This is a genomic window from Agrobacterium sp. O3.4, from assembly GCF_041414895.1.
Taxonomy (GTDB): Bacteria; Pseudomonadota; Alphaproteobacteria; order Rhizobiales; family Rhizobiaceae; genus Agrobacterium; species Agrobacterium cucumeris.
The window spans coordinates 340090-455036 of the sequence record NZ_JALPZP010000001.1; the positions used below are offsets into that span (position 1 = coordinate 340090).

The following is a 114947-nucleotide window of genomic DNA, read 5'->3' on the forward strand; positions in this document are numbered from 1 at the left end:
AGCCAGCCGCGGCCGGTATATCCCACCAGACCGCCGGTCACTGCATTTTCGTCATCGCGGATGGTGATATTGAGCTCGCGTTTGTCGCTTTCACCGAAACGGGCGACATTATAGGCCACCAGCGGATCGCGGATGGCCTTTTCAGCTTCTGCATCCGCGACATCGCTCAAAACGAAATTCATGATTTTCTTTCCTGGACGCCGGGCGGCGGCCGTTTGTCGTTTTCCAGTTCAAGACGCGGAAAGTCTTGCACTACTTCTAAGGCTTTACCGCCCTTCACGCCACCAGAGCGCGGAGAAGGCAAGCAGCAGGGCGCCAAGCCCGGCAAAACCGGCAAAGAGCGGCAGGGTGTTGACGCCTTTCAGCACCGTCTCGTCGGTCAGACGTATCAGCATGCGATCCTCGTCGGCAACCCTGATGTCACCCCGCACCGGCAATATATCCGGCAGCGCGATGCGGCCGGAATTATCGGCGACACGGTGCACGCTGCCCCTGGTGGCGTCGGCCAGCGGTTTCAGCGTCTCAGTCGTCGAAATCATCGCCTTGAACTCCGGCGCATCTACCGCGCCGACATGGACGAGGGTGGTGAAATCGCCGTTCTTGATTTCGAACAGGCCGGTTTCGTCCATGCGGCGCTCGATCTTGTAAAGACCGGGCTCGGTGGTGGTGAAGGCCATGTTTTCGGTCTTGCCGGAAGGGAAACGCACGCTTGCCTGACCGGGATCGTCGCCGATGGTCTGGCGGGTGATTTCCAATGTGCGGCCATTGGCCCGCGCCGTCAGCGCCTCTTCTTCAAGCTCGGGTTCCTTCATCAGCCAGTGGGCGATGCGGCGATAAAGCGCCACATGCGGGCCACCGCCTTCGAAACCACGCGCCCACAGCCAGCCCTGATCGGACAGAAGCATGGCGACACGGCCTTCGCCCTGACGGTTCAGCACCAGCAGCGGGTCCTGTCCGTCGCCCAGCATCACGGTCTGGCCCTGCGGCGGGTCGACGCTGATGGTGCGGAACCAGCGGCCCCATTGCGGCGGATCGTTGGCCGATCCATCCAGCCCGCGGGTGACAGGGTGCTTCTTGCCCGCTTCCGAAAGGCGGGGATAGAATGCCGCCTGATGCACCTGACCGGTCGGTTGAGCCGGCAACACGGAGGCGAGCGGCGTCATGGCGATCGAATCCTGACCGGCATGTTCCGGGCCTGCGGCAATCAAGAGCGCGCCACCCTTTTCGACATATTGGGCGATGTAATCGTAATAGAGGATCGGCAGCACGCCGCGATGCTGGTAGCGGTCGAAGATGATGAGGTCGAAATCCTCGATCTTTTCGACAAACAATTCGCGGGTCGGGAAGGCGATCAGCGAGAGTTCGTTGATCGGCGTGCCATCCTGTTTTTCCGGCGGGCGCAGAATGGTGAAATGCACCAGATCGACCGAGGCGTCGGATTTCAAGAGGTTTCGCCAGGCCCGTTCACCGGCATGCGGCTCGCCGGAGACGAGCAGCACGCGCAGGTTCTGGCGGATGCCTTCGATCAGGTGAACGGCGCGGTTGTTCGCAGCAGTCACTTCGCCGGGAAGCTCGGCGACGGAAAATTCCATGACGTTGTTGCCGCCACGCGGAACCTTGAAACTGAACGGCGTCGGCTGGCCGGGTGTGGCCTGAAGCGTGGCGATTTCTTCGCCATTCATCTTCACCGTCACTTCCGCCGAGCCGCCGCCGGCGGGGCGGCCGTCATCGAAGACACGCAGCGTCAGCTGCTGTTCCTCATTGACGATGCCGAAGCGGGGGGCACGGACGATCTCGATGCGGCGGTCGAATTCATCGGCCTTGCCGGTGATCAGCCCATGCACGGGGGCGCGGAAGCCGAGCGCCTGTTCGGCATTGGGCAGGGCATTCGGGATATCGTGGATCTGTCCGTCGCTGAGGAAGATCGCGCCGCCGACGCGGGACGGCGAGACATCGGAAACGGCCGAGGAGAGCGCCGAGAAAAGCTGGGTCGAGGGCGAATCACTCTCACCATCATCGCGCACTTCGACGATGCGCGGTTCGATACGCGGGAAGCGCGACAGCCGGTCTTTCAGCGTCTCCAGCGCCGTATCGGTCATTTGCGGCCGGTCCTGCACGTCCTGGCTCTGCGAGCGGTCAACGATGACGGGCACGATGGTGGAAAGCGGCTCGCGTTCCTCCTGCGTCAGAAGTGGATTGGCTATCGCCGCAAGCAAAGCGGCAAGCGCCAGCCCGCGCAGCCATGCGCCGCGCACGCCACGCCACAGGCCGATGAAGGAGAGCGCAAGAGCGGCGACGGCCAGAACGGCAATCACGATCCACGGCAGGAATGGGGAGAAGGTCAATGTCATGTCACTGCCCCAACCGTTCGAGAAGTGCGGGAACGTGAACCTGATCGGCCTTGTAGTTGCCAGTCAGCATATACATCATGATGTTGACGCCGGAGCGGAAGGCGTGTTCGCGCTGCATCTCGTCCGGCGGCACGGTGGGCAGAACCGGCGCGCCCTGCGGATCGACGGCCCAGGCGCCGGCGAAATCATTGCCCGTTATCATGATCGGCGTCACGCCATCGCCGGAAGAAGAGAGGCCCGAGGTGGTCTTGGCGGCTCCCTGTCGCGATTCCACCCAGAGTGGCGAACCATTGTAACGGCCGGGGAAATTGGTGAGCAGGTAGAAGGACCGCGTCAGAACGTGGTCTTCCGGCACAGGCTCCAGCGGCGGAATATCGATATTGGCGAGGATCGCCTGCAGGCGTTCGCCATTGGGGCTGGTCGCGCCGGTATCGAGCGAAGAGAACTGGTCGCGTGTATCGAACAGCACGGTGCCGCCGGCGCGCATATAGGCGTCGATGCGCGAAATCGCGGCGCTCGACGGCATGGGGGCCGTCGCCGATACTGGCCAGTAGATGATCGGATAGAAGGACAATTCATCCTTGGAGATATCGAGTCCAACCGGCTGACCGGGTTCCAGTGTCGTGCGCCAGGTCAGGAATTCGCTGAGACCCTGGAGACCCTGCTCGGAGGTGCGGTCGACATCATCCTCTCCGGTGCGGACATAGGCGAGATGGGTGGTGTCCAGCCGCTCGAAAATCTGCTCGTCGCCGGGTTTTGGATCGTCGGCGCGGGCATCGGTTGGCGACATGGCGGCAAAGGCGCCAAGCGCCAGCAGCAGGGTGGCAACTGTCGCGCTGCGGGCTTTCGGCAGGCGTGCGAAGGCACCGTTCATGAAGAGCACGATCAGGCTGTCGGCAATCAGCATCAGGAAGGCGGCGATGAACAAAGCAGGGCGCAGCGATTTCGCGGTTTCGCCGATCAGCGCTTCACTGGTGGTGCTGACACCGGCGACGGATGCGTCAAGCGGGCGCAGCGTCGCACCTGCGGGCAGGAGATTGAGAGCCACGAAACCATCCTCTGTGCCGTAAAGGCCGGGGGGATTGTCGAAACCGGTGCGCGGTGGCTGGCCGGCGCGCATTTCCAGCGGCCGGGCAGTGCCGATTTCGGCGGATAGCGCGCCTTCGGCTGTCAGGAGGCGGAACGGGGGCAGGGCTGCGGCCGGGGCATTGGCGGAAGCCGAAGCGCCGCCCGCTTTCGACAATTGCACGATACGGCGCAGCATATCGACGAAATGGCCTGAGATCGGCAGGTCGGACCAGCTTGCCTCGGCGCTGACATGGAAGAGCACGATGCGGCCTGCCTCGACAGTGCGGGTGGTGACGAGCGGCGTGCCGTCGGCAAGGCTTGCCCAGGTGCGTTCAGCCAGATCGGGTGTCGGTTCGGCCAGAACCTGGCGTTTGACGAGAATGCCATCGGCCTTCGGCATGCCGGCAAAGGCGCCGAAAGCAGGGAAATCGGCAAGCGGCTGTGGCTCCGCCCAGGAGAGCGCGCCGCCAAGCGCGCGTTCACCCTGCCTGAGCGTCACCGGCACCAGCGGATCGTCGGCCGGGGCTGCGGCAAGGCGCGGCCCGGCAAAGCGGATCAGCGTACCACCGGCTGCAAGCCAGCGCTGCATTGGCTCATAGGTTTCCTGTGGCAGTCGGCCAATATCGGCCATGACGATGACCGACGGATTGGATTGCAGGATCTCCGGGATTGCCTGCGCCAGATCGGCCTGCCGCTGCGGAATGAGATCGACAAAAGGTTGAAGCGCGCGGCTGATATAATAAAGCGGCTGCAGCAGCGGCTGGAAATCATTGCCGGTTTCGCCGGCGAGCAGCGCCACGCGGCGGCGGCGGAAACCGTCATCCAGAAGATGCACGGCGCCCGCCGTCGAAACGCCTTCGAGGGAGAGGCGGGCGAAATCGTTGCGCAGTTCGAAGGGGGCTTCCACCGTTGCGGTTGTTTCGGCCTCGCCGGGGGCGAAGCTGGCCGTGCCATTGGCGAGAATGCGGCCCTGGCTGTCCTGGGCATTGACGGTCAGCCGGGCGGCTTCGGCCGTGTCGAGCCGCGAAAGGGTGACGCTCATGGCATCGGCATTGTTGGTAGCGCCGGTAATGGCGGCGATGGCCTTGCCGTCGCCCTTCACGATGCGGAATTCGGCGGGCGAGAGGCTGGCAAGCGTTCTCATCGCGTTTTCATCCTGCGCGATCTGAACACCGTCGGTAATATAAGCGAGCGTGCCGGGGGTCGTGCCGTTCAGCGCCTCGGTGATGGCTTCGGCCGTGTGCACGCGGTCCGGCATCAGCGGTTTCGGCTTGGCGGCGGCGAGCTTTTCCAGCGCCACGGCTGTGGTTCCCGATACGGCATCATGTTCGGCATCGGCGGTGAAGCTGATGGAGACGGGGCGGTCGGCCCGCTCCGCATCGCCGATCAGGGCCTGAGCGGTGGCCACGCGTCTTTCCCAGTCGGGCGCGGCGGCCCAGCTGTTGTCGACCACCAGCACCAGCGGGCCGCTGCCGGCGATGCTGTTGTTGCGCGGGTTCACCACCGGATCGGCCAGCGCAAAAATTACGGCGGCGGCAAGCGCCATGCGCAAAAGGGTCAGCCACCACGGGCTTTTCGAGGGCGTTTCCTCGCGTTTCAGCACCGTCGCCAATATCTTCAGTGGCGGAAACACTTCCGCCTTGGGGCGCGGCGGGGTGAGCCGCAGCAGCCACCAGATGGCGGGCAGCGCCAGCAGGCCGAAGAGGATGTAGGGGCTGGTGAAGACGAAAGGCAATGCGCTCATCGGTGCCCACCGCCCTGTGCCGGCGCGCCGGAAAGATACATGTGAACGGCCACAAGCGCCTCGGAAGCGAGATGATCGGTGCGGTGGAAGACGAAGTTCCAGCCGAGACGGCGCAGCGACGAGGACAGCGCCTCGCGTCTTGCGAGATAGGCGCGGGTGTAATCCTCGCGAATGGTCTCGGCGCGGCCGGATACCAGTTTTTCGCCGGTTTCCGGATCGGTAAATTCGGTGCGGCCGGAATAGGGGAAGGTTTCTTCGGCCGGATCGGCGATTTCCACCACATGGCCGCGCAGGCCACGTCGCGCCAGAGGCGAAATCCGCTCCATCACGTTTTTCGCATCATCGAGAAAATCGCCAATCAGAACGATGTCGCTCGCGCCACGGATCATGCCCGTTTCCGGCATGCCCGTGGTCAGCGGCGCGTGCATGATGGCGGCGGCCAGCCGTTCGGCGGCGTTTCTGGCCGAGACCGGCTCCATGATGCCGGGGCAACCGATGCGTTCGCCAGAGCGCGCCAGGATTTCCGCCAGCGCCAGCATCAGCACCAGCGCCCGGCTTTCCTTGGAGACGGAGCCGAGGGTGGACTTGAACATCATCGACGGCGACATGTCCGCCCAGAGCCAGATGGTGTGAGCTGCCTCCCATTCGCGGTCGCGCACATAGGTATGGTCGTCGCGGGCCGAGCGCCGCCAGTCGATGCGCGACAGGCTTTCGCCTTCGGCATAGGGGCGAAATTGCCAGAAATTTTCGCCGATGCCGCGTTTGCGGCGGCCGTGCCAGCCGGCGGTGACGGTGTTGGCGATGCGCTTTGCCTCGACCATGCAGTCCGGCACCAGGGCTGCGCGCTGGCGCGCGCGCGCCAGAACTTCGCTACCCGGCGTCTTGTCTACGATCTGGCCGATGGATGCCACAGGCACTCCTTTCGCGAAAGGTTAGGCACGCGTCTTTTAATTCTTGGCCTGCTCCACGAGGGCCGCAATCACATCGCGCACCGACATGCCTTCGGCGCGGGCCGCAAAGGTCAGCGCCATGCGGTGTTCCAGCACCGGCTCGGCCAGCGCATGGACATCGTCCAGCGATGGCGCAAGCCGGCCTTCGTAAAGCGCACGGGCACGGGCCGTCAGCATCAGCGACTGACCGGCACGCGGGCCCGGACCCCAGACAACGTGTTTGTCGGTCAATTTGTTGCCATGGCCGGGGCGGGCGGAACGGACGAGCGAAAGGATCGCGTCCACGACCTTGTCGCTGACCGGCATCTGGCGGATGAGGGCCTGGATTTCCATCAGGCGCTCGGCACCGATCACGCCGCGTGCTTCGCCGGAGGCGGTGCCCGTCGTGTCGAGCAGGATCTGGCGTTCGGCGGCAAGCTCGGGATAACCGACATCGACCTGCAGCAGGAAACGGTCGAGCTGGGCTTCCGGCAGCGGATAGGTGCCTTCCTGTTCCAGCGGGTTCTGGGTTGCGAGAACGTGGAACGGCTTTGGCAGCTCATAGGTCTGGCCGGCCATGGTGATGTGATATTCCTGCATGGCCTGCAAAAGTGCGGACTGCGTGCGCGGGCTGGCGCGGTTGATTTCATCGGCCATCAGCAGCTGGCCGAAAATCGGACCCTTGATGAAACGGAAGGACCGGCGGCCGTTCTCGTCCTGATCCATGACTTCGGAACCCAGGATGTCCGAAGGCATCAGGTCCGGCGTGAACTGGATGCGGTTGGCATCCAGACCAAGGACGGTGCCGAGCGTGGTGACGAGCTTTGTCTTGGCAAGGCCGGGAACGCCGACCAGCAGCGCATGGCCGCCGGAGAGGATGGCGAGAAGCGTGTTCTGCACCACTTTTTCCTGGCCGAAAATGACCTTGGAGACCTCCGTGCGGATGGCCGCTATGTCTGAAAGCGCCTTTTCGGCCGAGGCGACGATGGCCTTTTCATCGAGGGTTTCGCCGGTATTCATCACGCCCATGTCGCTCTCCTCATACCTTCGCCGCTGTCGCATTCGCATCCCGGTTTTGCTGGTTGCCAACCGGGGCGGATTTTGCGCTGCATCTAGCTTATTGCTCTCTTGGCCGCTGACAAGCGCCATTCGAATGACTATGTCGTGACTTAGTATTTCCTTATCGGCAAAGCGAGACTCGAATATGGCAGCGGAGACGATAAATTCGGCTGATGATGCGGCGGGGCTTGCGGCGATGATTTCCCGTGCCGCCGAACAGAGCGGTGATGGCAAGCGCGGGCCGGCCCCGGTGGAGCGCTGGAATCCGCCTTTTTGCGGCGATCTCGACATGGAAATCCGTGCTGACGGCACATGGTTCTACCTCGGGACACCCATCGGAAGGGCACCTCTGGTTCGGCTGTTTTCCACGGTTTTGCGCAAGGATGAGGACGGCAGGACCTACCTTGTAACTCCTGTGGAAAAAGTCCGCATCCGGGTGGTGGATGCACCCTTCGTCGCCGTGGAAATGACGGTGACTGCGGCTGGTGCGGATGGCGAATCCCTGCTGACCTTTCGCACCAATGTCGGCGACGTGGTGGAGGCGGGGCCGGAGCATCCGCTGCGCTTTGAAATTTTCGGTGAAAACCGCGAATTGAAACCCTATCTTCTGGTGCGCGGCCGGCTGGAGGCGCTCGTCTCACGGGCCGTGATGTATGATCTCGCGGCACTCGGCGAGGTGATCGACGTGGATGGCGTCGACATGTTTGCGGTGCGCTCGGGCGGGGTGATCTTTCCGGTGATGCCCGCCAAGGAACTGGAACGGCTTTCAGAATGACGATGATGACGACGGGCCTCAAGGCTTTTACCGCCACCGATTTCCGCCGCCGGGTGCTGCAGGAAGGCGAGGGCGTGGCCGAGCGGGAAAATGGCGACCACGTGCTCAATCCGGGCGTGGTGCTGTCTGGCAATGGCATCCGGCTGAAGGATGCCGCAGTGCTGATACCGGTTATCGACGATGGCAACGAGGCGCGGGTGATCTTCACCCAGCGCACCGCAACGCTGCGCCAGCATTCAGGCCAGATTTCCTTTCCGGGCGGCGGCATCGATGCCGAGGACCGCACGCCGGAAGAAGCGGCGCTGCGCGAGACGGAAGAAGAGATCGGTCTTTCGCGTTCTTTCGTGGAGACGGTTGGACGGCTGCCAGATTATATTTCCGGGACGGGTTTTCGCATCAAGCCGGTGCTGTCAGTCGTCCGCCCGGGCTTTGATTTAACGCTTAATCCCACTGAGGTGGATGAGGTTTTCGAGGTGCCGTTGTCCTTCCTGATGGACCCGGCCAATCACGGTCGCGGCAGCCGCATCTTTCAGGGGAAGGAGCGGTTTTTCTACGAAATGCCCTATGGCGAACGCTATATTTGGGGCATTACGGCGGGCATCGTGCGAACGATTTACGAGAGGTTTTATACATGAATAGCCTTGCCGGGCGGGACTGGTTTGAAAAACCGGCGCTGAGGCGCATCTTTACGCTTCTGAATGCCGATGGCGGCGAGGTGCGGATCGTCGGCGGCGCGGTGCGCAATGCGCTGATGGATCTGCCGGTCGTCGATGTCGACATGGCAACGACGCTTACCCCCGATGTGGTTGTTCAGCGAGCGAAAGCGGCCGGTATCAAGGCGGTGCCAACCGGCATCGAGCACGGCACGGTGACGCTGGTGATCGATGGCGAAGGCTTTGAAGTCACGACGTTGCGCCGCGATGTCGAGACCAACGGCCGCCACGCGCAGGTTGCCTTCGGCACTGACTGGCAGACCGATGCCGAGCGGCGGGACCTCACCATCAATGCCCTTTACGCCAACGAAAAGGGCGAGATCATCGATCTCATCGATGGACTGCCCGATGTGGAAACCCGCACGGTGCGCTTCATCGGCGATGCGGCGATGCGGATTGCGGAAGATTACCTTCGTATCCTGCGGTTTTTCCGGTTTTTCGCCCATTATGGCTCAGGTCGGCCCGATGCCGACGGTTTGCGTGCCAGCGCCCGGGCCAAGGACAAGCTTGGGACGCTTTCGGCCGAACGCGTCTGGAGCGAGACGAAAAAACTGCTTTCCGCCCGCGACCCATCCCGCGCCCTTTTGTGGATGCGGCAATCGGGCGTGCTGGCGGAAATTCTGCCCGAAACGGAAAAATGGGGCATCGACGCCATTCACGGCCTGGTGGCGACGGAGCAATCCCTTGGCTGGGCGGTTGACCCGATGCTGCGGCTTGCCGCCATCGTGCCGCCCGACAAGGACAGGTTGGCGGCCCTTGCTGCGCGGCTGAGGCTGTCCAAGGCTGAGGCGGGATATCTCGCCAATTGGGCTTCCGCCCCGGCGATCGACCCGGAAATGAAGGAGACGGCGCTTGACCGGCTGCTTTATCGCCAGGGTGTCGAAGGTGTGAGGACGCGGCTGAAGCTCGCGCTTGCCTCGGCCCGCGCCGACCTTTCGGCGGGAGATGCGGCGATGCAGAAAGTGGCGCGTCTTTCGACGTTGCTGACGAGAGCGGAAAAATTCAAAAAACCGGGATTTCCGTTGAGCGGTGCTGATGTGATGGCCGCCGGCGTCGAGGCTGGCCCGAAGGTTGGCGAGGTGCTGAAAAACCTCGAGGAAAAGTGGATCGACGTCAATTTTTCGCTCGACCGGGCAGCGCTGACCGCCCGGCTTAAAACCATGCTGGAGAATTGAGATCGCAGCGATGACGGCGGTTCGGCTTAAGCCGCATTTGCCTCGTCGCGGATGCGGGCCTTGATATTGTCGATCATGTTTTCGCGGATCGTGGTTTCGCCATGGGCCGAGCGCATATGTTCCACCGTGCGGCGGACAACTTCGGCGTCGTCATCGGCGCGTGTATGCCAGGCACAGCCGGGCACGAGCGTTCCACATTCAAACAGTCTCATTAGTTTTACCTCCCTGTTTCGAGTGAGGGACAGCATTGAAAGGACATGCTGTCCCTCTGCCAAGAAACGAACGGTTGCCGCTTATGTTCCAGAGCGACACCCTTCGACCCTGTTCGGGTCTCTATTCTGGCCCCTATTCCGGCATTGCCCAGCACTGGAAAACAGAGGATGTGCCGGCTGCCGGAATTTTTGTACGAGGCATTTCGTCATTGGCCGCCCGCCGTGCCGTCGTTTGTCCGGCAAGGGTGCGCTTTACCTGTTCGACATAAAAGGAATGCGGCAGTTCACGATCGCCCGTGGCACGCATTTCCGCTGCCAGGCGGTCGATCAGTTCGGGGGTATCGATGGATTGCGGTGCTGCCTCGGGGGCAGCAGAAATAGGCATGCTGTTCGAAGTAATCATGACGATAGCTCCTCCAGTACGTCTGCGGGAGGAGACTATCACTGCCTTGATTTTTCCATAAGTCCTAATTTGCGCTATTTGCGACAAATTGGCTGATGAGCGTCAAATTTGCGTGAGGTTTTTTAAGGCCAGCGCACTACCGGCGGCAGAGACGAGAGGATCGATTCGACATTGCCGCCGGTCTTCAGGCCGAAGATGGTGCCGCGGTCGTAAAGCAGGTTGAATTCCACGTAACGGCCGCGGCGGATAAGCTGCTCGTCGCGATCCTCTTCCGTCCAGTTCTGGTTGAAATTGGCGCGAACGATCTTCGGATAGACCAGATTGAAGGCGCGGCCGACATCCTGCACGAAGGCGAAATTGGCGTCCCAGCCGCCCTTTTCTTCTTCCGGGTGCAGCCAGTCGAAAAATATGCCGCCGATGCCTCGGGCTTCGTTGCGGTGCTTCAGGAAGAAGTAGTCATCGCACCAGCTTTTGTAGCGCGGATAATCGGCGACCGGGTGGCGTTTGCAAGTGATCTCGAAGGCGCGGTGGAACAGCTGGCTGTCCGCGTCCTCCTGCGTCCGTCTGCGGCCCAGCACGGGTGTCAGATCCGCACCGCCGCCGAACCAGTGGCTGGTGGTGACGACCATGCGGGTGTTCATGTGCACGGCCGGGACATTGGGGTTGACCGGATGGGCGATCAGCGAAATGCCCGAGGCCCAGAAGCGAGGGTCTTCTTCCGCACCCGGTATCTGCTGGCGGAATTCCGGCGAGAACTCGCCATAGACGGTGGAGGTGTGCACGCCGACCTTTTCGAAGACGCGGCCTTCCATCATCGACATCTTGCCGCCGCCGCCTTCGCCATTGTCGCGCAGCCAGTCCTTCTGCACGAAGCGGCCGGGCTCCTGATCCGCCAAGGGGCCGGTCAGGTCGTTTTCGAGCGTTTCGAAGGAGGTGACGATGGTGTCGCGCAGATGCTGGAACCACGCCTGGGCAACGGCCTTCTTGTCTTCGATGTCCTCGGGCAAGCCCTTCGGCAAGATTGGCCGTTCCATATCTCTTCTCTCCTGCGGTGAAGTCCGTTCCCTGCCGCGTCTAGCAGGTGTTTGCGCCGCGCACAAATTCGACTCGCCAAGGCGGCGTGCCGACACTATCTTTATCGATGTAGGTGCCAGAGGTGAATATCATGACGAAATTTGCCGGACCGCCCCTCGACGGGCTGAAGCGCAGGATTGCCAATCACCGCAGGGAACGCGAAAGCGCCGGCGGTGAACAGAAACGTGACGGCATGTTCGTGCGCCAGACCTTCTGTCTTGGGCGTGAGGAGGCCCGCGCCAAGGCGCGCGAATGGTTCGACAGCTTTCCCAAGGCCGCCTATTGGACGGAAGTGGAAAGCTGGCGGCAGCTGGAAGGCGATCGCATCGAATTCACCATGCGCAGGCTTCCCTCTGCCGATTGAGTTTCAGAGCGGTTTTGCGTTTCCGGGCGGAAAGCCGGGGACCACTTTTCCTCGCTCAGGCGCGCGGTTCGGCATAACGCAGGCGGCTTTCGATCAGCACGCCGCTTTCATCCAGAATGGGGTGGGCCACCGTTACGATATGAGCGTTGATGCGCTTCAGATCCCGCAGCATGTCGAGATGCAGCGAGCTGGTTTGCATGCTTTCCGCCAAGCCGTCCCGCAGCCGCTCCAGATGGCGGTTTGAAGATTGTTTTTCGAGGCGGCGTATATCCACCTTGCTCTCCATCAGCCGCCGGGCGAGATCGAAATCGCCGGTGACCAGAATGCTTTGAGCGGCCCGCAGGTTCTCGATGGTCATGTCGAACAGGGTCTTCAGCTCCTCATACCCGTCGTCGGAAAATTTGAAGCTGTTCAGCACCTTCTTGCGGATCTGCTCGCAGATGCCTTTTTCGATGATATCGCCGATATGTTCGAGATTGATCGCATAGTCGATGATGGCGATCGAACGGCGCGCTTCTTCGTCGGCAAGCCCCTTGCGCCCCAATTGCGAAAGATAGACCTTCACCTCCTGCTGACGGCGGTCGACCTTCTTTTCGAGCAGGGAAACTTCCTGAAGCGGTGCCAGATCATTGTGCTTGAAGGCGTTTTCGGCGCGGATCAGCATCCGTTCTATGCTGTCGCCGACGCTCAAAACCTCGCGGGTGGCGTTGGCAAGCGCGACGACCGGCATATCAAGCGCCTGCTGGTCGAGGAAATTCGGGCCGTCTTCAGCCTTCGGATCGCCCGGCACGAGTTTCGCCATCAGATCGGATATCAGGCCGGAGAAGGGCCAGGCCACCGCCGCCAGAATGACGTTGAAGATGAGATGCGCATCAACAGGCAATTTGGCCGGCGAAAGCGGCAGTTGCTGCAGATACGTCGCACCGTAAGAGGCGAGCGGCATGGCGATGAGGCAGCCGATCGTGCGCACCATGAGGTTGCCGATGGTGATGCGCCGCGCGGAGGCCGGGCCGGAAAGTGTGGCGATGACCGGCGGAATGGCGCCACCGAGATTGGCGCCGAGAATGAGAACTATGATGAGCCCGGTGGACAGGGTACCGGTGGCGGCCAGCGACAGGATCAGCACCACGACGGCAAGGCTGGAGGAGGAGACGAAGGCCAGCACCGCGGAAAAGATCAGCGCGACGGGCCATGCACCATCCAGCAGGCCGATGAAGACGCCAAGCGCGGGGGAGGCGCGCATCGGTTCGGTGGCCCCGCTCAAAAGATGTAGCGACAGGAGCATGAGGCCGATGCCGATCACTGCCGTTCCGCCGCCCTGTCTGGCATTGGAACTGCCCTTCTTGAGAATGATGCCTGAAAGGATCAAAAGTGGTGACAGCCATTCCACGCCGGCCGCCACAATCCAGGCGGTGACGGCGGTGCCGACATTGGCGCCAAGCAGCACCACCTGCGCCATGCGCGGTTTGATGAGGTCACGTTCGGCGAAGGAGGCGACTGTGAGTGCCGTTGCCGTCGAGCTTTGCAAAGCCACGGTGGCGAAGAAGCCGGAAAAGAAGGAACGCGGGCCGTTCTGGGTGCCTGTGGCCAGCACACTTCTGAGTTTCATGCCGAAGGCGCGAGTGACGCCGTCCTTGACCTGCGCCAAGCCGAAAAGCAGCAGCGCGACCGCGCCGAGAAGGTTGACGATGACAATGGTGGATTGCATTCTACGTCTCCTCACACCCGCCGGCGGATTGTTCCGGCGAGGGTGGTTTTTAATTGCCCGGCTAATCAGTATAGGAGCGTGAACGCGTCCGGTACAGGCCATGTTGCGACAGTTTCGCGATGAAACCGGTCAATTTTCATATTTGCCTGAAAAAATGGCTGCAAAGATGGCAGGTCAGGCCCATTCCGTCTGACGCAGGACCTCGCCGGTGATCATCGCCGCCGACATGGCGACGTTGATGGAGCGTTGTCCGGGCACCATGGGGATGATGATTCGCTCGTCCGCCTTTTCATGCACATGGTCAGGCACGCCGGCACTTTCCCGACCGAAGAGCAGGATATCATCGGTGCGGTAGCTGATATCAGTATAGGGCAGGGCGGCCTTGGTGGAGGCGAGAACAAGGCGGCGGCCGGTGGTTGCACGCCATTCCTCGAAGCGATCCCAGCTGACATGGCGCGTCAGCGCCGCCGCGGCAATATAATCCATGCCCGCCCGTTTCAGATTGCGGTCGGAAATATCGAAGCCGGCCGGCTCGATGATATCGACGCCGAGGCCAAGGCAGGCGGCCAATCGCAGTATGGTGCCGGTATTGCCGGGAATATCGGGCTGATAAAGGGCTATTCTGATTTCAGGCATGGTTTTCTCATGGCGATTGAAGTGCCTGCCCGATTATCACGAGCGGCGGGCGGGCAACAGATGCGGCACAAAAAGTCCCTTTCCGGTGCCGTTGCCGGCCGGATATTCATTCGCGTGACACACAGGGCGGCTACCCATTCACCAGCACATCGTCAGGCCTGCCCGCAATATCGGACATGGCCGTTACGATATCTTTTCGAGCCGGATTTTCTGCACGCAACAACAGGAGGACGCCATGTCCGAACGGGTGAATTTTGTCCATCTGACTGATCTGCATATCGGCAATCCGCAGGTGCAGGATGATGATCTTTATTCCGAGACGTCGGCCACGCTGTCCGCCACGCTTACGCAGATCAAGGCGCTGGTGCCGCCGCCGGAATTCATCGTTGTCAGCGGCGATCTGACCAACCGGGGCGATGCGGGCAGCTATGAAGAACTCAAGCGCCTGATGGCTGAGGCGGAACTGGATGTGCCGGTGCTTTTCGCGCTCGGCAATCATGATCGTCGCGACGGTTTTTATCCCGTGATGCTTGGCCGCCACGAAGATCTGGACGCACCCTACGACCATTCGCAGGTGATTTCGGATATCCATGTCATCGTCATGGATACCAGCGTTCCCGGCAAGGTCGGTGGCGCTTTCGAGCCCGGCCAGATCGAATGGCTCGAGGAAGAACTCGAAAACCATCCCGATCTGCCGAAGCTTCTGGTGATGCACCATGCGCCGGCGCTTGATTTCGACCGTCCCGACGCCGAGTGGGAATCCCTGTCCTTCGACGATACCGAGGCGCTGGACGAAGTGTTGTTTGAACACGACGTCATGGGCATTCTGGCGGGCCATATCCATTATGATCGCATGTCGCACTGGCAGGGTATTCCCGTTGTCGTCGGCATCGGCCAGCATTTCGCGACCGACCCGTTGTGGCTGCATGAGGGTGTGCGCATGCTGTCAGGTGCATCTTTCGCCATCGGCACGGTGCGGGATACCGGTCTGACCGTTATCTTCGCACCGCAGCCCAGCGACCGCCGGGAACTCAAGCGTCATACGCAGGCCGGCATGGTCGAGCTCATTACGGAATATGAGAGCGGGCAGGCGCAGGACGCAGCTGAATAAGACGACACAATCAGGTTAAGTGATGGGCGGAAACCTTTGCGGGTAAATCCGCCCATTTTGCTCGGTTCGACACAATCGGGAGTTTTCTGGCGCATCCAGTATCTTTCCGACTGGTCATTGATTAATTTTTGCGCTACAAGGCCACATCTTCAACACCAGCTAGGGAGGTTCTCATGGATATTTACGTTCGCTTTCGCCTCCCGGCCCCAGTAGTGCCGCTGCTGGCTTAGGTGTTACTCCGCGGTTTGACCGCGTTTCCCATTTCTCGATTCGTCATGTGGCTGTTACGGCCATATCCAAAGACTTTTCCGTTCCGTCGTGAGCCATATTTGCGTTTGCTCACCTTTCGATGGGGCGATTGATTGCCGGAGCTTGGCCTATGTTTGGCTGGTTTGAAAAACGCCTCGATCCTTTTCCCTCTTCGACGCCGGATGTGCCGCCGAAGAAGCTGTTGCCGTTCCTGTGGCATTATGTGAAACCGGCCTGGCCGTGGCTGCTGCTGCTTGGCCTGATGTCCATGGGTATCGCCATTGCCGAAGCCATGCTCTACAAATTCCTCGGCAACATCGTCGACTGGCTTTCCACGGCCGATCGCGCGACGTTTTTCGCCGATGAGGGCTGGCATCTGATCGTCATGGCCGGACTGGTGCTCGTGGTGCTGCCGCTGATGGGCGCTGTCCACACCATGACGATGCATCAGACGCTTGCCGGCAATTTCGGCATGATTGCGCGCTGGAAGATGCACCGTTTCCTGCTGCGCCATTCCATGAACTTTTTCGCCAACGAGTTTGCGGGCCGGGTTTCGACCAAGGTGATGCAGACGGCGCTGGCGATCCGCGAAGTGGCGCTGAAGGTGATCGACGTCTTCGTTTACGCCATCAGCTTCGTCGTCTCGATGCTGTTCATGGTGGCCGCGGCCGACTGGCGGCTGGTCATTCCGCTTCTGGCATGGCTCGGCATCTATATGTGCATTCTTGCCTATTTCGTGCCGAAACTCGGCCGGCTGGCGCAGGAGCAGGCGGATGCGCGCTCGATGATGACGGGGCGGATCGTCGACAGCTACACCAATATCTCGACGATCAAGCTGTTTTCCCATGCGGGCCGCGAGGAGAGATATGCGCGTGAGGGTATGAATGTGTTCCTTGGAACCGTTCACCGCCAGATGCGCAAGATTTCCGGCTTCAACATCCTGATCGACCTCAACAATGCCGTGGTGCTGTTTTCCACGGCGGCGCTTGGTCTTTATTTCTGGATGCAGGGTTCGGTGACGGCCGGTTCGGTCGCCATCGCCATCAGCCTTGCCATGCGCGTTAACGGTATGTCGCAGTGGATCATGTGGGAAGTCACGTCGCTGTTCGAAAATATCGGCACGGTCTATGACGGCATGTCGATGATGACGAAACCGCACGATATCGTCGATGTCGCCAAGGCACCGCAGCTTGCGGCACCACAGGGCGCCATCCGTTATGACAATGTCCGCTTCCACTACGGCAAGAACAAGGGCGTGATCGACGGGCTGACGCTCGACATCAAGCCGGGCGAGAAGGTCGGTCTCGTCGGCCGCTCGGGCGCCGGCAAGACGACGCTGATGAACCTGCTGCTGCGCTTCTATGATCTGGAAGCCGGCAGGATCACCATCGACGGACAGGACATTTCCAAGGTGTCTCAGGACAGCCTGCGCGAGCTGATCGGCGTGGTGACGCAGGATACTTCGCTGCTGCACCGGTCGATCCGTGACAACATCGCCTATGGCCATCCCGAGGCCACCGACGAGCAGGTGATCGCGGCGGCAAAGCGGGCAAACGCCTGGGATTTCATCGAAACGCTGGTGGACATGCATGGTCGCCAGGGTCTCGATGCCCAGGTGGGCGAACGCGGCGTGAAACTGTCAGGCGGCCAGCGCCAGCGTATCGCGATCGCCCGCGTCTTCCTCAAGAATGCACCGATCCTGGTGCTGGATGAGGCGACCTCGGCGCTCGATAGTGAAGTTGAGGCAGCTATCCAGGAGAACCTGTTCTCGCTGATGGAAGGCAAGACGGTGATTGCGATCGCCCACCGCCTTTCGACGCTGACGGAAATGGACCGGCTTATCATCCTCGACAAGGGCCAGATCGTCGAGGCGGGCAGCCATGCGGAGCTGGTGGCGATGGGCGGCATCTATGCCGATCTGTGGCGGCGCCAGTCCGGCGGTTTCATTGCCGACCACGAGGCGGAAGTGGCCGCGGAGTAAGGAAAGAGAAAGGGCGGGAGCGATCCCGCCTTTTTTCAAAGGCCTAGCCTCTCTGTCGTCATTCCGGCCTCGAGCCGGGATCCATCCGGCGCGCGTCTGCGTCGTGAAAGAGTCTCCCGCGATCAAGGACTTGATCCCGCTGGACCCCGAATCTAGTCCGGGGTGACGGCGTGCGGGAGCTGTGGATGTGCGAAATTTCTTCGGCTGCATTTAAGAGCGGGCGGAACATTCCCCGCCCTTTTTCATTGTCAAAATGTTACCGAAATATAATCTCTTCCCAAAGGGTCTGCGGCTGTTCCGGCGACGGGAATCCGCCTATATCCGGATGATGGTCATTACGCGCATCTTCGAGTTCTTCGAGAACTGGATTAGGCCCTTCGCCCGCAAGGACGACCTGCGGCCGCCTGAAAACACATTCGCTTTCATCTGGTTTTACATTTCGCAGGCCAAGGCGCCGTTTTTTGCGATGCTGGTGCTGGGCGGGCTGACGGCGGCCATCGAGGCGGCGCTGTTCTGGTTCGTCGGGCGGCTGGTGGATATTCTCTCGACCGTGAAGCCGGAAGAGGGTTGGGCTGGGTTGCTTTCCGCCCATGGCGGCGAGCTGGTGGGCATGCTGGTGTTGATCGGCGTCGTGCGTTTCATCGTCACGATGATCACGGCACTGGTGGACCAGCAGATCATCACGCCCGGCTTTTACAATCTGGTGCGCTGGCAGTCCTACATGCATGTCGCGCGGCAATCGCTTTCCTTTTTCCAGAATGATTTTTCCGGCCGCATCGTCACCAAGGTCTGGTCGGGCGGTCAGGCGGCGGGCGATCTCGTCACCTCGCTGATGGAAAGCGTCTGGTTCGTCGGTATTTATTCCGTCTCGATGCTGTTTCTGATCGGTGGGCTGGACTGGCGGCTGGCGGTCGTCGTGCTTGTCTGGGTGCTGATCTTTTCGGCGCTGGCGCGTTATTTCGTGCCGCGCATCCGCTATCATTCCAAAGAGACGGCGGAAGCTGCTTCCATGCTTTCCGGCCGCATGGTGGATGCCTATAGCAATATCCAGACGCTGCGGCTGTTCGGGCGCGACGATGCGAATGACCGCTACATGCGGCAGGGTTTCGACATCTTCCAGAATGCCACCATGACCTTCACCCGGTTCATCACCGGCGTGCGTGCGTCCATGGCACTGCTGTCTGGCGTGATGATCACCTCCATGGCAGCGCTGTGCATTGATCTTTGGCTGTCCGGCAGGATCAGTTCCGGCGCGGTGGCCTTCACGCTGGCGCTGGTGCTGCGCCTCAACTTCCTGCTCGGCCGCTTGATGACGCAGTTTAACGGCATCATGCGCAATTTCGGCACGGTGCAGAATGCCGCCGAGTTGATCTCGCAGCCGATCGGCCTCGTTGACGCGCCGGATGCGGCGGTGCTGGAGGTCAAGAAACCGAGCGTTCGCTTCGACAATGTCAGTTTCCATTACGGGCGGGCGAATGGCGTCATCGACAATCTCAATCTGGAGATCCAGGCGGGCGAGAAAGTCGGCATCGTCGGACGCTCCGGCGCGGGCAAGTCCACGCTCGTCAACCTGCTCCTGCGGTTTTATGACGTTGAGAAAGGCCGTATCCTCATCGACGGGCAGGATATTGCCAAAGTGACCCAGGAATCGCTGCGCGCCCATATCGGCATGGTCACGCAGGATACCTCGCTGTTGCACCGCTCCATCCGCGACAACATCATGTTCGGTCGCATGGATGCCACCGAAGCGCAGTTGCGGGAAGCGACGCGCCGGGCCAAGGCGGATGATTTTATCGAGAGGCTGGAAGACCAGCGCGGCCGGACCGGTTTCGACGCCCATGTTGGCGAACGGGGCGTAAAACTCTCCGGCGGCCAGCGGCAGCGCATCGCCATCGCCCGTGTGATGCTGAAGGATGCGCCGATCCTCGTGCTCGACGAGGCGACCTCGGCCCTTGATTCGGAGGTGGAGGCTGCGATCCAGAGCAATCTGGATGAGTTGATGCAGGGCAAAACGGTGCTCGCCATCGCTCACCGGCTATCGACGATCGCGGCGCTGGACCGGCTGATCGTAATGGATCAGGGTCGTATCGTCGAACAGGGCAGCCATTCCGACCTGGTCTCGCAGGGCGGACTTTATTCGGAGCTTTGGGCACGGCAATCGGGTGGTTTTCTCGCTGCTGAGGAAGCGGCCCAATAAAGACGCGCGCTATTTTCCGATCATGAAATCCGCCATCAGTCCGTAATGATTGGAACCCAGACTGTCGGGCAGGCGGGTCGTCTTCATCAGTGTTGCCGGCGCGCGGGCGAAGATGTGGTCTATGGCGATGCCGAAGCGGCCGGCTTCCGTCGGCCAGGTGGCGGGTTCCCAGGTCGCTTTCTTCAGCTCGTTGGCGGAAAGGAAAGCGCGCATGTCGGGGGCGATGCTCGCCGAATTGAAGTCTCCCGCCAGAATGAGCGGCCCGGTGACGCGAAATAGAATTTCGCTGACCTCATCCAGCTCATCGCGGTGATAATCGTCGAAATAGGGTTTGGTGATGTGCCCGGCGGCAAGCGTCAGTTCCGTGCCGTCGACATCGACGCTGGTGATTGCGAAACGGTCGCGGCGCAGATCGCTAAGGCTGTGGAAACGGCCTTCCAGCAACGGTCGCTTCGACAGGATCAAAAGGTCGCAGGTCGGTGTTCCCGAATAACAGCCAAGCCTGTGGGGATAGGTTTGCTGAAGCCGTGGCAGAGCCGATTGCAGCGCCGCCGCTTCGAACAGATAGACCGCATCCGCGCCTGATTCGAGAATGGTGTCGGCAATCGCATCCGCGTTGGCGGCATTGTCCATCAGCACGTTGAAGGACAAAAGCCGGAAGGGCCTCGCATCCGATGGCGGATTGGCGGATGTGGAGAATTCCATCAGCATGGCGATGGCGTGGATGGCAAGCGCCAGCGACCAGACCACGAGCAGGGCGGAAACCGCATCGCGCGTCACCCAAAAGATGAGGCACGACAACAGGATACAGACAATGGCGATGTGAAGCTGGAAACTTGTGACGAAGGCGAGAAGCCAGAAATCCGTCACATAGCGCAGGCTGGCGATGAAAAGAACGGCAGCCACCACGGTGGAGACCATGCAAGCGAGCTTCGCCGTCATCCGAATCCCTGCTTTCCAAGCTCTCCCTGTGCGTCTCGTACCATGGGGCACAGGCGGGCACAATGTTGCCCGCCTGCCAAGGCTCGGGAAAAATGCGAAACAAATCGGCCCCCTCAGGCAGAATTACGGCAGCTTTGTGTGCTTTGCTCTTGCCAAGTCAGTCAATATTTTGCGATCAAACACAATGACGCGGTTTCTTTATGCCGCAGTTGTGTCCAGGACGATGGGACGGAGTTTGTCCTGGATCAAATCATAGCGGGAGGACTCATGCGATTTACGGCAAAAACAGCGCAGAGGATGGTGTAGCGGTGAGCGAGCACGTAACCAATCACGACGCCTCGGGTGAACCGACCCGTCGCGATTTTCTTTATCTAGTAACCGGAATGACGGGCGCCGTTGGCGCTGCTGCAGTCGCATGGCCTTTCATCGACCAGATGCGTCCCGATGCATCGACGCTGGCGCTCGCTTCCATCGAAGTGAATGTCGCGGCGGTCGAGCCGGGCATGTCGCTTACCGTGAAGTGGCGCGGCAAGCCGATTTTCATCCGCAACCGCACGGAAAAGGAAATCGATGAAGCCAAGGCGGTCGCTCTCGGCGATCTCAAGGATCCGGTGGCACGCAATGCCAATATCGCCGTCGACGCCCAGGCGACGGATATTGACCGTTCGGCCGGTGAGGGCAAGGAGAACTGGATCGTCATGATCGGTTCCTGCACCCATCTCGGTTGCGTTCCGCTCGGCCAGGCCGGCGATTTCGGCGGGTGGTTCTGTCCCTGCCATGGCTCGCACTACGATACGGCGGGCCGCATTCGTAAGGGTCCGGCGCCGCAGAACCTCGCCATCCCGACATTTGCATTCACATCCGATACCGTGATCAAGATCGGATAAGGGGACAGATATTCATGAGTGGCCATTCCAGTTATCAGCCGTCCACCGGCATCGAAAGGTGGATCGATTCGCGGCTTCCCTTGCCGCGCTTGATCTATGACAGCTTCGTTGCCTATCCTGTCCCGCGTAACCTGAACTACGCCTACACCTTCGGTGCGATGCTTTCCGTCATGCTGATCGTGCAGATCCTCACCGGCGTCGTGCTTGCCATGCATTATGCCGCTGAAACGACGGTTGCCTTCAATTCCGTCGAAAAGATCATGCGTGACGTCAACCACGGCTGGCTGCTGCGTTATATGCACGCCAACGGCGCGTCGTTCTTCTTCATCGCGGTCTATCTGCACATTGCCCGTGGTCTTTATTACGGGTCCTACAAGGCGCCGCGCGAAATCCTCTGGATCCTCGGCTGCGTGATCTATCTGCTGATGATGGCGACGGGCTTCATGGGCTACGTCCTTCCCTGGGGTCAGATGTCCTTCTGGGGTGCGACCGTCATCACCGGCTTCTTCACGGCTTTCCCGCTGATTGGTGAATGGATCCAGCAGTTCCTGCTCGGCGGCTTTGCGGTCGACAATCCGACACTCAACCGCTTCTTTGCGCTGCATTACCTGCTGCCCTTCATGATCGCGGGTGTCGTCATCCTGCATATCTGGGCGCTGCATGTGACCGGCCAGACCAACCCGACCGGCGTGGAAGTGAAGAGCAAGACCGATACGGTCCCCTTCACGCCCTATGCGACGTTGAAGGATGCGCTCGGCGTTTCGGTGTTCCTCATCGCCTATGCCTGGTTCATCTTCTACATGCCGAACTTCCTCGGCCACCCTGATAACTACATCATGGCGGATCCGCTGAAGACGCCGGCGCATATCGTGCCGGAATGGTATTACCTGCCGTTCTACGCGATGCTGCGCGCCATCACCTTCAATATCGGGCCGATCGATTCCAAGCTCGGTGGCGTTCTCGTGATGTTCGGCGCGATCATCGTGCTGTTCTTCCTGCCCTGGCTCGATACGTCGAAGGTTCGCTCCGCAGTCTATCGTCCGTGGTACAAATTGTTCTTCTGGATTTTCGTGGTCAACGCCATCCTGCTCGGCTGGCTGGGTTCACGTCCTGCGGAAGGCCTCTATGTCGTCATGTCGCAGATCGGCACGCTGTACTATTTCGGGTTCTTCCTCGTCATCATGCCGATCCTCGGTCTGGTCGAAACGCCGCGGCGTATTCCGAATTCCATTACCGAGGCCGTTCTTGAAAAGAACGCCGCCAAGAAGGGTGCCGCGCCAGCGGCCGCCCAGATCTGAGCGCGAAGGAAGGATGACGACAATGAAGACGCTTCTCACGAGCATCGCGCTCATCGCCGCCATTGGCTGTTCCTCCGCCGCATTCGCGGCCGAGGAGAGCCATGACCTTGCCACCAAGACCGAACATGCGGTTGCCGGCGGTCACTTCCCGGTCATCAAGCCCGAGGAGCAGAGCTGGTCCTTTGCCGGACCTTTCGGCAAATACGACAAAGGCCAGCTGCAGCGTGGTCTCAAGGTCTATAAGGAAGTCTGCTCCGCCTGCCATTCGATGAGCCTTGTTTCCTTCCGCACGCTGGGAGATCTCGGTTATTCGGAAGATCAGGTGAAGGCTTTCGCTGCCGAATATGAAGTGCAGGACGGCCCGAACGCCGATGGCGAAATGTATAGCCGCAAGGCCGTACCTTCCGATCACTTCCCTTCGCCGTTCCCGAACCACGAGGCGGCAGCCGCCGCCAATGGCGGGGCCGCACCGCCTGATATGTCGCTGCTTGCCAAGGCGCGTGGTGTTGAACGCGGGTTCCCGCAATTCATCATCGACATGATCCCGATCATCGGCGGTTACCAGGAAGGCGGCCCGGATTATATCCATGCGCTGCTGACCGGATATCAGGATGCGCCGGCCGGTGTTGAAGTGTCGGAAGGCACGCATTTCAACCCGTATTTCGTCAGCGCCGTGGCGCTGAAGATGGCGCCGCCGATCAGCGCCGATCAGGTGACCTATGATGACGGTGCACCGCAGACGGTGGATCAATATTCCAAGGACGTCTCTGCCTTCCTGATGTGGGCTGCGGAGCCGCATCTGGAACAGCGCAAGCGCACTGGTTTCATGGTCATGGTGTTCCTGTTCATCTTCACGGCACTGATCTATCTGACCAAGAAATCGATCTACGCCAACAAGGAACATTGAGCCGGTTTCAAGCGGCTGCAATCAACGGCCCCCACGGTTTCCGTGGGGGCTTTTTTGCTGCCTGTCGGACAAGGGCGTTGTCCGATCGCAGTTCACGCGACCCAGACTGTTGAGGTTCAATACCAACAGATGAGGGCCGACGGTCGCGGTCCTTTTTTGTTGGTCCACAGCCGGCAAGTTGATAGGGTGGCCCGAACCTTCTGATCCATTCCCATATAAATGGAAATCCCATGACCCTTATCGCTTCGGAGCTTTCCGCTGCCATCCGTTCCATTCCCGACTATCCGAAGCCGGGCATCATCTTCCGGGACATCACCACTTTGCTTGGCAATCCGCGGGCTTTCCGCCGGGCGGTGGACGAGCTTGTGCAGCCCTATGCGGGAACGAAGATCGACAAGATCGCCGGCATGGAAGCACGCGGCTTCATTCTGGGCGGGGCGGTGGCGCATCAGCTCTCGGCCGGTTTCGTGCCCATCCGCAAGAAGGGCAAGCTGCCACACACCACGGTGCGGGTCGCCTACAGCCTGGAATATGGCGTGGACGAAATGGAAATGCATGTGGACGCCGTGCAGCCCGGCGAGAAGGTCATTCTGGTCGACGATCTGATCGCGACCGGCGGCACTGCCGAAGGCGCGGTCAAGCTTTTGCGGCAGATGGGCGCGGATATCGTCTCCGCCTGCTTTGTTATCGATCTGCCCGATCTCGGTGGTCGCAAGAAGCTTGAGGACCTTGGCGTCGAGGTACGGACGCTGGTGGAGTTTTCCGGCCATTAAGTCAGAAATAACGGTCAGGGCTGCTGCAGCAGCCCGCTCGTTCTGCCGGTTTTTCGCAAGGCAATCCATGTCCAGTGAACGCCCAGAGCGCGGTTCCCGGCCTGAATGGAACCCACCTCCGCTTCCCGGATTAACGTGAAGCCAAGACGGGCGGCCTCGTTTATGGTTTCCGCCGGGGAAATGGCAAAGGCGCGGCGGCCCTCGGGCGCCGGGCCATGACGCAGCGACATGATCAGCAATCCACCTGTCGCCGTCATCGCCGAGAGGCTTTCCATCGCAGCGCGCCTTGCATCGTGATGGATGTGGTGCCAGACGCCGCACAGGGCAACCAGATCAAAGGCGCCATAGCAGCGAGCCCTTGTCAGCGCGGGCAAGGTGTCATCCAGCCAGATTATTTTCTCCGATGAATGTAACTGCATGCCGGGTTCACGAAGCTCTCCGACCGGCTCGACGGCGAGAACGTCGTGGCCCTGCGCGGCAAACCATGCGGCGTCGCGGCCGGTGCCGCTGCCAATATCTGCGATCCGGGAGGGTGTCGTCGGCAGCAGGTCGATGACGGGTGCGTAAACTGCCCCGCAGTCGAGATTTTCGAACCTGGAAATCAGCTCGGGCGTTGCTGCCTCGGCATAACCCTTGAGAATATCATCCATATTTACCGGCCCGCCGCGATTCCTGCTGAAGGGTATCGCGGCGGCGTGATAGGGGCCAGTGCCTATTCGAACTCCAGAACCCCGCTGCGGAAGGTCAGCACCGTTTCTCCCGACTGGTTTACGCCTTCGTTGAAGGTGGTGTTGAGCCAGACGCCGGCGCGGGATTCCAGCGGACGGGTATCGAGCAGCGTGACGAAATAGGTCACATCATCACCGGCAAACACCGGCTTCTTCCATTTGAGCTCTCGAAACCCCGGGGAGGGGCCGAGCCGCGGTGGCTCAATGCCCTGCTGTTTCAGCCTTTTGACCTCTTTTGCCCAATGGGACAGGAAACACTTCATCCAGCCCGCGCCCGTGTGCCAGCCGGAAGCGCAGAGGCCGCCGAAAACGCTGTTTCTGGCGGCATCGGCATCGAGGTGGAACGGCTGCGGATCAAAATCGCGGGCGAAGCGAATGATGTCTTCGGCGGAAAAATGCAGCGTGTCGAGGGTGACGCGCTCGCCGATCGGGGATAATTCTGCCAGTCTCATGCTGCAAGGCCTCCGTCTGCCCGCATCAGGAACATTACGGTGTTTTCGCCCTGCGCGACCAGAATACCGCGCTGATTGTAAAGCTCATGGCGGAATTTCACGAGGCCGATGCCAGCGCGCGACGCGGAAGGGCGCTGTTCCAGAACGATGGATTTTCCCGAAAGCGTATCTCCGGCCAGAACCGGCTTTTTCCAGTCGACGTAATCGATGCCGGGGCTGCCCTGCGAGGTTGAACTGGCAATATAGCTGTCTGCCATCATCCGCATCAGCAGGCTGCAGGTGTGCCAGCCTGATGCCGCCAGCCCGCCGAGAATGCTCTGGCGGCCGGCTTCTTCGGAAAGATGCATGGGTTGCGGGTCGAATTCGCTGGCGAAAGCAATGATCTGCTCTGCGGAAATCGATTGCGGTCCGAGGGGAAATTCCCGTCCAACGGAAAAATCCTCATAGGTGTAAATCGCGACCGGCGTCATGGCGTCCTCCCTTCGCACAGTCAAGGTCGGCGCATCTAAGATGATTTTTCCCTTTACGTAAAGGTCAAATCGAAGGTGTGATGCGAGGGAGGGATGGCGAGCGGGTGAGGCCCGTTTCTTCTCCCCGCCGGGGAGAAGGTCGCGGCAGCGGGATGAGGGGGCGAGGGTAGAGATATGCGGAGAGGTTATCCCGCATCCGACTCTTCGAGCCACCTTCTCCCCGGACGGGGAGAAGAAATAAGCGGATCCGTGGCACCTAGCGCTTCAGAAGAAGCAAGCCCCGTCCAAACCTGATCAGGTGTTGAAGCGGAAGTGGATGACGTCGCCATCCTGAACGACATATTCCTTGCCTTCGTCGCGTCCCTTGCCGGCTTCCTTGGCGCCCACTTCGCCCTTATAGGCGATGTAGTCGTCAAAGCCGATGGTGAAGGCGCGAATGAAGCCGCGTTCGAAATCGGTGTGGATGACGCCGGCGGCGGCGGGGGCTTTGGTGCCGCGCACGATCGTCCAGGCGCGTGTTTCCTTCGGGCCAACGGTGAAATAGGTGATGAGGTCGAGCAGGTGATAGCCGGCGCGGATTAGGCGGTCGAGGCCGGCCTCGTTAAGACCGAGCGCCGAGAGGAATTCCTCGGCTTCATCAGCTGGAAGCTGTGCAACTTCGGCTTCGATCGCCGCCGAGATGATCACGCATTCGGCGCCCTGCTGCTTTGCCATCACTGCGACGGCCTCGGTATGCTCGTTGCCGGAGGATGCATCGGCTTCCGAGACGTTGCAGACATAAAGCACCGGGTGCGACGTCAGAAGGTTGAGGCCCTTGAGGATTTCGATCTCCTCGGCTGCCAGCGTCTTCAACAGCAGGCGTGCCGGCTTTCCGCCGTTAAGCAGCGTGATGACGGCTTCCATGACGGGCAGTTGGGCGAGGGATTCCTTGTCCTTGCTGCTGGCGCGCTTGCGGGTCTGCTCGACGCGGCGTTCCAGGCTTTCGAGGTCGGCGAGCATCAGCTCGGTCTCGATTGTTTCGGCATCGCCGACCGGGTTGATGCGGCCTTCCACATGGGTGATATCGTCGTCTTCAAAGCAACGCAGCACGTGCACGACGGCATCGACTTCGCGGATATTGGCGAGGAACTTGTTGCCGAGGCCTTCACCCTTCGATGCGCCACGCACCAGACCGGCAATGTCCACGAAGGAGATGCGGGTCGGAATGATTTCCTTCGAACCGGCGATGGCGGCAAGCTGCTGCATGCGTGGATCGGGCACGGCAACCTCGCCGGTGTTCGGCTCAATGGTGCAGAAGGGATAGTTGGCGGCCTGTGCGGCGGCCGTTTTCGTCAGCGCGTTGAAGAGGGTGGACTTGCCGACATTCGGCAGCCCGACGATACCGCATTTGAAGCCCATGGCTTGAAACCTGTCCGTTTGAAAGAATTCGTTGAGGAGCCTTTTGCGGAAAGGGCAGGGCAAGGTCAAGCCCGCGGGCCGATTTGGGCTGGCAAAGCCCTGCGAAAGGTGCCGATTTCCGGGCAGGCTTGCCGATAGCGCGGTTGCGGCGCAATATAAGCGGGTCCAAAGCGCGATCTTTCGCCATCCAGCGGGATTTTCCCCCTGAACCACGATGATGAACCACCATGACGAGCGACAATCATGAGTGACAGTCCTGTCGACCTCAAACCGAAACCGAAAGTCAAACCGAAGCTGGAGCGGCCGAAGCTCTACAAGGTCATGCTGCTGAATGACGACTATACGCCGCGCGAATTTGTCACCGTGGTGCTGAAGGCCGTCTTTCGCATGAGCGAGGAGACTGGCCACCGGGTGATGATGACGGCGCATCGCTTCGGCAGCGCGGTGGTTGTTGTCTGTGAGCGCGACATCGCCGAGACCAAGGCCAAGGAGGCGACCGATCTCGGCAAGGAAGCCGGTTTTCCCTTGATGTTCACCACCGAGCCGGAAGAGTGAGCGTATTTTGTTTTACGCATTTTCCGGACGTAAAACCGCTATGCACCTTTACTGGAAATTCTCGCTCCGGATCTGAAAGCCGGTCTTGTTCTGCACAAAACCGCAGCATTCGTAAAAGGCATGAACTGCGGGGTCGTCACGGCCCGTCAGCAGCATGACCTTGTAACAGTTTGCGGCAAAAGCGGCCTCGATGGCATGGCGCACGACCATGCGGCCATATCCCCGGCCGCGCAGGGCTTCCAGCGTCACGACATTCTCGATGAGCGCATAGGGGCGGGCGGCGCGCGTCAGGTTTGGAACAACCAGAAGCGTGGCGGTCGCAACCGGCTTTCCGTCATGCATTGCCAAAAACACGGTCAGGCCCGGTTGCTCAAGCATGGCGGCGAAGGGCGCGCCAGCCTCCTGCACCGTCAACGCGGGGTCCGATGGATTGAGCGCCTGGTAAAGTTCAAGCAGGCCAGGCAGATCGCCGGGACCGGCTTTGCGCAGGGCAAGGGTCTCTGAAGGCATTCGAGTTAGTCTTTCTTGCCGAACATGCGCTTCAGCATTTCTGCCATCGGCCCGGTTTCCGGCAGTTTTTTCGGCTGGGCGCTGTTGCGGGCCTGATGGATGTGGGACTGCCCGGCGGGTTTGGCCGCCTTCACCGGTTTTTCGGCCTCCGGCTTGCTGCCTGTGGCCAGCGCCAGCTTGTTCATCAGCTGCGAATCCTCACCCTTCACCAGCATGGCGGCGTTGTCGGCGATGGCGTCCAAAAGCGGATCGAGCCAGACCCGGTCGGCCTTGGCGAAATCGCCGAGTACGTGGCCGTGCACCCGCTCCTTGTCGCCGGGGTGGCCAATGCCGAGGCGCAGGCGGCGGTATTCCTTGCCACAATGGGCATCGAGCGATTTCAGGCCATTATGGCCGCCATGACCGCCGCCCGTCTTGATGCGGGTGCGGCCGGCGAGAAGATCGAGTTCGTCATGGATGGCGATGATGTCGCCGGGCGAGAGCTTGAAGAAGCGCATGGCCTCGCCGACGGATTCGCCGGAAAGGTTCATATAGGTCAGCGGTTTCATCAGCAGAACCTTCTCGCCGGCGATTTCACCTTCGGAAATCTCCGCCTTGAACTTTCGCGCCCAGGGCGAAAAGGAGGGCAGGCGCTGCAGCGCGTCGACGGCCATGAAACCGATATTGTGGCGGTTTCCCGCATATTGGGCGCCGGGATTACCAAGTCCTGCGATGATCTTCATGGGGGCATGTCCGCGTTTTACCTGATGATGCTGTTGTCACCACCCCGAAATGCGCCGACTGTCAATCTTTTTATGGATGTGCGGGATGCCGCTCAGGGGCTGACGAGGTTGTAGCGGTCGAATATGCGCTGTTGGGTTCCGTCAGCGATCAGCCCGTCCAGCCGAGCCTGCAATTTTGCGATGAGCGCGTCGGGAACGCTCTTGTTGCAGGCAAGGCCCAGTTGTTGTCGCGTCAGGGTAATCACTTCCCTGAAGGTGTCGGCCGGCAGAGTTTTGAAGGTGCTTTCCGACATGGGCATCAGGTCGATGCGCCCTGCTTTCAGCTTGTGAAGGGTGATCTGGAAATCTGCGCCGACATCCACCAGCGGGAAGCCGAGCGTTTCCAGAAGCGCTTCGGTATAGTCGCCGCGCTGGGTGCCGACGCGGTATTTCTTTGCGTCCTGAAGGCTGGAGACATTGATATCCGCCTTGCGGCGCGCCACGAGAATGTTGCGATCGGTGTGGATCGGTGAGACCCATTTGAAGAGTTTTTCCCGCTCCGGCGTTCGCGCCGTGGCGAAGACGCAATGCATTGTCTGTGTCGCGGCGAGCGCAATTGCCCGCGCCCAGGGCATGACAGCGACTTCGTAGCTGGTGCCGGTTTCCTCCAGCATGATTTTCAGCTGGTCGAAATAGACGCCCTGCACGCTGCCATCGGCGGCCTGCAGATTATACGGAGGATAGACTTCGGTCGTCAGGAAAAGCTTGGCCGCGCTGGCCGGCCATGGGGCAAACAGGAGTGCGAAAGCAAGAAAGATCAGACAAATGCGGATCAATCCCATGGCTCTTTCCACCGCTTCACGCTTGCCGTGCCGCAATGCGGCCAATATCGGACATTGCGTCCAGTGTGGTGATCAGTCTTTCGACGGGCTGCGGCCTTGCGAAGAAATAGCCCTGTCCGTAATCGGCGCCTATTTCCGTCAGAAGTTCCTTCTGCTCTTCCGTCTCGACGCCTTCAGCGATGACGGTGCAGTTCATCTTGTGCGAGATGGCGGCTATGCCTTCGACCAGCATGCGGTTGCGCTGCCTGATTTCCACCGCATCGTCGCAGATGGAGCGGGTGAAGGACTGGTCGATCTTGACGATATCGACCGGAAAACGGCTGAGATAGCTGAGCGAGGAATAACCCGTGCCGAAATCATCCAGAGCGATGCGGCAGCCGAGCTGGTGAATGGCGTTGAGGATTGCCCGGATTTGCGGGTCGTCCTTCATGATGACGGCCTCGGTTATCTCGATGACCAGTCGCTTGGGAACAATGCCGTGCCGGTGCAGAACGCCGGCGATCCGCGTCGGCAAGCCCGGTTCGAATTGCAGCGGTGAAAAATTCACGGCTACATAGGTCTGTTCCATGCCCGGCAGGCGCGACAGCCTGGCAAGGTTGGCGATCGACTGATCGAGAATGACATTGCCGATACGATTGATGGTGCCGTTTTCTTCCGCAAGGCTGATGATGGCGGCGGGGGAGAGCAGACCCTTTTCCGGGTGGTTGAGACGCAGCAAGGCCTCGAAGCCCGCTATTCCGCCCTTTGCGAGGTCTTGAATCGGCTGGAAATGCGCCTCGAACCAGCCTTCGGAAAGCGCCTGTGCGATATCCCGCTCCAGTTCGGCATGTTCGCGTGCCCGGTCCATGATCGACGGATCGAAGATCTGCGAGCCGTTCTTGCCCGTTCTTTTGCGGCTATACATGGCCATGTCGGCATTCTGCAGAAGCTCGGAGGCGCTGGTGGCGTGCAGCGGATAGACTGCCATGCCGATGCTGGCGCTGAGGCGGATGCTGTTGCTGCCGATCTCAAAAGGCGTATCCAGTATGGCGCAAATCCGCTCGCAGAACTGCAGGGCGCGTTCTTCCACCGTGTCGCCGGCAAGCAGGATCGCGAATTCATCGCCGCCGAGACGCGAGGCGCTGTCGAGAGGCGTCAGCAGCGGTTCGAGTTTCAGCGTGAATTCACGCAGAACCGCGTCGCCCACCGCATGGCCGAGATTGTCGTTAATGGATTTGAACCGGTCCAGATCGATGAACAGGCAGGCCAGTTCGCTGTCGTTCGTGTCCGCTTCACGGATCTGCAGGTCTAGGATCGCCTCGAAACCCTGACGGTTGAAGAGGCCGGTCAGATGGTCGGAAATGGCCTGCTGGCGGTTGCGTTTTTCCGACTGGCGCAATTCGGTCACGTCAGTCATGACGCACAGGCATGTGCTCTGCTGTGCCGCATCGCCGGAATCGAGGGCTTTTTCAAGGATGAGCGCATCCATGACGCTGCCACCCATGCAATGAAAGCGGATGGTGATGCCGACCTGCGAAGCCTCGGGCGACTGTTGCGCCGCCTTGCGTTCCCGGAACAGGGAACGGTCATCCGGGTGGATAAGATCGGCGAAGTTGAGGCCCAGTATCCGGGCGCGGCCATAACCCGTCGCCTGCACCCAATAATCGCTGACGGCGGCAATCCGGTCGTACCTGTCGAGCGAGAACAGCATGGCGGGTGTGCGGTTGTAGATTTCCGTCTTGCGCTCATGGGCGTTCTTGATTTCCAGCTCTTCCTTTTCAAGCTGGGTCTGCATTTCGTTGAAGCTTTTCGCCAGCCGGCCGATCTCATCCTTCGAGCGCCAGTCGACATGATGGCGGGAGCCGAGGCGCCGTGTCGCCTCTATCGCTGCCGCAAGCCGCATCAGCGGGCGGATGACCATGAAGCGGTTGCCGGCAATCGCCGCCAGAACGATGGTGAGGATGGCGAGAACGAAAATGGTGATGAAAGCCATTTCGGTGCGGCTGAGAGAGGTGAGAAGGCTGACATTGTCGTAATAGACCGTCAGTTCGCCAACGGTGACAGTGCCCTTCGTCGTCTTGTAGGTTACCTCGCGCGTGGTTGAGGCAGCATCCTGAATGAAATCGCTACCGGCCGTCTGCACGATATCGAGCTGTCCGGACGTGTCCTTGACCTCGACCATCTTGATCATCGGGTCGGAAACAAGGGTTCCGGTAATCTGATTTATGGTGTCGTCATCCATATCCCATAGGGGACGGGCGAGCGCCTGCGAATTTGTCGACAGCAGAATCTCAAGGTGATTGCGCTGGCTACGGATGGCCTCGTTGTAGGAGAGCGTCAGCAAAAGGGTAAAGAGCGGAGCGACCACTGTAAGAAGTGCGCCGGAAACAATCGCGATAAAGCGGCTTTCGACGGAATGAGCCATGTTTGATTGCAGCTACCCTTTGCCCCTGAATTTTTGCGCGCCGTTTTCATCCGTCCGGAGTTTCCACGACAGCGCGAGGGTATCGTTTCATGGAAGTGTTAATCGACGCTAAAACAGGGTGGGCGTCCTGCACGGTCCGCGGGCTTTCTGTTTTTAAAGTTCATAAAAACTAAAAGGCCCGTTCCGAAAACGGAACGGGCCTCAATGCGCAAAGCTATCCGGCCTTGCGGCCGCCGATTATTCTTCGGAAGCTTCTTCGGTCGTTTCGTCTGCAACGCCTGCAGCCGGAGCGACGATCGTTGCGATCGTGAAGTCACGGTCGGCGATAACAGGCGAGATGTTCTTCGGCAGCTTCACATTCGAGATGTGGACGCTGTCGCCGATCTTCAGGCCGGACAGATCAACCGTGATGAATTCCGGAATGTCGTTGGCCGGGCAGTGGAATTCCACCGTGTGGCGAACGATGTTCAGAACGCCGCCGATCTTGATGTCCGACTTTTCTTCGTTTTCGAAGTGAACCGGAACTTCAACGTTGACGAGCGTGTTGCCCGAAACGCGCAGGAAGTCGACATGCATGGTGAAGTCGCGGACCGGATCAAGCTGGTAATCCTTCGGGAGAACCTTGATCTTCTTGCCGTCGACGTCGATGGTCGCAACCGTCGTCATGAAACCGCCAGCGTGGATACGCTTGGTGACTTCGTTGGTCGAGAGTGCGATAGAAACGGGGGCCTGCTTGTCACCGTAGATGACAGCGGGAATCAAACCGTTGCGGCGAAGTTCACGAGAGGACCCCTTACCAACTCGTTCGCGCGCCTCGGCCTTGAGCTCATACGATTCTTTGCTCATGGCAATTCCTTTCGAGGTTATATGGAGAGTTCACGCCGACGATGCGGCCTGAACTGGAGAGGCCCATGGAGCCATCCCGCCCGCGTTGCCTCCAAGGGTGTCTACACGGGTGCGGGCGCTATAATACAAAAGACCCATAAAGACAAGAGCGGCCAGTTTTCACGATCGTCTAGCCAGGATTTTATTAGTTGCAACTAATTCACTCGTTTGTTGCAACTTTTAATATGTGCTTATCCATGCATATAAACTAGCTGAAAACCTGGCAAATGATAAAGCTGCACGGAATTCCAATTGTGTAGACAACAATGCTGACCGTTCTCCAGTGCCTCGCCATCGATCATGACTTCCGATACACCGCCGCAGCGGTTTTCGTGTGCATGTTGGGAAGCTTCGTTACAATACGTCTTTTCTCGAGAGCGCGTCTGGCGACCGGGCTGCAGAAGGTCAATTGGCTGTTTCTGGCGGGTGTGAATGGTGGCGCTGCGATATGGACCACCCATTTCGTGGCGATGCTGGGTTATTCCGCGGCAGGCGAGGTGGGTTACGATCCCTATCTGACGGGACTTTCGCTCCTTATCGCCATTGCCACCACGACTGCCGGCTTCGGCATTTCCGCCTATGCCGGACGCAGTGCGCTGGTGGAAGCCGGTGGCGTCATCCTGGGTCTTGGCATCGCGGCGATGCATTACACCGGCATGGCCGCTTATAATGTACAGGGCGTGATTTTCTGGAACCAGGCTTATGTCATCGCCTCGCTGGTGCTGGGGGCGGTGCTGGGCGGGATTGCCGTCAACAGAGTGGCGCGGCCGCTCAACCGGTTCTGCCAATATAGTGCGGTGACGTTTCTGATCCTCGCCATCGCCTCGATGCATTATACCGGCATGGCCTCGATGTCCTTCGCGTTTGATCCTCGCGTCGTCATTCCCGAGAACCTGCTGCCGCCGGCCATCATGGGCGGAGGTGCCATCGCGGTCACGCTTCTGCTGCTGGCGCTCGGTCTTTCCACCTATGTCATCGATGCCCAGTCCACCCAGCAGGCGGTTGCCCGTTATCGTCATCTTTCGCTGCACGATCCGCTGACGGGCATTCCCAATCGCGCGGCCTTCATCGAACATCTCAACCGCCGCACGCGCCATATCTCCCTCGGCGCGCATACCGCACTTCTGTCCATCGATCTCGACCGTTTCAAGGAAATTAACGACGTGCATGGTCACGCGGCGGGGGACGCGGTGCTGCGCGCCATTGCCGACCGGGCGAGTTCCGTGCTGAAGGCCGGGGAGTTTCTGGCGCGCATGGGTGGCGATGAATTCGTGGCGATGACCCATTCCTATTATACACGTGCCGATGGTGCGGAATTCGCCCAGCGACTGATCGAGCAGATCAGCAAGCCGGTCGAGTGGAACGGGCAGACATTTTCCGTGGGCGCAAGTGTGGGCATATCAGTCCGCAACAGCGGCGCCATCGATGCCGACACGCTGATGGCGCAGGCCGATGTCGCCATGTATCGGGCAAAGGGCGGCATTTCGGAGACGATCTGCTTCTACGACAAATCCATGGATGAGGCTGCCCGCGAACGCAACGCGCTTGCCATTGCCATGCGCAGTGGTCTCGCCAACAAGGAATTCGAGCTTTATTACCAGCAGCAGAACGATACCAAAAGCGGCAGCATCGTCGGTTTCGAGGCGCTTTTGCGCTGGAAGCACCCTGAACGGGGCATGGTTTCTCCCGCTGAGTTCATTCCGATTGCCGAACAGACCGGCTTTATCGTCGAACTCGGTGAATGGGTTCTCCGCGAAGCCTGCGCGCAGGCCGCGCTCTGGAAGAAGTCGCTTTCCATCGCCGTGAATGTCGCGCCGCAGCAGCTCGCTGACAATGATTTCCCCGAAAAGGTCGAGAGGATCATTCTGGAGACCGGACTTGCGCCGGAGAGGCTCGAACTGGAAATCACCGAAGGCAGCATCATCGCCGACCATCGCCACGCGCTGGTCACGATCCGCAAGCTCAAGTCGCTTGGCGTCAAGATCGCCATGGACGATTACGGTACGGGCTATTCCTCACTATCGACCCTGCAGAGTTTCCCTTTCGACAAGATCAAGATCGACCGCGCTTTCATCGACGGCCTGTCGACCAACGTGCAGTCGGAGGCAATCGTCCGCTCGACGCTCATTCTGGCGCACAGCCTCAATATACCGGTGCTGGCGGAAGGGGTGGAGACCAAGGCCCATATCGAATTCCTGCGCCGTGAAGGCTGCCTGCAGGTGCAGGGCTTCTTTTTCGGCAAGCCCGGTCCGCTGAATTCCATCGCCAATCTCGTCGATGACACGTTTCTTTCGGTTGAGGAGGAAACCGACGCGAGTGACGGCCGGCGTTACTTCAAGGCGGCTCGATAGGCTGGCCGCAGCCCGCGGTTGCGTCCGGCCATGCCGGTCGCGAAGTTTTTAGTTGAAACATGAACGCTTCCAGCGCACCATCGCCGAAAAGCTTTGGGAGGAGCGTATGCCGACCGACATCGCCCATGCAGAACGCGTGTATGAAACAGCGCGCCACCGTTCCGCAGCCGCAAGTTCTCCGATTGTCGCTTCATGGCGCCGCTGCATGGTCAAGCATCGTCTTGCGCCGGAGGAAAACCGCAAGCCGATCTTTCTCAGCGAATTCGAATTTCGCCGCGCCCGTGAAAGTGCTGCCGGCTTGATCGCCGAAAGCACCGACGAACTCGACCGCATCTTTCACAGTGTCGGCAAATCCGGCTGCTGCCTGCTTTTGACCGATGCGCAGGGCGTTGCGCTGGAACGGCGGGGTGCCGCCGGCGACGACCGGGACTTCCGCGCGCTCGGCCTCTGGTCCGGCGCCGTCTGGAGCGAAGCGAGCGTCGGCACCAACGGCATCGGCACGGCACTTGTCGACGAGCGTTCGGTGGTGGTCTATCGCGACCAGCATTTCTTCACGTCAAATACCGAACTCTGCTGCACCACTGCGCCGATCCGCGATCACACCGGCCGGGTGACAGGTGCGCTCGATATTTCCACCTGCCGCGACGACATCAACGAAATGACCTTCTCCTTCGTCACCCAGGCGGTGAGGGATGCGGCGCAGCGCATCGAGGGTAATCTTTTCCGCCGGGCCTTTCCGGGCGCACGTATCGTCGTGGTGCCGAGCGGTTTCGGTGCGGCGCTTTCGCTGCTGGCGGTGGATCAGGACGATCTCGTTCTCGGTGCGACACGTGCCGCCCGTCTGGCGTTGAAGCTTGACGACCATGCCATTGCGCAGGGTTTGCCGGCTGCCGATATTCTGCAGGAGGAGCGTCATGACAGCGGCTCCGACCTCGCCGAAGCGGAGCGTTCGGCGCTGCGACGGGTCCTGTCGCGCACCAATGGCAATGTCACGCAGGCCGCATCGCTGCTCGGCATCAGCCGGGCCACGCTGCATCGCAAGATGAAGAAGCTTGCCGTGCATTGAGGCTGTTTAAGCCATCCCGCAGCGGGTCTGTCGCAGATGTGAGACAATGTGCGCTGCGGAACCGCGCCGCCCCTCTACCCGACCGTACTATCTAGGCCCACCTTCCTCCCATGCGATCCGTCACGGATCGTTTTCATCAGGGAGGATGAAATCATGAATATTCAGGTTCAGCAGAAAGCCGGCGAAGCGCCCTTCAAGCTGAAATACGGCAACTACATCGGCGGCAAATGGGTGGAGCCGAAATCTGGCCGCTACATGGATAATCTTTCCCCCGTTACTGGCCACAAGATCTGCGAAGTTCCGCGTTCAGACGCATCCGATATTGAATTTGCGCTGGATGCCGCCCACAAGGCCCGCGACAAATGGGGCAAGACGAGCATAACCGAACGCTCCAATATCCTGCTCAAGATCGCCCAGCGCATCGAGGAAAATCTCGACCTCATCGCCCGGGCCGAAACCTGGGATAACGGTAAGCCGCTGCGTGAGACCACCAATGCCGATATTCCGCTGGCCATCGATCATTTCCGTTATTTTGCGGGCTGCATCCGCGCGCAGGAAGGCACGATCGGTCAGATCGACAACGACACCGTCGCCTATCATTTCCATGAACCGCTCGGTGTTGTCGGCCAGATCATTCCGTGGAACTTCCCGATCCTCATGGCGGCGTGGAAGCTTGCACCGGCGCTTGCCGCCGGCAATTGCGTGGTGCTGAAACCGGCGGAACAGACACCTGCCTCCATTCTCGTCGTGATGGAACTGATCGAAGATCTGCTGCCGCCCGGCGTTCTCAACATCGTCAACGGCACGGGCCTCGAAGCCGGCAAGCCGCTGGCGCAAAGCAATCGCATCGCCAAGATCGCCTTTACCGGTTCCACCTCGGTTGGCAAGGAAATCATGCGTTATGCGGCCGATAACGTCACCAACATTACACTGGAACTGGGCGGCAAATCGCCGAACATCTTCTTTGCCGATGTGATGAACGAGGACGACGCCTTCCTCGACAAGGCACTCGAAGGTTTCGCCTTCTTCGCGCTCAATCAGGGTGAGGTCTGCACCTGCCCGTCGCGGGCGCTGGTGCATGAATCGATCTATGACCGCTTCATGGAAAAGGCCATCAAGCGCGTTCAGGCCATCAGCCAGGACGATCCGCTCAATCCGTCGACCATGCTGGGCGCACAGGCCTCGCAGGAACAGTTCGACAAGATCATGAGCTATCTGGAAATCGGCAAGAAGGAAGGCGCCAAGGTTCTGACCGGCGGCGACCGCAAGACGCTGACTGGCGATCTGAAGGACGGTTATTACATCCAGCCGACCGTTTTTGAAGGCAACAACAAGATGCGGATTTTCCAGGAGGAAATCTTTGGTCCTGTCGTTTCCGTCACCACCTTCAAGACGGTGGAAGAGGCGCTCGAAATCGCCAATGACACGGTTTACGGATTGGGTGCCGGCGTCTGGAGCCGCGATACCAATATCGCCTATCGCGCCGGTCGCGGCATCGAGGCGGGCCGTGTGTGGACCAATTGCTATCACGTCTATCCGGCGGGTGCGGCATTCGGTGGCTACAAGCAGTCGGGCATCGGTCGCGAGACCCACAAGATGATGCTCGACCACTACCAGCAGACCAAGAACCTGCTCGTTTCCTACAGCCCGAACAAGGTCGGCTTCTTCTGAGCTCCTCCCCGGAAGCCGGCGAGGGTCATCGTGATCTCCCTTCGCCGGCGCGTTCCCAGGGGCTTTGGCCCCTGGGAGCCCGGCACAAATAAAAAGGCCGGAGGTTTTGCCTCCGGCCTTTTTTCGTTGCGGCTTATGCCGCGTAACGCTGATCCCGCTGTTGGGTATGGCCGACGGAGAATTGCCCTACCTGTTCGGTCAGGCCATCCGCCTCGTTGGCCAGCGAGAAAGCCGCTGCCGTGGTTTCCTCCACCATCGCCGCATTCTGCTGCGTCACATGATCGAGTTCGTTGACCGAGGCATTGATCTCGCCGAGGCGGCCGGACTGTTCGCGCGAGGCCGTGGCAATCGCGCCGATCTGGTCGTTGACCGACTGGATGCGTTTCTGGATCTGCTCCAGGCTTTCGCCGGTCTTCAGCACCAGCGCCACGCCGCTTTCCACATCGCCCGCCGAAGTGGCGATCAGTGTGGTAATGTCGCGGGCGGCGGCTGCCGATTTCTGCGCGAGTTCGCGAACTTCCTGCGCCACGACAGCAAAGCCCTTTCCGGCTTCACCGGCACGCGCCGCTTCCACGCCGGCATTCAGCGCCAGAAGGTTGGTCTGGAAGGCGATCTGGTCGATGACGTCGATGATCTGGCGGATCTTGGACGACGAGGTTTCGATACGCTCCATGGCGACGATGGCTTCTTTCACGACAGCCGTGGATTTATGGGCGTCCTGCATGGTTTCCGCTGTCGTACCAACTGCGACATCGCAGCGTGAAAGCGAAACATTGACGGCCTGCGTCATGTCGCCCAGTGCGGCTGCCGCTTCTTCAAGGGCGGCCGCCTGCCGTTCCGTGCGCCGCGACAGATCTTCCGATGCGCTTTTCAGCTCGCCGGAGCCGGAGCGGATGGCATTGGCGCTTTCGCCGATATTGGCGATTGTCGCTTCCAGCCCCGCCATGGAGTTGTTGAAGTCGATGCGCAGATGATCGAGCGACGGCACGAAGGATTTTTCAATGCGCAGATCGAGCCTGCCGGCTGCAAGATGGGCAAGGCCGGAGGCAAGCGCATCGACGGCCTCTTCGAGTTCCTTGGCGCTTCTTGCCTTTTCCATCTCGCGCTGGGCGCGTTCCTCGTCCAGTTCTTCGCTCTTGCGATGGGACTCGGCTTCCATGTTCTGTTTGTCCAGAATGCCCTGACGGAAGGATTCCAGCGCGCGCGCCATGGTGCCGATCTCGTCGCCACGGGAAACCGCCTTGATCTCGATGTTGTTTTCACCACCGTTCAGGCGCTCCATCAGCCTGGCAAGGCCAGTCAGCGGCTTGGTGAGGCTGGCGGAAACGAAGATGCCGACAAGCGTCATGACGGCAAGCACCGCCAGTGTCGCCAGCGTCGCCCAGAAGGCCAGATCATTGGCGGCTGCGAGAACCTTGCTTTCCTGCTGGCCGATGGCCAGAAGATGCTTCTGACCGAAGACGGAGACCGGGCGATAGGCATAGAAGATGTTGCCCGCAGATGTCTGCGCCATCACCGTTCCGGCTTCGCTGGTGCTGGAGAGGGCCGCGAGGCTTTCCGAAACCGCGGCATCTGCGCCGCCCGAAAGCACGCCTGCCCGGCGCTTGCCCTCCGCCGTCAGAAGAACGGCGTCATCAATGGTCTTGCCGGTTTCCTCCGGCGTGACCACCGCGCCGATGCGGTCGGCTGAAATGCGCATGATGACGGCGCCCTTGCGCTGCAGCTGGCCCCAGTTGGAGACCGCGAGCGGCATGCCGACCATGGCTGAATCATTCGCGCCGCCGGTAAATCCGGTCGTGCTGACGACACCGTCCTTGCCGGCTTCAACGCGATCGAACAATTCCTTGATCGCGCTGTTCTCGGGGTCCTTGACACTGGTCAGGAAGTTCTTGCCCTTGGTGACGGAATAGATAATCAGCCCGGTCTTGTCGATCACATAAATATCGCTGACCCGGGTGTTGCGCCAGACGCTGGCGATGGTCGCGTTGATCGTCGCGTGGCGAATGGCATAGAGCAACCGCAATCCTTCGCCGTTGAAGGAGGCGCGCTCTTCCTCGGAGACACCTTCGCGACGGAAAGCCTGGATGATCGCATCCTTTTCCGTCGGCACGACATTGGTCATGGTTTCCAGCGCCTGGGCGATCGCGGCATTTTGCGACAGTTCGGAAATGCTTTGTTCAACCCGCAGCGTATAGGCGTCCAGCTGCTTGGACTGATTTCCTGCAACCGTCTCCAGCCTTATTTTGCTGGCGTCGATCAGGCCCGACTTACCCATCTCATAGGACAGCAGCCCCACGGACAGGCAGGAAACCAGCGTCGCACCGGTGACGAGCCCCGCAAATTTGGCCTTGATTGACAATGATTTAGCTCTGACAGCAGTCGGATTTGCACCCGGCATCTGTTTCCTCCCCCAAAAAAACGTTGCCGCAGCGTCGCAACAATTGTTTACGGCCACGTTAAAGGGCTGAAATTTGTATGATTATTTCCCGCATACCGCGAAAAAATCGCCGACCTGTTCAGGCGTCGTACCCGTTATAAAACTGCAACAGAACGGGCGCATACCGTGCGAAGTTCAACGGTCGTTCATGTTCATGCAAGCTTTTCGCGCTCCATCTCCTGCCACTATCGATGATGTTTGCGCCACCCGCGCAGACGGATGTGACGGAGCCACTTTGCGATCGACGCCGGATTTCGCCGTTATCGTGCCCATGCACAATGAAGAAGCGAGTGTGGAAACGCTCGTGGCTGAGATCGTGGCTGCCTGCCAGCCGGTCGGCCAGTTCGAGATCGTCGTGGTGGATGACGCTTCCTCCGACCGCACGGCGGATGCCGTTCTTGCGCTCGGCGATCGCTATCCCATGCTGCGGCTGGTGCGGCACAACCGCCAGGGCGGGCAATCGGCCGCGATCCATAGCGGTGTGCAGGCGGCGCGCGCGCCTGTCATCTGCATGCTTGACGGCGACGGCCAGAACCCGCCGGATAATCTGCCGGCGCTTCTCGCGCCGCTTCTTGCCGCCAGTGCCGCCGGCCGCCTCGGGCTGGTGGCCGGCCAGCGCGTCGGCCGGCGCGATACGCTTGGAAAACGGCTTTCCTCACGCTTTGCCAATGGGCTTCGGGCGCGGATATTGAAGGACGGAACGCGCGATACCGGTTGCGGCCTCAAGGCCTTCCGCCGCGATGCCTATCTCGCCTTGCCCTATTTCGATCACCACCACCGCTATTTCCCGGCGCTGTTTAACCGCGACGGCTGGCAGGTCGCCCATGTCGATGTGACGCACCGGGCGCGGCAGCATGGCAATTCCCATTACACCAATATCGGCCGCGCGCTCGTCGGCATTCACGATCTGATCGGCGTCGCCTGGCTGTTGCGCCGGCGCAAGCGGGCAAGCTGGGCCGAAACTTTCAAAACGGAGACATCGCCGTGAATACACCGGCCATATGGTCCATGCTGCATGTGAACAGCTGGAAGGAATTTCTCTGGGTCATGACCGGCTTCATGGGCCAGATGCTGTTCACCATGCGTTTTCTGGTTCAGTGGATTTCGTCGGAACGGGCCAACCGTTCGGTCATCCCGGTGGCCTTCTGGTATTTTTCCGTTCTCGGCGGCCTTGTGCTGTTGTCCTATGCGGTTTGGCGTCGCGACCCGGTCTTCATCATCGGACAGGCGTCCGGCCTGTTCATCTATGCCCGAAATCTGTGGTTGATCCATGCAGAACGCCGCCAGCATGCATGACGGGGCAGCGGCTTTGCCCTATGCGCAGGCGAGCCAGCAGCGCCAGTGGATGACGCTGGCGCTTGCGGCCATCGTTTTGGTGACGGTGCTGCGCGTCCTCGGCCTTGCCTTCAATCGGACCGATCTGTTCGTCGACGAGGCGCAATATTGGCTGTGGGGTCGGGAGATGGCTCTCGGCGCCTATTCCAAACCGCCGTTGATCGGCTGGCTCATTCGTGCATTCAGCATTCTGGGCGGTGGCGAAGGTACTTTTCAGGTGCGGTTGGCTGCACCCGTGGTGCATGGCATCGCGGCGGCGGCCATCCTTGTTCTTGGACGGATGATCTACGATGTGAGGCTGGCTTCGCTCGCCGCCGTCGTCTATCTGACGTTGCCCGCCGTGACGCTCGGCAGCCTGCTGATTTCGACCGATACGCCGATGATGCTGTTCATCGTGTTGTCGATGATCTGCGTGCGCAAGCTGGCGCAAGCCCGCAGTGAGGGCAGGGCGGCAGTGGGTTGGAGCCTTGCGCTCGGTCTCTGTTTCGGCCTCGGCCTGATGTCGAAATATGCGATGATCTATTTTCTGCCCTGCTTCATCGCCGCCGGCTGGCTTTGCATGGGCTGGCGCATTCGGCTGCGGGACGCAGGCGTTGCCGCCCTTGTCTGCGTCGCTGTTATCGCTCCCAATCTGTGGTGGAATGCGGCACATGATTTCATGACCGCGCGCCATACGGCCGACAATGCCAACTGGAACGGCATTCAGCTGAAAATCGGTCCGGCGCTTGAGTTTTTCTTCTCGCAGGCGGGTGTTGTCGGGCCGTTCGTCTTCGTCGCCATGATCGTCGCGACCTTCCGGGCGAAGAGTGCCGAAACCCGGGCGCTGGTCGCCCTCTCTGTGCCGATCGTGCTGCTGATCACGGCGCAGGGTTTGATGTCGAGGGCGCTCGCCAACTGGGCTGTCGGAGCCTATGCCGCGGGTGTGCTTCTGGCGGTGCCGGTGCTGGCATCCCGGCGCTGGCTGACGGTCTCCACCCTCGTGCTCGGTGGCATCGTCGCCGTTGTGCTGCCCGTCATGACGATTGCCGGGACCGAACTGCGCCTGCCAAGCGGCGAGCTGGCGATGAAGCGTTATCTCGGTCGGTCGGAATTGGTGTCCACCGGTTTTACGCGGGCGAAAGAGGCGGGGGCGGACGCCATTGTCGCTTCCGATCGCTCCATATTGGCCGAGCTTTTTTATCAGCTGCGGGATGAAAAACAGGCGCTGACACGTGCATTGCCGGAAACCGGCGTGCCGTCCAGCCACTATGCGCTTCTTTATCCGCTGAAAGCCGGTGAGGCCAAAAATCCCCTGTTCCTGGCAAGCATGGATGGCCTGCCGGCCTGCCTTGCCGGTGAGGCGCCGGTTGCGCGCTGGACTGCCGGGCCGGGCTTCCTCGACGGCAGGGAAATCGGGCTGTGGCGCCTGCTGCCGCAGTGCATTCCGGGAGGCGCTAATGGACAATGACCTCTCGCATATGCGGATCACCATCTGGGTAATGTTCGTTACCCTGGCGCTTGTCATCCTGTTTGCGACCTTCCCATCCATCGATCTTGGGTTCTCTTCGCTGTTCTTCTCTCCCGAGGGAAATTTGTGGTCTGGCCGCGAGCCGCTGCCTGAGTGGTTTCGCGACACATTGCGCGAGCTGACGGAGCTCGCCACCATTCTGGCCTTCATCGTCCTTATCGGCAACACCCGGCTTGGCTCCCTGCAGCGCACCGGCTGGCGGGTCTGGGCTTTCCTCTGCGGCCCGGTGGTTCTGTGCGCCGGGCTTCTGGTGAACGGCGTGCTGAAGGCCAATATTGGTCGCGCCCGGCCGTTCAGCGTCAGCGATTTCGGCGGGCAACAGCTATTTACGCCGCCTTTCCAGTTCAGCACGCAGTGTTTTTCCAACTGTTCGTTTTCCTCGGGGGAAACGGCGCTGATCGCTAGTTTTTTCCTGCCGCTCTGCGCACTCGTCTGGCCCCGTCTGCAATGGCGCGGTCGTGTTGCGATGGGCAGCTTCGCCGCCGGCGCGGTTATCCTCATGTCCGGTCTTCGTATCGCGGCCGGTGGGCATTTTCTCAGCGATGTGGTGATGTCTGTGCTGTTCTCGGCTCTCACGACGCTGTTTCTCTACCGGGCGCTGGCAATTGGTCGCCATCGACATCTGTTTACGAGCGATGCCGTCACGGCCGATACAGTCAGCCTGTGGCGCAATGGCAGCCATGCGGCGCGTGTGCGGGCCCGGCGCTGGTGGCCGAAAATCAAGGCTGCCGCCACACGCCTGCAGCGTCCGCCGGATGCGGGTGCGGCATCGCCTTGAGGGATGCAGAATGATTCTTGCGATTGCGCTTTAACGCGTCAATGGTTTCCGTAAGGCGAAAGGCAGCGACCTTTGGTCGAGAACACGTGCTGCAGGGCGGGCTTGTGTTCCCAACAATATAAATCGTGCGATTTTTTTACTTGAAACGCGCATGCGTTCAGCGAACGCTCGGATGCGAGGTTTTCAAACCCTCGGTCATCCTCGGGCTTGACCCGAGGATCCATAACTCGTCGAAATCAAAGGATCCTCGGGTCAAGCCCGAGGATGGCTGAGCGCGAGGAGAGGACGGCAGCGTCAGTCGAACAGGCCGGACACCGACTGTTCCTGCGCGGTGCGGTTGATCGCTTCGCCGAGCAGGCCCGCCGTGCTGATGACGCGGATATTATGCGCGGATTGCACGCCGGTGGTGGGCTGGATACTGTCGGTGATGACGAGTTCGCGCAGCTTCGAGGAAGCCACGCGGGCAACTGCGCCGCCGGAAAGCACGCCGTGGGTAATATAGGCGGTGACGCTGGTGGCGCCCTTCTTCAACAGCGCTTCGGCCGCATTGCAAAGCGTGCCGCCGGAATCGATGATATCGTCGATCAGGATGCAATCCTTGCCGGAAACATCACCGATAACGTTCATGACTTCGGATTCACCCGGACGGTCGCGGCGTTTGTCAACGATAGCCAGCAGACAGTCCAGACGCTTTGACAGGGCGCGGGCGCGCACCACGCCGCCGACGTCAGGTGAAACGACCATGACGTTGTTGGTGTCGTAGTGTTCCTTGATGTCGCGGGCCAGAATGGGGGCTGCGAAAAGATTGTCGGTCGGGATATCGAAAAAGCCCTGGATCTGGCCGGCATGAAGATCGAGCGTCAAGACGCGGTCGGCGCCGGCTTCGGTGATCAGGTTGGCGACGAGCTTGGCGGAAATCGGTGTGCGGGGGCCGGCCTTGCGATCCTGGCGGGCATAACCGAAATACGGAAGCACCGCGGTGATGCGTTTTGCCGAGGAGCGGCGCATGGCATCAATCATGATGAGCAGTTCCATCAGATGATCATTTGCCGGAAACGATGTGGACTGAACGACGAAAACGTCCTCGCCACGTACGTTTTCACTGATTTCTACGAATATTTCCTGATCAGCAAACCGCTTTACGGTGGCATTTCCGAGAGGAACGTTGAGATACTTGCAGATCGCTTCGGCAAGGTGCCGGTTCGAATTGCCTGCGAAAACCTTCATTGCGGCCGCCTGTTTCCATGCCATCGCCTTGCGCTACGGAAGTCTGTCTGCCGTAACCAAGCGTCGTTCAAGGGGAGGAACATCCGGCCGAAAAGCCTTTGCCGGACACGCCTTGTTGCCATGCGCGCCTTAATAGCGCTGTTGCTTCCGATTGCAAGAGGACTCAGCGCTTTCGCAATGATTTTCATGAAATCTCTGTGACTTCTCCCGCCGTTTCACCTCATCCCCTTTGAGACTGCTTCCATGATGAATAGTCATTGAGCGTTTTTGCGGCGATATCCTGCATCACCCTGTCGGTCACGGCGGCCCATGGATCGCTGCCCTTTGCAGCCACCGTCTCCTGTCCCTGAAGACGGTGAAGCCGCACGCCATTGGCATCCAGAACGTCCCAGACGTAAATGACATTGACCTTGCCGCCATCGGCGAAGGCGGAGAAATATCCTTTCAGGATGTTCTCTGCCGAATTGTCGTTGGAGGCGCGGATGGTCAGTCCCTTGGCCCGTGCTTCGGCACCCAGTTGCCGCGAGAGCGGCGTGACGGCCTGAACGGGCGCGCCGATGATCGGCAGGAAGCGGATGGTATTGCCGGAACCCGCCGGAGCAAGCGAGGCCGTCTGTTGCGAAGGTGGTGGCTGGCCACCCGCAGGCGATGCTGCGGATGACGGGGCCTGGCCAAGAGGTTCACCATACTGGTTGCCGCTCGAAAGCGCCTGTGCCTGCGCCTGCAAGGAATTCTGCGGCGCATAGGCCGGCACGGACGATGCGGTCGCCGAAGCGCCTGGCGGCGCGCGGTCGGCGGCGGCGGCCATCTGGTCGAGATCGCCCTGGGTTACCGGCGTCGATTGTGTAGCGTTGTGGCCAACGTCCACCTGCGGGGTCAGCGCCTCCGTGGTGTTGCAGCCCGCGAGGGCCAAAACCAGCGCTGGAACGGCAAGAGCTGGAAAGACAAAGGCTGGGAGAGGGGGGACGAACCCCGTCCGGCTCATGTGACGTTTTCTCTCATGTTCCGCTCCTTCTTGCCCAAGGTGCGGCAATGTAAGGGCGGTTTTCCCGCTCTGTCAAACCCGGTGGTGATTTAAGCTGTGAGAAGATCGAGGCTATGGCGTGAGAGCGGCTCGGGAGCGCCGTCGGTGGTCAGATAGGTCTGGCCGAGCGTCATGGCGGTGCCGGCATCGGAGTCCATCACGATCATATGCACGAACAGCGTCATGTCGCTGGTAATCTCCTGCGGATTGCCGGCATGGAACATCTGATGCTCCATCCAGGAAGGGGAGAAGCGCGCTCCCAGCGAGTAACCGCAGGAGTTCAGCCGGTGGCGGGTGAGCCCGCGCTCGTCCATCACGCGGGCATGCACGTCGAAGACATCGCCGAAGGTCTTGCCCGGCCGCAATACATCCTCAATGGCGGTGAGGTTTTGCAGGCAGGCGCTGTAAAGCTCCTTCTGGCGGAAATCCTGTTCGCCGATTACCACCGTGCGCATCATCGCGGCATGGTAATGGGCGCTGACGCCGGCCCATTCCAGCGTCAGCTGGTCCTTGGTGTCGAGCCTGCGGCGGCCGGATTTATAACGGCACAGCAGCGCATCCGCGCCGGAGCCGATGATGAATTCATTGGCGGGATAATCGCCGCCGCCCGCCAGAACCGCGCCCTGCATCGCTGCAAGAATTGCGGCTTCGTCCGCGCCGGCCTTGATGAGCGGCAGAGCGGCGTCGAGGGCGTCGTCGGCCAGTTGGCCGGCCTTGCGGGCATAAGCAATCTCGGCCGGGCTTTTGACGAGCCTGAGCGTGCTGACGAGGTATGAGGCGTCAACCATCTGGCCAAAGCTGGCAAGCTGGTTGTCCAGCAGCCGGGCAACACGGCCGGTCATGCCGTGGGTATCGTATTCCACCCCGATCTTTGCGCCGAGCAGGTCGAGGTCACTCAGGAGATTTTTAAGATCGAGCGTCGGGTCGGCATTGGGCCGGTCGACCCAGATGAGGATATTTTCGATGATCGAGGTATTGCGCGCCTGGCGCAGGTCGGCCGAGCGGGTCAACAACGTCATCGAGCCGTCGGACTTGACCACCAGCGTCTGGAAGAAGCAGTAGCCGAAGGTGTCGTAACCGGTCAGCCAATACATGCTTTCCTGCGCGAAAAGCAGCAGGGCATCCAGCTTCTCTTCCGCCATTTTCGCCATCAGCCGCTCGCGGCGGGCATCGAATTCCGAAAGCTCGAAGTGCAGGGCCATGTCAGTCCTCCAGAATTGCGATTGCGGAAATCTGCCGGCCGTAATCGGGTTCGGCGCGGTGGGTCGTGCGGCGATAGGAATAAAAACGTTCTTCGTCAGGATAGGTGCAGAGGCCGAGATTTTCCGCCCTGACGCCGGCTTTGGTCAGGCGGTCGATGGTAAACCGCTTGAGGTCGAAAAGCGCGTGGCCCTGCTTCTCGGCTGCGGTGAAATAATCCGCGTAAACCGGATCGATATCGGTGAAGCGTGCCACATATTCCGGCCCGACCTCGTAATTGCTCTGGCTGATGGAGGGGCCGAGTGAGGTGACGATGCGCTCGCGGCTGGCACCCAGTTTTGTCATGGTCTCGATGGTGTTTTCGAGAACGCCGAACAATGCACCCTTCCAGCCGGCATGGGCGGCGCCCACGACGCCGGCTTCGGCATCGGCAAACAGGATCGGGCCGCAATCGGCGCTCAAGACGCCGAGCACGAAACCCGGCGTCGCCGTCACCATCGCATCGGCCTGCGGGCGGTTGCCGTCATAGCTTTCATCGACCACGAGAACATCGGGGGAATGGACCTGATGCACGGTGGCGAGGCGTTCAGCCGAAAGGCCGAACCATTGCGCCACGCGCCGCCGGTTTTCCTGCACAAGTTCCGGCTCGTCATGCGAGCCGAGACCGACATTGAGACCCTGATAAAGCCCTGAGGAGACGCCGCCCTGCCGGGTGAAGAAGCCGTGGCGAACACGGTTTTCACCAGAGGCGGCGAGCAGGGGGCTCTGGATGGGGAGCGGCAGCGTTTCGTTCTGCATGGTGCGGGAGTTCCTTGGAGAATATCGCTGTTGGCCGGTGGGGTGCGTTAAGCGAGATGTTTCCTGTTGCTGCGGCGTTGCGCGGCGTGTGTGATGCAGTGTGCCTGCTTCGTGTGTCGCGGCGATGTTGGCCCAGAGGTTATTGCGCTGTCAATCCACCGCACGAAACGGCATGAGATGAAGCGCGGGACTTGAAACGGCGACGACCTTGAAAAGTTCCCCCATCTTGCCGGCCCCTTCGCCGGCAAGGCGGTTGACCGCTTCGGCAATCGCCAGCGTCTGATCGGGTGTAGCCTTGGCGGCAAGGGCTGCTGCCCGCTCCTTGAGGCCGAGGCCATAAAGAAAGTCGCCCTGTCTCAGGGTGCCGTTGACATGCACGCCGGTCGCTTCGGCCGTTCTGACGAGGCTTTCGAAATCGACATGGCTCGTCAGGTCGGCCTCGCCCGGATGTGCTAGCGGCGGATCGAATGCGTGGTTACGCATGGCCTGCAGGGTGTCACCAAACCCGGCAACCAGATGGCCGTAATCGATGGCGAGCGCTGTGCCGCCATGGGCCGACAGGCGCTGGCAGATGGCTGTCATCACGGCTTCGCGGGCAGGTGAAATTTCGAATATGGTACCAAGCGGCTGTCGTTCAGGCTGCGGCGGCAAGAGGGCCGGGTCGATGCTGGCAAGGCCCGTCGAGAAGACAAGCTCGTCATTTGCATCGAGACTGACAACCCGTTCGCGAAAACCCTGAGGCGTCTTGACGAATTGCCGTATGGGGATGGCGTCGAAAAGTTCGTTGGCGACGAGGAGCAGGAAACCTTCGGGCACCACGTCGAAACTTTCATGCCATGTCAGCCGGCCGGCATGGTCGGCAAGCGTTTCCTTCTGGATCGTGGAAAGGCGGGGACTGGTTTCCACCAGATGCACCCGCATCGTCTCGTAAAGCGGCGGCGCGATGCGGCGGATGACGCGCAGCATGTCCGACATCATGGTGCCGCGGCCGGGGCCGATCTCCACCAGCTGGGTTTGCGCCGGTGCGCCGTGCCGCTGCCAGGCATGGACAACGAAAACGCCGAGCATTTCGCCGAATAGCTGGCTGACCTCAGGGGCGGTGATGAAATCACCCGAGCGGCCGAAGGGTTCACGGCTCTTGTAATAACCGTGTTCGGGATCAGCGAGGCAAAGCGAGAAATAATCGGTGACGCTGAGCGGACCGTTGAGCCGGATAAGGGATTTGATGCGTTGCGCAAGCGGTGTCGTCATGGCAGGCCATACCGCTTAGGCTATTTTTGCCGCGCGGCGTGCGCGCAGCACCGCCCAGAGGCCGAGAAGGAACATCGGTGTGGAAAGCACCATGCCCATGGTCAGCCAGTTACCGGCGAGATAACCGATCTGGGCATCCGGCTCGCGGAAGAATTCCACGAAGATGCGTGACAGCGCGTAACCGCAGACGAAGATGCCGGTGACGACGCCGGGCGTTTTCAGCGCCCTGAAGGCATAGATGGCAATGGCGAGAATGATGACGAGCACGAGGCCTTCCAGGCCGGCTTCATAAAGCTGGCTCGGGTGCCGCGCAAACGGGCCGCCGGTCGGGAACACGACTGCCCACGGAACATCGGCGATGCGCCCCCACAATTCGCCATTGATGAAATTGGCGATGCGGCCGAACAGCAGGCCGATGGGTGCCACGGCCGCAATGACGTCGAACATGCTCCAGACCGGGATGCCGTTCTTGCGGGCAAAGAGGATCATGGCGACGGTGGTGCCGATCAGGCCGCCATGGAACGACATGCCGCCGTTCCATATTTCCAGCGCTCTGATCGGGTTGGCGGCAACGGCGCCGAGATCATAAAACAGGATGTAGCCGATGCGGCCGCCGAGCACGATGCCGCCGGCTGCCCACAGGATGAAATCATCAAGGTGCTGCGCCGAGATCGGCGACGTATCGTTTGGCCACAGGCGATCCGTGCGGGCAAGGCGACGGGCATAAAACCAGCCGAGCATGATGCCGGCGACATAGGCAATGCCATACCAGTGGATCGCCAGAGGCCCGATGGAGAGCGCAATCGGATCGATATTGGGAAAGGGCATGATGGCAAGTTGAGTGGGAGCGGCTAACAATCCGTATATTCCGTCATCGTTGCTGGGCGGACAACAGAATGATCCATTGCCTCGAGGGGCCGGGCGATGATGCTCACCGGTCTCCCTGACGCCAAGGAAAATGGCGATTGCCGAGGCGGCGGTCAAGGTGATTTTTCGTGAGCGGATTGCGATGTCGGGCGCTGCAGCGAAAGGCCGCATTTTTCGATTTCGCTTGCAAGGCGGCTGTCGAGCACCTACCTGAAAGGCATCAACAGCAGGGAATGGAACGCTCCCTGAACCGACGAAGGAACAGCGCCATGAGCACGACAGGCACCAACCGTATTCTGGATGAATTCGCCAAGCTGATGACCGATGCGGCCGGCGCGGCGCAGGGCGTGCGCAAGGAAGCGGAAGCCGCCCTTCATGCACAGGCCGATCGCTGGCTGAACAGTCTTGATGTCGTCAAGCGCGAGGAATTCGACGCGGTGCGTGAGATGGCCATCAAGGCGCGTGATGAAAACGACGCGCTGCGCGCCCGCATCGAGGCTCTGGAAGCAAAGCTTTCGGCCACTAACGACTGATTCTTTAGCGCTTTTTCCTGATGGGTCCCGGATCGCCTGCGATTCCGGGACTTTTTGTTTGCGGGCCATGCAACCCGAAATAATCTCCGGTTGCCGAAACCGGCCTCTGGCGCGATTTTTTTGGTGCCTGTGGACACTTCCAAAAAACGCAATCGCCAGAGTCGCTTATGTATCTCGCCTGAGGTGATGGGGGAGAAGATATCCACTGTTCAAAAAGCAAAAATGGCGGACGAGGGGTGGCAGCAGGACTCGGCCATTATACACTGATTTTAAATGATGATTCGAAACGACCTGGTAAGCTCCGGACAGGGTGAATGCGTAATTCTGTTGGTGTCGGGCAATCGTCTCAAATGTTGAATCCGGTTTGTGTGTGCGTTTTGTGCCCGGCGTTCAAAACAGAACATCCATACCGGCTGAGAAGGTGCCGCATGAGCCTGATAGAATTTGAAATTGAGCGTCAGTCCAATCCCGTGGACATGATCGAGATTGTCGCTGCCTCGAATGACTGGTCGTTCGAGCGTTCCGGCGAAGACGAGATCGCCATGACGGTGGCTGGTCACTGGGCCGACTATCACGTTTCCTTTGCCTGGATGGAGGATTTCGAAGCGCTGCATCTGGCCTGTGCTTTCGACATCAAGGTGCCCGACCACCGCGTCAACGAAGTCATTTGCCTGCTTTCGCAGGTCAACGGCCAGGTGTTGATGGGTCATTTCGATCTGTGGCGGCAGGAAGACGTGGTGATTTTCCGCCAGTCCCTGCTTCTGGCTGGTGGTGCCGAACCGAACAACCAGCAGGTGGAAGTGCTGCTTTCCAGCGCGCTTGAGGCCTGCGAACAATATTATCAGGCATTCCAGTTCGTCGTCTGGTCGGGGCTGGATGCGAAAAGTGCAATCGAAGCGGTCATGTTCGAGACCGTCGGAGAAGCGTGAAGATGGTATACAAGGCTTCCGGTCCGCTGGTGCTAGTCGGCGCCGGCAATATGGGCGGCGCCATGCTTTCGGGCTGGTTGAAAAAGGGCGTGCCTGGATCCCAGGTCATCGTCATCGATCCGCGCCCTTCCGATGCCATGCGCACGACGATTGCCGAAGCGGGTGCAACGCATAGCCAAAGCGTGCCTGACGACATCAAGGCAGGCATTCTTTTCGTGGCGGTGAAACCGCAGATGATGGAAGCCGTGCTGCCGTCCCTCAAACCCCTTCTGGGAGCGGATACCGTCGTTGTCTCGATTGCGGCGGGCACGACGATCGGCACCTTCGTGTCGCATTTCGGTGCGGTTGCCGCCGTGCGGGCCATGCCCAACACGCCGGCCATGGTCGGGCGCGGCGTGACGGGGGCCTATGCAAATGAATTGGTAACGCCGGAGCTTAAAGCCGTGGTGGACGGATTGCTGAAGGTCAGCGGTCCGGTCGAATGGGTGGAAACCGAAAGCGATATCGACGCGGTGACCGCGGTTTCGGGCAGCGGCCCGGCCTATGTCTTTTATCTGGTGGAATGCATGGCCGAAGCCGGCCGCAAGGCCGGTCTGCCGGCGGATGTGGCCATGCGTCTGGCGCGGGAAACCGTGGCCGGCGCGGGCGAGTTGCTGCACCAGTCTCCCGACGAGGCGGCGCGGCTGCGCCAGAACGTGACCTCACCGGGCGGCACGACGGCCGCGGCACTTTCCGTGCTGATGGCTGACGATGGCATGCAGCCGCTGTTCGACAAGGCGGTTGCGGCGGCAAAGACACGCGCCGAAGAACTTGCTGGTTGAAGCATTGCAGGCAGATGGGGCAGGCTATGAGCGGTGAGATTTCCTACGCCGATTTCGAAAAGGTCGATATTCGTGTCGGCACGATCGTTGAGGCTGAGCCCTTTCCCGAAGCCCGCAAGCCGGCAATCAAGGTAAAAATCGATTTCGGACCTGAGATCGGCATCAAGAAATCTTCGGCACAGATTACGGTGCATTATACGCCTGAAAGTCTGGTTGGCCGGCAGGTGCTGGCTGTGGTGAATTTTCCGCCGCGCCAGATCGGCCCGTTCCGCTCCGAGGTCCTGACGCTGGGCTTTGCTGACGGCAAAGGTGATATCGTGCTTGCCGCCGTTGAACGGCCGGTGCCGAACGGCGAGAAAATGTGCTGAGATAACAGCACGGGTGCTCGATCTCTCGGATTGAGCGCGGGATATATCTTACGCCGGAATTTTGACGATTACCCGCAGTCCGCCCAAGGGGCTGTCATCCAGCGAGACGTCGCCGCCGTGGCTGCGGGCGATGTCGCGGACGATGGAGAGGCCAAGTCCCGTACCCGAGGCGTTGAGGTTGCGCGCCTCATCCAGCCGGAAGAACGGCTTGAAGACATCCTCGCGGGAGGCTTCCGGAATACCCGGGCCATCATCATCGAAGGTCATGATGATGGAGCGCGGTGCCTTGCGGATATCGATGTGCAGATTGGTCGCATAACGCCGGGCATTCTCCGCCAGATTGGCGACGAGGCGGGAAAGAGCATTCGGGCGCGCGATGATGCGCTCGATATTATAAAGCTCGTAGCTGAATTTCTTGCCGTGAAGTTCGAAATCATGGCCGATCTTTTCCAGAAGTGCGGGAAGCTCGAGCGTACCGACATCCTCTTCGACATCGGTGCGGGCAAAGGTCAGATAGGCCTCCAGCATCGACTGCATGTCCTCGACATCCTTGTCCAGCCCTTCAAGGTCCGGATTGTCGCCCGCCAGAGCCAGTTGCAGCTTGAAACGCGTGAGGATGGTGCGCAGATCGTGGCTGACGCCGTTGAGCATGGCGGTACGCTGTTCCATCTGCCGCTCGATGCGTTCGCGCATCAGGATGAAGGCGAGACCCGCCCGCCGGACTTCATCTGCGCCACGGGGAGAATAGGCTGTGAGTTTCTGGCCGCGGCCGAAATTTTCCGCCGCTTTGGCAAGCGCTTCGATGGGCTTGATCTGCCCGCGCAGGAAGAGGATTGAGATTGCAATCAGCACCAGCGATGCGCCAACCATCCAGACGAGGAAGATATGCGTATTTGAGGCATAGGCCGCGCTGCGGCTGGTAAAGACGCGCAGGGTCTTGTCGTCCAGCTGGACGCGGATTTCGACCAGCGAGCCGTTGCCATAGGTGTCGATCCAGAACGGCCTGCCGATCTGCTGGCGCAACTGATCGGCCAGAATTCTGTCGAGGATCGAAAACAGCGGCTCCGGCCTCGGCGCGGGCAGGTCTGCCTTCGGTTCGATATAGACGCTGAGATCCAGCTTCTCGCGGGCAATGCGGATGACGCGCTGGTAGTCATCTTCCTCGGGGTCGGTTTGCAGGAGCTCGATGATCGCGGCGATATCGCGCGTCACGGCGGCGGAAAGACGCTCCGTCACCAGCTGCCAGTGGCGTTCCATAAACACGGCGGCAACCACGCCCTGAAGCAGGATCATCGGCAAAATGATGATCAGAAGCGAACGTGTATAAAGCCCGGTGGGCAGCCAATGGCGCAGCCCTCTGGCAAACGAGCGCCAGGTCTTTGCTATGCCGCTTTTTTTGACCGTATTGAGAAAATCGAGGCTCGCCATGGCCGTGCGCCCGCCTTTCGTTTGTCCTTGTCAGTCCACGCTTAGCCGGTAGCCGATGCCGCGCACCGTCTGCAGATAGACCGGATTGGCAGGGTCGTCCTCGATCTTGCGGCGAAGACGGTTGATCTGCACATCGATGGTTCTTTCGCCCACTTCCGATTCCGCCTCGACCAGTTCATGCCGTGGAATGGTGTCGCCGGCGCGGAGCGCAAAAAGCAGCATGATCTCCTGCTCGCGGTCCGTCAGGCGGATGGTTTCGGGGCCGCGGCGCAATTCCCTTTTGGGAATGGAGAAGCTGTAGGGACCGAACATGATCTGCTCGATCTTCGGGGTATCCGGCGAGGTGTTGCGCCGCAGGATGTTGTTGATGCGCAGCACGAGTTCACGCGGATCGAATGGTTTGGCGAGATAATCATCCGCCCCGGCCTCCAGCCCCTCGATGCGGGAATCCGCCTCCGAGCGGGCGGTCAGCAGAATGACCGGCACGGATTTGTCCTCGTTCAGCGAGCGGGTGAGCGAAAGTCCGTTTTCTCCCGGCATCATTACGTCAAGGATGAGCAGGTCGAAGCGGATGCCGATCATCTTGCGCCGGGCTTCGGCCGCATCCCCAGCGACGGAAATGCGGTACCCCTTCTCACCCAGAAAGCGCTGGAGAAGGTTGCGAATGCGGGCGTCGTCGTCAACGATGAGAAGGTGGGCGGCGTCATCATCCGCCGGCGGGCGCTTTGTCGTTGCTGTCGCCATCGTCAGTCGCCTTCCCCTGTTGTCGGGCTGCGCATCTGCGCCAGGAATTTTCGCACGCAGGCGCGGGCATCGGGACCAAGTCCCTCCAGCGCACGATCAATACGCCGCGACTGCGGTTCGCTCAGCGCCAGGGCCAGTTCGCGGCCGGTCAGCGTCGGATAAAGCCGGCGCTGGCGGCGGTCTTCGGGGCCGGCCATCTGGCGGATGTAACCGTCATCGATCAGTTGCTTCAGCACGCGGGCGAGGCTCTGTTTGGTAATCTGCAGCGTGTCGAGTAGATCCGCCACCGTCATGCCGGGCTGCCGGCTGACGAAATAGACTACCCGGTGATGGGCGCGGCCATATTCCAGCTTCGACAGGATGACATCAGGGTCGGAGACGAAATCGCGATAGGCAAAAAACAACGCCTCGATCGTATCGAAGTCAATCTTGCCGTCGTCAACCTTCGGGAGTGCCGGTATTTGTCTCGCGGCGGCGGTTTTGAGCGATTGCGGTGGCACTGCGGTTCCTTCATATCCTGCGGCTGACATACGTCGATGCGCCAATATTCTGTAAACATAGCCGAAAATGCGTCCGCTCGGGAGAATGTCGCCGATCATTTTCTGTTGCGGTGGATAATATGCTGCGGGTGCGGGTGCAACTGGAATCCTGAGTGGCCTTTACCGGAAATAGAAAAGAGCGCGGAAAGCCCGCGCTCTTCAGTTGTTTCATACGATTCAGCCAGGTGGTCTACTGGTAGACGTAGACGATCCGGTGGGTTGATGGCTCGACCAGCACCGGCACGTCGTTCACCCGGACATATCGATACTGATAATCGGGAACTTCTACGAGACGGGTATCGGACGGCAGGGTTGTGCCGACGACCACGTCGCCATCAAAGGTGACGGTGTCTGCAGGATGCTCGTCCATGTAGGTGATAACCGCTTCGGGCGGGGTGATGTCGACATCACCGACGCGGCCGAGGTTCGGATCACCGGGATTGGGTTCAGCCTGCACGCTTGCGGTTTTCTCATACGTCACGACAGGCACACTGAGTTCGGTGCGACGGTCTTCGAGAATGACGGGCGAACCCTCATACATGACATTGAGATAATCGGCATGAGCCCAACCGCGCAGGCCATTGACCTCGATGCGGCACCAGCTGCTGCCGTCCATGCAACCATCCAGCACGGCATTGCTGCCACGTGTGGCCAGACCCAGTTCGGGATAGTCTTCGCCGGGGCCTGAACGAACGGAAATGTCCGATGCGGTGGTGGCGACCATGGCGGCGTTTGCATAACCGGCCATCAGGGCGAAAGCGCCGCCAGCCATGAGCATTTTAAGCGTCTTGTCCATGTGTCTCACTCCTTTCAAGACTGGAGCTACAACGTCGGGGCCACCCGGGCGTTCCACATTTTTTGGGAGTACTTCCTGTTTTAAGAAGTAATATACCGATTATCTTATTGAATTTTATCGAAATTTTTAGGGGCGATCTGGCAACGGAAAAACCGTATCTTTTCTCCGCCATTGTACTGTGATCGGTCGCAGTCTATACGAGGCGGGATTTTTCGGACAAGGAGATAAGGGATATGGGAAAGTTGCAGGCGGGCATTATTCCGGTCACGCCGTTCGAGCAGAACTGCACCATCCTCTTTGATCAGGATACCAAGGAAGGTGTTGTCGTTGATCCCGGCGGCGATGTGGATGTCATCCTTCAGGTCGTCGCCGAAAACGGCATCACGCTCAAGGAAATCTGGCTGACCCATGGACATCTCGACCATGCCGGTGGTGCCGAGGAATTGCGCGCGAAACTCTCGCTGCCGGTCGTCGGTCCGCATGAGGACGACCGGCCGTTGCTGGAGAGGATCGAAGTGCAGGCCGAAAAATACGGTATCGCCGGTCTTCAGAACGTCGTGCCGGACAAATGGCTGAAGGACGGGGACAGGGTATCCTTCGGGGATCATGTCTTTGAGGTCTATCACTGCCCGGGCCATGCCCCCGGCCATGTCATCTATTATAATCGCGACCAGCAATTTGCCCATGTCGGCGACGTGCTGTTTTCAGGGTCGGTGGGGCGGACCGATCTGCCCGGCGGGAACCATGAGCAATTGATGGCGTCCATTCGCGACAAGCTTTTGCCACTCGGCGACGATGTCGGGTTCATCTGCGGCCATGGTCCTGGCGGTCGGCTGGGCGATGAACGCCGCAACAATCCCTATCTTCAGGGGATCTGAGCGCGTTGCGCATGGCGTGTGCGCAGGTATAAAAAAACCCGGCATTCCTGCCGGGCTTCAACTAGAAAAGAAAGCCGTTTTAGGGTCAGCCAGCAATCTGCAGATTGACTGCCTTCGGGCCCTTGCCGCGACGATCCGGTTCCGTGTCGAAGCTCACTTTCTGATTTTCTGAAAGTCCGGACAGGCCAGAAGCCTGTACAGCAGAGATGTGAACAAAGATATCAGCGCCACCATTGTCTGGCTTGATGAAGCCGAAGCCTTTGTCTGTATTGAAGAATTTTACGGTGCCAGTTTCGGCCATGCATCAGGTCCTTTTCGCTCTGCCCGCGTTCAGCTACAGGCAGCATTACAGTTTTGCCCCGCGAGGGCGTTGGCAGGCAGTTCTTGACTATTGAGAAAATGGACCTTCACAGCGGGAAGTAATGGCGTTCTCATCCAACGTTTTTCGTCCCACCGCCCGAGGTTTATAGCGTCCCCAGTGCGCAAATTTTATAGGCCTTCCCATGCTCGCAAATTGCCCGAACCGCGGTAGAGTGATGCGTTTATGGAAAATTGGCAAGCAAAAGTTTTCACGGGCTTTTTGTCAGATAAAAAACCTGCGGTAGAATAACGGCGTGCAATCGCACATTTTTTTCGCATAGGCGATATTTGATGAAATAATTGCCGGTTAGCTCGGGCGTTCCCGGCAAAATTTTGGATGTCGAAACGCGTTTTTGACGCGGAGCGAGAAAAAACGGTTCTTTTTGCGTCAGGCCGTTCCAGCCACGGTTTTTTGCCGTTTTCGCGTTAGTTCAGGCACCAGTTCCACGATCAATATGGCGATGAATATGATCAGGCAACCGACATAACCGGCGCGGGAAATGGTCTCATTCAGGAAAAGCGAGGCCATCAAAGCGCCGAAAAGCGCCTCCGAGGACAGGAATATCGCCGCCTGCGGCGCCGTGGTGTAACGCTGGCCAATGACCTGCAAAACGAAGGCGAGGCCGGAAGATACGAGGCCGACATAGAGGATTTCCGCCAGCGAGGCTTCGATTGCAGCCATGCTGATGGGTTCGAAGGCAATGCCGATCATGCAACTAAGAAGGGAGCAAACCGCGAACTGGGTGCAGGAGAGGGCGAGCGGTCGCCCGCTCTCGGAGACGAAGCGGCCGGCAAGCGTGATCTGGATCGCCCAGAAGAAGGCGCAGATGATGCTGAGAATATCCCCCCTCGTCAGCGCCTCGAATGCGCCGCCAGACAGGAGGAAGATGCCGCCGAGCATCATCAGCGCGCAGGGCCAGACGATCCAATGGGGATGCCGCCGGTAAAGCACGACGGCAATCACGGGCACGAAGATGACGTAAAGCCCGGTCAGGAAGCTGGAATTTGTGACGGTCGTGGTCAAAAGCCCGACCTGCTGGGTGGTGGCGCCGCCGAACAGGGCAAGTCCCACCAGGATATAACTGCCGATTTCCCTGCGGCGCGGTGGTGATTTCTTCGACCGGGTTTCCATCATGGCGAAGGGCAGCACGGCGATTGCGGCAATGGCGAAACGCAGACCGACGAACCAGAAAGGGCCAATGGAGGCCATGGCGGAGGACTGCGCGACAAAGCCGCCTCCCCAGATCGCTGCGGCGAGCAGAAGCAGCATATTGGCCTGAATACGCGTCATTGTTGGCACCAGCACACAGGGGCCGGAAGATCATTCCATCGCGGCCTTGGCAATTCGGGGATTTTTTGAAATGTCGATCAGACGGTTTCCCGGGTGCTTTAGCAGCAACCTGCCGGTGCCGCAAGCCGGCGGAAGGCGGTCACCGTCAGACGCGGCGACTGGCGTAGCTTTTGGAGCGCCAGCTTATTTGTAGCGGCGGGCTTCGTCCTTGAGACTGCGGCGGGTCAGCGTCAGGCCGCCGATGCCGAGGCCGATGAAGGCCGCAGCCGAGAGGATGATGAGCAGGAAGTGCGGACCTGCCCGCGATGTGGCCGTTTGCGGAATAGACGCGGTGTGCAATGTATCGACGGCTTGGGCCGCCGCATTGGCGGATGTCGCGATACCCGCGGCCATGGTGACGATGACAAGAAAAGCAGCCGCTGCCATCCAGAGGGAAAACAGCGTTCTCTGCGCCCTTAACCTTTCAACGGAAGTCCGGTCGTTGGTAAACATGGCGATTGCCTCTTGTCCCTGTCCATGACGGATAAAAGAGGCTTCGAAATGGACGGCTTGGAGACCGAATTCTGGCGTTCCGCGGCATTTATTGCGGCAATATTGTGGCAAGTGCGATTACAGGCGGCTGCTGGCCGCAGATAGCCTCAGAGGCCGCGTTTTCCGAAGGTGCGGGTCTGGCGCTGCGGATGCGGCTCAGCAGGGCGCTCTTCGCGCAAAAATGGCGGCGTCGTGCCGTTCCGGTCCGTCCGCGGTGCAGTGTTGAAATAGGCGCTGCCGAGTTCGGGAAAGCGTGCGTCGAAGCTTGTGGGCGCGAGTTCCGGTTTGGCGAGAGCATAACCCTGCATCAGCAGGACGCCGAGGTCCTCACACAGATCGACCTGCCAGCCGCTCTCCAGCCCTTCGAATACCGGCTCTATTCCATCGTCGCGAAACTGGCTGACGATGACACGCAGAAGGGCGGCTCCTGCGGAATTCTGCATGAAATCGCGCACCCAGCCGGCTTCGAATTTGACATAATCGGGCTTGATGAGCTTTACCCGGTCGATATCGGAATCGCCGGCGCCGTAGTCGTCCAGCGCCACGCGAAAACCGATGTCGTGCATGTGGTAGGCGAAGTCTGCGACCATCTGCGTGTCGGAGGCCTTTTTCTCGGAGATTTCGCAGACGATGCGCTCGGCCGTCATGCCGGCCTCGTGGGCGGTAAGACGCATGCGCTCCACTTCCTGGCGCATCTTGGCCGGGGTCTGGAACAGGCCCGGATGGAAGTTGACGAAGATACGGGCGCGGGAACGGTTGAGCCTGCCGGTATTGAGAATGTGAATGGTGCGCAGGATGCTGTCGATAGTCTCGATATCGTCAGGCTCCACCAGCGAGAAAAATTCGCCTGGCGTCACCGGTTCGCCGTTGCGATGGGGCCGCACCAGACCTTCGAAGGAATCGATGTCGAGTGCGCCGCTCGGTGTTCGACGGAAAATGGGCTGCAGGGCCGATTTCAGGTTGAATGTTTGGTAGGCCGTGGACCATGTGCCATCGACCTCGCGGACAAGACTGGAAAAGATGCTTTTGGGCGCCATTTTTCAACCAGCTATAGAGACACGACCCCTAGGCTCGCGAATGTAGCGTATCAAGCGTTACTTCCGGGTTAAGGAAGGTTTAAATTCTCTGCTACAGCACATAAGCCGGCTTTTGACCTTGAAAGACGGCCTTTCTTTCGACATAGAAAGTGCCGCAGAAAACAAGTTTTTCAGCTTCTACCGATGTCAACCCCAATAGGACCGATTAAAAATGGCCTTCCTTGCCGACATTCTCTCCCGCGTAAAGCCATCCGCCACCATCGCCGTTACCCAGAAAGCCCGCGAGCTTAAAGCGAAGGGCCGCGATGTGATCAGCCTTGGCGCCGGCGAGCCGGATTTCGATACGCCCGAAAATATCAAGGAAGCGGCCATTGACGCCATCAAGCGCGGCGAAACGAAATACACGCCCGTTTCCGGCATTCCGGAACTGCGCAAGGCTATCGCCGAAAAGTTCAAGCGCGAAAACGGCCTCGACTACAAGCCGGAGCAGACGATTGTCGGCACGGGTGGCAAGCAGATCCTTTTCAACGCCTTCATGGCCACCCTCAACCCGGGTGACGAAGTCGTCATTCCCGCACCGTACTGGGTCAGCTACCCGGAAATGGTGGCGATCTGCGGCGGCACGCCCGTATTCGTCGACACCACGCTTGAAGACAATTTCAAGCTGACCGCGGCAGCGCTGGAAAAGGCGATCACGCCGAAGACCAAGTGGTTCGTCTTCAACTCGCCTTCCAACCCCTCGGGTGCCGCCTATTCGCATGACGAGCTGAAGGCGCTGACGGACGTGCTGGTCAAGCATCCGCATGTCTGGGTGCTGACGGACGACATGTATGAGCACCTGACCTATGGCGACTTCAAATTCGTCACCCCGGTCGAGGTCGAGCCTGCGCTTTATGACCGCACGCTGACGATGAACGGTGTTTCCAAGGCCTATGCCATGACCGGCTGGCGTATCGGCTACGCGGCCGGCCCGCTGCCGCTGATCAAGGCCATGGACATGATCCAGGGCCAGCAGACCTCGGGCGCCAGCTCGATCGCACAATGGGCGGCTGTTGAAGCGCTGAACGGCACGCAGGATTTCATTCCGACCAACAAGAAGATCTTCGAAGGTCGCCGTGATCTCGTCGTCTCCATGCTCAACCAGGCCAAGGGCATCAATTGCCCGTCACCGGAAGGCGCATTCTACGTCTACCCGTCCTGCGCCGGCCTGATCGGCAAGACCGCGCCTTCTGGCAAGGTCATCGAGAGTGATGTGGACTTCGTCTCCGAGCTTCTGGAAGCCGAAGGCGTTGCCGTCGTGCAGGGGTCGGCTTTCGGCCTCGGCCCGAACTTCCGCATTTCCTACGCCACGTCGGAAACCCTGCTGGAAGAAGCCTGCAAGCGCATCCAGCGTTTCTGCGCCGATTGCCGCTGATCGGTTGTTGCGATTTTGAAGGAAGCCCGGCAGCGATGCCGGGCTTTTTTGTTTAAAGCCCCAGAAACAGCAGCATGACGAAGGTGGCGAAGAGGATGAAATGCGTCATTCCCTCAATCGCATTGGTCTCACCGTCATTGAGATTGATGGCGGCGGCGATGAGGGTGATGAAGACCATGACGGTTTGAACAGGTGTCATCGCCATGATGAAGGGCTGGCCGGTGTAGAGCGCAATACCCTCCATGACCGGCACGGTGAGAATGACCGTCGACAGCGATGCGCCCATGGCGATGTTGACCACGGCCTGCATGCGATTGCGCAAGGCGGAGCGGAGTGCGGTGAGGATTTCCGGTGATGCCGAGATTGTCGCCACCACGACCGCCATCAGCGCCGGTGGCGCGCTGGTGCCTTCGAGGCTGACGCTCAAAAAGCTCGACATGAATTCCGCCAGCACGCCGATCAGCACCACACCGGCGATGATGAGGCCGATGGAGAGCGGCACGCTGCCTTCGTCTTCTTCCTCGGCATGGCTCTCCGATGGTTGACCGGCAGGATGCGCCTTGCGGGGATAGGCATAGCTGAAGAAATAGCTGTGTGGGCCGACCTGCATTTTCAGGAACAGGGCATAAAGCGCGATCATGGCAACGATGGTGAAGGCGGAATAGACGTGCCAGCTTTCATCGGGAATGAATTCCGGCACGATCATGGAAATGCCCATGGCGGTAAGGATCATCACCCCGTAGGTCTTGCCGGAATCATCATTATAGGGCTGCTCGCCGTGGCGCAGCCCGCCGAGCAGGGCGGCTAAGCCAAGAATGCCGTTGATGTCGATCATCACGGCGGAATAGATCGTGTCGCGCACCAGTGTCGGTGAGCTGGATTCACTCATGATGATGGCGAGGATCAGCACTTCCACCGCAACTGCCGACAGCGTGAGGATCATCGTGCCATAGGGATCGCCGACCTTGGCGGCGAGGATTTCGGCGTGATGGGCAACCCGCATAGAGACCAGAACGATGAGCCCGATCAGGGCGATCGCGGCGATGAGCGACGCCGTTTTCCCGCCCTCGAATATTGCATGTTCGGCCATATAGGCAACGATTGCCGCCGGTATCGCGAGCAGCAATATGCGCTCCTGCTTCAGAATAGAACCTACCATTGATTTCCCTTCCCCTGACAGCCGCAGGCTGTGACGTATCGTCCCTCAGATCAAGCAGGATTTGCGCTTGAGTGCTTTTGGTAGGATAGTGATGTCGCAGGACATGCTGCTCATGCCGCGGTGTCCCCGTTGGGTGCAATGCTTGAAACGCGGTTGTGGTTGCCATGTCGCCTACTGAAACAGGAGGAACATGCATGACCAAAGTGGTGTATGAAATCGTCGAACATGACGGGGGCTTCGCTTACCGCATGAACGGCGCTTATTCTGAAACCTTCCCTTCCTATGCGGATGCCGTCGAGGCTGCGCGTATCGTTGCCGCTGAACAGCAGGTGGGCGGCGATGACGAGGAAATCAGCTATCAGGACGAACGCGGCCAATGGCATGAAGAATATAGCCAGGGCGGCGACCGGCCGGAAGCTGAAGTCGTGGACAAGACCTTACCGTCGGCCAGACCGTTTTGATGAAAGAGCCGGCATTTCCGGTCAAATCGGCATCACGTTACATGTTCCGCAAGTTGGTTTTACATCATCGCGGACCGAGGTCCGTGCGGCAACCGCTTCCCAATAGTCCTAGCGCCGTTGCGGCGGAGCACCCGGGTCGGTTTCCTTGAGATGCGCCTTCAGGCCTTCAACGAGGGCGCTGAACACGGCACGGCATCGTGGCGAGGTCTTCAGGTTTTCATGCATTGCCACCCAGGTGTGCAGCGGGATGTCAATATCCGGCAGAACCTGCACCAGCCGCGGGTCCTTGCGCGCAAGGCCGATCTGACAGACGCCGATGCCTGCGCTGGCGCGGATCATGGCAAGCTGGGCGAGATTGCTGTCGGCGCGGATTTCGAAGCAGATATCCTCAATATCGGGTATTTCCGGATCAAGGGCGCGCATCCGCTGGATGGCCGCCCTGATGAATGGCGTCTTGCGGTCGAAACCGACCATCCGGTGCTCGTTTAATTCTTCCATGACCTTGGGAATACCGGCTTTCGCCAGATAATCGCGCGTTGCATGAAAGCCCAGACGGAAATTGCCGATGTAGCGCATGACGATCGCATCCTGCTGCGGTTCGGTCATGCGGATGGCGATGTCGGCTTCGCGCCGCAAAAGGTCTTCCAGCGTATCCGATAGCGAAAGCTCGATTTCGAGCCGGGGGTGAATTTCCTGCATGGCCGCGACGATGGGCGGCAGCATTTCCACGCCGATGATGTCAGATGCGCTGATGCGCACCGTGCCTTCGATCTTCCCGACTTCGCCGGATGCCGCGCGCATGAGCGCTGCCGCTGTCGCTGCGAGATTTTCCGCATAGGGGCGGAGCGCAAGGGCAGCCTCCGTCGGCATCAACCCGTGCGGTGAGCGGATGAACAGCGGAAAACCGACCGCCTCTTCCAGCGCGCCGATATGGCGCCCCGCAGTCGGCTGAGTGATGCCCAATTCACGCGCAGCCGCAGACAGCGAGCCGTCACGCAGCACACTGAGGAAGGTGCGGTAAAAATCCCAGCTGACATCCCGGCTCTTGATCATAAATTTTTGTATACCTGCTCCACCCATTTCGACAATTTCGTATATCGCAGGACGGGACGATACTCCAGCCCACAAGAAGGAGTGATGGCGATGATATATGAAAAACACGCAGATACAGCAGAAAATCAGCCTCTGGCGCTGATCGTCGGGGCGAATGGCGGTGTGGGCAGCCATGTGGCGAAGATGCTGTTGCAACGCGGCTGGCGGGTGAGGGCGCTGACGCGCCAGCAGGCACCATCCGGTGCGACGGATGGTATTGAGCGCGTGACCGGCGACGCCATGAACCGGCAGGACGTGGTGGAGGCCGCGAAGGGGGCAACGCTCATCGTCCATGCGGTCAACCCTCCGGGATATCGCAACTGGGACAGGCAGGTGCTGCCGATGCTCGACAACACCATCGCGGCGGCTGAGGCCTGCGGGGCGAGGATCGTGTTTCCCGGCAGCGTTTATAATTTCGGGCCGGATGCCTTTCCGCTCCTGACGGAAGACAGCCCGCAAAAGCCTTTCACCCGCAAGGGCACGTTGCGGGTGGAGATGGAGCGGCGGCTGAAGATGGCGTCGATGCGCGGCGTGCCGGTGCTGATTGTCCGCGCCGGGGATTTTTTCGGACCCGATGCGAAAAATAACTGGTTTTCACAGATGCTGGTGCGGCCGGGTAAGCCGGTGCGCAGCGTCCAGAACCCTGCGGCACCCTATGCCGGACATCAATGGGCCTATCTGCCTGACGTGGCTGAAACGATCGGCCGGTTGCTCGACCGCTCCGGCGATCTTCCGGCTTTCGCCGTTTATCACATGGAAGGTTTCTGGGATTTCGATGGGTTACAACTGGTTGCGGCAATCGAGCGGGTCGTTGGTCACCCGGTCAAGATGCGTCGGCTTTTCTGGCCGGGCATAAGGCTGGCCGCACCCTTCGTTCCGCTGTTTCGCGAAGTGCTGGAAATGCAATATCTCTGGCAGATGCCGATCCGCATGAGCAACCGCAAGCTTGCGGATTTTCTCGGCACGGAACCACGGACGCCGATTGATGCAGCCGTCTCGGCGACATTGGCGAGCCTGGGCTGCCTCCAGCAGGTGCCGCAACCGGCGAGCCAGCATCATACGGCGGATGCCGGGGGCAGGGTGTGATGGCCACCGCGGCAAATGGGATGTCAGCTCGGCGTCGCGTATTCGCGGTGATTTCGGCAGGGGTGCCGGTGCTGATTTTTGCACAGGTGCTGCTGGCAGGGTTGTCGATCTATTATGACGGATCGCTGCTTTCGGTGCACAAGGGGCTTGGCATGTTTATCGCCATCCCCATCGCGTCGCTGGTCTTCCTCGCGCTGCGTTATGACGATCTGCGGCCGAACCTCAATCGAGCGCTGGTGCTGCTTGCCCTCTATTGCCTGCAGGTGGCGCTGATGAGCATCGGCCGGGAAACGGGCAATGGCTTTCTGCAGGCGCTGCATGTGGCAAATGCCTTTGTCATGGGGGCGTTTTCCGATTTCGCCGCCCGGCAGGCACGCACCGCATCCTGAAACGGAAAACGCCGCACTGCGGAGAAGCAGTGCGGCGTTTGGTTTTATCAATGATCAGCCGAGCGCCGGATAGTCGGTATAGCCTTCTGCGCCGCCGCCATAGAAGGTCGGCTGGTTCGGCTCATTCAGCGGTGCATCGTTCTTGAAGCGGCGCACCAGGTCCGGATTGGCGATGAAGGCCTTGCCGAAGGCGACAGCATCGACCTTGCCGCTTTCCACGGCTTCGATAGCGCTTGCACGGTCGTAGCCGTTATTGGCGATCCACAGGCCCTTGCCGCCGGCATTGCGATACGCACCCTTGAAGGCGGCGTAATCGAAGGGCTTGTCGCCCTGCTTGAAATCACGCGGGCCACCGGTCGCACCCTCAACGACATGGATGAAGGCGAGATTGCGCTTGCCGAGCTCTTCCGCAACGTAATTGTAAAGCGGCTGCGGATCAGCCTCGAAAATATCGTTGGCGGGGGTGACGGGGGAGAGGCGGATGCCGGTGCGGCCTGCGCCGATTTCTTCCGTAACCGCATCCACCACTTCCAGAAGGAAGCGGGCGCGGTTTTCGATTGAGCCACCATAGTCGTCGGTGCGCTGGTTGGTGCTGGATTTCAGGAATTGCTCGATCAGATAACCGTTGGCTGCGTGGATTTCGACGCCGTCGAAACCAGCTTCCAGCGCGGCACGGGCGCCGCTGCGGTAATCCTCAAGGATGAGGCCGATATCGTCGATGGTGAGCGCACGCGGCTCGGAGGTTTCCGCAAAAGCACCGGTGCCGTCATCATTGATGATATAGGTCTTCGATTTGGCCGGGATGGCGGAAGGGGCGACGGGCTGGCCGCCATGCGGCTGCAGCGACGTATGCGAAATGCGGCCCACATGCCAGATCTGCGCAACGATCTTGCCACCGGCCGAATGTACGCCGTCGGTGATCTTCTTCCAGCCTTCGACGGCTTCCTGCTTGTAGAGGCCCGGAACATCCGCATAGCCCTGTCCCTGCTGGGAAATCGGCGTGCCTTCGGTGACGATCAGCCCCGCCGTGGCGCGCTGCTCGTAATAGGTGGCGTTCAGATTGTTGGGAATTGCCCCCGGCGAACGGTTGCGGGTGAGGGGAGCCATGACGATACGATTGGCGAGTGCGATATCGCCGGCCTGTGCCGGTTCGAAAAGACTGGTCATGCGACTTCACTTTCTGGTCGGTTGGCGAAATTGCGCTTAAGGCGCGCTGTCTTTCGGTCTGGGTGCCGGAAGGAGAACCACGTGCTGGTTTCCGGTCCGGCACCCCAGGGGCTCAAAGCTTGGGAGGCTCAGAGATTCGCGTGCAGATAATTGCGGAACGCGTCGATGGTTTCCTCGTTGCGTTCGAAAAACACCCATTGCCCAACCTTCTTCGACCTTATCAGGCCGGCTGCCTGCAACACCGCCAGATGCGACGAGACGGTGGATTGTGACAGGCCGCTGATCTGAAACTGGTTGGCGCACACACCCATGCTGAACGGATGGTCCTGACAGAAGTGATTTTCCGGGCACTTCAGCCATTCCAGAAATTTCAGCCTGGCGGGGTGGGAAAGGGCTTTGAGGACTTCCTCCGGGTTCATCGGTGTTTCTCTAATATCTGGCATGAACGATGTTTATATCGATGGTTTCCGATATACAAATCACGTATCCGTGAGGGCCTGTGGGGATGGCGGGGGATACTTCCCAAAAAAGAAGGCCGCTGGATGTCTCCGCGGCCCGATAAGTTTGAAGGTTAAAACCTCCAGAGGGGAACAGCTGTCGCGTGCCTTACGGGAGCGTGACAGCCAGCTAAAATATGGGAGCGTCAATAATGCAAAACAAGGTTGCATCGTGCGATATTTCGCCAAATTGGGGAAAATTCTTGCGGGTAAAAAAAGAGGGCCGCCGGATAGATCCAGGGCCCTTTAAGTGTGAAGGTCAAAAACCTCCAGAGGGGAACAGCTGATGCGGTGGAACTGGGAGGAAAAGCCACCGTGTGCATCAGCTGAGAGCGATATGGTGCTTTTTTGTGCACGAAACAACTCTTTTTTGTGCAGGTCAGGCATGCGCGCGATGCAGGCCTCGATATTTCCGGTGTATTTTATGTGCAATGCTGGTGAGGGCCGCCTGTCGGCAGCCCTCTCATCCGCATTTTCAAGTGTTTGAATTTAAACGGATATCCATGTTTTCCGGCTAATTTAGCGTCAGAAGTTCCAGTTCCGCGCCTTGGCGACGATGAAATCGCGGAAAGCTTTCAGCTTTGCGGCGTTTTTCATTTCATCGGGATAGCAGAAGTAGGTATCGAATGACGGAATATCTGCGGCCAACGACAGCTGGATGAGACCGGGATCGCGCCCGACGATGTAGTCAGGCAAACAGGCAATGCCTATTCCCAGCAGGCAGGCGCGTTTGATCGAGGTCTGGCTGTTGATCTGAAGATGCGGGATGCGCGTATTGTCTGAAGACCGGCCGGCGTTTTCCAGCCAGTTGACATCAAGAAGGTAGTTTGGCGCCGGTTCACCGAAGGAGATGATGCGGTGATTGTCCAGATCCTCGATCGACTGCGGTTCGCCGTGGCGATTGATGTAGGACGGCGCGGCATAGACATGCATGTGCACCGTAAACAGCTTGCGCTGGATAAGGTCCGATTGCTGCGGCTGGCGCAGGCGGATGGCGCAATCGGCGTGGCGCATGTTCACGTCCAGTTCCTCATTGTCGAGGATGAGCTGGATCGACATTTCCGGATAGAGTTGCAGGAACTCCTGCACCTTGTCCGTCAGCCAGCCCTGGCCGAGACCAACCGTCGTCGTGACGCGCAGCTTGCCGCTCGGCTTTTCCGTCGTTTCGGTCAGCTGCATCTTCACCGTTTCGAGCTTCAGCAGCACGTCATGTGCGGTGCGGTACAGCAACTCGCCCTGTTCGGTGAGGATCAGGCCACGAGCATGACGATGGAACAGCTTGACGCCGACATCCTGCTCCAGCGCGCTGACCTGGCGGCTGATGGCCGACTGGGACAAATGCAGCTTGTCGGCAGCGTGGGTGAAAGACCCTGCTTCGGCTGCGGCATGAAAAATGCGCAGTTTATCCCAGTCCAATGGCATTGCCATGCCTATCCTGCCTTTCGGTTATTCCGCTGCGACCGCGAGCGGTTGTTGCGCGGTGAGATAGCGTTCTGCTTCCAGCGCTGCCATGCAGCCCATGCCGGCGGCGGTGATCGCCTGGCGGTAAATGTCGTCGGTGACGTCACCGGCCGCAAAGATGCCTTCGACGTCGGTTGCCGTGGAATCGGGAGCGGTCCACATGTAGCCGTTGTCTTTCAGCTTCACCTTGCCTTTGAACAGTTCAACCGCAGGCGCATGGCCGATGGCGACGAAGACACCGTCGATGGGCGTATCGCTGATGACGCCGGTTTTGGTGTCGCGCAGGCGCACACCCGAGACGGAGGGTGGCATGGGTGGCTTGGTGGGTGCGCCGGTAATTTCGGCGATTTCCGTGTTCCACAGGATCTTGACGTTTTCCTTGGCAAACAGCCGTTCCTGCAGGATCTTTTCCGAACGGAAGCTGTCGCGGCGATGCACGACTGTCACGGATTTGGCGATATGGGCGAGATAGAGCGCCTCTTCCACGGCGGAATTGCCGCCACCGACCACGATCACATCCTTGTTGCGATAGAAGAACCCGTCGCAGGTGGCGCAGGCGGAAACACCGAAACCCTGAAAATGCTGTTCGCTCTCGATACCGAGCCACTTGGCCTTGGCGCCGGTGGCGATGATCAGCGTATCGGCAGTCCAGACCTGACCGGAATCGGTCTTGACCACAAATGGCCGGGTCGTGGTGTCAACTTCGGTCACGAGGTCGCTGACGATTTCCGCGCCCACATGGGTTGCCTGCTTCAGCATCTGGTCCATCAGCCACGGACCCTGAATCGGATCGGCAAAACCCGGATAGTTTTCGACATCGGTGGTGATCATCAGCTGGCCACCCTGTTCCATGCCGGCAATCAGCACCGGCTTCAGCATTGCGCGGGCCGCGTAGATCGCCGCCGTATAGCCGGCGGGACCGGAGCCGATGATCAATACCTTCGTGTGGCGGGCAGACATGGAAACATTCCTTCTCAATAGCAGGGTCTTCGCTCAAGGGCCTTCCAGCCGTGGACGGCGGACGGGCCACAACCCCTTCGTTGGCAGGTATTTAAGGTTGTCTAGTGTCTTTATTCAAGGGCAGCCTTGCGTTACCAACAAGGCAGTTGTGGATGCGCGCGCAATTTTGTAACCGGCCGGCGGCATATTGTTGCGAATCCCGTGCCGAATAGTACAAGGAACTTCTACGGCTTAACGAGGAACTTCTCCGTGACCAGCGTCGAACTCGATGCCATCGATCTGAAAATCCTGCGCGAATTGCAGCGCGACGGGCGCATGACCAATGTGGAACTGGCCGAAAGGGTCGGTATTTCCGCGCCGCCATGCCTCAGGCGTGTCCGCAAGCTCGAAGAAGCGGGTGTGATCGAGGGTTATCACGCCATGTTGAACGCGCCGAAGCTCGGTTTTGATCTCGTCGCCTTCTGCATGGTTGGCCTCAAGCGCCAGTCGGACAGCAATCTGAAGGCTTTCGCTGCCGCGACGGGCGGCTGGTCGCTGGTGCGGCAGGCATGGATGGTGTCAGGCGAAAGCGATTTCCTGCTGCATTGTGTTGCCAGAAACCTCACCGAGTTTCAGGATTTCGTCATCGAGGTTCTGACGGCTGACGAAAATGTCGACACGGTTCGCACCATGCTCACCATCCGTCAGGTCAAGCGCGTCGGTCTCGTGGAAATCTGAACGGCAGATTTGCAGTTGCTTTGCTAGGCGTTATGCGCGCCTTAGCGTGTCATAGACCGCACCGAGACTTGTCGCCTCTTTTTCCAGCGGGAATGTGGTGCGCACATGCGCAAGCCCGGCCAGCGCATGGTTTTTGGCCAGAGCCGGGTCGGCAAGATAGGGCTTTATCGCATCCACGAGTGCTGCGTAGTCACCCGCTTCGACCACCATGCCGGTCTTTCCCTTGACGATCATTTCCTCGTAAGCGCCGGCATTGCTGGCAACGACTGATGTTTCCGACGCCATCGCCTCGAGCGGTGTCAGGCCGAAACCCTCGTTTCGCGACGGGGCGACATAGAGCGTCAGCCGTCTGTACCAGGGTTTGATATCATCGACTTCGCCCTGAAACACGATCCGGTCGGAAAGGCCGGCTGCGGCAACATCGGCTTTGAGTGCGTCACCAAAGGCCTTGTGTTCCGCCGTCACGCGGCCGGAAACCACGGCCGTCCATTCAGGGTGTGCGGGCAGAAGCTCGATCATGGCGCGCACGAAGAGATCGGTGCCCTTCTGGTGGCGCACCCGCCCAAAACAGCCGATCAGATAGTGTCCCGGCAGGCCGGTTGAGGCGATCGTGTCCTCGGGGCCTTCCGCCGGATGAAACAGATCGGTGTCGACGCCATGCATCACGACGCTATGGGGGACTTCAAGAAACGAGCCGGAACGGCCGCTGGTTGCCACCACCGCATCCATCTTCGAAATCAGAAAGCGGGTATAGGCGGAATGTCGCCTTTGCGCGGCCGAGGTGAACAGCAGCTTTACCTTCATGCGCAGCACGTCGCGCATGAAAATGCCCGGCAGCATTTCAAGATTGCGACGGGCGTGCCAGATGCGGGGGCCGCCGAACGGCCCGTTTTGCCAGAGGCGCCACAGATCGCGGAAGCGCACATGCGGCAGATGCGGCGGCAGGCCGGGGCCGATGACGGCCACTTTTTGTCCCAGCCGGTTCTGCACTGGAATGAGCTGAACGATGGTGGAGGTGACGCCGGAGAGCCTGCGCTTGAAGTTCGGTGCAAGCACCTGCACATCTTTCAGACTGACGTGGGACAAGATGGGCTTCCGTCTCTGCGGCTGGTTTGGCGGTTTGATACGTCAAAAGGCAATGCGCCCGCGAGGGGCGCATTGCGGTGAGGCTCATCAGCCCCACTGTACCGCGAGGATTTCGTAACCCTTGGCGCCGCCCGGAGCATTGACTTCGATGCTGTCGCCAACTTCCTTGCCGATCAGGGCACGGGCGATGGGCGAGGAGATGGAGATGCGGCCAGCCTTCACATCGGCTTCCTGGTCGCCGACGATCTGGTAGGTCTTTTCCTCGTCGCTGTCCTCGTCCACCAGCTTGACGGTGGCGCCGAACTTGATCTTGGAACCGGACATCTTGGAAAGGTCGATGACCTCCGCGCGGGCGGTCAGGTCTTCCAGTTCGGTGATGCGGCCCTCGTTATGGCTCTGGGCTTCCTTGGCAGCGTGGTATTCGGCATTTTCCGAAAGGTCGCCATGGGCGCGCGCTTCCGCAATTGCCTCGATGATACGGGGACGTTCCTCCTGCTGGCGAAAGCGCAGCTCCTCCTGCAGCTTGACGAATCCACCCTGAGTCATCGGTACTTTTTCTACCATTTTTTTATCCTTCGCATTCCGGTCGCTTTACTTGCAGACACAAAAAGAAACAGGTTCCGGAGGGGAACTCCGGAACCATGCCAAAATCATAACTAAGCCGACTATATCAGAAGACGATAGCGAAATGCCAGCAAATTTGAGGCGGGCAATTTTATGCATTCATTCATGAAGTTAGGCGGCAAGATTGACATTTCTCAATAGAACATATAGTGAACATAATTATGAAGAAGTCAATCAGGCAACGTCTGGCCATTCTCTCCGATGCGGCGAAATATGACGCATCCTGCGCCTCCAGCGGTACGACGAAACGCAGCTCCGCTGCATCGGGCGGATTGGGTTCCACGGAGGGATCGGGGATCTGCCATGCCTATGCGCCGGATGGGCGCTGCATTTCGCTGCTGAAAATCCTGCTCACCAATTTCTGCATTTATGACTGCGCCTATTGCATCAACCGTTCCTCCAGCAATGTGGAGCGCGCGCGGTTTACCGCCGAAGAGGTAGTGTGGCTGACGCTGGAATTTTATCGGCGCAATTATATCGAGGGGCTGTTTCTTTCCTCCGGCATTATCCGCTCTTCCGACCATACGATGGAAGAGATGGTGCGCGTGGCGCGTGAGTTGCGCGTTACTCATGGATTTCGTGGTTATATCCATCTGAAATCGATCCCTGAAGCATCGCCGAAGCTCATAGAGGAGGCGGGGCTTTATGCGGACAGGCTGTCGATCAATATCGAGTTGCCGACCGATAGCGGTATCGGCCGTTTCGCGCCGGAAAAGCAGCCTGCAAATATTCGCCGCTCCATGGCTGATATTCGCCTGAAAATCGAGGAGGCCGGCGAGCCGACGGTGCGCACGCGTCGGACCAAGCGCTTTGCGCCCGCCGGACAGAGCACGCAGATGATCGTGGGTGCTGACGGCGCTGATGACAGCACCATCCTTTCCACCAGTGCCCGGCTTTATGGCAGTTATGGCCTGCGCCGCGTCTATTATTCCGCCTTCAGTCCCATTCCGGATTCCTCGAAAAACCTGCCACTTATCAAGCCGCCCTTGATGCGTGAGCACAGGCTTTATCAGGCCGACTGGCTTTACCGGTTTTACGGTTTCGACATTGGCGAGATAACCGCGATTGGTGGCGATGGCATGCTCGATCTCGATATTGATCCGAAGCTGGCATGGGCGCTCAAAAACCGCGACCGTTTTCCGGTGGATGTGAATGCGGCGGATCGGGAAATGCTGTTGCGCGTTCCCGGCTTCGGCACCAAGACGGTGGCGTCCATCCTGTCGTCACGGCGGTTCCGGCGGGTACGGCTGGAGGATGTTGCCCGTTTCGGGGTGTCCCTGAAAAAGGTGAAGGCCTTTATCGTCGCGGATGGCTGGACGCCGGGCAAACTGACTGAACGGCCTGATCTGCGGGCGATGTTTGAGCCGCAGCCCGAACAATTGTCGCTGTTGTGATGTATGGCCCGGTTCTCGAAGGGCGGGGCGATTTCGGCGAGTGGCGCGATGCGGCTCGGGCGGCGCTTGCCGCCAACATACCGCCAGAGGCGATCGACTGGCGGCTGCGGGATGACGAAGCTGGTCTGCTGGATTTTGCCGGGGAGCCGTTGCCGACGCTCAAGCCTGGGGAAACCCAGGTCTCCGCTCCGTCCGCTTTCGTGGCGCTGGCACAGGCGGTGATCTGTCACAGCGATAAGGGCCGTTTTGCGCTGCTATACCGGCTGCTGTGGCGGCTTAGGCAGGATCGCGCCCTGTTGCAATTCAAGTCCGATCCGGATGTTTCACAGGCACGACTGCTCGAAAAATCCGTCCGTCGTGACTGTCACAAGATGACGGCCTTCGTTCGTTTCAAGGAGTTACTCTTACCGCAGGGGCAGGGCGGGCGACGGCGCTTCGTTGCCTGGTTCGAGCCGGATCATTTTATTGTCGAGCGCGAGGCGCCGTTTTTTCAGCGGCGGTTCACCGACATGGACTGGTTGATCGCGACACCGCAAGGGTCTGCGCGATGGGATGGGAGCGTGCTGCAAACATCGCGAGAGGCCGCCGCCAAACCCGATTTGACAGACGAGACGGATGATCTCTGGCGGACTTATTACGCCAATATCTTCAATCCCGCCCGCTTGAAGATCAAGGCGATGACGGCGGAGATGCCGAAAAAATACTGGAAGAACCTGCCCGAGGCGGATCTCATTCCCGGCCTCATTCTGGGCGCGGAGGCGCGGGTGCTGGATATGGCGGCCAAGGCGGCAAGCCAGCCGCAGCCATTTCACCACCGCCTGCAGGCCGTTGCCGCCGCGGCACGGGAGGAGGTCCTGTCGGCGGAACCGGAAGGTTCGCTTGCCTCCTTGAGGCGGCAGGCAGGCCAATGCACCCGGTGTCCGCTGCATTGCAAGGCGACGCAAACTGTTTTTGGCGAGGGGCCGGAGGATGCGGATGTCATGATCGTCGGCGAGCAGCCGGGCGATCACGAAGATCTTGCCGGAAAACCTTTCCTCGGCCCTGCCGGTCAGCTCTTTGACCGGACGCTGGGCGAGATCGGCGTGGATCGCAGGCGGCTTTACGTCACCAATGCCGTGAAGCATTTCAAATATGAAACACGTGGCAAGCGGCGTATTCACCAGCGGCCGGATGCGGGTGAGGTGCAGCAATGTCGCTGGTGGCTGAGCCAGGAAATTGCATTGGTGCAGCCGAAGCTCATCGTCGCCATGGGCGCGACGGCGCTTTATGCGCTGACCGGTGGCAAGGAGAAAGTCACCGACGTTCGCAGCCGCCCTCTGCCCATGCAGGAAGGGCGAACGCTGTTTGCCACGGTGCATCCTTCCTACCTGCTGCGCCTGCCGGACGGGGAGGCGAAGCACGCGGAAATTCTGCTCTTTAAAAAGGATATGGAGTTTATAAGATCATTCGAATAGATTGTTTTATTAATTTATGAAAATATTGTATTTTATTTTGATTTTTATGAATATAATTTACGATTTTTTGGTTCGCTATTTTTATTGAAATTTTATACTTATAGATGATAATTGAATTCGTTTTATTTATTTATTGCGTGGACATATTATGTTGGGTGAACTCGACCTCACGACAGTCATACTGATGCAAAAGTGTTCTTATATTGTAGGATTGCTGAGTTTCATCTATCTGAAGTTGTCAAATCGTGGATTGCGTGGCCCGGTTGCTCTTGCCGCGGGCTTTGCTGCCATGACAATTGGTTCCACCCTCGCGGGTTACGGCGAATGGGGGATAATGTCACCGGCTTTTTGGCAGCTCGGCAGTGTCGTTTTCGGCATTATCGGTTATGCGCTGATCTGGCTCGGTCTGAAAGTTTTGAGCGATGGACGCCCTGTGGGTCGCCGAACGGTGGTTGTCCTCTGTCTTGTCGCCCTGCTGGCGATTGTCGTCGCGCTGCAGGTGGCTGAAAACAATGCCTATCGTGCGGCTCTGTTCAATGGCTGCGCGGCTCTCGCCTATCTTGCGGGCGCGGGTGGTCTTTTCACAAGATGGCGCAAGGAGCGGCTTCTCTCCCGTCTGGCACTCGGCGCAATCACCGGGATTTCCGGTCTGATTTCGCTATCCGTGGTGAAAAGTATATTCCTCCCGGACTATGCCATCATCAATCTGGTCAATGCGTTTTTCTTCATCATCATGCTGAACTTCGCCATCGCGCTGTTCGTGATGATGCTGGTGGCCGAGCGGTCCGAACGGAAATTGCTGGTTCTCGCCAACACCGATCCGCTGACCGGCGTCAAGAACCGCCGCTTCTTTTTCCAGGCCATGCCTGCGGCTCCCGATCCCGCCGATGCGGCCATGCTGCTGGATATCGATCACTTCAAATTGATCAACGATCGTTTTGGCCATGCCGTCGGTGATAGCGTCCTTCAGGAAGTGGCGAAACGCATCGGTGGCAGCATACGCGGTGCCGATGTGCTGGCGCGTTACGGTGGTGAGGAATTCATCATCTTCCTGCCGGGTGCAGGAGGTCAGAAAGCCTCAATGATCGGCGAGCGTATTCGCAATGCGGTTGCCGTCAATGACGTCGATTGTGGTGGATTGCGCGTCGGCGTGACGATCAGCATCGGCGTCGCGACCACCGGCGAAATGCGCTGCGACCTGCAGACGCTGGCGGAAATGGCGGATCGCGCCCTCTACCGGGCCAAGAGCGAAGGGCGCAACTGCGTGCGCGAGGCGCTGGCGGCCTAGCCCTGCTGCTCGCTCAATTCATTCACCGCGGCGCGATGGTGCAGGGCTTCCTTGAGCAATATCTCGATCTGGGCGTTGATGCTGCGCAACTCACCGCTGGCCGTGTTCCTGATCACGTTCAATATTGCGGGTTCGATCCGCAGCGGAAAAGCCACCCGTTCCGGTCCCGGCGGACGTCCTGCCATTGCTTTAACCCCGCAAGGTTTCGGTGCTGATCACCGGAGTTGCGTCGACAGGCGCGGAAATGCCGGCGATTATGCGGGCAAGCGCAGGCGAAATATATCCGCCTGTGGCCGAGGTCGGCATGTCGGTCTTGGATAAGGGCATCATGAACCTCACGTCGGAATGATGCGTTTTTGATACCGGAAACGGATTGCAGGGGGATTACGCAATGCGAAACGCCGCGGATCTTGCGACCCGCGGCGTTTCGTTTTCATTCAGCACGTGACGGCGGGAATTTCCCGACAGTCGCTTACTGGAAATAGCTCTGCAGCGGCTTCACTTCCAGATTGCCGGCCTTCAGGGCCTGGATGGCAAGGGCTGCAGCTTCGGCACCGGCCATGGTCGTGTAATAGGGCACCTTCTGCATCAGTGTTGCACGGCGCAGCGACTTGCTATCGGAAATCGCCTTGTTGCTATCAGTGGTGTTGATGACGAGCTGTACCTGGCGGTTGCGGATGGCGTCTTCGATATGCGGACGGCCTTCCTGCACCTTGTTGATCTTTTCGGCGTTGATGCCCCGTTCGGCAAGGAAACGCTGAGTGCCGCCGGTGGCCACGACCTTGAAGCCGCTTTCCACCAGAATGCGGATGGCGGGGAGAACACCTTCCTTATCGTCGTCACGCACCGAAACAAAGACCGTGCCGGAGCGCGGCAGGTCAACGCCGGCGCCGAGCTGGCTCTTGGCGAAGGCGAGCGCAAAATCCGTGTCGAGGCCGATGACTTCACCCGTCGAGCGCATTTCCGGTCCGAGCAGAATGTCGACGCCGGGGAAGCGCGCGAAGGGGAAGACGGCTTCCTTGACGGCGATGTGCTTCAGGTTACGCGGATCAGGCTTTTCGCCATAGGCGGCAATCGCTGTATTGAGCTTTTCACCGGCCATGACGCGGGCGGCGATCTTGGCAATCGGCGCGCCGATGGTCTTGGCGACGAAAGGCACGGTGCGCGAGGCGCGCGGGTTGACTTCGAGAACGTAGATCGTGCCGTCCTTGATGGCGTATTGCACGTTCATCAGGCCGCCGACATTCAGCGCTTTTGCAAGAGCCGTCGTCTGGCGCTCCAGCTCGTCAAGGGTTTCCTTGCTCAGTGAACGCGACGGCAGCGAGCAGGCCGAGTCGCCCGAATGAATACCGGCTTCTTCGATATGCTCCATGATGCCTGACACGAAGACGTTTTCGCCATCGCACAGCGCATCGACGTCGACTTCGACGGCGTTGGTCAGGTAGCTGTCGAACAGCAGCGGGTTCTTGCCGAGCAGGGTGTTGATCTGGCCGGTCTTGTCGTTGGGGTAACGCTGCTTGATGTCTTCGGGTACGAGGCCCGGAACAGTATCGAGCAGGTAGGTCTGCAGCTGACCTTCCGAGTGGATGATCTGCATGGCGCGGCCACCCAGAACGTAGGACGGGCGAACGACCAGCGGGAAGCCGATTTCAGACGCGACGAGGCGGGCCTGCTCGACCGAATAGGCGATGCCGTTGTTCGGCTGGGCGAGATCGAGCTTTATCAGCAGCTTCTGGAAGCGGTCGCGATCTTCGGCAAGGTCGATCATGTCAGGCGCGGTGCCGAGGATCGGGATACCGTTCTTTTCCAGCGCTTCTGCGAGCTTCAGCGGGGTCTGGCCGCCGAACTGCACGATGACGCCAACCAGCTCGCCCTTTTCCTGTTCAGCGCGCATGATCTCGATCACGTCTTCGGCCGTCAGCGGCTCGAAATAGAGGCGGTCGGAGGTGTCGTAGTCGGTGGAAACCGTTTCCGGGTTGCAGTTGATCATGATGGCTTCGAAGCCGGCATCCTTCAGCGCGAAGGCGGCGTGGCAGCAGCAATAATCGAACTCGATGCCCTGGCCGATACGGTTCGGGCCACCGCCGAGGATGACGACCTTCTTGCGGTCGGAAACCTGCGCTTCCGAGCGGGCTGCGCCAACGAAGGGAATTTCATAGGTCGAATACATGTAAGCGGTCGGCGAAGCGAATTCGGCAGCGCAGGTGTCGATGCGCTTGAAGACCGGGCGAACATTGAGGCTGTTGCGCAGTTCGGCCACTTCTTTCGGACGCTTGGACGTCAGGCTGGCGAGGCGGGCGTCGGAGAAGCCCATGGCCTTCAGCATGCGCAGGTTTTCGGCATCCTGCGGCAGGCCATGCTCGCGGATACGGGCTTCCATGTCGACGATGGCCTTGAACTGGGCGATGAACCACGGATCGATCTTCGAGTTTTCGTGGACTTCTTCTTCGGTCATGCCCATGCGCAGCGCCTGGGCGACCATGCGCAGACGATCGGGCGTCGGCGTGCCGATGGCGGCGCGGATGGCGTTCTTGGAGCCTTCGCCTTCCTCAAAACCGGGGATTTCGATTTCATCGAGACCGGTGAGGCCGGTTTCCATGCCACGCAGCGCCTTCTGCAGCGATTCGGCGAAGGTGCGGCCAATCGCCATGACTTCGCCGACCGACTTCATGGCGGTGGTGAGGATCGGCGAGGCGCCCGGGAATTTCTCGAAGGCGAAACGCGGGATCTTGGTGACGACGTAGTCGATCGACGGTTCGAACGAAGCAGGCGTCGCGCCGCCGGTGATGTCATTTTCCAGCTCGTCCAGCGTATAGCCGATGGCTAGCTTGGCGGCGATCTTGGCAATCGGGAACCCGGTCGCCTTCGATGCGAGGGCCGACGAGCGCGACACGCGCGGGTTCATTTCGATGACGACGAGACGGCCGTCTTTCGGATTGACGGCGAACTGCACGTTCGAGCCGCCGGTTTCCACGCCGATCTCACGCAGCACCGCAATCGAGGCGTTGCGCATGATCTGGTATTCCTTGTCCGTCAGCGTCAGCGCCGGTGCGACCGTGATCGAATCACCCGTGTGGACGCCCATCGGATCGATGTTTTCGATGGAGCAGATGATGATGCAATTGTCCGCCGTGTCGCGGACGACTTCCATCTCATATTCCTTCCAGCCGAGCACCGATTCTTCGACCAGCACTTCGGTCGTCGGCGATGCATCGAGGCCGCCCGAGACAATGTCGAAGAATTCCGAGCGGTTATAGGCAATGCCGCCGCCGGTGCCGCCAAGCGTAAACGACGGGCGGATGATGGCGGGCAGGCCGACATGGTCGATGGCCTGGGCGGCAATCGCCATGGCGTGGGCCATGTAACGCTGCTTGCGATCGGTCTCGCCGAGGTTCCACTGGTTTTCGAGGTCATCCAGCGCCTTGTCGAGCTCAGGACCCGAAAGCTTGCCCTTTAGTTCGGTGCGGGCGATTTCGTGCTTCTTGCGGTCGGCATCCTTGATTTCGGTGGCGTTGGCGAGCATCGACTTCGGGGTTTCAAGGCCGATGCGGGCCATGGCTTCGCGGAAAAGGGCACGGTCTTCCGCCATGTCGATGGCTTCAGGCTTCGCGCCGATCATTTCGACATTGTAGCGGTCGAGAACGCCCATGCGCTTGAGAGAAAGCGCGGTGTTGAGCGCGGTCTGGCCGCCCATGGTCGGCAAAAGCGCGTCCGGGCGTTCCTTGGCGATGATCTTGGCGACGACCTCAGGCGTGATCGGCTCGACATAGGTAGCGTCGGCAAGGCCCGGATCGGTCATGATCGTTGCCGGGTTGGAGTTGACCAGAATGACCCGGTAACCCTCTTCCTTCAGCGCCTTACAGGCCTGTGTGCCGGAATAGTCGAATTCACATGCCTGACCGATCACAATCGGTCCTGCGCCAATGATGAGGATGGACTTGATATCTTGGCGCTTCGGCATGGCTCTCTCGTTCCGCTTTTTGGTTGCGCAAAACACCGGCCAGGGTGGAAGATCACCGGCCGGGGAGCGCAATTCAAATGTTTTCAGGCTAGAAGCGGCTTATAGGCAAATGTTTTTGAGAACGGAACCCCATAAATTCCGGAATCGACAGAAACTCTTAGCCGGCGGGGGCACGCGCGGCGAAACGGGCCTGCACCGCCGCGCTGTAAGAGCGGCTGACAGGGATTTCCGTGCCGTCTTTTGTGACGATGTGCAGACGGCCTGCCTGCCTGCGCAGCGAGACGACATCGGCATCGGCAATCCAGTGGGATCGGTGGACCTGCAAGCCCTCGCTCTGGCCTATTTCTTTCAGCGCATCGGAAAAACGCAGCAGAACGAGCTGGCGTCCGCGCGTGGTGACGATTTCAGTATAATGGTCCTGCACCGATAGCCGCAGCAATTCTCCGCGCTTTTGCGGCGGCAGCCGCTCCAGCAGCGGCGCGGTGCCTTTTACCTTGCATTTGCCGTCTTCCCCCGTGTCCGTTACGGCAACTGCCTTCGTTTCGAGGGACTGGCTGGCGGTGAGATAACTCAGCAGGCAAAAGATGGCACAAAGAGGCAGGGACGACAGGCTGCTTTGCAGAAAGGGGCCGAAACCCATTTCCGTGCCTGAAAAGACCCGGTTGGTGATGGTAAGTAAGAGCCCTATCGGCAGCGCGGCCGTCAGCGAGCCGAGCATCATGCGTGCCAGCATGTTTCTGATGCTATCCGCGAAGATGCGGTTGGCGATGATGGAAAAGGATATGGCAAATGTCCAGGCGCCGGCCTGTATGATTGTCCAGTAAAGCAGCCGGTCGGCGAAACTCATGGTTTCGCTCGTCCCGAAAGGTCCGGTCACGATAAAGATCGCCAGCACGGCGAGAAATGTCAGCCACAGCCTGCGCGACTGCAGGATGGCGTGCATTTCACGAAGCGTGGATTGCAGATATGGGTGATCCACGAAGTTTTCCTGCTGATGGCGCCAATCCGTTTTCCCTGAACGCATGTTTTGCCGAAATTGCCGGTGATTTCAACAGAGCCGAAACAGCGCCCATGTCATTCCAGCCTTTATTAGATGCACCGCTTGCCGTGCAATTCCATGTCGTCACCGTCGTGCCCGCAGCCATTCTCGGGGCCTTCATCTTCCTGCGTCCCAAGGGCACCGCCATCCACCGGCTACTTGGCAAGATCTGGGTGGTGCTGATGGTCGCGACTGCGGCTTCTACCTTCTTCATCCATGAATTGAAGGTGTTTTATGGTTTCAGCCCGATCCATCTGCTTTCCATCTTCACCATCTATGGGTGTCTGCAATCGGTTTATTTCGCCCGCCGCGGTGATATCAGACGGCATATGCGGATCATGCAGAGTGTTTATCTCGGCGGTATCGTGATTGCCGGCGGCTTCACCTTCGTTCCGGGGCGCATCATGCATGAGGTTGCGTTCGGCGACGGGAGAGCGGGTTTTGCTGCCCTTTCCGCCGGCGCATTGGTGTTCGCCATCCTATTTCTGGCGGTGTTGAAACAAAGACGTAGAGCCGTGTGAGAGGTTCCGTTTGCCGCCTCTGCTTTCTTCCGGAACAAGATGTATTATAGTGCCGTTATAAGGCAGCTTGTTGAGGCGGTATTCGCCGGGAGAAGAGCATGGAATGGAGAGGGCGTCGCCAGTCGGACAATATCGAGGACCGGCGCGGCATGTCAGCGGGATCGGGTGATCCTTTTTCCCGCGGCGGGATGCGGGTACCGATCGGACGTCGCGGCGGCGGTATCGGGATTGGCGGTCTTCTGGTCATACTTCTGATCAGCTGGGTGCTCGGCATCAACCCGCTGACGCTGCTGACCGGCGGCGATATGTCGATGGACGGCGGCGGCACGACGCAACAGCAATCCGGCACGCGCCCGCAGGGCCAGTCGTCGGATGAGACAACGGCTTTCGTACGCACCGTGCTGGCGGAGACCGAGGATACCTGGAGCGGTATCTTCCAGTCTGCCGGGGAGACCTATCAGAAACCGACGCTGGTGCTGTTCTCCGGTCAGGTGTCTTCCGCCTGCGGTAACGCCTCCGCCGCCAGCGGCCCGTTTTATTGCCCTGGCGACCGAAAGGTCTATCTCGATACCAACTTCTTCAAGGAACTGGACCAGCGTTTCGGTGCGGCCGGCGATTTCGCGCAGGCTTACGTGATTGCGCATGAAGTTGGCCATCACGTGCAGAACCTGACCGGCGTCCTGCCTGAGTTCAACCGTCGCCGCCAGTCAATGAGCCAGGTGGATGCCAACAAGATGTCGGTACGGGTGGAGCTTCAGGCGGATTGTTATGCCGGCATCTGGGGCAAGTTCACCGAGCAGAAGGGTATTCTCGAAACCGGCGATCTCGAAGAAGCACTGAACGCCGCCCACCAGATCGGCGATGACACGTTGCAGAAGCAGACCCAAGGTTATGTGGTGCCTGATAGTTTCAACCACGGCACTTCGGCGCAGCGCATGGAATGGTTCAAGCGCGGCTTCCAGAACGGCCGTGTCGAAGATTGTGATACGTTCTCGGCGAATATCTGAGACAAAGACAGGAGAGGGGGCTTTTCAGCCCCCTTTTCATTTAGCGCATCAAAAGTGCCACGGCATACATGCCCAGGGCGAAGATCGTGTGGGCCACGAGGTTGAGAATGCGGACTTTTGTCGGATTGGGCGTTTTTGATGCCGCCCAGCCGATGCCAAGACCCGGCTGCAACAGGAACCAGCCCGCACCAACCGTGACGATGCCAACGATCCATGGCTGGATGAAGGATGGGTTTGCAAACCATGCAGCCGGCACCACCAGTGCCAGAATAATGCCGTAGAGAATGCCGACGGCATAATGCGAAATCCAGCCTAGCGCCAGTTCATGCTCATAGGGTGCGGCCGTGGCGATGCTGTCGTGAAAAATCGTGCCTTTTGGCACATGCCAGAACCAGCGGCCAACCGGCGCCCAGTTCGGTGCTGACTGGCCGAAAAACCGATGCAGCACAATCGCCCATATATCCATAAACACGGTGCCGCCAATGCCCATGGCAATGCCGCGCCAAATCAGTTCCAGCATAAATCCCTCCACATATCATGATCGATCAAGCTCTAGCGGATCGGGCCGGTAGAGAGAACGGGGTATCGTTCGCGCGGCAAATAAAAATGGCTCGATCGGTCCGGCCATGAAAGAGGTTGAAACCTCTCCTCCGTCATGCCGGACTTGATCCGGCATCCAGCCACGGCGCGTCTGCGCCGTGAGGAAATGAGTCTTTCGCGATCAAGGACTTGATCGCGCTGGACCCCGGATCTAGTCCGGGGTGACGGGGTTTGTATGCTTTGCCTCCACCAACTAGCAGGCGGTTCTCCTAAGCAGCCCGCCCATATTCCGCCTGCCGCCGCGTCGCCGTGGCAAGCTGGAATTGTGCCAGCAGTTCGTTGAGCGCCGCCGCTTCCGAAGCCAGTCCGTGGCTGGCCGCCGTCTGTTCTTCGACCATGGCGGCATTCTGCTGGGTGCCCTGATCGATGGTGTTGATGGCGGTGTTGATTTCCTGAAGCCCGGTCGACTGTTCGCGTGACGACGTCACGATGGCGTCGATATGGCGGTTGATCTCCTGGACTTCGCGGACGATGGTTTCCAGCGCCTTGCCGGCATTGCCGACGAGATCGACGCCGGATTGTACCTGCGATGTGGAGGCGTTGATCAGCGTCTTGATCTCCTTGGCGGCATTGGCGGAGCGCTGGGCAAGTTCGCGCACTTCCTGGGCGACCACGGCAAAACCCTTGCCGGCTTCACCGGCGCGGGCGGCTTCCACACCGGCATTCAGGGCCAGAAGATTTGTCTGGAAGGCGATTTCATCGATCACGCCGATGATGTTGCTGATCTCCGACGATGATTTTTCGATGCCTTCCATGGCGCGAACCGCATCTTCGACGATGATGCCGGATTGTTCGGCATTGCCGCGGGCGCGATCAACCAGACGGCCGACTTCCTCGGCGCGGCGGGCGGAGTCCTTCACCGTGGTGGTGATTTCCTCGAGTGCTGCGGCGGTTTCTTCCACCGAGGCGGCCTGCTGTTCGGTGCGCCGGGCCAGATCGTCGGCGGATTGGCGAATTTCACCAGCACCGGCGTCGATTGCGCGGGCATTCTGGCCAACGGTGCTGAGCGCCACATTCAGCTTGGCGACGGAATTGTTGAAATCGTCGCGCAGGCGGTCGATGCGGGTCACGAAAGGCGTATCGATGCGGTAATTGAGATCGCCGTCCGAAAGATGCGCCAGGCCTTTGGCGAGCGAATCGACCGCGAACTGGATGTCTGCGGCATCTTTCGACGCCAGTCTCTCGCGCTCATTGCGCTCCTGTTCGGAAAGCGTGCGGTTCTCTTCGGCATCACCTTCCAGACGCAGGCGTTCCATGGCGTTCGATCTGAAAACGGCAACCGCTGCGGCCATCGAGCCGATCTGGTCGGTGCGTTCCTGGCCGGGAATGGCGACATCGAGATTGCCGGCTGCAAGGCCTTCCATGGCCGAGGTCATTTGCGTGACGGGGCGGACAATGAAACGGGAGAGCACGGTTGCAAGCAGCACGATCATGATTGCGGCGGCAAGAACCGTGGCAATGGTCGCTGCCAGCCGGAACTGGCCGATTGCGCTGTAGGCGACATCGGAATCGACGACGAAGCCGAGATACCACTCGACCGAGGGCAGGCCGGCAACCGGTATGAAACTGGTGATCTTGCCCTTGCCGTTAATTTCAGTCTGGGAAATTGCCGAGGAGATTGTCGGTGTGTTGACCTTGAAAAGATCGCTCAGCGGCTTTTCGACGAGTTTCGGATCGGGATGAATGAGGATCTTGCCATCCTTGTTGACAAGGAAGGCATAACCGTCCGTGCCGGCATCCACGGACTTGATCATCGTGACCAGCGAATCCAGCGAAAAGTCGCTTCCCGTCACGCCAGCCAACTTGCCGTCAACGGAGACGGGCATGGCGGCAGTGATGACGAGGCCGCCGGTCGAGGCGTCGGTGTAAGGTTCGGTCAGCACCGGCTTGCCGGCCTTGACCGCATCCAGATACCAGGGGCGCTTGCGCGGGTCATAACCTTCCGGCAGCGGTGTTTTCGGGAATGTCGTGAAAACGCCGGTTTCGGCATTGCCGAAGTAAGTGGACATGAATTGCGCTGTCAGCACGTCGTTCTGCAGGAACTGCAGCTTGGCATCGTCCTCCGGAAGTTTCGCAAGCGTTTTCGCCACCGTGTCGGTGAGCATGATGCGGCCGCTCAGCCAGTTGGCGATGCTCTGTGCGGCCTGCTTGCCGGACGAATCGATGTTTTCCGCCACCGCTTCCGTGGTGACCCGGTGCTGAAGGCTATCGATATAGAAAGAAAAGCCCGCAAAGGCCGCGACAACAAGTGATGACGCCGCAAACAGAATGCGCGTCATGAGGTTGGATTTTTTTGGCAAGCTACACGTCCTTGAAACCAGATATGCCCGGTCGGGTCATCTTGGAGAATGGGGGGAAAGACATGCCTCTAAGGCGGGAATATTCTGCGTCATGCAGCTTATGATTTAAAAGAACTACGCGATGTTCTAATAGGTAAAGCGAAATGGTAAAATTCGACTAAATTTGTTCAGGTTCATGCTGTTTCAGCCGGTGCCGGCAGGGTTTGGAATTCTGCGTAAATTTTGATCATCGGGCCGCAAAGGTTGCGTGCAGGAAGGGAATATTTTATTCATCACCCTGCTGCCGTTGCGCAATTCGCGGGCAATGGCCAAAATTCAGGTGAATTACAATGTCTTCGTCGGTTGTTGCAGAAACCGTTCCCTCCGGATCGGGGTCGTGGCTTTCGCATTTCAAGGCTACGCTTGCGCTTGGAATTCCGCTTATCGGTGCGCAGCTCGCCCAGCTTGGCATCCATACCACTGACATGGTCATCGTCGGGCAGCTAGGGGCTGAAAAGCTGGCGGCCATGGTGCTGGCCGGGCAGTTCTTCTTCGTCGTCTTCATTTTCGGCTCGGGATTTTCCGTGGCCGTGGTGCCAATGGTGGCGCAGGCTTACGGGCAGGGCGATGCGACGGCGGCCCGCCGCTCGCTGCGCATGGGCATGTGGGTGGCGATCGCCTACTGGATCCTCGCTTTGCCGGTCTTCTTTAATGCCGAGCGGATTCTGGTCTATCTCGGGCAGAACCCCAACGTGGCGGCGCTGACTGGCCATTATCTCGCCATCGCCAAATTCGGCCTGCTGCCGGCTTTGCTTTTCTACGTGCTGCGCGGCCTTGTAAGCGCCATCGGCCGTGCGGGCATCATTCTTTATGTCACCATCATCATGTTGGTCATGAACGGTTTGATGGCCTATGCGCTGGTGTTCGGCCATTTCGGCCTGCCGGCAATGGGCATGAATGGCGCTGCCGTCGTTGCCGTCATCGTTAATGCCTTCAGCTTCATCTTCATCGTTGTCTATGTGCAGACGCGTGAGGAGACGAAGAAATACGAGCTGTTCGTGCGTTTCTGGCGGCCGGACTGGCATGCGCTGTTCGAAGTGCTGCGCTTGGGCCTGCCGATCAGCATCACCATCCTTGCCGAAGTGACGCTGTTTGCCGCCGCATCGATCCTGATGGGGCAGATTGGTACCGTGCAGCTTGCGGCGCATGGCATTGCCCTGCAGCTTGCCTCCATCGCCTTCATGATCCCGCTCGGCCTGTCGCAGGCGGCAACCGTGCGCGTGGGCATCGCCCGCGGTCAGGGCGATTTCAAAAACCTCATTCGCGCCTCGATCATGATCTATGCCATTGCCTGCGGCATTGCCCTTTGCGGCGGCATTTTGTTTGCGGTCGTTCCGGATTTTCTGGCGAAATGGTTCCTCGATCCAAAATTGCCGGAAGCTGCGGAAGTGCTCGCTTATGCCAGCAGCCTCGTTGTCATCGCCGGCGTCTTCCAGCTGGTGGATGGCATTCAGGCCGTGACGGCAGGGCTGCTGCGCGGACTGAAGGATGCGCGCATTCCAGCGATGCTGGCGCTGATTTCCTATTGGCCGATCGGTCTGGCGCTTGCCTGGACCATGGCCTTTCCGCTCGGTTTTGGCGGGCGTGGTGTCTGGTTCGGTTTCGTGATCGGTCTTTCGACGGCGGCTGTTTTGCTCACCGTCCGCTTCGTCATTCTGGTGAAGCGCGAAATGCAAACGGCCCGCTGATAGCGGGCCGTTGTGTTCTTTCTGGAATGTAACGCTCTGTCGTCATCCTCGCCCTTGAGGCGAGGATCCATCGACGTGGTTCCTCGGGTCAGGACCGAGGATGACGTCGAACGCGAAAGGTCGATTAGCGCTCGGCGAGCGCTGCCTCACCCTGTCTTTCGCGCAGCAGATTGACGAAGCGGCGGAAGAGGTAGTGGCTGTCCTGCGGGCCGGGGGATGCTTCCGGGTGGTGCTGAACCGAGAAGACCGGCTTGCCGACGATGCGCAGGCCGCAATTGGTGCCATCGAACAGCGACGTATGGGTTTCTTCGACGCCATCAGGCAGCGATTTTGCATCAACCGCGAATCCATGGTTCATCGAGACGATTTCCACCTTGCCTGTCGTGAAGTCCTTGACCGGGTGGTTGGCGCCGTGATGGCCCTGATGCATCTTTTCAGTCTTCGCACCGACGGCGAGGCCGAGCATCTGGTGGCCGAGGCAGATGCCGAAGATCGGCAGTTCGCTCTTGATGAGGTTCTGGATAACCGGCACGGCATATTCGCCCGTCGCGGCCGGGTCTCCCGGGCCGTTGGACAGGAACACGCCATCCGGCTTCAGCGCCAGAATGTCTTCGGCCGAAGTCTGGGCCGGAACCACCGTCACCTTGCAATCAAGACCGGCGAAAAGGCGCAGAATGTTGCGCTTGACGCCGAAATCCACGCAGACGACGTGATATTTGGCATCGGCTTCACCGAGCGTGCCGTAACCCTTGTTCCAGACCCACGGCGTTTCAGCCCAGGTGGAGGACTGGCCGGAAGTCGCCTCGATGGCGAGGTCGAGGCCGACGAGGCCGCTCCAGGCCTTTGCTTCGGCCTTGAGCGCCTCGATGTCGAAGACGCCGTTCGGATCATGGGCGATGACCGCGTTCGGTGCGCCGTTTTCGCGGATCCATGCCGTCAGCGCGCGCGTATCGATGCCGCAAAGGCCGATGACGCCGCGGGCCTTCAGCCAGGCATCCAGATGCTTGACGGCGCGGAAGTTCGAAGGGTCGGTGATATCGGCCTTGAAGATGACGCCAACGGCGCCGCGGCGGGCGGCGGGGGTCAGGTCTTCGATGTCTTCCTCATTGGTGCCGACATTGCCGATATGCGGGAAAGTGAAGGTGACGATCTGGCCGAGATAGGATGGGTCGGTGAGGATTTCCTCGTAACCCGTCAGGGCCGTGTTGAAACAGACTTCGGCCTGAACCTTGCCGGTTGCGCCGATGCCTGTGCCCTCGATCACCGTGCCATCGGCAAGAACAAGCATTGCAGTCGGTTTGCGGGTAGTCCAGGGCGCTGTCTCGGTCATCTCGTTCCGTTTCTGCCGCTTCGCACCCCACCTCTTGAAAGGCAGGGGGTAAGGGGCCATTTTTGTCGCAGGCTTCGTGACATAAAGGGGCGCGCGATAAAGCTCGCGTTCCGACCCTTCGTTAAAATCTCGTGCAGGTGCCGGAAAATAACGAAAGCAGCCCAAGCGGTCAACCATGGGCCCAAGATTTACGCGGATTTAAGATGCCGTGGATTCAAGGGCTTATGCAATTGATTTGCTTGAGCGTAGTTGCTCGTTTATGTCGTTGCGAAAAATAAGGTGGAAAGTTTGCCTATCGCGAAGCTGCGGAATGGGCTTTCCCAAGGAGAAGAAAAATGATGCGCGACACGTTCGCAAATACTTTGAAAGATGCGCTGAAGGCTCGGGACGCCAGACGTACCTCGACCGTGCGTCTCATTCAGGCGGCCATCAAGGATCGCGATATCGCCAATCGCGGCGTGGGCAAGGACCCCGTCAGTGATGAGGATATCATGCAGATTCTGACCAAGATGGTAAAGCAGCGCGAAGAGTCCGCCACCATCTATGACGGTGCTGGCCGACCCGAGCTTGCCGCGCAGGAGCGCGAGGAAATCGTCATCATCAAGGAATTCATGCCGGAAGAGATTCCGGCCGAAAAGGTGCGCGAACTGTGCCAGGCCGTCATCAGCGAGACCGGTGCCTCCGGCCTGCGTGACATGGGCAAGTGCATGAACGCGCTGAAGGAGCGTTATCCCGGCCAGATCGACTTCGCCAAGGCCTCCGGCGTTGTCAAGGATCTGCTGAAGTAGGCTTCCAGCGTGTTGGAAAAAGTAAAGGCAGGGTAGCCACGGCTACCCTGCCTTTTTTCTGTCGACGAAAGCGCATTCCGGCGGATCAAAATGCGGTCCTCACAGGCTTTTTTAGGGGGACGTGCCTGTGGGCGTCGGCAGATTTATGGAAATGTTCACGCACTACCTTTGACTGTGTTTTGTTTTTACACCGCCGCGACGGGGCGCTCAAATTACAAAAACATAATTTTTGGTGATGTTGCACTGCCATAAATTTGCCGGAAGCAGGCGCAATGGGGACCTGCCGTCTCCCACTCGCTCGAAAATGATCCTCGTCTTCTGCGCCGAATCCGGGCAATCCGTCCCGAGACGTTTCAGCCCGGCCGTTTTTTCTGCTCGTGCACATAGTGGCGCAGCACCGCATTCATGCGGGTTTGATAGCCTTTGCCGGTGGATTTGAAGAAATCGACGACATCCTGGTCGAGGCGAATGGAAATCGATTGCTTGGCTGTGGGGAAAACCACTTCGGCCTTTGACCAGTCTATGTTTTCAAAGCCGGCCCAGTCCGGATCGTCGCGCATGGCGCGGTCGATATCTTCGTCGGTCATGGCATCGACTCGCACCCAGTCTGTCTCGCTCTTTTCGCCGCGAGCGCGCTTAGTGCGTATTTCTTCCAAAGTTATTCGCGTGGTAGGATTGTTGCTCATTTTTCCGTGCCGCTCGCGCCGATATGATCCGGCATGTTTCGCCCCGCATCGTATAAATGATGGTTATAAGGCGCCCCATGAACGGGCAAACCGCGCGTATGCGAACCTCTCCATTTTGGTCGGACTGTATTTCGATATGTGGCTCAAAAAGCGCCTCGACCGCATCCTCGAAATCGATACCGTGCTTTTCGATATTGATCAGCCGCTTTTTCTTATCCCAATCAAAGGATATGAAATCCCTTGTCACAATGTCCATGAGCCACCTGAAACTGATTCCAGCTTTAGGGCACTCATGCGTCGTTTCTGTATATTCTTTTGTATATACACTTATGTCAATGCCGCCTGTGAATATCGGGTATTATTTACCTACCCATTTTGTATTGCGGCCTTTATGCGCTTATATGAAAGACTGGCCTCGAACAGGTAACCCATGCGCTTTTCCAATTCTTTTCTCGATGAGATACGCGACCGCGTGAACATCTCCGATGTGATCGGTCGACGTGTGTCTTGGGACAAGAAGAAGACCAATACGCCGCGGGGCGATTATTGGGCCTGCTGCCCGTTTCACGGTGAAAAAAGCCCCAGTTTCCATTGTGAGGACCGCAAGGGGCGGTATCATTGTTTCGGTTGCGGTGTTTCCGGCGATCATTTCCGGTTCTTGACAGACCTTGAGGGCTTGAGTTTTCCCGAGGCCGTGCAGCAGATTGCCGATATGGCCGGCATTTCCATGCCGCAGCCCGATCCGCAGGCGGAAAAGCGTGAGCGTGAGCGCACCTCGCTGCAGGATGTCATGGAAATGGCGACGCTGTTCTTTCAGGATCAGTTGCAGACGGCGCTTGGCGCGCGGGCGCGGGCTTATTTGCGCGATCGCGGGTTGACCGGACGGACCATCGAGACTTTCAGGCTCGGCTTTGCGCCGGATAGCCGTAATGCTCTCAAAGAACATCTGGCCAGCAAGGGTGTGGCGCGCGAGCAGATGGAGGCCTGCGGGCTGGTGGTGCATGAGAACGTGCCGGTTTCTTACGACCGGTTCCGGGATCGCATCATGTTCCCGATCCTGTCGTCGCGGGAAAAGGTGATCGCTTTCGGCGGCCGCGCCATGGCGGCGGATGCGGTGGCGAAATATCTGAATTCCAACGAGACCGAGCTTTTTCATAAGGGCAATGTTCTTTACAATTTTGCCCGCGCCCGCCGCGCCTCGCAGGCTGCCGGCGGCACCGTTATTGCCGTTGAAGGCTATATGGATGTCATCGCGCTTTATCAGGCCGGTGTCGAAAACGCCGTCGCGCCGCTCGGCACGGCGCTGACGGAAAGCCAGCTCGATCTCCTCTGGAAAATGTCACCGCAGCCGATCCTCTGCTTTGATGGTGATGGCGCCGGCATTCGCGCCGCCAACCGTGCGGCCGATCTGGCTTTGCCGCATATCAAGCCCGACCGCTCCGTCAGCTTTGCGCTTTTGCCTGACGGAAAAGACCCGGACGATCTCGTGCGGCTGGAGGGGCGGGCGCCCTTCGACCGGGTGCTTTCTGAAGCCAAACCGCTTGCCGCGATGGTCTGGAGCCGTGAAACATCCGCCGTTACCTTTGATACGCCCGAAAAGCGGGCCCAGCTTGAAAGCCGTCTGAGACAGATCGTTTCCGTGATCGGCGACGAGACGGTGCGCCGTTTTTACCAGCAGGATATGCGCGACAGGCTGAATGGCTTCTTCCAACCGCGCTTTCAGCAGGGCGGGCAACAGGGCGGGAACTTCCGTCGCGATGGCGGGCAGGGCGCCGGGCGCGGCTTCCAGCGCAATGCGCCGGGGCGGGGCGGGGCGATGTCGGCGCCTGCCAGCAGTATTTCGGACCGGTTGGCGCAATCGGGTCTGGTGAGAGGGTATCAGACCAAACCCTCGCTCCGGGAAAGCGTTCTTGCCATCACCATCGTCAACCATCCCGAATTGCTGCTCGAGGAATATGACGAGATCGCTGCCATCGATTATGAAAACCGCGATCTGCAACGTCTGTGGTCGACAGTGCTGACCTATGCGGCGGAAAGTGCGGCGGAGATATCGCGGGCGGGGCTGATAGAGCGCCTGTCGCAGCAGGACTTCGAGGCGCTGTTGAAGACGATGGACCAGCAGGTGCGCAATGCCCGCCTGTGGACGGCGACTGAACAGGCGGCGATGGAAGATGCGCGCGAAGGTTATGTGCAGGCGCTTTCCTTGCACAAGCGAACCAAATCCCTGCTCTGGCAGAAGCGGGAGCTGGAACGGGAAATCGCCGAGGCGACGGATGACGAGCGCGGTATGCTTCTGGTGCGGGCATTGGCGGAGGTGCAGCTTGAAATCGGCCGAATGGAAAATCAGGAGGCGATCATCGATGGTTTTGGGGTCATGTCCGGCCGGGTGAAGGGGCCGGCCTTCGGCCATGGCTGAAAGGGCTGGCCAAGAATTGAAAGACGTGTGGGGTTGCCTTTTGCGGCAAGCGTCCTAAATAGGGGATAGTCTGGTGATAACCGTGAAATGCGGCCTTTTTTGAGAATTTCCGTGGCTGTCTCGCCCTCAAAGGCTTGACGGGGCGGGAAATAGCGGGAATCACCATTTCAGGAAAAGTAAGGTGGAATGAGCCTTGGCGGATAGAAATTGCATGAGCAAGCATTTCCGGGTGCACTGTCTTTGCATTCTGCCTGAGGCTGCCGTGGTTAATCGGCAATTAAAGATCACTCCGTTAGGTGTCTGACAGTGATTCGCGGCAAACCGCTGGATGCTCAAGGGGCGGACGGCGATGCGGCGGAACAGGTGTTAGCGTCAGGGAAAGCGACGAGATAGATGGCAACCAAAGTCAAAGAAAACGAAGAAGCAGAAAACGAACGCGACGGTGCGACGGACGGTCCGCTTCTCGATCTTTCGGATGACGCGGTCAAGAAAATGATCAAGGCCGCAAAGAAGCGCGGCTATGTGACGATGGACGAGCTGAATTCCGTCCTGCCGTCCGAAGAGGTGACCTCCGAGCAGATCGAGGACACGATGGCGATGCTGTCCGATATGGGCATCAACGTCATCGAGGACGAGGATGCGGAGGAAGCGTCTGGCGAGGCCGAAAGCGACGATTCGGAATCGGAAGATTCCGAAGGCGGCGAACTGGCGCCCTCCGGCGGCACAGCACTTGCGACCGCCAAGAAGAAAGAACCGACCGACCGTACCGATGACCCGGTACGCATGTATCTGCGCGAAATGGGTTCGGTCGAGCTTCTGTCGCGCGAAGGCGAAATCGCCATCGCCAAGCGCATCGAGGCCGGCCGCGAAACGATGATTTCGGGCCTGTGCGAAAGCCCGCTGACGTTCCAGGCGCTGATCATCTGGCGCGACGAACTGAACGAAGGCACGACGCTGCTGCGCGAGATCATCGATCTCGAAACCACCTATTCCGGTCCGGAAGCCAAGGCTGCGCCGCAGTTCCAGAGCCCGGAAAAGATCGAGGCGGACCGCAAGGCTGCCGAAGAGAAGGAAAAGACCCGCAAGCTGCGTGCGCCGAGCGGCGACGATGACGTGACCGATGTGGGTGGCGATGGCCTGCCGCCGGAAGAGGAAGAGGAGGACGACGACGAGTCCAATCTTTCGCTTGCCGCGATGGAAGCCGAACTGCGCCCGCAGGTCATGGAAACGCTCGACACCATCGCTGATACCTACAAGAAGCTGCGCAAGCTTCAGGACCAGCAGGTTGAGGCGCGTCTGGCCTGCACCGGCACCCTGTCCTCCGGTCAGGAGCGTCGCTACAAGGAACTGAAGGATCAGCTGATCACGGCCGTCAAGTCGCTGTCGCTGAACCAGAACCGCATCGACAGCCTCGTTGAACAACTCTACGACATTTCCAAGCGCCTGATGCAGAATGAAGGCCGCCTGCTGCGCCTTGCCGAATCCTACGGCGTCAAGCGCGACAGCTTCCTCGAGCAGTATCACGGTGCGGAACTCGATCCGAACTGGATGAAGTCGATTGCCAATCTGGCCGCGCGCGGCTGGAAGGAATTCGCGCGCGAGGAAAGCAACACGATTCGCGAAATCCGTCAGGAAATCCAGAACCTCTCCACGGAAACCGGCATTTCCATCGCCGAGTTCCGCCGCATCGTTTCGATGGTGCAGAAGGGTGAGCGCGAAGCGCGTATCGCCAAGAAGGAGATGGTCGAGGCCAACCTGCGTCTGGTGATCTCGATTGCGAAGAAATACACCAACCGCGGTCTGCAGTTCCTCGATCTCATTCAGGAAGGCAATATCGGCCTGATGAAGGCGGTCGACAAGTTCGAATACCGTCGCGGTTACAAGTTCTCGACCTATGCGACCTGGTGGATCAGGCAGGCAATCACCCGTTCGATCGCCGACCAGGCCCGCACGATCCGTATTCCGGTGCATATGATCGAAACGATCAACAAGATCGTTCGCACCTCGCGCCAGATGCTGCACGAGATCGGCCGTGAGCCGACCCCGGAAGAGCTGGCCGAGAAGCTGGCCATGCCGCTGGAAAAGGTGCGCAAGGTTCTGAAGATCGCCAAGGAGCCGATCTCGCTCGAAACCCCCGTGGGTGACGAAGAGGATTCGCATCTCGGTGACTTCATCGAAGACAAGAACGCGCTGCTGCCGATCGACGCCGCCATTCAGGCGAACCTGCGCGAGACGACGACCCGCGTTCTGGCGTCGCTGACGCCGCGTGAAGAGCGTGTTCTGCGCATGCGTTTCGGCATCGGCATGAACACCGACCATACGCTGGAAGAAGTCGGCCAGCAGTTCTCGGTCACGCGCGAACGTATTCGTCAGATCGAAGCGAAGGCGCTGCGCAAGCTGAAGCATCCGAGCCGCTCCAGAAAGCTGCGCAGCTTCCTCGACAGCTAAGCGTTCCGCTTCCTTTAAAATTGAACCCGGTCAGTCACCTCTGGCCGGGTTTTTTGTTTCCCGCACTGGCGAACTCTGCGACAAGCCTTATGTGTGAAAATAAAGCGCTCCGTTTTTCTGTGAAAAGCCAGATGCTTTATCCCTTTGTTTTTACGCATTGTCCTGATGTGACGGCGGTTCCGCTTTGACAGGCAATGCTCAGGTTCGATGAGATGGAACAGGTTTCGGCAGAAAAATGGCGGTGGAGAGGTTGGGCTGTGCCCGTCTCCGTGCTGCTGCATCTTGCCGTTGTCGCGATCTTCCTTTTCGAATTGCCGGAACGGATAGCCGAACCGCAGGAGCCGGAAAGCATCAGCGTCGATCTGGTGCCGCCGCCTGAGGAGAAGAAGGCAGAGGAAGGCAAACCGCCCGGTGCGGAAGAGGCAAAGCAGGAGGAGAAGCCGCAACCTCCGCCACCACCGCCTGCACCGCCGGCAGAGGAAGCAAAACCTTTGCCGCCCATGCCGGCAACGTTGCCCGCCATCGCCATGAGGCCGGAAGAGGCGCAGTCCGACCCTGAAGACAAGCCGGGAAAAGCTGAAGAGGCGGAAAAGACCGAGCCTTCCGAGCAACCAGAAAGCCAGCCGGAAAAAACGGCAGAGGAGAAGCCCGCGCCTGCTGCCGCCAATAGCGACCTTCAGGCTTCCGCCGATCAGGGGGAGATTGCGGTTTCGCCCGCCAAGCAAGAGGCTGAGCCGGATCAAGCACCCGTGCCGCAAGCGAAGCCCACGGAGGAAAAGCCAGCTGACGTGGCGGAAGAAAAGCCCGCAAAACTTCCTGCTGCCAAAAGTCTGCTTTCCTCGTCGCTGCTTTCTCCCGCCCAGAGACGTCAGATGTTCGGTGATCTTCCACCGCGTCGCCGTGTCGTGCAGCTTTGCAGCACGGAGGCCCTGGCCCAAATTCAGGGTGCGGGTTTTGCCGCCAGAGGCATGATACCCTTTTCAGATACCGGTGGCAGGATCTCCGGGAACTCGATCGATGCTTCGGGCGGTGCATTCAACACCGGCAATAGCTGGCACGATGTATCGTTCCAGTGCGAGGTTGATCTGGAGAATTATACCGTTACGGAATTCCGGTTTAAAATCGGCAATGCGGTAAGCCCGGATGATGCGAAAAAGCGCGGCTTCACGCGTTTCCAGTAAGGGCAGTAGATTCTGAGGTCGCCGGTGAAACTCCCAACATCTCTCTCTCATCCTCGGGCTTGTCCCGAGAATCTGCAATCGATTGATTTTGTTGATGTGCTTAAATCCCTGGGACAAGCCCAGGGATGACGTAGTGCAAGGCACTAGTGTTTCGCGAGCTAAGGACGTTATACCCTCTCCGGATCGCCCACCAGCAGCCCGATACCCGCCATGAGCGCATCCTCATCATAAGGCTTCCGGATCACCGGCACAGCCCCGAATTCATCCGGTACCATGCTGCCATCCGCATAACCGGTGGCAAAGAGGAAGGGGATGCCGCGGCGGTGGAGTTCCCGGGCGACGGGGATCGAGGTGTCGGAACCGAGATTGATGTCGAGAATGGCGACGTCAGGCACGTAGCTCTTCAGCTTTTCGATTGCCATCGCCGATGAGGTTGCTGTTTCGATCGTCTTGATGCCGTTGTCTTCCAGCATGTTTTCGACATCCATGGCAATCAGCATCTGGTCTTCGACAAGCAATATCTTCAACGGTTCCTCCCGATTGTAACGTCTGGCCTGCGGCACGATTTCTTCTTCGGTTTTTGCGGTGGAGGCCGCCATGGCCGATGAAACGTGGCGGGAGGGCAGGAGAATGTCCGCCTCCAGCCCGTCCGGCAAATATCGTATCGTGCTGCGCCCACCGAGATCGTAGGGAATGCTGCGGCTGATGAGCGCCGTGCCGAAACCGGCGCGTGACGGCGTCGGCAACTTGGTTGGCAGGGTTTCACGCCATTGGATTTCGCAATCGCCGTTCTCGTTGACGTCCCAGTTTACGTGCAACTGCCCGCCGGTCTGCGAAAGCGCACCGTATTTGGCGGCATTCGTTGCCAGTTCATGCAGAACCAGGGCCATGACGGAGAAAGCGCGCGAATCGAGCGTGACCTGCGGACCTGCAAGCTTCACCGTCGTTTCCGGCGAGCGATGCGGCGACAGTTCAGCTTCCAGCAGATCGCGCAACGCGCCGCCGCCTTCACCGCGAATGATCTGGTCATGGGCAAATGACAGCGCCTGAATGCGGCCCTTCAGCGCGCTCACATATTCCTGCAGCGTCTTGCCCTCCTGCGAGGGGTTGCCGACCAGCGATTTGATGATGGCGAGAACATTCTTGACGCGGTGATTAAGCTCCTCGTTCAGCATGCGCTGGCGCACTTCCGCGCGCTCCCTCTCGCCGGCCATCAGCTCGCTGTGATGGAAGGCGACCTCGACAAGCGCAATTCTGGCCGCTTCGGCAATTTCCCGGTCGGCTTCTGACCAGGGCTGCGCCTGCAGGCGAACGGTTTCTTTCCAGATCGCGAAACTCTTGCGGGGGGTGAGGCGGTCGCCCAACGGGCCGGTCTCATAGGATTTTTCGGGATTGCCGGCCCAGTTCAGATTTTGAACGATCTCCTTGCGGAAAAACAGCAGATAGTCGTTCTTGACCTGCGACAAGGGAATGGCAAGCATCCCGGCGGCCGTGCCGGCATAGATTTCCGCTTCCGGTATGGCGTGCGACAGCGCATGGGTGGCCCAGACCTTACTTTCGGAAGCCGAGGCGACGAAGCGCGCCAGCCTTGGAATGGCATCCTGCGGCGGCGTTGCGCCATGGCCGTGCCAGTTGTTGCCAACCCAGAGCCCGACGCCATCGCAGGGCATCAGCTCGGCAAAATCCTGGAAACTGTCGATCAGCAATTCTTCGATATTGGCGTGATGGGCGGCAAGCCGCAGGAAGCGGTCAAGTGCGGCATGGGCGTGGTTGACGGTATCGAGCCGGCGCTTCTGCTTCAGAACCTGCAAATGCATGGAGAAAAATTCTCCGAACATTTCGGCGGCGATCCGGACCGGCATCGTCAGCACGCGCGGAGAATAATGGTGACAGGCGATGAGGCCCCACAGCGCACCATCGACAATCACCGAAATCGATATGGAGGCGCCGACACCCATGTTGCGAAGATATTCGCAATGGATGGGCGAGACGCTGCGCAGATGCGCGAAGGACAGATCAAGCGGTTCGCCCGACGCATCGAGAGCGGGCAGGACGGCAACGCGCGCACCGCTGGCATCGGAAATGATGCGCAGCGTGTTCTTGAGATAGAGCGCCCGGGCTTGCTGGGGTATGTCGCTGGCCGGAAAATATTGCCCGAGAAAGCTTTCCAGTTCCGGCTGTTTTGCCTCCGACACCACCTTGCCGGCCCCGTCTTCCTCAAAACGGTAGATCATCACCCGGTCATAACCCAAAGTCGCCTTTATCAGCCGGGTCGTTCTGGAAATCAGGCTTTCGACGCTGTCGGCCTCACGGATGCGGTCCACCATCTTGCGCGCCGTGCCAAGCGGCTGCGTTTCGCCTTGCGATGGTTCGAACTCGATGATGGTGGTGGATTTGTAACGGTGCAGGGCAATATCGAAGCTGCGGCCATCGCTCATCTGCATGTTGGGCAACATGGCGGGGCGGGTGGTTCTGCCGGTTACAGTCAGCGCGTTGCGAAGATCGTGGACGAGGTCCTTACCGAGCACCTCTTCGGCAGTCCTGCCGTTCAGATCGCCCTCGATGCCCAGAATTTCGCGGCAGTTTTCCGAATGCCGCAGGACCATGCGCAGGGCATTGTCGCAGGCGATCAGACAGCCATGCGGTTGAATATAACCTGGAATGTGGATGGGTTCGCGATCGCAATTGGTCAGGTCGACTTGATAGTCAGTGGATGCCATGAAGAAGTCTTTCGCACCCTGTGCCCGGCTTGGTACTTGTCTTGCGTTGAAAATAGTCTGTTCGTCGAGGAACGGGGAAGCTTGAATAATTCATTCTGATATTGCCAACCCTTCCCCGTTTTCTTGCAACCGTGACATCGCTTTTCCGTTAGTTGTTACGGCCCGCCGTCGCGTTATTGTTTTATCTCTACCCCTATCGGATAGAATTTGACATGGCGTAACGTTCGCAGTGCCGATTTTGTTCCAGCCTGTTTGAAAGAAAAAATGTGCCGCAGAAGACAATAACCATCGCCACCCAAGGACAGGGGCTCTACGAGTTCACATCCGAAGCCAAGGGGTTCATAAGAGAGACCGGTGTGGACGAAGGCTTGCTGACAGTCTTTGTCCGGCATACATCCTGCTCGCTGCTTATTCAGGAAAATGCCGATCCGGATGTCCGGCGCGATCTCTCGATGTTCTTTTCCCGCCTCGTGCCGCCTTCGGACGATGCCTCGATGCGCTGGGTCATCCACACGTTGGAAGGCCCTGACGATATGCCTGCGCATATCAAATCGGCCCTGACGGCGGTTTCGATCGGCGTGCCGATCGGGCAGGGCAGGCTCGCGCTTGGCACCTGGCAGGGGATCTATCTTTTCGAGCATCGCGACCGGCCGCACCGCCGCGAAATCGTGCTGCATATCTCCGCCTGATCTTCCATTCAGGAATGGGTGTTTTGCCGTTAATAACCATGAACCCCTGCTGAACATGCGGTTCTGTTAATGTTCAGACGGCTGGAACTAGGGTCTCCTCAATCGCTGAGGGACGTTCCCTGCCGGCGAAGAACAAATGGAGTGAGTTCATGTTCAACACCTTTGCAAAAGCCGGCCTTGCCGCTCTCATTGCTTTCGGCGGCGTCTCCGCCACCGCTCCTGCGGCTTCGGCTGGCTCGGATGTTCAGTTCAGAGTTCAGGTTCAGGATGGCTATGGCCATGACAGAGGCCGCGGCTGGGGTCGTCCCGATCGCCCGCGCTTTGGCTGCTCGCCGCGCTTTGCGGAAGAAAAGGCAAGCCGCATGGGTCTTCGCCGTGCCCGCGTTGTTGACGTATCGCCGCGCCGCGTCGTGGTTGCAGGCTTCGACCGTCAGGGCCGTGACCGCATCGTCTTTGCCAATGAGCGTGGCTGCCCGGTCATCCGCCGCTAAAGCGGACAATATCGATCCGGTGACATCCCCGTCCGCCGGATGGATAAAAAATGCCCCTCGCTTGTCCGGAAAGGCAGGCGAGGGGCATTTCTTTTTTTAACCGGCCGATGCCGGATTTAGAACGGGCGGGAGGCGGCACGCAGGTGCCGCCCCCTGACGTGTTCTTACTGTTCGAGGGCGAAGGTGACGTTGACCACCACGCTGTAATTGTTCTCACCCGAAGCGATCGGCACGCTGTCGGCTTCCTTCATCATCGAAGCACGCATTGCGCCGGCTGGCATCGGCATCGGGCGCTGCGAGTTTTCGCTGATCTGAATGACACGGCCGAGCTTCACGCCTGCCGCTTCCGTCAGCGTCTTCGCCTTGGCGATCGCATCGGCCACGGCCTGCTTGCGGGCCTCGGTAACCGTGGCTTCGGGCTTGTCATTGGTGAAGGTGATATCGCCGCCCTGATTGATGCCAAGCTTGACGGAGGTATCGAGGATCGCGCCGAGCTTCTTCAGGTCGCGCACCCGCACCGTCAGGCCGTTGGAAACCTGATAACCGGTGATCTCAGGCGCAACATAAACGCCGTCCTTGGGCTCATAATGCTTGTAAAGCGGCTGTACCGAGAAATTGCTGGTCTGCAGATCCCGGTCTTCGATGGCGGCTTCTTTCAGCGCCTTCAGAACATCGGCGAGCGCCTTGGAGTTCTCCGTAAGCGCTGCAGCCGCCGTCTCCGCCTGCTTGACGACGCTGAAGGACAGGATCGCCATATCAGGGGCAATGGCCGCCTGGCCTTCGCCGGAAACACTGATGGTGGCTTCGCGCGGGTTGGCTTCCTGTGCAAGCACCTGGCTGGCCAGCGGCACCATTGCTGCTGCGGTCAAAGCGGTGAGTGCGAAAAGGCGGGCCTTTTTTGTCGTCATGGTGTTTCCTCGTTGATTGTGTCCCTTTGGAGGGTATTGCCTTAGATTGTGTAGCTAATACGGCGGCGGTGCCTTGCGGAAGCATCAATGGCTTGTCGGGCTATAAAAATTACGTTAGAGCGTGACCCACCGGATTCGAACCATTGCGAAACCGGTATTTCGGATCACCTTGCTCCGATAAGGGCCTGTAGCTCAATGGTTAGAGCCGGCGGCTCATAACCGCTTGGTTGGGAGTTCGAGTCTCTCCAGGCCCACCATTTTTCTTTCATATTTCGAATGAATTGGCGATTCCGCTCATCAGCTAGCGATGCTTCATTGATCATCGCCGCCTTCGACATCTTTTGCTCCATCCAACAAAAAATCCGACCAGCCATTCAGACTGATCGGATCATCCGTTTATAAATCTCAGCGATGCGGTCAGTTGCAGACCCGCATGCTCTCCGTATGCCAGCCGCCGTCATAGGAATTGGGGACGCGGCGGTCTTCGAACCAGCAGCGCGGGCGGGGCGGCGGTGGGGGTTCGTAGTAACGGGGGGCGTTGTTGTTGCCGTTGGCGATCGCGCCGCCGATCAGGCCGCCGATGACGCCTGCGGCAAGGCCGCCGGCGATTGCGGCGCCATCATTGTGGCGGCGGTGTTCGCGGTAGGGCGGTGGGGGTGGGCCGCCACGGTCATAACCACGGTCGTAGCGCGGACGATAGGGATAATCCTGCGCGGCAGCGCTGCCGTAGGATGCGAAGACGCTGCCGGTGGCGACCAGCGCGGCAAGGGTGGAAAGAATGATCTTTTTCATCGGGGCTACTCCATAAGCCTGCCTTGGGAGATAGAGGCTCATTATGCCCGCATGATGGCACGGCTCTGCTGAATGCTTTGTGAATGTTTCGTTGTTGAGGGGTTCATGTTTTTGGCGTCGCTAAGGTCGGCGGGTTGAGGCGGGCATTGTTTTGTCAGTCAAGAAAAAGCCCGGCGAAGGGCCGGGCTTTTGATGCTTGATCCGGTTGGACAGGATCAGAATTTCACACCGAGGCCCACCTTGACGGTGTGCTGGTCGAAATCGGTATTGACGCCAAAAATGTCCTTGTCGCCATAATCGTTGTAGCGATATTCCAGCCGGCCAAACACATTGTCGGTGAAGGCGTAATCAAGACCCGCGCCAACGGTGAAGCCGTTGAATGTGGTGCTGTCCTTGCCGGCGCCGGGGGTTTCGATGAAACCACGTGTGGCTGTCCAGCCGGCCGTGCCGTAGAGCAGGGCGCGGTCAAAGGCATAACCGACGCGGCCACGGACGGAGCCCTGCCAGTCGGTGCCGATCTGCACACCGGCATAGTCATTGTCATTCCAGTTGTAATCGACGTCACCTTCGATGCCGACGACGAAATTATTGTCGAACTGGTAATTGTAACCGGCAAAGGCACCCAGAATGCCGCCATCGAAATTATCCGAGGCGACGGGGCCGCCAGCCGAAAAATCGCCATTCGCCCAGCCCGCGCCGCCTTGAATACCAAGATAGGGACCAGACCAGGTGAAGACCGGCAGGGTTTCCTGCGCGACCGGAGGTGCCGGCGTTTCGTAGACGGCATCCGCGGCCATTGCGGTGCTGGCGGAAAGGGCCAGAAGTGACGTTACGATCAGCGTTTTCATCGTTATTCTCCCTGAGCTACTGTCGTCTATAGCATATATTAGTCGCATTTAATATGGTCTCGGGCCTGGCAATTCCAAGAGGCGCTATGTCCTCCGGTGTTCTTGACCGTTGCGCCCGGATCGCGGCGATTTTTCTCGCCCCGCCATGCTGTTCTGATGCGGCGAACGTCCTCAGCGGCGTTTGGTTCCCTTTGTCTTTCCGTCAGTGGCCTGGCGAACTGGCCGTCCGGTGTCACGCTTGGTTGTCTTGACAGCGGGGGGCACGACCATAGAGTTGTGTCTGTCCGTGGCAGGCCCGCTGCTTCGGCGCTCCAGCCGCTTCACATCGGCAAGGATGTGGAAAGGGATGAAACGTCGCTATCACGCCGGGTCGCCATGGACGGAAATGGGTAAGGGAGGGCAGGATCGCATGCGGGTTTGTTTTTATGAGGGAGGGGCGACGTGATCGTCGGAGCCGTTCTCAGTGCCATTCTTCTGCTGGTCCTCATTGCATTTCCGCGGCATCTCAAACCCGTCGTCATCTGCCTGCTGCTGATCTGGGGCGCGACAGCGGCCTTTGTCATTTATGACTGGTGGCGTGGCAGCCAGCGGCTCGGCCATGTCATTGCGACAGCCAGTTTCGATGCAGCCTGCCCGGATCCGGCTTTGCCCATTCGCGTCAGCTTCCGCAACGACAATGATGTGGCAGTGCAGCGCCTGACCTATACGCTCGAAGGGTTCGAGCCCGCCTTCCGCGCCTCGGTCGCCTTCGATCCCTATCAGGTGAGCGAAAGACGCATCAAGGCGGGAGAAACTTTCGCCGCGTGCCGGGCTTTCCGGTTGCGCAACAATGAAAGAGTGGAACCGCAGCGGCTGGAATGGCGTGTCACCGTTATTTCGGCGGAGTTCGACTAGGCGGCCGGGCGCGGTTCCCGTCATCACGGTATTTTGAGAATTTTCGCGCCGTTGCGCAGCCACCGGTAAACCCTTGCGGCGCAACGGGTCTGCGAGGGCTGTCGTCTAGCCACCGGCCTTGCCCATGCTTGGTTTGGCCGGTGCCGGACTTGTTTTCGCCGGTTTGCGATGCCATCTCGCCCCCGTCCGATGAATGTCGCGGGTTGATGTTTTGCGTATCGTTTTGAAGTTTTTGAAAATCACGGCCATCGGCCTTGTCGCCCTGCCGGTTCTGGCGGGCGCGCATATGGGTATCGGCCAGCTGACCGGAAATTTCCACGAGGTCATCCCCGGCGAACTTTATCGTTCGGCCCAGCCGAGCGGCAAGGACATAGCAGCCTACGCCAAGTCCTATGGCATCAAGACCATCATCAACCTGCGTGATGAAAAGCGTGAAGGCTGGTATGACGCCGAAAGCCAGGCGGCGAAGAAAAACGGTATCCGGCTGGTCGATTTTCCGATGAGTTCTAGCGAAAAGCTTTCGCCGGAAGATGCGGAAACGCTGGTGGCCGTGCTGCAGAATGCGGAAAAACCGATCCTCATCCATTGCGAACACGGTGCCAATCGCACGGGACTTGCCTCGGCGATCTATGTAGGAGCGGTGGCCGGCAAGAGCGAGGCGGCGGCCGAATTCCAGCTCTCGCCCTATTACGGGCATGTTCCTATCCCCGGTATCGGCAGATATGAGATGTATCAGTCGTGGGATGATTTCGAGGAAACCATCGGTTTTTGAGGTTTAACGAGTGGCCGTCACCCCGGACTTGATCCGGGGTCCAGCACTATCCAAGTCCCTGATCGTGAGAAACTCTTTTCACGGAGCAGACGCGCCGTGGCTGGATGCCGGCTCAAGGCCGGCATGACGGAAGGTATTGACGCCTCAATAATCCCCGCCGTTTTCCGCAATCACCTTCGTCAGGCTTCCCGTGGCCGGGAAAAGCGGGATGAGGCAGGCCTGAAGCGCGTGGTAGATATCGCCCTTGCCGGGGAACAGCGTGTGGGCGGGAACCAGATTTTCCGTCAGTTCCTCGTGCCAGCCGCCATTGTCATGGTCGATGAAGTTGTTGGCGATGGTGCTCCAGATGCGGCGGTAGCTGTCTTCATAGAAGGGGTCCGCCGGCAGGTTTTCGTTGAGGAAGTGGGCGGCACCCGCCGCCTCGCACATCGGCCACCAGAGTTTTGCCCGCTTGTCGGGATTGTCGTTCCAGTCGAGCGTATAAAAGAAGCCGCCCTTTTCGCGGTCCCAGCCCAGCGCCATGGATTGCACGAACAGCGATTTTGCGGCGACCGGCATCCAGTCGTGGCGGCGTTGGCCCAGTATCCATAATTGCAGGATGAGGCGTGCCCATTCCAGCCAGTGGCCGGGGGTGGAGCCGGAGGGCCGGAACATTTCATTGCCGCGATACGCCTTGTCGAGCGTCCAGTTCTCGTCGAAATGCTCCGGCACGCGGAAGTCCAGCTCGCCGGCGCGGCGGCGGATGACAAGATCGGCGATGCGTTCGGCCTTGGTGAGATAGTTGCTGTCGCCTGTCGTCTCGTAGGCGGCCATCAGTGCTTCGGTCAGGTGCATGTTGGAGTTCTGGCCGCGGTACTTCTCGATGGGTGACCAGTCGCGGTTGAATTCCTCGGCGATGGCGCCGTGTTTTTCTTCCCAGAAACGGGTTTCCAGCACTTCGGTAATGTCGGCCAGCATCTGGTCGGCCAGCGGATGCCCGACGGTCTTGGCGGAAGAGGCGGCCAGAAGCACGAAGGCATGGCCATAACCCTGCTTGGTGGCGTCGACAGGGCCGGCATTGTTCACCTGCCAGAAATAACCGCCATGCTCGTTGTCACGATGTTTGTTCCAGAGATAGGTCATGCCGTGGTCGACGATATCGCCGCAGCCAGGCCGGCCGAGCAGATGGCCAATGGAGAAGCAGTGCACCATGCGGGCCGAAGCGTGGATGCCGCGCACGGGATCGTTTGCCTGTAGCGGCGCGCCCTTGGCGTCGAGATCGAAGAAGCCGCCGGCGGAATTCACGGCGCGATACTGGAAGAAATCGAAAAGTCCTTCGGCCTCTTTCACCAGCCATTGGCGGTGCCAGGGAAGGGTGTTCCAGTTGCGGCTGTTATGATCTTCCTCGGGCATTCTCGTCCTCCATGCGGTTTGCTGCCTTGGCTTATATCCTTGCCGTATAAACCTGTCATCTGTCAGTGAAATTTCGTAGTCTGCCGCAACGGCGCAAAGCTATGCCTGTCCCTTGAAGATATATTGACATAAACATATCTTTATGTGACTTGACGGCTTGCGATCTTGCAAATCGAAATGAGGAGTGTGCCCGTGTTTGACGACCTGTTTGGCCCCGAAGGGGCAAAGCGCGACGGCGCGGAAATTTTCAAGGCGCTGCGCGAGGCCGCAAGCGAACGCATCCTCATTCTCGATGGCGCCATGGGCACGCAGATCCAGGGTCTCGGTTTTGACGAAGACCATTTCCGCGGTGACCGTTTTATCGGCTGTGCCTGTCACCAGAAGGGCAATAACGACCTTCTGATCCTGACCCAGCCGGATGCAATCGAGGAAATACATTATCGCTACGCCATGGCGGGTGCGGATATTCTCGAAACCAACACGTTTTCATCGACGCGCATCGCGCAGGCTGACTACGAGATGGAAAATGCCGTCTACGACCTCAACCGTGAGGGCGCGGCAATTGTCCGCCGTGCTGCCCAGCGCGCCGAGCGGGAAGACGGACGCCGCCGTTTCGTGGCCGGCGCCATCGGCCCGACCAACCGCACGGCCTCGATTTCGCCAGATGTCAACAATCCCGGTTATCGTGCCGTCAGCTTCGACGACCTGCGTATTGCCTATGGCGAGCAGATCGACGGCCTGATCGACGGCGGCGCCGATATCATCCTGATCGAGACGATCTTCGATACGTTGAACGCCAAGGCGGCGATCTTCGCCTGCGAGGAGCGTTTCGAGGCGAAGGGCATCCGCCTGCCGGTGATGATCTCCGGCACGATTACCGACCTTTCCGGCCGCACGCTTTCCGGCCAGACGCCGTCTGCCTTCTGGAACTCGGTGCGCCACGCCAACCCCTTCACCATCGGGCTTAACTGCGCGCTTGGTGCGGATGCGATGCGTCCGCATCTGCAGGAATTGTCTGACGTGGCAGACACTTTCGTCTGCGCCTATCCCAATGCCGGCCTGCCGAATGAATTCGGCCAATATGACGAAACGCCTGAGATGATGGCGCGTCAGGTTGAGGGCTTCGTGCGTGACGGTCTCGTCAACATCGTCGGCGGCTGCTGCGGCTCGACGCCGGAGCATATCCGGGCGATTGCGGAATCCGTGAAGGGTTACAAGCCGCGCGAGATTCCCGCGCATGTGCCCTTCATGTCGCTTTCGGGCCTTGAGCCTTTCGTGCTGACCAAGGACATTCCCTTCGTCAATGTCGGCGAGCGCACCAACGTTACCGGCTCGGCCCGCTTCCGCAAGCTCATCACCGCCGGCGATTACACGGCGGCGCTGGCTGTCGCCCGCGATCAGGTGGAAAACGGCGCCCAGATCATCGACATCAACATGGATGAAGGCCTGATCGATTCTGAAAAGGCGATGGTGGAATTCCTGAACCTCATCGCCGCCGAACCTGACATCGCCCGCGTGCCGGTCATGATCGACAGCTCCAAGTTCGAGATTATCGAGGCTGGTCTGAAATGCGTTCAGGGCAAGTCGATCGTCAATTCCATTTCGCTGAAGGAAGGCGAAGAGAAGTTTCTCCAGCAGGCGCGGCTGGTCCACAATTACGGCGCGGCCGTCGTGGTCATGGCCTTTGACGAGGTCGGGCAGGCGGATACTTATCAGCGCAAGGTGGAAATCTGCGCGCGCGCCTACAAGCTGCTGACCGAAAAGGCTGGCCTGTCGCCGGAAGACATCATCTTCGACCCGAATGTGTTCGCCGTGGCGACGGGCATCGAAGAGCACAATAATTACGGCGTAGACTTCATCGAGGCCACAAAGACCATCCGCGAAACCATGCCTCTGACGCATATTTCTGGCGGTGTTTCCAACCTGTCCTTCTCCTTCCGCGGCAACGAGCCGGTACGCGAGGCGATGCATGCCGTGTTCCTCTACCATGCCATCCAGGTGGGCATGGATATGGGCATCGTTAATGCCGGGCAGCTTGCGGTTTACGACAATATCGATGCGGAACTGCGCGAGGCCTGCGAGGACGTGGTGCTGAACCGTCGCGACGATGCGACCGAGCGTCTGCTTGAAGTCGCGGAGCGTTTCCGTGGCACGGGCGCCAAGGACACCAAGGTGCAGGATCTTTCCTGGCGCGAGCTTGCCGTCGAGAAACGGCTGGAACATGCGCTGGTCAACGGCATCACCGACTATATCGAGGCCGATACGGAAGAGGCGCGCCAGAAGGCTGCCCGTCCACTGCACGTTATCGAAGGGCCGCTGATGGCCGGCATGAACGTGGTCGGCGATCTCTTCGGCTCGGGCAAGATGTTCCTGCCGCAGGTGGTGAAATCCGCCCGCGTGATGAAGCAGGCGGTTGCCGTGCTTTTGCCTTACATGGAAGAGGAAAAGCGCCAGAATGGCGGTTCCGAGCGCAGTGCCGCCGGCAAGGTGCTGATGGCGACCGTGAAGGGCGATGTGCACGATATCGGCAAGAACATCGTCGGCGTCGTTCTGGCCTGCAACAATTACGAGATCATCGATCTCGGCGTCATGGTGCCGACGACGAAGATCCTTGAGACGGCGATTGCCGAAAAGGTGGATGTGATCGGCCTTTCCGGCCTCATCACGCCATCGCTGGATGAAATGGTGCATGTGGCGGCTGAAATGGAGCGGCAGGGTTTCGATATTCCGCTGTTGATCGGCGGCGCGACGACCAGCCGTGTGCATACGGCGGTGAAAATCCATCCGCGTTACGAGGCGGGGCAGGCGATCTATGTGACGGATGCTTCGCGTGCGGTAGGCGTCGTGTCGGCACTTCTCTCGGCCGAACAGAAGCCTGCTTATATCGATGGCATCCGCAACGAATATGCCAAGGTGGCGGAAGCCCATGCCCGGAACGAGCGCGAAAAGCAGCGTCTGCCGCTTGCCCGTGCCCGTGAGAATGCGCACAAGATCGACTGGTCGAGCTACAGCGTCGTCAAGCCGCAGTTCTTCGGCACCAGGGTATTCGAGACCTATGATCTGGAAGAGCTTTCCCGTTACATAGACTGGACGCCGTTCTTCCAGACCTGGGAATTGAAGGGCCGTTTCCCGGCAATCCTTGAAGATGAAAAGCAGGGTGAGGCGGCGCGGCAGCTTTATGCCGATGCGCAGGCAATGCTTTCGAAGATCATCGAGGAGAAGTGGTTCCGGCCGCGTGCGGTGATCGGCTTCTGGCCGGCCAATGCGGTGGGCGACGATATCAAGCTGTTTAAGGATGAAAGCCGCAGGCAAGAGCTCGCCACCTTCTTCACGCTGCGCCAGCAGCTTTCCAAGCGCGATGGTCGTCCCAACGTGGCGCTGTCGGATTTCGTGGCGCCTGTCGATAGCGGCGTTGCCGATTATGTTGGTGGCTTCGTGGTGACGGCGGGTATCGAGGAAGTGGCAATTGCCGAGCGCTTCGAGCGGGCCAATGACGATTATTCGTCCATCCTCGTCAAGGCGCTGGCCGACCGTTTTGCAGAAGCCTTTGCCGAGCGCATGCATGAGCGGGTGCGCAAGGAATTCTGGGGTTATGCGCCGGACGAGGCTCTTGGCGGTGATGACCTGATTGGTGAAGCTTATGCCGGTATTCGCCCTGCACCCGGCTATCCGGCGCAGCCCGACCATACCGAAAAGAAGACGCTGTTTGCCCTGCTCGACGCCACCAATGCCGCGGGTGTGGAACTGACGGAAAGCTATGCCATGTGGCCGGGATCCTCGGTCTCCGGCATCTATATCGGTCATCCCGAGAGCTATTACTTCGGTGTCGCCAAGGTGGAGCGGGACCAGGTTCTCGACTATGCGCGCCGCAAGGATATGCCGGTGACAGAGGTCGAGCGCTGGCTCGGGCCGGTACTCAATTATGTGCCGACAAATGGCGCTGAGGAAATCGACAGCGCGGCCTGATGTTTCGGGCGTCGTTGCTGCAAAAAAAGCGCGGGTTCTGCCCGCGCTTTTTTGTTGGCCGTTGCGCTTACGATCTTAGCGCCGCCAGTTCCTCGATGCCGACATGGCTCTCAACCTCGCTGCCACGCAGATAGAGGTAAAGGCCAATGCAGAAGGCGAGCACGGCGATGAAGACCAGATACCAGGCATGGGCCATGGGATTGACGGCAAGCGCGGTCGTCACTCCGATCGGCGTCAGCCCGCCGAAGACGGCATAGGAGACGTTGTAGGCGAAGGAGAGGCCGGAGAAGCGGACCGATGCCGGGAAGGCGCGGACCATGACATAGGGCACGGCTCCCGCCATGCCGACCGAAAGGCCCATGACGCCGTAGAGAATGAACATGGTTTCAAGCGACGCGCCGGCATAGCTGTAGAAGGTGAAGGTGGCGATGCCAAAGAAGATGCTGGCAGCCATGAAGAAAATGCCGGAGCCGACACGGTCGATCAATGCGCCGGCGATGATGACGCCGAAAATCAGGAACAGCGTGCCGAAGCTGGTGCCAGCCAGCGCCTGCGTCGGGGTGTAGCCATAAAGCTTCTGCAGAAAGGTGGCCGTCATCAGCGTGGTCACCACGATGGCCGCCGACAGAACCCAGGTGAGCAGGGCGGAAATGATGACGCCGCGCATATGGTGCTTCAGCACCAGCCCGAGCGGCAGCTTGTCCGTCAGCGACTTCGATTTTTTCATCTCGTTGAAGATCGGCGTCTCTTCCAGCCAGCGGCGCAGATAGACGGCGATCAGGCCGAAAATCCCGCCGAGCAGGAAGGGAATACGCCATGCATAACCGGCAACATCTTCCGGCGAAAAAAGCGAGTTGATGGCAAAGGCAATCAGCGAGCCCAGCATGATGCCGAAGGAGAGGCCGGATGTGAGGAAGCCGCAGGCAAGCCCGACACGACGGAAAGGCACGTGTTCGGCAACGAAGGTCCAGGCGCCCGGCACTTCACCGCCAATGGCTGCACCCTGCAGCATGCGCAGGATGATGAGCAGGATTGGGGCGGCGACGCCGATAGTGGCATAGGTCGGCATCAGCGCCATGCCCAGCGTGGAGAGCGCCATCAGGAGGATGGAAAAGGCAAAGACGCGCTTGCGGCCATAACGGTCGCCATAATGCGCCAGAACGATGCCGCCGAGCGGTCGCACCAGATAACCGGCGGCGAAGATGCCGAAGGTCTGGATCATCACCAGCCAGTCCGGCATTTCCGGCGGAAAGAACAGGTGGCCGATGACGGTGGCGAAAAACACGAAAATGATGAAATCGTAAAATTCGAGCGCGCCGCCCAGGGCCGAAAGACCCAGAGTTCTGTAATCCTGGCTGTTCAGGGGCCGGGCAGCTGCCGGTGTGCTGGTGGGAGACATAGGCCTGCTTCTTTTTCTAATTCACATGTTGCTAATGGGCATGCTGCAAGAGAAGCGGGATTTCAAGCTTTATCGGTTCTCAATCGCTTATGAATTTTGATGGACGATCGAGAAAGCGCCGCAGGAAAGTGATGTTCTCAAGTTCGTCATAGAGGCGTTCGGTGATGCCATCCTCATCGAAATAATAGATCGTCGCTTCCGGAATGGCCAAAAGCACCGGTGAGTGGGTGGCGATGATCAACTGTCCGCCACTGTCGGCGGCGTGGCGGATGATGGCCGCAAGCTCCAGCTGTTTTTGCGGTGAAAGCGGGCTTTCCGGTTCGTCGAGGAAATAGAGGCCGGCACCATGTACCCGCTGCTGCATGATATCGAGAAAGCCTTCGCCATGCGACCGACGGTCGATGGTGTTGTTCCTGACAATCCTGCGAAAGGTCTCCGGGGTTTCTTCCGGAAAGTCCTCGCCTTTTTTCAAGGCTTTTTCCCGCTCCCAGCGAAAGTCGTCCAGCGTCTCTTCATTCAGCCGGCGGACATAGCCAAGCACATCTTCGGCGCGCATGAACATGCGGATCTTCGGATATTTCTTGCGGGCGAAATAAAAGGCCCTTGCCACGGTCTCGGCATGCTGAAGATAAAGATCACCCGAAACCTGGCCATGGTTACCGATGGCATAGGCCGTCATTCCGGCCGCCAGTCCTTCCAGCAGCGTTGATTTACCCGAACCATTATTGCCGGCAAAAAAAGTGATCGGCGTCTTGAACTCGAGGCGTTCCAGATGGCGCACCGCCGGAACCGAGAAAGGATATTCATCCCGTCCGCCCGGGGTTTCTTTCATGGTTACGCTATCGAGAAACAGCATGTCACGGTCCTTGCATCTCATCCGTCATGTTCACCGACGTTGCGCTCTGTCGCATCATCGCGGCGCCATGCTCAAAGCAATTGCGTGTGATTGCGGCTTAACGTGGGGCGCTGTTCGCACCAATGGTTTACAGCGTTGGCGGAGATACGTCATGTCGCATCGTTAGAAGTTCATTTTATTATAAATTAGTGTGTCTAATTCCAAGTAATAAATCGACATATATTAGATATATACAATATTTATCTTAAATTTAACATGTTGTCGTAAGTATATACTTCAAATTAATTCAGTAATGTCAGTGGTCATCATTCTCGTTGTTTTGGAGAGAGTGAATGAAGCATATTGCGCTTTTTTCGGCCGCGTTTCTATTTTCCGCGATATTCGTGAGCGAAGCTGAGGCGCGGAAGTCTCGGTTTTTTGCCATCCCCGGATTCGGTGGCGGCGAGACCATCGATCTCGTTTATGATCTGCCGGACAGCGAGCCTTTTCTTCGCGACGGTGAAGCATTCGACGTTGGTTATCTCAACAGCGGGGATAGGAGCGGTTATGTGCTGTATCGTGACGAGCGTTACAGCAGGCTCAGCGATGCTGACATCGCCAGGCTGAATGCGACGCTTGGTTTTGATCCGACGACAAAAGATCGCATGGAGCGGGCGGCGAGGGACAGTGACGCGCCCTGGAACCTCGTGATTATCATAGCGGTCGCAATTATTGGCATCTTTGTGCTTGTTCACAAGGGCATGCAGCTCGTGCGGTGGATTTCGCGATTGGCGACGACCTCCGCAGTCACTGGAAGTAAGCAGCAGCAGGAGGAAGACGCCCCCGACCCGCTTGAGGTCCGCACGAAACAGCTGGTGAACCGTCAATGGAGCGGTAGCCAGACGGATCACGCGACGCGTATCCCGGCAGCATCGTCGGTCCATGCATCTGCTCCGGGAGCCGCTCCGGTCCGGGCGTTCGGGCGCAGGGGTGCCTGACCCGGACGCAATTCGCGAATCAGGTGGTTGCGGGCGCCTGCACTATTCGAACCGGTCGATGATGCTTATGCCGCTTTCCTGGAAACTGTTCATGGCGGGCAGGGCCGTGATGGCGTCGGAGAGGCTGATGTGGCGGCCGATCAGTTTTTCCGGTGCGAGCTTGCCGCTTTCGATCATGGCCAGCATGTCTTCGTAACGCCACGCCTGCATGCCGTGGCTGCCATAAATCTCCAGCTCGTGAGCGATGACCCGGGCCATGGGGATGGCGGGCATGGCATGATCGGCCAACATGAGGCCGACCTGCACATGCCGTCCGCGCCGGCGCAGATTGCTGATGGAATTGCAGCAGGTCTGCGGGTGGCCAAGCGCATCGATTGACACATGCGCACCGCCGCCCGTCACATCGCGCACCGCTTCCGAAACATCGGCGACCGAGCGGCTGTTGATGGTGGCCGTCGCGCCGAGCTGTCGGGCGAGTTCGAGCTTGTCTTCGGCAATGTCGATGGCGACGACCTGCGCGCCGAGACCTGCACCGATCATGATGGCGGAGAGGCCGACGCCGCCGCAGCCGTGCACCGCCAGCCATTCGCCACCCTTTAGCCGTCCCTGATCGGTCACGGCGCGGAAGGAGGTGGCAAAACGGCAGCCGAGGCCGGCGGCAGTGGCGTAGCTCATCGTATCAGGCAGATGCACGAGGTTCTGGTCGGCATAGTCGATGGCGA

At 59.4% G+C, this 114947-nt stretch carries 104 protein-coding genes and 1 tRNA gene (2 of these 105 only partly in view); 46 read left to right on the forward strand and 59 right to left on the reverse strand.

Features of this window, described 5'->3' with window-relative positions:
* The 5 genes from M0412_RS01615 to M0412_RS01635 form a co-directional block, all read right to left on the reverse strand.
* Window positions 1-182, reverse strand: the start of a protein-coding gene (locus M0412_RS01615; RefSeq protein WP_269702051.1) for a GNAT family N-acetyltransferase. 232 nt of this gene lie to the left of the window's left edge; 182 of the gene's 414 nt are visible here — the first part of the coding sequence; it begins with the start codon at window positions 180-182; the stop codon falls past the left edge of the window.
* Window positions 183-266: 84 nt separating this feature from the next.
* Window positions 267-2351 carry a hypothetical protein gene (locus M0412_RS01620; RefSeq protein WP_269702054.1) on the reverse strand — a complete coding sequence of 695 codons (2085 nt, stop codon included), beginning with the start codon at window positions 2349-2351 and terminating at the stop codon, window positions 267-269.
* A gap of 1 nt (window position 2352) precedes the next feature.
* On the reverse strand, window positions 2353-5163 hold the full coding sequence (locus M0412_RS01625) for a DUF4159 domain-containing protein (protein ID WP_269702055.1): 2811 nt from the start codon (window positions 5161-5163) through the stop codon (window positions 2353-2355).
* Window positions 5160-6074 (reverse strand): DUF58 domain-containing protein, encoded by a 915-nt coding sequence (locus M0412_RS01630; protein ID WP_004430192.1) that lies wholly within the window; start codon window positions 6072-6074, stop codon window positions 5160-5162. The genes M0412_RS01625 and M0412_RS01630 overlap by 4 nt, the downstream gene beginning before the upstream one ends.
* A gap of 36 nt (window positions 6075-6110) precedes the next feature.
* The gene (locus tag M0412_RS01635; RefSeq protein ID WP_065113889.1) at window positions 6111-7121 is read right to left on the reverse strand and encodes a MoxR family ATPase; all 1011 of its coding nucleotides are present in this window, start codon (window positions 7119-7121) and stop codon (window positions 6111-6113) included.
* 175 nt (window positions 7122-7296) lie between these two features.
* Between M0412_RS01635 and M0412_RS01640 the strand changes: the two genes are divergently transcribed.
* The 3 genes from M0412_RS01640 to M0412_RS01650 are packed head-to-tail and all read left to right on the forward strand — an operon-like array spanning window position 7297 to window position 9814.
* The gene (locus M0412_RS01640) at window positions 7297-7926 is read left to right on the forward strand and encodes a DUF1285 domain-containing protein (protein ID WP_269702068.1); all 630 of its coding nucleotides are present in this window, start codon (window positions 7297-7299) and stop codon (window positions 7924-7926) included.
* A complete protein-coding gene (locus M0412_RS01645; RefSeq protein ID WP_137003848.1) occupies window positions 7923-8561 on the forward strand; it encodes a CoA pyrophosphatase in 639 nt (212 codons plus the stop codon). Before M0412_RS01640 ends, M0412_RS01645 begins: the two co-directional genes overlap by 4 nt.
* Window positions 8558-9814, forward strand: a complete 1257-nt coding sequence (locus M0412_RS01650; protein WP_269702071.1) for a CCA tRNA nucleotidyltransferase — start codon at window positions 8558-8560, stop codon at window positions 9812-9814. Before M0412_RS01645 ends, M0412_RS01650 begins: the two co-directional genes overlap by 4 nt.
* A gap of 26 nt (window positions 9815-9840) precedes the next feature.
* On the opposite strand, the gene M0412_RS01655 is transcribed toward M0412_RS01650, so the two are convergent.
* From M0412_RS01655 to hemF, 3 genes are all read right to left on the reverse strand, one after another.
* Window positions 9841-10026 carry a DUF1059 domain-containing protein gene (locus tag M0412_RS01655; protein WP_046797940.1) on the reverse strand — a complete coding sequence of 62 codons (186 nt, stop codon included), beginning with the start codon at window positions 10024-10026 and terminating at the stop codon, window positions 9841-9843.
* A gap of 133 nt (window positions 10027-10159) precedes the next feature.
* A complete protein-coding gene (locus M0412_RS01660) occupies window positions 10160-10429 on the reverse strand; it encodes a hypothetical protein (protein WP_142840387.1) in 270 nt (89 codons plus the stop codon).
* A gap of 122 nt (window positions 10430-10551) precedes the next feature.
* Window positions 10552-11463 (reverse strand): oxygen-dependent coproporphyrinogen oxidase, encoded by a 912-nt coding sequence (gene hemF / locus M0412_RS01665; protein WP_142840386.1) that lies wholly within the window; start codon window positions 11461-11463, stop codon window positions 10552-10554.
* Between the two features lie 131 nt (window positions 11464-11594).
* Between hemF and M0412_RS01670 the strand changes: the two genes are divergently transcribed.
* Window positions 11595-11867, forward strand: a complete 273-nt coding sequence (locus tag M0412_RS01670) for a hypothetical protein (RefSeq protein WP_142840385.1) — start codon at window positions 11595-11597, stop codon at window positions 11865-11867.
* Window positions 11868-11922: 55 nt separating this feature from the next.
* Here M0412_RS01670 and M0412_RS01675 read toward each other — a convergent pair whose 3' ends face one another.
* Both M0412_RS01675 and M0412_RS01680 read right to left on the reverse strand, forming a co-directional pair.
* The gene (locus tag M0412_RS01675; RefSeq protein WP_269702076.1) at window positions 11923-13575 is read right to left on the reverse strand and encodes a Na/Pi cotransporter family protein; all 1653 of its coding nucleotides are present in this window, start codon (window positions 13573-13575) and stop codon (window positions 11923-11925) included.
* 174 nt (window positions 13576-13749) lie between these two features.
* Entirely contained in the window at window positions 13750-14211 is a 462-nt protein-coding gene (locus tag M0412_RS01680) for a tRNA (cytidine(34)-2'-O)-methyltransferase (RefSeq protein ID WP_142840383.1), read from the reverse strand.
* Window positions 14212-14446: 235 nt separating this feature from the next.
* On the opposite strand from M0412_RS01680, the gene M0412_RS01685 reads away from it, so the two are divergent.
* The 3 genes from M0412_RS01685 to M0412_RS01695 all read left to right on the forward strand — a co-directional run bounded on the left by M0412_RS01685 (window position 14447) and on the right by M0412_RS01695 (window position 19749).
* Window positions 14447-15322 (forward strand): phosphodiesterase, encoded by an 876-nt coding sequence (locus M0412_RS01685; protein WP_269702078.1) that lies wholly within the window; start codon window positions 14447-14449, stop codon window positions 15320-15322.
* Between the two features lie 379 nt (window positions 15323-15701).
* Complete coding sequence (locus M0412_RS01690) at window positions 15702-17552, forward strand: ABC transporter ATP-binding protein (protein ID WP_142840381.1); 1851 nt, start codon at window positions 15702-15704, stop codon at window positions 17550-17552.
* Window positions 17553-17880: 328 nt separating this feature from the next.
* On the forward strand, window positions 17881-19749 hold the full coding sequence (locus M0412_RS01695) for an ABC transporter ATP-binding protein (RefSeq protein ID WP_142840684.1): 1869 nt from the start codon (window positions 17881-17883) through the stop codon (window positions 19747-19749).
* Window positions 19750-19758: 9 nt separating this feature from the next.
* Here M0412_RS01695 and M0412_RS01700 read toward each other — a convergent pair whose 3' ends face one another.
* Window positions 19759-20691 carry an endonuclease/exonuclease/phosphatase family protein gene (locus M0412_RS01700; protein ID WP_269702080.1) on the reverse strand — a complete coding sequence of 311 codons (933 nt, stop codon included), beginning with the start codon at window positions 20689-20691 and terminating at the stop codon, window positions 19759-19761.
* Window positions 20692-20999: 308 nt separating this feature from the next.
* On the opposite strand from M0412_RS01700, the gene petA reads away from it, so the two are divergent.
* From petA to M0412_RS01720, 4 genes are all read left to right on the forward strand, one after another.
* Window positions 21000-21578, forward strand: a complete 579-nt coding sequence (gene petA, locus M0412_RS01705; protein ID WP_142840379.1) for a ubiquinol-cytochrome c reductase iron-sulfur subunit — start codon at window positions 21000-21002, stop codon at window positions 21576-21578.
* A 14-nt stretch (window positions 21579-21592) separates the two neighbouring features.
* Window positions 21593-22876 carry a cytochrome b N-terminal domain-containing protein gene (locus M0412_RS01710; RefSeq protein WP_137084964.1) on the forward strand — a complete coding sequence of 428 codons (1284 nt, stop codon included), beginning with the start codon at window positions 21593-21595 and terminating at the stop codon, window positions 22874-22876.
* 22 nt (window positions 22877-22898) lie between these two features.
* The gene (locus M0412_RS01715; RefSeq protein WP_142840378.1) at window positions 22899-23783 is read left to right on the forward strand and encodes a cytochrome c1; all 885 of its coding nucleotides are present in this window, start codon (window positions 22899-22901) and stop codon (window positions 23781-23783) included.
* 230 nt (window positions 23784-24013) lie between these two features.
* On the forward strand, window positions 24014-24556 hold the full coding sequence (locus M0412_RS01720; RefSeq protein WP_046797952.1) for an adenine phosphoribosyltransferase: 543 nt from the start codon (window positions 24014-24016) through the stop codon (window positions 24554-24556).
* Between the two features lie 14 nt (window positions 24557-24570).
* Here the strand turns inward: M0412_RS01720 and M0412_RS01725 are convergent, their stop codons facing one another.
* The 4 genes from M0412_RS01725 to ychF all read right to left on the reverse strand — a co-directional run bounded on the left by M0412_RS01725 (window position 24571) and on the right by ychF (window position 27604).
* Window positions 24571-25206: a bifunctional 2-polyprenyl-6-hydroxyphenol methylase/3-demethylubiquinol 3-O-methyltransferase UbiG gene (locus M0412_RS01725; protein WP_269702086.1), complete on the reverse strand. Its 636-nt coding sequence runs from the start codon at window positions 25204-25206 to the stop codon at window positions 24571-24573.
* A 62-nt stretch (window positions 25207-25268) separates the two neighbouring features.
* Entirely contained in the window at window positions 25269-25736 is a 468-nt protein-coding gene (locus tag M0412_RS01730) for a MaoC family dehydratase (RefSeq protein WP_269702088.1), read from the reverse strand.
* Entirely contained in the window at window positions 25733-26206 is a 474-nt protein-coding gene (locus M0412_RS01735) for a MaoC family dehydratase (RefSeq protein WP_269702090.1), read from the reverse strand. The genes M0412_RS01730 and M0412_RS01735 overlap by 4 nt, the downstream gene beginning before the upstream one ends.
* Window positions 26207-26500: 294 nt before the next feature.
* On the reverse strand, window positions 26501-27604 hold the full coding sequence (gene ychF / locus M0412_RS01740; RefSeq protein WP_269702092.1) for a redox-regulated ATPase YchF: 1104 nt from the start codon (window positions 27602-27604) through the stop codon (window positions 26501-26503).
* A 243-nt stretch (window positions 27605-27847) separates the two neighbouring features.
* Here ychF and clpS point away from each other — a divergent pair, with 243 nt between their 5' ends.
* Entirely contained in the window at window positions 27848-28159 is a 312-nt protein-coding gene (clpS, locus tag M0412_RS01745; protein ID WP_046797956.1) for an ATP-dependent Clp protease adapter ClpS, read from the forward strand.
* A gap of 48 nt (window positions 28160-28207) precedes the next feature.
* On the opposite strand, the gene M0412_RS01750 is transcribed toward clpS, so the two are convergent.
* The 5 genes from M0412_RS01750 to M0412_RS01770 form a co-directional block, all read right to left on the reverse strand.
* Window positions 28208-28669, reverse strand: coding sequence for a GNAT family N-acetyltransferase (locus tag M0412_RS01750; protein ID WP_269702094.1), 462 nt, complete (start codon window positions 28667-28669; stop codon window positions 28208-28210).
* A 5-nt stretch (window positions 28670-28674) separates the two neighbouring features.
* Complete coding sequence (gene pth / locus M0412_RS01755) at window positions 28675-29391, reverse strand: aminoacyl-tRNA hydrolase (RefSeq protein WP_142840372.1); 717 nt, start codon at window positions 29389-29391, stop codon at window positions 28675-28677.
* Window positions 29392-29483: 92 nt separating this feature from the next.
* Complete coding sequence (locus M0412_RS01760; RefSeq protein WP_269702098.1) at window positions 29484-30212, reverse strand: ABC transporter substrate-binding protein; 729 nt, start codon at window positions 30210-30212, stop codon at window positions 29484-29486.
* A 16-nt stretch (window positions 30213-30228) separates the two neighbouring features.
* Window positions 30229-32616, reverse strand: coding sequence for a bifunctional diguanylate cyclase/phosphodiesterase (locus M0412_RS01765; RefSeq protein ID WP_269702100.1), 2388 nt, complete (start codon window positions 32614-32616; stop codon window positions 30229-30231).
* A gap of 237 nt (window positions 32617-32853) precedes the next feature.
* Complete coding sequence (locus M0412_RS01770) at window positions 32854-33462, reverse strand: 50S ribosomal protein L25/general stress protein Ctc (protein ID WP_269702103.1); 609 nt, start codon at window positions 33460-33462, stop codon at window positions 32854-32856.
* A 305-nt stretch (window positions 33463-33767) separates the two neighbouring features.
* On the opposite strand from M0412_RS01770, the gene M0412_RS01775 reads away from it, so the two are divergent.
* From M0412_RS01775 to adh, 3 genes are all read left to right on the forward strand, one after another.
* Window positions 33768-35852, forward strand: coding sequence for a bifunctional diguanylate cyclase/phosphodiesterase (locus M0412_RS01775; RefSeq protein WP_269702105.1), 2085 nt, complete (start codon window positions 33768-33770; stop codon window positions 35850-35852).
* Window positions 35853-35958: 106 nt separating this feature from the next.
* Window positions 35959-36918 (forward strand): helix-turn-helix domain-containing protein, encoded by a 960-nt coding sequence (locus M0412_RS01780; RefSeq protein ID WP_142840683.1) that lies wholly within the window; start codon window positions 35959-35961, stop codon window positions 36916-36918.
* A 153-nt stretch (window positions 36919-37071) separates the two neighbouring features.
* Window positions 37072-38589, forward strand: a complete 1518-nt coding sequence (gene adh, locus M0412_RS01785) for an aldehyde dehydrogenase (protein ID WP_269702107.1) — start codon at window positions 37072-37074, stop codon at window positions 38587-38589.
* Window positions 38590-38722: 133 nt separating this feature from the next.
* On the opposite strand, the gene M0412_RS01790 is transcribed toward adh, so the two are convergent.
* Complete coding sequence (locus M0412_RS01790) at window positions 38723-40987, reverse strand: methyl-accepting chemotaxis protein (protein WP_309568473.1); 2265 nt, start codon at window positions 40985-40987, stop codon at window positions 38723-38725.
* A gap of 187 nt (window positions 40988-41174) precedes the next feature.
* On the opposite strand from M0412_RS01790, the gene M0412_RS01795 reads away from it, so the two are divergent.
* Genes M0412_RS01795 through M0412_RS01810 form a run of 4 tightly spaced genes read left to right on the forward strand, consistent with a single transcriptional unit; the run spans window position 41175 to window position 44646 of the window.
* Entirely contained in the window at window positions 41175-42014 is an 840-nt protein-coding gene (locus tag M0412_RS01795) for a glycosyltransferase family 2 protein (RefSeq protein ID WP_269702109.1), read from the forward strand.
* Window positions 42015-42034: 20 nt separating this feature from the next.
* Complete coding sequence (locus tag M0412_RS01800; protein ID WP_142840682.1) at window positions 42035-42322, forward strand: lipid-A-disaccharide synthase N-terminal domain-containing protein; 288 nt, start codon at window positions 42035-42037, stop codon at window positions 42320-42322.
* On the forward strand, window positions 42297-43808 hold the full coding sequence (locus tag M0412_RS01805; protein WP_269702110.1) for a glycosyltransferase family 39 protein: 1512 nt from the start codon (window positions 42297-42299) through the stop codon (window positions 43806-43808). The genes M0412_RS01800 and M0412_RS01805 overlap by 26 nt, the downstream gene beginning before the upstream one ends.
* On the forward strand, window positions 43798-44646 hold the full coding sequence (locus M0412_RS01810; RefSeq protein ID WP_269702111.1) for a phosphatase PAP2 family protein: 849 nt from the start codon (window positions 43798-43800) through the stop codon (window positions 44644-44646). The genes M0412_RS01805 and M0412_RS01810 overlap by 11 nt, the downstream gene beginning before the upstream one ends.
* A 294-nt stretch (window positions 44647-44940) precedes the next feature.
* Here the strand turns inward: M0412_RS01810 and M0412_RS01815 are convergent, their stop codons facing one another.
* From M0412_RS01815 to lgt, 6 genes are all read right to left on the reverse strand, one after another.
* Entirely contained in the window at window positions 44941-45873 is a 933-nt protein-coding gene (locus M0412_RS01815; protein WP_046798416.1) for a ribose-phosphate pyrophosphokinase, read from the reverse strand.
* 220 nt (window positions 45874-46093) lie between these two features.
* Window positions 46094-46858, reverse strand: a complete 765-nt coding sequence (locus tag M0412_RS01820; protein ID WP_269702112.1) for a hypothetical protein — start codon at window positions 46856-46858, stop codon at window positions 46094-46096.
* An 89-nt stretch (window positions 46859-46947) separates the two neighbouring features.
* On the reverse strand, window positions 46948-48099 hold the full coding sequence (locus M0412_RS01825; protein ID WP_142840361.1) for a Xaa-Pro peptidase family protein: 1152 nt from the start codon (window positions 48097-48099) through the stop codon (window positions 46948-46950).
* 1 nt (window position 48100) lies between these two features.
* Window positions 48101-48895 (reverse strand): peptidoglycan editing factor PgeF, encoded by a 795-nt coding sequence (gene pgeF, locus M0412_RS01830; RefSeq protein WP_269702113.1) that lies wholly within the window; start codon window positions 48893-48895, stop codon window positions 48101-48103.
* Window positions 48896-49045: 150 nt separating this feature from the next.
* Window positions 49046-50146 (reverse strand): class I SAM-dependent methyltransferase, encoded by a 1101-nt coding sequence (locus M0412_RS01835; protein ID WP_269702114.1) that lies wholly within the window; start codon window positions 50144-50146, stop codon window positions 49046-49048.
* Window positions 50147-50161: 15 nt separating this feature from the next.
* The gene (gene lgt / locus M0412_RS01840) at window positions 50162-50974 is read right to left on the reverse strand and encodes a prolipoprotein diacylglyceryl transferase (RefSeq protein WP_269702253.1); all 813 of its coding nucleotides are present in this window, start codon (window positions 50972-50974) and stop codon (window positions 50162-50164) included.
* A gap of 308 nt (window positions 50975-51282) precedes the next feature.
* On the opposite strand from lgt, the gene M0412_RS01845 reads away from it, so the two are divergent.
* From M0412_RS01845 to M0412_RS01860, 4 genes are all read left to right on the forward strand, one after another.
* Entirely contained in the window at window positions 51283-51546 is a 264-nt protein-coding gene (locus tag M0412_RS01845; protein WP_046797974.1) for an accessory factor UbiK family protein, read from the forward strand.
* Window positions 51547-51974: 428 nt separating this feature from the next.
* On the forward strand, window positions 51975-52475 hold the full coding sequence (locus M0412_RS01850) for a YbjN domain-containing protein (RefSeq protein ID WP_142840357.1): 501 nt from the start codon (window positions 51975-51977) through the stop codon (window positions 52473-52475).
* A gap of 2 nt (window positions 52476-52477) precedes the next feature.
* Window positions 52478-53296 (forward strand): pyrroline-5-carboxylate reductase, encoded by an 819-nt coding sequence (gene proC / locus M0412_RS01855; protein ID WP_269702115.1) that lies wholly within the window; start codon window positions 52478-52480, stop codon window positions 53294-53296.
* A gap of 26 nt (window positions 53297-53322) precedes the next feature.
* Window positions 53323-53664: a tRNA-binding protein gene (locus tag M0412_RS01860; protein ID WP_269702116.1), complete on the forward strand. Its 342-nt coding sequence runs from the start codon at window positions 53323-53325 to the stop codon at window positions 53662-53664.
* A gap of 48 nt (window positions 53665-53712) precedes the next feature.
* Here M0412_RS01860 and M0412_RS01865 read toward each other — a convergent pair whose 3' ends face one another.
* The 4 genes from M0412_RS01865 to M0412_RS01880 all read right to left on the reverse strand — a co-directional run bounded on the left by M0412_RS01865 (window position 53713) and on the right by M0412_RS01880 (window position 57171).
* Window positions 53713-55092 carry an ATP-binding protein gene (locus M0412_RS01865; RefSeq protein WP_142840354.1) on the reverse strand — a complete coding sequence of 460 codons (1380 nt, stop codon included), beginning with the start codon at window positions 55090-55092 and terminating at the stop codon, window positions 53713-53715.
* 30 nt (window positions 55093-55122) lie between these two features.
* A complete protein-coding gene (locus M0412_RS01870; RefSeq protein WP_142840353.1) occupies window positions 55123-55836 on the reverse strand; it encodes a response regulator in 714 nt (237 codons plus the stop codon).
* Between the two features lie 2 nt (window positions 55837-55838).
* A complete protein-coding gene (locus M0412_RS01875) occupies window positions 55839-56366 on the reverse strand; it encodes a MarR family winged helix-turn-helix transcriptional regulator (RefSeq protein ID WP_161991242.1) in 528 nt (175 codons plus the stop codon).
* A 199-nt stretch (window positions 56367-56565) separates the two neighbouring features.
* Window positions 56566-57171, reverse strand: a complete 606-nt coding sequence (locus tag M0412_RS01880; RefSeq protein ID WP_142840350.1) for a DUF1236 domain-containing protein — start codon at window positions 57169-57171, stop codon at window positions 56566-56568.
* A gap of 233 nt (window positions 57172-57404) precedes the next feature.
* Between M0412_RS01880 and M0412_RS01885 the strand changes: the two genes are divergently transcribed.
* The gene (locus M0412_RS01885) at window positions 57405-58049 is read left to right on the forward strand and encodes an MBL fold metallo-hydrolase (protein ID WP_142840349.1); all 645 of its coding nucleotides are present in this window, start codon (window positions 57405-57407) and stop codon (window positions 58047-58049) included.
* 85 nt (window positions 58050-58134) lie between these two features.
* Here M0412_RS01885 and M0412_RS01890 read toward each other — a convergent pair whose 3' ends face one another.
* The 4 genes from M0412_RS01890 to M0412_RS01905 form a co-directional block, all read right to left on the reverse strand.
* Window positions 58135-58350, reverse strand: a complete 216-nt coding sequence (locus M0412_RS01890; protein WP_003494703.1) for a cold-shock protein — start codon at window positions 58348-58350, stop codon at window positions 58135-58137.
* A gap of 447 nt (window positions 58351-58797) precedes the next feature.
* Complete coding sequence (locus M0412_RS01895; RefSeq protein ID WP_269702192.1) at window positions 58798-59700, reverse strand: DMT family transporter; 903 nt, start codon at window positions 59698-59700, stop codon at window positions 58798-58800.
* Between the two features lie 183 nt (window positions 59701-59883).
* A complete protein-coding gene (locus M0412_RS01900; protein ID WP_269702194.1) occupies window positions 59884-60192 on the reverse strand; it encodes a hypothetical protein in 309 nt (102 codons plus the stop codon).
* Between the two features lie 146 nt (window positions 60193-60338).
* On the reverse strand, window positions 60339-61268 hold the full coding sequence (locus M0412_RS01905; protein ID WP_269702196.1) for an EAL domain-containing protein: 930 nt from the start codon (window positions 61266-61268) through the stop codon (window positions 60339-60341).
* Between the two features lie 211 nt (window positions 61269-61479).
* On the opposite strand from M0412_RS01905, the gene M0412_RS01910 reads away from it, so the two are divergent.
* On the forward strand, window positions 61480-62682 hold the full coding sequence (locus M0412_RS01910; protein WP_142840345.1) for a pyridoxal phosphate-dependent aminotransferase: 1203 nt from the start codon (window positions 61480-61482) through the stop codon (window positions 62680-62682).
* Window positions 62683-62734: 52 nt separating this feature from the next.
* Here the strand turns inward: M0412_RS01910 and M0412_RS01915 are convergent, their stop codons facing one another.
* Entirely contained in the window at window positions 62735-63841 is a 1107-nt protein-coding gene (locus M0412_RS01915; protein WP_142840344.1) for a calcium:proton antiporter, read from the reverse strand.
* Window positions 63842-64035: 194 nt separating this feature from the next.
* Between M0412_RS01915 and M0412_RS01920 the strand changes: the two genes are divergently transcribed.
* Window positions 64036-64302, forward strand: a complete 267-nt coding sequence (locus tag M0412_RS01920; protein WP_142840343.1) for a DUF2188 domain-containing protein — start codon at window positions 64036-64038, stop codon at window positions 64300-64302.
* Window positions 64303-64410: 108 nt separating this feature from the next.
* On the opposite strand, the gene M0412_RS01925 is transcribed toward M0412_RS01920, so the two are convergent.
* The gene (locus M0412_RS01925; protein ID WP_142840342.1) at window positions 64411-65355 is read right to left on the reverse strand and encodes a LysR family transcriptional regulator; all 945 of its coding nucleotides are present in this window, start codon (window positions 65353-65355) and stop codon (window positions 64411-64413) included.
* Between the two features lie 90 nt (window positions 65356-65445).
* Between M0412_RS01925 and M0412_RS01930 the strand changes: the two genes are divergently transcribed.
* Window positions 65446-66480: an NAD-dependent epimerase/dehydratase family protein gene (locus M0412_RS01930; protein ID WP_269702255.1), complete on the forward strand. Its 1035-nt coding sequence runs from the start codon at window positions 65446-65448 to the stop codon at window positions 66478-66480.
* Window positions 66480-66869, forward strand: a complete 390-nt coding sequence (locus M0412_RS01935; protein WP_142840340.1) for a DUF6220 domain-containing protein — start codon at window positions 66480-66482, stop codon at window positions 66867-66869. The genes M0412_RS01930 and M0412_RS01935 overlap by 1 nt, the downstream gene beginning before the upstream one ends.
* Window positions 66870-66923: 54 nt before the next feature.
* On the opposite strand, the gene M0412_RS01940 is transcribed toward M0412_RS01935, so the two are convergent.
* The 4 genes from M0412_RS01940 to trxB form a co-directional block, all read right to left on the reverse strand.
* A complete protein-coding gene (locus M0412_RS01940) occupies window positions 66924-68036 on the reverse strand; it encodes an alkene reductase (RefSeq protein WP_142840339.1) in 1113 nt (370 codons plus the stop codon).
* Window positions 68037-68164: 128 nt separating this feature from the next.
* A complete protein-coding gene (locus M0412_RS01945; protein ID WP_142840681.1) occupies window positions 68165-68455 on the reverse strand; it encodes a helix-turn-helix transcriptional regulator in 291 nt (96 codons plus the stop codon).
* Window positions 68456-69058: 603 nt separating this feature from the next.
* Window positions 69059-69955 carry a LysR family transcriptional regulator VtlR gene (locus M0412_RS01950; protein WP_046798419.1) on the reverse strand — a complete coding sequence of 299 codons (897 nt, stop codon included), beginning with the start codon at window positions 69953-69955 and terminating at the stop codon, window positions 69059-69061.
* A 24-nt stretch (window positions 69956-69979) separates the two neighbouring features.
* Window positions 69980-70954, reverse strand: coding sequence for a thioredoxin-disulfide reductase (gene trxB / locus M0412_RS01955; RefSeq protein ID WP_269702202.1), 975 nt, complete (start codon window positions 70952-70954; stop codon window positions 69980-69982).
* 249 nt (window positions 70955-71203) lie between these two features.
* Between trxB and M0412_RS01960 the strand changes: the two genes are divergently transcribed.
* Entirely contained in the window at window positions 71204-71671 is a 468-nt protein-coding gene (locus M0412_RS01960) for an Lrp/AsnC family transcriptional regulator (protein ID WP_161991241.1), read from the forward strand.
* Between the two features lie 30 nt (window positions 71672-71701).
* Here M0412_RS01960 and M0412_RS01965 read toward each other — a convergent pair whose 3' ends face one another.
* Together M0412_RS01965 and greA are read right to left on the reverse strand one after the other, a co-directional pair.
* Entirely contained in the window at window positions 71702-72757 is a 1056-nt protein-coding gene (locus M0412_RS01965; protein WP_269702204.1) for a glycosyltransferase family 4 protein, read from the reverse strand.
* Between the two features lie 87 nt (window positions 72758-72844).
* On the reverse strand, window positions 72845-73321 hold the full coding sequence (gene greA / locus M0412_RS01970; protein WP_026363859.1) for a transcription elongation factor GreA: 477 nt from the start codon (window positions 73319-73321) through the stop codon (window positions 72845-72847).
* 221 nt (window positions 73322-73542) lie between these two features.
* Between greA and M0412_RS01975 the strand changes: the two genes are divergently transcribed.
* The 3 genes from M0412_RS01975 (at window position 73543) to M0412_RS01985 (ending at window position 77517) form a co-directional block, all read left to right on the forward strand.
* Window positions 73543-74775, forward strand: a complete 1233-nt coding sequence (locus M0412_RS01975) for a putative DNA modification/repair radical SAM protein (RefSeq protein WP_269702210.1) — start codon at window positions 73543-73545, stop codon at window positions 74773-74775.
* Entirely contained in the window at window positions 74775-76229 is a 1455-nt protein-coding gene (locus M0412_RS01980) for a UdgX family uracil-DNA binding protein (protein WP_269702212.1), read from the forward strand. The genes M0412_RS01975 and M0412_RS01980 overlap by 1 nt, the downstream gene beginning before the upstream one ends.
* A gap of 148 nt (window positions 76230-76377) precedes the next feature.
* Window positions 76378-77517 carry a GGDEF domain-containing protein gene (locus tag M0412_RS01985; protein WP_269702214.1) on the forward strand — a complete coding sequence of 380 codons (1140 nt, stop codon included), beginning with the start codon at window positions 76378-76380 and terminating at the stop codon, window positions 77515-77517.
* Here the strand turns inward: M0412_RS01985 and M0412_RS01990 are convergent.
* The 3 genes from M0412_RS01990 to M0412_RS02000 all read right to left on the reverse strand — a co-directional run bounded on the left by M0412_RS01990 (window position 77514) and on the right by M0412_RS02000 (window position 82457).
* On the reverse strand, window positions 77514-77702 hold the full coding sequence (locus tag M0412_RS01990; protein WP_269702216.1) for a hypothetical protein: 189 nt from the start codon (window positions 77700-77702) through the stop codon (window positions 77514-77516). The genes M0412_RS01985 and M0412_RS01990 overlap by 4 nt on opposite strands.
* 287 nt (window positions 77703-77989) lie before the next feature.
* Entirely contained in the window at window positions 77990-81478 is a 3489-nt protein-coding gene (gene carB / locus M0412_RS01995) for a carbamoyl-phosphate synthase large subunit (RefSeq protein WP_269702218.1), read from the reverse strand.
* Window positions 81479-81635: 157 nt separating this feature from the next.
* On the reverse strand, window positions 81636-82457 hold the full coding sequence (locus M0412_RS02000; RefSeq protein ID WP_269702221.1) for a LytTR family DNA-binding domain-containing protein: 822 nt from the start codon (window positions 82455-82457) through the stop codon (window positions 81636-81638).
* A 92-nt stretch (window positions 82458-82549) separates the two neighbouring features.
* Here M0412_RS02000 and M0412_RS02005 point away from each other — a divergent pair, with 92 nt between their 5' ends.
* Together M0412_RS02005 and M0412_RS02010 are read left to right on the forward strand one after the other, a co-directional pair.
* Window positions 82550-83038 (forward strand): DUF2306 domain-containing protein, encoded by a 489-nt coding sequence (locus M0412_RS02005; protein WP_269702224.1) that lies wholly within the window; start codon window positions 82550-82552, stop codon window positions 83036-83038.
* 98 nt (window positions 83039-83136) lie between these two features.
* Window positions 83137-84045: a neutral zinc metallopeptidase gene (locus M0412_RS02010; RefSeq protein WP_142840329.1), complete on the forward strand. Its 909-nt coding sequence runs from the start codon at window positions 83137-83139 to the stop codon at window positions 84043-84045.
* Window positions 84046-84085: 40 nt separating this feature from the next.
* Here the strand turns inward: M0412_RS02010 and M0412_RS02015 are convergent, their stop codons facing one another.
* Complete coding sequence (locus M0412_RS02015; protein WP_142840328.1) at window positions 84086-84565, reverse strand: DUF2938 domain-containing protein; 480 nt, start codon at window positions 84563-84565, stop codon at window positions 84086-84088.
* 289 nt (window positions 84566-84854) lie between these two features.
* Window positions 84855-86945, reverse strand: coding sequence for a methyl-accepting chemotaxis protein (locus M0412_RS02020; RefSeq protein ID WP_269702227.1), 2091 nt, complete (start codon window positions 86943-86945; stop codon window positions 84855-84857).
* A 329-nt stretch (window positions 86946-87274) separates the two neighbouring features.
* On the opposite strand from M0412_RS02020, the gene M0412_RS02025 reads away from it, so the two are divergent.
* The gene (locus M0412_RS02025) at window positions 87275-88672 is read left to right on the forward strand and encodes an MATE family efflux transporter (protein WP_142840326.1); all 1398 of its coding nucleotides are present in this window, start codon (window positions 87275-87277) and stop codon (window positions 88670-88672) included.
* Window positions 88673-88796: 124 nt separating this feature from the next.
* Here the strand turns inward: M0412_RS02025 and carA are convergent, their stop codons facing one another.
* Entirely contained in the window at window positions 88797-90002 is a 1206-nt protein-coding gene (gene carA / locus M0412_RS02030) for a glutamine-hydrolyzing carbamoyl-phosphate synthase small subunit (protein WP_142840325.1), read from the reverse strand.
* A gap of 338 nt (window positions 90003-90340) precedes the next feature.
* Here carA and M0412_RS02035 point away from each other — a divergent pair, with 338 nt between their 5' ends.
* Entirely contained in the window at window positions 90341-90790 is a 450-nt protein-coding gene (locus tag M0412_RS02035) for a GatB/YqeY domain-containing protein (protein WP_170979832.1), read from the forward strand.
* Between the two features lie 353 nt (window positions 90791-91143).
* On the opposite strand, the gene M0412_RS02040 is transcribed toward M0412_RS02035, so the two are convergent.
* Window positions 91144-91377, reverse strand: coding sequence for a BrnA antitoxin family protein (locus M0412_RS02040; RefSeq protein WP_309546932.1), 234 nt, complete (start codon window positions 91375-91377; stop codon window positions 91144-91146).
* 49 nt (window positions 91378-91426) lie between these two features.
* Window positions 91427-91732, reverse strand: coding sequence for a BrnT family toxin (locus tag M0412_RS02045; RefSeq protein WP_142840323.1), 306 nt, complete (start codon window positions 91730-91732; stop codon window positions 91427-91429).
* Between the two features lie 174 nt (window positions 91733-91906).
* Between M0412_RS02045 and dnaG the strand changes: the two genes are divergently transcribed.
* The 3 genes from dnaG to M0412_RS02060 all read left to right on the forward strand — a co-directional run bounded on the left by dnaG (window position 91907) and on the right by M0412_RS02060 (window position 97521).
* Entirely contained in the window at window positions 91907-93892 is a 1986-nt protein-coding gene (gene dnaG / locus M0412_RS02050) for a DNA primase (protein ID WP_283159135.1), read from the forward strand.
* A gap of 393 nt (window positions 93893-94285) precedes the next feature.
* Window positions 94286-96340: an RNA polymerase sigma factor RpoD gene (rpoD, locus tag M0412_RS02055; RefSeq protein WP_142840321.1), complete on the forward strand. Its 2055-nt coding sequence runs from the start codon at window positions 94286-94288 to the stop codon at window positions 96338-96340.
* 257 nt (window positions 96341-96597) lie between these two features.
* Complete coding sequence (locus tag M0412_RS02060) at window positions 96598-97521, forward strand: DUF930 domain-containing protein (protein ID WP_269703278.1); 924 nt, start codon at window positions 96598-96600, stop codon at window positions 97519-97521.
* Between the two features lie 167 nt (window positions 97522-97688).
* Here M0412_RS02060 and M0412_RS02065 read toward each other — a convergent pair whose 3' ends face one another.
* Window positions 97689-100241, reverse strand: coding sequence for an HWE histidine kinase domain-containing protein (locus tag M0412_RS02065; protein ID WP_269703276.1), 2553 nt, complete (start codon window positions 100239-100241; stop codon window positions 97689-97691).
* A 266-nt stretch (window positions 100242-100507) separates the two neighbouring features.
* Between M0412_RS02065 and M0412_RS02070 the strand changes: the two genes are divergently transcribed.
* Together M0412_RS02070 and M0412_RS02075 are read left to right on the forward strand one after the other, a co-directional pair.
* Window positions 100508-100930, forward strand: coding sequence for a secondary thiamine-phosphate synthase enzyme YjbQ (locus tag M0412_RS02070; RefSeq protein WP_269703274.1), 423 nt, complete (start codon window positions 100508-100510; stop codon window positions 100928-100930).
* 149 nt (window positions 100931-101079) lie between these two features.
* Window positions 101080-101421: a hypothetical protein gene (locus M0412_RS02075; RefSeq protein WP_269703270.1), complete on the forward strand. Its 342-nt coding sequence runs from the start codon at window positions 101080-101082 to the stop codon at window positions 101419-101421.
* A 164-nt stretch (window positions 101422-101585) separates the two neighbouring features.
* Here M0412_RS02075 and M0412_RS02080 read toward each other — a convergent pair whose 3' ends face one another.
* Entirely contained in the window at window positions 101586-102329 is a 744-nt protein-coding gene (locus M0412_RS02080; RefSeq protein WP_269703268.1) for an SIMPL domain-containing protein, read from the reverse strand.
* Between the two features lie 181 nt (window positions 102330-102510).
* Between M0412_RS02080 and M0412_RS02085 the strand changes: the two genes are divergently transcribed.
* A tRNA-Ile gene (locus M0412_RS02085) sits at window positions 102511-102586 on the forward strand.
* Window positions 102587-102746: 160 nt separating this feature from the next.
* Here M0412_RS02085 and M0412_RS02090 read toward each other — a convergent pair.
* Both M0412_RS02090 and M0412_RS02095 read right to left on the reverse strand, forming a co-directional pair.
* On the reverse strand, window positions 102747-103121 hold the full coding sequence (locus tag M0412_RS02090) for a hypothetical protein (protein ID WP_269703266.1): 375 nt from the start codon (window positions 103119-103121) through the stop codon (window positions 102747-102749).
* Window positions 103122-103336: 215 nt separating this feature from the next.
* Complete coding sequence (locus M0412_RS02095; protein WP_052818041.1) at window positions 103337-103969, reverse strand: outer membrane protein; 633 nt, start codon at window positions 103967-103969, stop codon at window positions 103337-103339.
* A 441-nt stretch (window positions 103970-104410) separates the two neighbouring features.
* Between M0412_RS02095 and M0412_RS02100 the strand changes: the two genes are divergently transcribed.
* Window positions 104411-104863, forward strand: a complete 453-nt coding sequence (locus M0412_RS02100; RefSeq protein WP_269703262.1) for a hypothetical protein — start codon at window positions 104411-104413, stop codon at window positions 104861-104863.
* A gap of 211 nt (window positions 104864-105074) precedes the next feature.
* On the forward strand, window positions 105075-105635 hold the full coding sequence (locus tag M0412_RS02105; protein WP_142840313.1) for a dual specificity protein phosphatase family protein: 561 nt from the start codon (window positions 105075-105077) through the stop codon (window positions 105633-105635).
* Between the two features lie 144 nt (window positions 105636-105779).
* Here the strand turns inward: M0412_RS02105 and M0412_RS02110 are convergent, their stop codons facing one another.
* Window positions 105780-107027: an AGE family epimerase/isomerase gene (locus M0412_RS02110; protein WP_269703260.1), complete on the reverse strand. Its 1248-nt coding sequence runs from the start codon at window positions 107025-107027 to the stop codon at window positions 105780-105782.
* A gap of 192 nt (window positions 107028-107219) precedes the next feature.
* On the opposite strand from M0412_RS02110, the gene metH reads away from it, so the two are divergent.
* Entirely contained in the window at window positions 107220-110993 is a 3774-nt protein-coding gene (gene metH / locus M0412_RS02115; protein ID WP_269703258.1) for a methionine synthase, read from the forward strand.
* Window positions 110994-111060: 67 nt separating this feature from the next.
* Here the strand turns inward: metH and M0412_RS02120 are convergent, their stop codons facing one another.
* Both M0412_RS02120 and M0412_RS02125 read right to left on the reverse strand, forming a co-directional pair.
* Complete coding sequence (locus M0412_RS02120) at window positions 111061-112392, reverse strand: MFS transporter (RefSeq protein ID WP_269703255.1); 1332 nt, start codon at window positions 112390-112392, stop codon at window positions 111061-111063.
* Between the two features lie 79 nt (window positions 112393-112471).
* A complete protein-coding gene (locus M0412_RS02125) occupies window positions 112472-113248 on the reverse strand; it encodes an AAA family ATPase (protein WP_142840680.1) in 777 nt (258 codons plus the stop codon).
* Window positions 113249-113580: 332 nt separating this feature from the next.
* On the opposite strand from M0412_RS02125, the gene M0412_RS02130 reads away from it, so the two are divergent.
* Window positions 113581-114225, forward strand: a complete 645-nt coding sequence (locus M0412_RS02130) for a hypothetical protein (RefSeq protein WP_269703252.1) — start codon at window positions 113581-113583, stop codon at window positions 114223-114225.
* 42 nt (window positions 114226-114267) lie between these two features.
* On the opposite strand, the gene M0412_RS02135 is transcribed toward M0412_RS02130, so the two are convergent.
* A protein-coding gene (locus tag M0412_RS02135) for a zinc-dependent alcohol dehydrogenase family protein (RefSeq protein ID WP_269703250.1) crosses the window boundary here: on the reverse strand, window positions 114268-114947 show its 3' portion. It continues 364 nt past the right edge of the window; 680 of the gene's 1044 nt are visible here — the last part of the coding sequence; its start codon lies beyond the right edge, outside the window; its stop codon occupies window positions 114268-114270.

Bases quoted from the DNA above. Each gene is read 5' to 3' on its own strand.
- M0412_RS01620 (WP_269702054.1), bottom strand. From the start codon at position 2,351: ATGACATTGACCTTCTCCCCATTCCTGCCGTGGATCGTGATTGCCGTT.
- M0412_RS01625 (WP_269702055.1), bottom strand. From the start codon at position 5,163: ATGAGCGCATTGCCTTTCGTCTTCACCAGCCCCTACATCCTCTTCGGC.
- M0412_RS01635 (WP_065113889.1), bottom strand. From the start codon at position 7,121: ATGGGCGTGATGAATACCGGCGAAACCCTCGATGAAAAGGCCATCGTC.
- M0412_RS01640 (WP_269702068.1), top strand. From the start codon at position 7,297: ATGGCAGCGGAGACGATAAATTCGGCTGATGATGCGGCGGGGCTTGCG.
- M0412_RS01645 (WP_137003848.1), top strand. From the start codon at position 7,923: ATGACGATGATGACGACGGGCCTCAAGGCTTTTACCGCCACCGATTTC.
- M0412_RS01650 (WP_269702071.1), top strand. From the start codon at position 8,558: ATGAATAGCCTTGCCGGGCGGGACTGGTTTGAAAAACCGGCGCTGAGG.
- M0412_RS01655 (WP_046797940.1), bottom strand. From the start codon at position 10,026: ATGAGACTGTTTGAATGTGGAACGCTCGTGCCCGGCTGTGCCTGGCAT.
- M0412_RS01660 (WP_142840387.1), bottom strand. From the start codon at position 10,429: ATGATTACTTCGAACAGCATGCCTATTTCTGCTGCCCCCGAGGCAGCA.
- hemF (WP_142840386.1), bottom strand. From the start codon at position 11,463: ATGGAACGGCCAATCTTGCCGAAGGGCTTGCCCGAGGACATCGAAGAC.
- M0412_RS01670 (WP_142840385.1), top strand. From the start codon at position 11,595: ATGACGAAATTTGCCGGACCGCCCCTCGACGGGCTGAAGCGCAGGATT.
- M0412_RS01675 (WP_269702076.1), bottom strand. From the start codon at position 13,575: ATGCAATCCACCATTGTCATCGTCAACCTTCTCGGCGCGGTCGCGCTG.
- M0412_RS01680 (WP_142840383.1), bottom strand. From the start codon at position 14,211: ATGCCTGAAATCAGAATAGCCCTTTATCAGCCCGATATTCCCGGCAAT.
- M0412_RS01685 (WP_269702078.1), top strand. From the start codon at position 14,447: ATGTCCGAACGGGTGAATTTTGTCCATCTGACTGATCTGCATATCGGC.
- M0412_RS01690 (WP_142840381.1), top strand. From the start codon at position 15,702: ATGTTTGGCTGGTTTGAAAAACGCCTCGATCCTTTTCCCTCTTCGACG.
- M0412_RS01695 (WP_142840684.1), top strand. From the start codon at position 17,881: ATGGTCATTACGCGCATCTTCGAGTTCTTCGAGAACTGGATTAGGCCC.
- M0412_RS01700 (WP_269702080.1), bottom strand. From the start codon at position 20,691: ATGACGGCGAAGCTCGCTTGCATGGTCTCCACCGTGGTGGCTGCCGTT.
- M0412_RS01710 (WP_137084964.1), top strand. From the start codon at position 21,593: ATGAGTGGCCATTCCAGTTATCAGCCGTCCACCGGCATCGAAAGGTGG.
- M0412_RS01715 (WP_142840378.1), top strand. From the start codon at position 22,899: ATGAAGACGCTTCTCACGAGCATCGCGCTCATCGCCGCCATTGGCTGT.
- M0412_RS01720 (WP_046797952.1), top strand. From the start codon at position 24,014: ATGACCCTTATCGCTTCGGAGCTTTCCGCTGCCATCCGTTCCATTCCC.
- M0412_RS01725 (WP_269702086.1), bottom strand. From the start codon at position 25,206: ATGGATGATATTCTCAAGGGTTATGCCGAGGCAGCAACGCCCGAGCTG.
- M0412_RS01730 (WP_269702088.1), bottom strand. From the start codon at position 25,736: ATGAGACTGGCAGAATTATCCCCGATCGGCGAGCGCGTCACCCTCGAC.
- M0412_RS01735 (WP_269702090.1), bottom strand. From the start codon at position 26,206: ATGACGCCGGTCGCGATTTACACCTATGAGGATTTTTCCGTTGGACGG.
- ychF (WP_269702092.1), bottom strand. From the start codon at position 27,604: ATGGGCTTCAAATGCGGTATCGTCGGGCTGCCGAATGTCGGCAAGTCC.
- clpS (WP_046797956.1), top strand. From the start codon at position 27,848: ATGAGTGACAGTCCTGTCGACCTCAAACCGAAACCGAAAGTCAAACCG.
- M0412_RS01750 (WP_269702094.1), bottom strand. From the start codon at position 28,669: ATGCCTTCAGAGACCCTTGCCCTGCGCAAAGCCGGTCCCGGCGATCTG.
- pth (WP_142840372.1), bottom strand. From the start codon at position 29,391: ATGAAGATCATCGCAGGACTTGGTAATCCCGGCGCCCAATATGCGGGA.
- M0412_RS01760 (WP_269702098.1), bottom strand. From the start codon at position 30,212: ATGGGATTGATCCGCATTTGTCTGATCTTTCTTGCTTTCGCACTCCTG.
- M0412_RS01765 (WP_269702100.1), bottom strand. From the start codon at position 32,616: ATGGCTCATTCCGTCGAAAGCCGCTTTATCGCGATTGTTTCCGGCGCA.
- M0412_RS01770 (WP_269702103.1), bottom strand. From the start codon at position 33,462: ATGAGCAAAGAATCGTATGAGCTCAAGGCCGAGGCGCGCGAACGAGTT.
- M0412_RS01775 (WP_269702105.1), top strand. From the start codon at position 33,768: ATGCTGACCGTTCTCCAGTGCCTCGCCATCGATCATGACTTCCGATAC.
- M0412_RS01780 (WP_142840683.1), top strand. From the start codon at position 35,959: ATGCCGACCGACATCGCCCATGCAGAACGCGTGTATGAAACAGCGCGC.
- adh (WP_269702107.1), top strand. From the start codon at position 37,072: ATGAATATTCAGGTTCAGCAGAAAGCCGGCGAAGCGCCCTTCAAGCTG.
- M0412_RS01790 (WP_309568473.1), bottom strand. From the start codon at position 40,987: ATGCCGGGTGCAAATCCGACTGCTGTCAGAGCTAAATCATTGTCAATC.
- M0412_RS01795 (WP_269702109.1), top strand. From the start codon at position 41,175: ATGTTCATGCAAGCTTTTCGCGCTCCATCTCCTGCCACTATCGATGAT.
- M0412_RS01800 (WP_142840682.1), top strand. From the start codon at position 42,035: ATGCTGCATGTGAACAGCTGGAAGGAATTTCTCTGGGTCATGACCGGC.
- M0412_RS01805 (WP_269702110.1), top strand. From the start codon at position 42,297: ATGCAGAACGCCGCCAGCATGCATGACGGGGCAGCGGCTTTGCCCTAT.
- M0412_RS01810 (WP_269702111.1), top strand. From the start codon at position 43,798: ATGGACAATGACCTCTCGCATATGCGGATCACCATCTGGGTAATGTTC.
- M0412_RS01815 (WP_046798416.1), bottom strand. From the start codon at position 45,873: ATGAAGGTTTTCGCAGGCAATTCGAACCGGCACCTTGCCGAAGCGATC.
- M0412_RS01820 (WP_269702112.1), bottom strand. From the start codon at position 46,858: ATGAGCCGGACGGGGTTCGTCCCCCCTCTCCCAGCCTTTGTCTTTCCA.
- M0412_RS01825 (WP_142840361.1), bottom strand. From the start codon at position 48,099: ATGGCCCTGCACTTCGAGCTTTCGGAATTCGATGCCCGCCGCGAGCGG.
- pgeF (WP_269702113.1), bottom strand. From the start codon at position 48,895: ATGCAGAACGAAACGCTGCCGCTCCCCATCCAGAGCCCCCTGCTCGCC.
- M0412_RS01835 (WP_269702114.1), bottom strand. From the start codon at position 50,146: ATGACGACACCGCTTGCGCAACGCATCAAATCCCTTATCCGGCTCAAC.
- lgt (WP_269702253.1), bottom strand. From the start codon at position 50,974: ATGCCCTTTCCCAATATCGATCCGATTGCGCTCTCCATCGGGCCTCTG.
- M0412_RS01845 (WP_046797974.1), top strand. From the start codon at position 51,283: ATGAGCACGACAGGCACCAACCGTATTCTGGATGAATTCGCCAAGCTG.
- M0412_RS01850 (WP_142840357.1), top strand. From the start codon at position 51,975: ATGAGCCTGATAGAATTTGAAATTGAGCGTCAGTCCAATCCCGTGGAC.
- proC (WP_269702115.1), top strand. From the start codon at position 52,478: ATGGTATACAAGGCTTCCGGTCCGCTGGTGCTAGTCGGCGCCGGCAAT.
- M0412_RS01860 (WP_269702116.1), top strand. From the start codon at position 53,323: ATGAGCGGTGAGATTTCCTACGCCGATTTCGAAAAGGTCGATATTCGT.
- M0412_RS01865 (WP_142840354.1), bottom strand. From the start codon at position 55,092: ATGGCGAGCCTCGATTTTCTCAATACGGTCAAAAAAAGCGGCATAGCA.
- M0412_RS01870 (WP_142840353.1), bottom strand. From the start codon at position 55,836: ATGGCGACAGCAACGACAAAGCGCCCGCCGGCGGATGATGACGCCGCC.
- M0412_RS01875 (WP_161991242.1), bottom strand. From the start codon at position 56,366: ATGTCAGCCGCAGGATATGAAGGAACCGCAGTGCCACCGCAATCGCTC.
- M0412_RS01880 (WP_142840350.1), bottom strand. From the start codon at position 57,171: ATGGACAAGACGCTTAAAATGCTCATGGCTGGCGGCGCTTTCGCCCTG.
- M0412_RS01885 (WP_142840349.1), top strand. From the start codon at position 57,405: ATGGGAAAGTTGCAGGCGGGCATTATTCCGGTCACGCCGTTCGAGCAG.
- M0412_RS01890 (WP_003494703.1), bottom strand. From the start codon at position 58,350: ATGGCCGAAACTGGCACCGTAAAATTCTTCAATACAGACAAAGGCTTC.
- M0412_RS01895 (WP_269702192.1), bottom strand. From the start codon at position 59,700: ATGACGCGTATTCAGGCCAATATGCTGCTTCTGCTCGCCGCAGCGATC.
- M0412_RS01900 (WP_269702194.1), bottom strand. From the start codon at position 60,192: ATGTTTACCAACGACCGGACTTCCGTTGAAAGGTTAAGGGCGCAGAGA.
- M0412_RS01905 (WP_269702196.1), bottom strand. From the start codon at position 61,268: ATGGCGCCCAAAAGCATCTTTTCCAGTCTTGTCCGCGAGGTCGATGGC.
- M0412_RS01910 (WP_142840345.1), top strand. From the start codon at position 61,480: ATGGCCTTCCTTGCCGACATTCTCTCCCGCGTAAAGCCATCCGCCACC.
- M0412_RS01915 (WP_142840344.1), bottom strand. From the start codon at position 63,841: ATGGTAGGTTCTATTCTGAAGCAGGAGCGCATATTGCTGCTCGCGATA.
- M0412_RS01920 (WP_142840343.1), top strand. From the start codon at position 64,036: ATGACCAAAGTGGTGTATGAAATCGTCGAACATGACGGGGGCTTCGCT.
- M0412_RS01925 (WP_142840342.1), bottom strand. From the start codon at position 65,355: ATGATCAAGAGCCGGGATGTCAGCTGGGATTTTTACCGCACCTTCCTC.
- M0412_RS01930 (WP_269702255.1), top strand. From the start codon at position 65,446: ATGATATATGAAAAACACGCAGATACAGCAGAAAATCAGCCTCTGGCG.
- M0412_RS01935 (WP_142840340.1), top strand. From the start codon at position 66,480: ATGGCCACCGCGGCAAATGGGATGTCAGCTCGGCGTCGCGTATTCGCG.
- M0412_RS01940 (WP_142840339.1), bottom strand. From the start codon at position 68,036: ATGACCAGTCTTTTCGAACCGGCACAGGCCGGCGATATCGCACTCGCC.
- M0412_RS01945 (WP_142840681.1), bottom strand. From the start codon at position 68,455: ATGAACCCGGAGGAAGTCCTCAAAGCCCTTTCCCACCCCGCCAGGCTG.
- M0412_RS01950 (WP_046798419.1), bottom strand. From the start codon at position 69,955: ATGCCATTGGACTGGGATAAACTGCGCATTTTTCATGCCGCAGCCGAA.
- trxB (WP_269702202.1), bottom strand. From the start codon at position 70,954: ATGTCTGCCCGCCACACGAAGGTATTGATCATCGGCTCCGGTCCCGCC.
- greA (WP_026363859.1), bottom strand. From the start codon at position 73,321: ATGGTAGAAAAAGTACCGATGACTCAGGGTGGATTCGTCAAGCTGCAG.
- M0412_RS01975 (WP_269702210.1), top strand. From the start codon at position 73,543: ATGAAGAAGTCAATCAGGCAACGTCTGGCCATTCTCTCCGATGCGGCG.
- M0412_RS01980 (WP_269702212.1), top strand. From the start codon at position 74,775: ATGTATGGCCCGGTTCTCGAAGGGCGGGGCGATTTCGGCGAGTGGCGC.
- M0412_RS01985 (WP_269702214.1), top strand. From the start codon at position 76,378: ATGTTGGGTGAACTCGACCTCACGACAGTCATACTGATGCAAAAGTGT.
- M0412_RS01990 (WP_269702216.1), bottom strand. From the start codon at position 77,702: ATGGCAGGACGTCCGCCGGGACCGGAACGGGTGGCTTTTCCGCTGCGG.
- carB (WP_269702218.1), bottom strand. From the start codon at position 81,478: ATGCCGAAGCGCCAAGATATCAAGTCCATCCTCATCATTGGCGCAGGA.
- M0412_RS02005 (WP_269702224.1), top strand. From the start codon at position 82,550: ATGTCATTCCAGCCTTTATTAGATGCACCGCTTGCCGTGCAATTCCAT.
- M0412_RS02010 (WP_142840329.1), top strand. From the start codon at position 83,137: ATGGAATGGAGAGGGCGTCGCCAGTCGGACAATATCGAGGACCGGCGC.
- M0412_RS02015 (WP_142840328.1), bottom strand. From the start codon at position 84,565: ATGCTGGAACTGATTTGGCGCGGCATTGCCATGGGCATTGGCGGCACC.
- M0412_RS02025 (WP_142840326.1), top strand. From the start codon at position 87,275: ATGTCTTCGTCGGTTGTTGCAGAAACCGTTCCCTCCGGATCGGGGTCG.
- carA (WP_142840325.1), bottom strand. From the start codon at position 90,002: ATGACCGAGACAGCGCCCTGGACTACCCGCAAACCGACTGCAATGCTT.
- M0412_RS02035 (WP_170979832.1), top strand. From the start codon at position 90,341: ATGCGCGACACGTTCGCAAATACTTTGAAAGATGCGCTGAAGGCTCGG.
- M0412_RS02040 (WP_309546932.1), bottom strand. From the start codon at position 91,377: ATGACCGACGAAGATATCGACCGCGCCATGCGCGACGATCCGGACTGG.
- M0412_RS02045 (WP_142840323.1), bottom strand. From the start codon at position 91,732: ATGGACATTGTGACAAGGGATTTCATATCCTTTGATTGGGATAAGAAA.
- dnaG (WP_283159135.1), top strand. From the start codon at position 91,907: ATGCGCTTTTCCAATTCTTTTCTCGATGAGATACGCGACCGCGTGAAC.
- rpoD (WP_142840321.1), top strand. From the start codon at position 94,286: ATGGCAACCAAAGTCAAAGAAAACGAAGAAGCAGAAAACGAACGCGAC.
- M0412_RS02065 (WP_269703276.1), bottom strand. From the start codon at position 100,241: ATGGCATCCACTGACTATCAAGTCGACCTGACCAATTGCGATCGCGAA.
- M0412_RS02075 (WP_269703270.1), top strand. From the start codon at position 101,080: ATGTTCAACACCTTTGCAAAAGCCGGCCTTGCCGCTCTCATTGCTTTC.
- M0412_RS02080 (WP_269703268.1), bottom strand. From the start codon at position 102,329: ATGACGACAAAAAAGGCCCGCCTTTTCGCACTCACCGCTTTGACCGCA.
- M0412_RS02090 (WP_269703266.1), bottom strand. From the start codon at position 103,121: ATGAAAAAGATCATTCTTTCCACCCTTGCCGCGCTGGTCGCCACCGGC.
- M0412_RS02095 (WP_052818041.1), bottom strand. From the start codon at position 103,969: ATGAAAACGCTGATCGTAACGTCACTTCTGGCCCTTTCCGCCAGCACC.
- M0412_RS02110 (WP_269703260.1), bottom strand. From the start codon at position 107,027: ATGCCCGAGGAAGATCATAACAGCCGCAACTGGAACACCCTTCCCTGG.
- M0412_RS02120 (WP_269703255.1), bottom strand. From the start codon at position 112,392: ATGTCTCCCACCAGCACACCGGCAGCTGCCCGGCCCCTGAACAGCCAG.
- M0412_RS02125 (WP_142840680.1), bottom strand. From the start codon at position 113,248: ATGCTGTTTCTCGATAGCGTAACCATGAAAGAAACCCCGGGCGGACGG.
- M0412_RS02130 (WP_269703252.1), top strand. From the start codon at position 113,581: ATGAAGCATATTGCGCTTTTTTCGGCCGCGTTTCTATTTTCCGCGATA.